This is a genomic window from Glycomyces luteolus, assembly GCF_027622875.1.
GTDB classification, from domain to species: Bacteria; Actinomycetota; Actinomycetes; order Mycobacteriales; family Micromonosporaceae; genus Glycomyces; species Glycomyces luteolus.
This window is the reverse complement of the sequence record NZ_JAPZVP010000002.1, coordinates 337,999-424,526: the sequence shown is the minus strand read 5'-3', so window position 1 is coordinate 424,526 and position 86,528 is coordinate 337,999. Positions and strand designations below refer to the sequence as shown.

Here is an 86,528-nt window from a genome sequence, read left to right as displayed (position 1 = left end):
TTGTGGTAGAAGAAGTACGAGTTCCCCTTGAAGTCGATCACCCCGGGGTGGTTGGTGAAGCTGCCGCCCTGCGCCGGCATGACCGTCCCCCGGTAGGTCCAGGGCCCGGTCGGGCTCGGGGCCGTCGGCTCAGCCGAATTTTGTTGGAACACCCGGCGTTAAGGGTCGGCTGCGATCACGAGTTCAGATCGACATATTGACAAAATTTGGTCGGCAAACTTAGTCTGGTGGCGCACCAGGAGTTCGACCCCCCTCCGGCGTCTAGCGCCGCGCCCTCACGGAACCCGCCTTCCCCCAAGGAGAACCGTGAAGACTCCAGGCATCATCCATAGAAGACGAATGCGCCTCGGCGCGATCGCCGCCGCCGCGGTCACGGCCCTGACCGCGGGACTGATCGGCGCCGTCGGCGCCCAAGCGGCCCAAGGCTGCGAGGTCGACTACAAGGTCACCGGCCAATGGTCCGGCGGCTTCAACGCCAACGTCCAGGTCACCAACCTCGGTGAGCCCGTCAATACCTGGGACCTCGAGTGGACCTGGGCCGACGGCCAGCGCGTCACCCGCATGTGGAACGCCGAGAACAAGAGTGAATCCGCATCCGCCAAGGCCTCCAGCCTGGGTTACAACGCCGCGCTCGCGACCGGCGGTTCGACCTCGTTCGGGTTCACCGGTTCATGGTCGGGTGCGAACACCGACCCGACCGAGTTCCGCCTCAACGGCCGCCTCTGCGACGGCTCCGTGGGCGAACCGACCACCCCGCCGACCGGTCCGGTCACTGCCATGGAGCAGGTCGCTGCCATGCAGCCGGGCTGGAACGTCGGCAACACCCTCGACGCGCTGGGCGGTGAGACCGGCTGGGGCAACCCGCTGATCACCGAGGAACTCCTCCAGACCGTCAAGGCCGAGGGCTACAACTCGCTCCGCCTGCCCGTCACCTGGGACGAGAACCTCGGCCCCGCACCGGGCTACACGATCGACCCGGCCTGGCTCGACCGCGTCGCCCAGGTCACCGACATGGCCCTCGCGAACGACCTGCAGGTGCTGCTCAACATCCACCACGACTCGTGGATGTGGATGAGCGCCATGCCCACCGACCACGACGGCGTGCTCAGCAAATACGAGGCGATCTGGACTCAGATCGCCGAGCGGTTCAAGGACTACCCGTCCGAGCTGTCCTTCGAGAGCATCAACGAGCCGCAGTTCACCGACACCGAACCCGCAGCGGGGGACGCGCTGGTCCACGAGCTCAACGTCGCCTTCCACGAGATCGTTCGCGGCTCCGGCGGGAACAACGAGGGCCGGCTCCTGGTGATGCCCACGCTGGTCACCAGCGCCGACCAGCCGCAGCTGGACGCGCTCAAGGCCACCATCGACTCTCTTGAGGACCCGATGATCGCCGCGACCGTCCACATGTACGGTCCCTGGCCCTTCAGCGTCAACATCGCCGGGGGCACCACCTACAGCGAGCAGGTCGAGCAGGACATCACGTCGACCTTCGAGCGTGTGCACGACACCTTCGTAGCCGACGACATCCCGGTCATCATCGGGGAGTGGGGCGTCCTCGGCTACGACTGGACACGTCCCATCGTGCCTTCTCAGCAGTACGGGGAACTGCTGAAGTTCTTCGAGGGCATGACGTTCCAGGCCCGGGACAAGCAGATGACCTTGATGCTGTGGGACGCCGGCTCCTACCTCAACCGCGACACCCTCGAATGGCGCGACCCGCTCGTGCAGTCGTACATGGATTCGGGCGTGACGACGCGTTCGGGCACGGCCTCGTTCGACTCGATCTACCTCGAGAAGGCCGGGACCATCGCGGACGAGTCCCTCACCCTCAACCGCAACGGCCTCGAATTCGAGGGACTGTGGCAGGGCGACACCGCACTGGCCGAGGGCGACGACTACACCGTCGAGGGCGACACGCTCACCCTCACCGCCGCCGCGCTCACCCGCCTCGCAGGCGACCGCGCTTACGGCACCAACGCCACGATCGAGGCCCGCTTCTCGGACGGGCTGTCCTGGCGGATCCACATCATCACCTACGACACGCCGCAGCTCTCCGACGTCTCCGGGGCCGTGAACGCGTTCGCGATCCCGACCGAGTTCAACGGCGACCAGATCGCCACGATGGAGGCCAAGTACGCCGACGGCACCTATGCCGGGCCGCACGACTGGACCTCCTTCAAGGAGTTCTGGGCGACCTACCGGCCCGACTACACTGCGGGCTCGATCGGCCTGACCGCTGACTTCTTCAACGCGGTCAGGGAGGGTGAGTCCGTCACCCTCACGTTCCACTTCTGGGGCGGCGGCACGGTCGACTACACGGTCACCAAGACCGGCACGACCGTGACCGGAACCTCTGCCTAGACGGCACCCGAGGCGGCGTGGGCACCCAGGCGCCCACGCCGCTTCAGTGGATGATCAAATCCCGGCCCCCGGTGGCGATGACGACGTCGACGCCACACGTTCCCTTGTCGTCGTTGCCTTTTAGCGTGCGGACGTACATCAAGCCGTCACCGTCTCCTCTTCGCGTCGAATCTCATCAGCGAAGAGCAATCCTGCGGGGTGCCGGATGCGCAGCTGAAAACCAAAGATCTCAGTGGATCTTCCACCACAACTGGGCCACTGGCGAGGCCGCTCAAGGTATTGGCGCTGGTAACCGGTAGGACAACGGCTCTACATAGAGCCGGGACTTGCGATGCCGAGGAGCCCAAGTCCGTGGGCAAGGGTGTCCTTAGCGAGCCGGACGAGGCAGAGACGGTTCTCTCGCGCTTGGTCGGTTTGGGCTTTGAGGACTGGGTTGGCTTCGTAGAAGCTCGTGAAGGTTCGTGCGAGTGCGTAGAGATAACCACAGAGGCGGTGCGGTTCGCGCTCACCTACGGCCTCCGTGAGGGTGGCGCTGTACGCGTCGAGGTGGAGCGCCAGCGCCCGTTCCTCTTTCGACATGGGGGCCGTCGGATCTACAGAGGCGGTCATCGCTCCTGCTTTACGGAGGATGGAGGAAAGGCGGGTGTGGGCGTATTGGAGATAGACGCCGGTGTCGCCGGTGAGGGAGACCATGCGGTCGGTGTCGAAGGCGTAGTCCTTGATGCGGTTGTTGGAGAGGTCGGCGTATTTGACCGCGCCGATGCCGGTGGCGGCGGCGAGCGCTGCGAGGTCGTCGGGGTCGGCGTCAGCGTTCTTCTTGGCGATGACATCGCTGGCTTTGGCGATGGCTTCATCGAGGAGGCTCATGAGGCGAACCGTGCCGCCGGAACGGGTCTTGAATGGCTTGCCGTCCGGGCCGAGGACCGTGCCGAATGGAACGTGGACGGCTTCGACCTCATCGGTTAGCCAGCCGGCGCGGCGGGCGGTGGCGAAGACCTGCTTGAAGTGGAGGGCTTGGCGGGCATCGACCACGTAGAGGATCTGGTCGGCTTTGAGGTCCCGGATGCGGTAGCGGATGGCGGCGAGGTCGGTGGCGGCGTAGCCGTAGCCGCCGTCGGCTTTGCGGAGCAGGAGCGGGACGGGGTTGTCGTCGGGGCCGGTGATGTCGTCGAAGAAGACGCATAGGGCGCCTTCGGATTCGACGGCGATTCCGGCATCGACGAGTTCGGCGACGACGTCGTCGAGAAGGTGGTTATAAGTGGATTCGCCTGCGAGGTCGGCCGCGGTGAGGCTGACGCCGAGGCGCTCGTAGATCGCATCGAACGCTTCAGCGGACACTTCGACGAGGTCGCGCCAGACCTTGCGGGTGTCTTCGTCGCCGCTCTGTAGTGCCACGACGCGGGCGCGGGCACGGTCCTTGAAGTCGGGGTCGGAGTCGAAGACGGTGCGGGCCTCACGGTAGAGCCGGTCGAGGGCGGCGACGTTCGCCGTCGGGTCGGCGTCATCGGCGTGGTGCCATTCAGCTTCGGGGTGCTCGTTCAGGTACTGGATGAGCATGCCGAACTGGGTGCCCCAGTCCCCCAGGTGGTTCTGGCGGATCACGGTCGCGCCCAGCGCTTCGGCCAGGCGGGCGAGTGCGTCGCCGATGATCGTGGTGCGCAGGTGGCCGACGTGCATTTCTTTGGCGACGTTGGGGCCGGAGTAGTCGACGATGATCCGCTTGCCCGCCAGTGGGAGTCCGATGCCGAGCCGGTCAACGTCGAGGCGGGCGGCGACCTGCCGCCAGATGGCTTCGCTGGTGAGGTCGATGTTGATGAAGCCAGGACCGGACACCTCGGCCGCCGCGATCAAGTCGGGGGCGTCGATCGCGGCGGCGACGACTTCGCCGAGTTCGCGCGGGTTGCGGCCGTGCTGCTTGGCGAGCGGGAGTGCGCCGTTGGCCTGGTAGTCGGCGCGGTCGCTTCGTCGCACCAGGGGCTCCGTCCTGCCGGTTTCGGGCAGGGCTCGTCGGAGGGCGTCGACCATGGCGGTCTCGACGGCCTCGGCGAGCGGAGTCACTGGTTTGACGTTCACGAATGCTTCCTTCGAAATGGGATTGTGGACCGCGATGCGCGGATCAGAATGTTTTCGCAGGTAAGGGTATCTGAGGTCAGACCGTGGCGGTGACGGTGGGCCGCAGGAGGCCGTTGTCGGTGGTCGGGTGGCGGTGTTCGTAGAATCCGCGACTGCGTGGGCCGATCACGCGGAGCGCCAGGAGTTTGGAGATCACCGTGCGGAGTCATTAATTTACAACGATCAGGTGCGCGACCAGCTTCCTGCATGTTTGACAGGAACGCACTCTCAAGGCGGAAACGGCGGTTCGAATCCGCTCGGGAGTACCAGCAGTCATGCGACTTCGGTCGGTCCTTGTTTTTGCGTCTTCCTGCTGCCGGGCCGAGGGCGGGAGTGCCCGGCAGCGGGTGGTTCCCGGTTTTTCGGGCACAACGGACTGTTAGCCCAGTATGGGGCCGTATTTGCCATACGCTGCCGGAATGCATGCCGCGCGATCGTCTACAAGGGCTTCGATATTCCTGCTGTGCGCGCTCCTCGCGCTGGTCTCGAGCGGCCTGGTCCTCGACCGGTCCGCGCGGGCGCAGGCGACCGGGTCGTGGGGTGAGTGGGGGCCCTTCGAGGGCGTTGCCGGCGACTACCGCACCACCATGACCTTTCCCTCAGGTCCGATGATCAGCGCCGACGTCACCAGCAACTCGCGCGGCGGCGAGGTCGGCGTCATCTCCGGCCAGTCCACCTGGTTGTCCGAGGGGACTCCGATCGGAGCCAAGTACGGGACCTCGCAGAACCAGCCCTACCTCAATCTGCGGCCCAAGGCCGACCGGGCCGATTCGCCCTCGTACACCCACTACGCCTTCGACCTCCCCGTGCCGCCGGGCGGGTGGGCCTTCGCCTTGGGCGACATCGACGCCGACCAGGTCAGGGTGATCGCCAAGGGACCGGATGGGACGACTTTGACGGCCGCCGAACTCGGGTTCCAGGGGGCCTTCAACTACTGCGGCGACCTGTCGCCCGGAGGCCCCTCCTGCCCGGGAGAGGACACCGACCAGCCGACCTGGGACGCCGGGGCGCAGACGCTGGTCGGCAATGACGCGGCCGCCGACACTGACGGTGCGAGCGGCTGGTTCGAGCCGACCGTGCCGGTCAAGTCGCTCACCTTCGTCTTCACCCGCCGCGCCGGGTTCCCCCTCTTCCAGACCTGGTTCGCGTCGCTCGGCTGCGACATCACCGGGACGGTCACCGACTCCGGCGCCCCGTCCGCCGGAACGACGGTCAACCTCATCGACTCGAGCGGGTCCGTGGCCGAATCGGCCACGACCGGCGCCGACGGCTCGTACTCGTTCCCGGACTACATGATCGGCGGCGGCTACACAGTCGAGGTCATCGCGCCGGACGGGAAGATCGCGGACGGCGACAAGCGGCAGCCGGTGGACCTGAGCACCTGCCCCGCGGCTTCCGTCGACTTCCAGCTAAGGGACATCGTGCCGACCTCGGTGAGCGGCAACGTCTCCACCGCCGAAGGCCAGAACCTCGGCGGCGTCCCGGTGACGGTCGCCCTCGACGGCGGGACCACCAGGACCACGGTCACCGACTCCGGCGGCGACTACCTGTTCGACGGGGTGCCCGCGGGCGACCACGTCATCACCATCGATGAACCGGCGGGATACGACTACGCCGGCGCCGACCAGCGGGACATCACGGTCGCGCCCGCGCAGACCACTCCCATCACCGGCCAGGACTTCGTCCTGACGGCTCAGGCGCGGCTCCTCGGCCTGGCGATCTCCTGCGACGAGCCCCTCCCCAGCGTGACGGTGACGCTCACCAGACCCGGCGGCGCCACCGAGTCCACCGTCACCGGCGCGGACGGCGGCTACGCCTTCGCGGGGCTCCCGGCGGGCCTCTACACCGTCGAAGTCGATGTGCCCGAGGGGCATAGCGCCAAGATCCCGACGACGAAGACGGTGAGGGTGGTCGACACCGACGTGTCCGGAATCCACTTCTACTACTCCGAGCCCGCCGCCGTCACCGGGACGGTGACCGGCCCTGACGGCGCGCCGATGGGCGGCGTCGCAATGACCGTGACCCCCGAGGGCGGCTCGCCGGAGCAGGCGACCACAGAGGTCGACGGGACGTACCGGGTCGGCAACCTGACGTCCGGATCGCACACGGTGGCCATCTCCGCGCCCGGCGGCTACGAGGTCGACGGCGAGGACGAGAAGACCGTCGCCAACTCGAACACGTGCGGCGACGCGGTCGCGGACTTCGCGCTCTTCGAATCCGCCGAGCCCGACGGCCCCGGCGATCCCGCGACCGACCCCGGCGACCCGAGCGGGGGCCCCAACGCCGTTGCGGGCGAAGAGGAGCCGTCCGCGGTCGCGGACGGGGACGACCTGCCGCGCACCGGATTGAGCGTCCGCCTCGCGCTCATGAGCGCCCTGTTCCTCCTCGCCGCTGGCGCGGTGGCGATCGCGGCGGCGCGGGCCGAGGCGTCGGATCTGATGCTCTAGCGGAGGCGCTTGAACAGAGAGGGAAGCCGGGCCAGCGGGCCGCATCAGGGAGGGCGCGAGCGTCATCGCCGAGCCGAGGCCGGCCGTTATCATCGACTTCCGCTACGTCGAGGAGACGAAAGGCCGGTGCGGTGATGATCGGAGTCGTGGGCGAGGCCCTCATCGATCTGGAGGTCGAGCAGAGCGACGCCCGGCATCCGGTCGCGCATCCGGGCGGCAGTCCGATGAACGTGGCAGTGGCATTGGGGCGCTTGGGCTCCGATGTCGCGTTCCTGGGACGGCTCTCAGGGGACGCATTCGGGAAGCTGCTGCGCACCCACTTGGCCGAATCGAACGTGAACCTGCGCTGGATCGTCGACGCCGAGGAGCCCACGAGTCTGGCGATCGTGTCCGTCGACCCGCAGGGCTCGGCGGACTACGCGTTCCATGTGGAGGGCACCGCCGACTGGCGGTGGCATGCCGCCGAACTGCCGCACAACCCAGGTCTGGACGCCGTCCACGCCGGATCCCTCGCGCTCGCGGTCGACCCCGGCGGCATCGTGATCGAGCGGTGGATCGCCGGACTCAGCACGGGCACGACCATCAGCCTCGACCCGAACGTGCGGCCCGCGCTGCTGGGCGACCGCGCCGCCTACCAGGAGCGCCTGGAGCGCTGGCTCAAGTTCGCCGCGATCGTCAAGGTCTCGGACGAGGACCTGGGGTGGGTCTGGCCGGGCGTCGACCCGGCGGAGCTGGCGGCGCATTGGATCGACAAGGGCCGCAGACTGGTCGTGGTGACGCGCGGCGGCCAGGGTTCGCTGGTGTGGGCCGGGGGCGAATCGTTCGCGGTGCCCGCGGCGGAAACCGACTTGGTCGACACCGTCGGCGCGGGCGACGCCTTCAGCGGGGCGCTGCTGGACTGGCTGGGCCGCAACGAGCGCCTGCGGCCGGGCGACCTCGACCGGCTCACCGCCGAGGAGGCCCGCGAGGCCGTCAGGTTCGCCTCGAAGGTCGCGGCGTTCACCTGCTCAAGGGCGGGCGCGAACCCGCCCTGGAAGAGCGAACTCGCTTGACCCGCAGAGCATTCGGGCCGGACACGCTCGCGTGTCCGGCCCTTCGCCCGCCGTCTTACGCCTGGAGGTACTGCTCGAGGTCGTCGAGGATCATGCCGGCGGCGGTGACGCCGATGCCGGTCATCCAGACCTCGTCGTTCACCTCGTGGGCCTTGCCGCCCTGGACCGCGGGGATCGACTGCCAGAGCTCGCCGCCCGTGTACTCGGCCAGCATGGCCTGGCCGTCGGAACCGTAGGCGCAGTAGAAGATCACGTCGCCGCCGACGGAGTCGAGCTCCTCGGCCGAGACCTCGCCGAAGCGGCGGTCTTCAGCGCCGTTCAACTGCTGGAGCTCGGGGCGGGCGAGGCCGACGTCGCCGAGGACGATGCCGGAGAAGGAGTCCGGGCCGTAGTAGCGGATCTGATCGGGCATGAAGCGCACCAGGCTGACCTCGGTGGCGACCGCGTCGCCAAGGGACGCACCGAATTCGGCGGCGCGGGTCTCGAGGTCGGCGAGGAGCTGCTTCGCCTCGTCGCCCTTGCCGAGGGCGTCGCCGTCGAGGAGGAAGTTCTCCTTCCAGGTGACGCCGACCTGCTCGGTGAACACGGTCGGGGCGATCGCGTTCAGCTCGTCGTAGAAGGCCTCCTGGCGGAACTTCGATCCGAGGATCAGGTCCGGTTCGAGAGCCTCGATCGCCTCCAGGTCGGGCTCGGCGGTGGTGCCGACGACGGTGACGCCGGAGAGGTCGCCGAGGTAGGTCGGCAGCTCGGTCTCGCTCGCGCGGGCCGCGCCGATCGGGGTGACGCCGAGGGAGAGCGCGGTGTCGATCTTGTCCGTGTCGAGCACGACCACGCGCTGGGGCTCGGCCGGGATCTCGGAGCTGCCCATCGCGTGCTCGATGGTGCGGGCCTCGCCTTCGGCGTCGTTGCGTTCGGCGGCCGGGTCAGAGGTCCCGCACGCGGCCAGCGCGAGCGCGCAGGCGGAGGCGGCTCCAAGGGCCAGCAGTCTTCTTCTCATTTCTGGTTCCTTTCGTCAGCAGCAGGTAGATGAGGTAGACGCCGCCGAGCGCGGCGGTGAGGACGCCCGCGGGCATCTGGTAGTCGCCGAATGCGGTGCGGCCCAGCCAGTCCGCGAGGACGAGCAGCACGGCGCCAGTGAGTGCCGAGGCGAGGAGGGGCGGGCGGGAGGTGCGGGCGAGGCGGCGGGCGATCTGGGGCGCGGCGAGGGCGACGAACTCGACGGCGCCGACTTGGGAGACGGCGGCGGAGGCGAGGACGACGCCGAGGACGGCAAGGCCGATGCGGCGGCCGGTGACGCGGACGCCGAGGCCGGTGGCGGTGGGGTCGTCGAGGTCGGTGGTGTCGAGGGCGTGCTGGGCCCAGACGAGGGCGGGGAGGGCGCAGATCAGCACTCCGCCAAGGAAGGCGGCTTCGGTCCAGCCGCGTCCGGCGAGGGTGCCGATGAGCCAGATCTGGGCGCGCTGGGCGTCGATGGCGTCGGCGGCGAGCAGGAGGATCTGGGTGCCGGATTTGAGGAGCACTGCGACGGCGACGCCGGCGAGGACGAAGCGGGGCGCGGAGAGTGAGCCGCGGGCCGCGACCAGGAGGACGGCGGTGGCGGCGGCGAGGCCGCCGGTGAGGGCGGCGGGGGCGAGGAGCGCGTAGGCGAATCCGGCGGTGAGGGCGAAGGTGGCGGCGAGTCCGGCTCCGGCGGTGACGCCGATGATGTCGGGGCTGGCGAGGGGGTTGCGGGCGACGGATTGGATGAGGGCGCCCGCGATGCCGAGTGCGGCTCCGGCGGCGACCGCGAGGACCGTGCGGGGCAGGCGGAGGACTTCGATGGTGCGGTCGTATCCGGTTTCGCCGGTGAGGGTGGCGATGGTGTCGGCGAAGGTGATGTAGGTGTCGCCCAAGCAGAGTGCGGCGGTGGCGGCGGCGAGGAGGGCGGTGAGGAGGAGGACGCAGACGGCGGCGCTGCGGCGGTGGACCGTGAGCGAGAGTCCGCCCGCGCGGAGGGTGGTGCGGCCGGGGAGCGGCAGCGCGCGGGCTTCGGGGAGTGCGGTGCGGGTCATGCGGTCACCGTTCTTGCTCTGCGTACCAGGGCGATGAGCATCGGCGCGCCGATCACGGCGCAGATGATGCCCGCCGGGGCCTCGCCGGGGACGATCACGCGTCCGATGACGTCGGCGGTGAGCAGCATGCAGGGGCCGAGCATCAGGCTCAGGGCGATCTGGCCGCGGTGGGTCGCGCCGACGGCCCAGCGGGCGAGGTGCGGGATGGCGAGGCCGATGAAGCCGATCGGTCCGGCGGCGGCGACCGCCGCGCCGGTCAGCAGCGCGACGGTGATCGCGGCGGCGGCCCGGGTGAGGCCGACCCGGTGGCCGAGCCCCGCCGCGGCTTCCGCGCCGAGCTGCAGGCCGTCGAGGCCGCGGGCGGTCAGGAGCGCGAGGGCGATGCCGCCCAGGAGGAACGGGGCCATGCCCCAGGCGACTTCGGCGTCGCGTCCGGCGAGGGAGCCGACGGCCCAGAACCGGTACTGGTCGAAGGAGTGCACGTCGGTGGCGAGCACGGCGTAGACCATGGCGGAGAGGCTCGCGTCGAGGGCCGCGCCGGTCAGCGCGTAGGTGACGGTGCCGCCGCCGGTGGTGCGGGCGGCCACGGTGGAGACGGCGTACCCGATGAGTCCGGCGGCGAGGGCGCCCGCGATGCCGAGCCACACGTACTGGCCGATGCCGGTGAGGCCCAGGACGCTGAGGCCGATGACGACGCCGAGGCTCGCCCCGGCGGCGACGCCGAAGATGCGCGGGTCGGCGAGCGGATTGCGGGTGAGGGTCTGCATGAGGACCCCGGCGACGGCGAGTCCGGCTCCGGCGAGGAGCCCGACGGCGGTGCGGGGGACGCGCTGCTCCCAGAGGACGGCGGCCGCGATGGGGTCGGTGCGGGTGAGTCCGTGCCAGAGTTCGGCGGGGGTGAGGTCGCGGGCGCCGATGGCGAGGGAGGCGATCACGATGAGGCCCAAGGCGATCGTCGCAGCGGTGATGGTGAGGGTGCGCCCGCGCGCGGTCTGGGCGGGTCCGGCCTTGAGCGAGCGTCTGGCTTTGTCGGAGCGCAGTCGGGCGGCGGGGAAGGGCACGCATTAGAGCATAGGGGAGCCTAACCTAATGGGGAAGGCTCGAGTGCGGAATGTGACCCGCACTCTCGGATCCGCAGGTCATTCGGGGAGGCGGATGCCCTCGGCGACAGCTTTGACCGCTTCGAAGCCCTTGCGCTCGAAGGGGTCGCGCACTTCGACGGCGAGGCCCGGTTCGATGAGGCGGGCGATCTCGCTGTCGCTCGCGAAGCCGTCGTCGCCGTAGGCGCTCGGGCTCCAGTCGTCGCCGCGCTCGTGGTACTCGAACAGGAACTCCTTGAGGGACTTGAGGTCCCTGAGCCGAGGCGCGCGCATGACCTGCACCTGGAGGTCGACACGCCAGGAGCCGGGCTCGATCTCGGTCTCCCACACGCGCTGCGTGCAGTCGACGCCCTCCCATTCGCTCACGAAATCAGAGGGCGTGCCCAACTCCTCGGGCAGGTACGTGAGGGCGAGGCCGTCGAGGCGCGATTCGGTGCCGCTGATCGTCATGCCGCGATCGTACCCAGTCGTCCGCCGGCGAAAACGGACTTGCGAGGACGGAAGCGCCGCTGCCGCAGATGTCCACATCCAGATGATTTCGTAAGTTTGCAATGTCCTGTGGGTAAAAGATTGCCTTCGCCCCTTGCGCGGCGCTGACATCCCATGATTCGATGATTCACGAGTGAACATCGCATTCACGTGCGCCGTTCCCGCCCGTCCCCCTGAATCCGCCGGTCACTCCCCCACAGGAGCCTCCATGCAAGCAGTCAAGCGCGCCGCGAAGCGTGCCCTCGCCATCGCGGCGGCGGCCTCGCTCGCCGTCCTCACCGTGCTCGTCCTCGACACCGCCCCCGCCGGAGCCGTGCGGCCCCCTGGCATCCCCTCGCTCTCGACCGCGCAGTCCGAGCTCAACCAGCTCACCGTCGCGAACGAGTCGAACGGCGACTCCTACGACCGCGACCTCTTCCCCCACTGGTCCTCGGTCGGCGGCGGCTGCACCGCCCGCCAGTACGTGCTCAAGCGCGACGGCTCGAACGTCCAGACCGGCTCCGACTGCCAGCCCGACTCAGGCTCCTGGCAGTCCGACTTCGACAACACCTGGACCTCGACGGTCTCCAACGCCACCGTCGACCACGTCGTGGCCCTCTCCGAGGCCTGGGCCTCCGGCGCGAGCCAGTGGACCACCGCCGAGCGCGAGGACTTCGCCAACGACATCAGCTCCCCGCAGCTGTGGATCGCCACCACCTCGGCGAACTCCTCCAAGGGCGACAAGGACCCGGCCGAGTGGATGCCCACCAACACCTCGGTGCGCTGCGACTATGTCAAGGCCTGGACGCACGTGAAGTACCTGTACGACCTCTCCGTGAACGCCGCGGAGAAGACCGCGATCCAGTCGCACTTCAACACCTACTGCTAGACGAAGGCAGCGGCGGGGGGGGGGGCCCGGCGGGGCGCGCCGGCGGGGGGGGGGTTGTTGGGGGGGGGCCGGCCCCCCTCCCCCCCCCCACCACACCCCCCCCCCCCCCCCCCCCGCGGGCGCCCCCCCCCCCCCCGCCCCCCCCGCCGCTGCGTTGTGGTCTAAGCGGTCGCCAGCGATATCAGGCCGGTGATGAGCGCGAGGCCGCAGGCCACGAGGCCCAGGACCAGACCCGTCGTCGCCACGCCCTTGCCCGAGACGCCGCCTTGCGCGGCCCGGATCTGGCGCCGCGCGTACACGGCCAAGGACACCGAGCCGATGCCGAAGAGCGCTGCCGACATGAAGAACGTAAGGCCCGCCCAAGGACTGAAGATCGCGCCGAACAGCCCCGGGATCGCGCCCCCGATGCCCGCGATCCCGGCCACCAGTGAACCGATGGCCGGACCCGAGGGAATCGGCTTGAGACGCGGGAACCAGAGGAGAAAGCCGTCGACCATGGCAGGTGCGGGGACTGCCATCGGCTGCCAGACCGGATGCACGGGTTGCATCGGCTGCATCGGATACGGGTGCTGGTACTGCGGCTGCGCGTAGCCGTGGACCGGCGGAGCGGCCTGGGGAGGCGGCGGCTGCATGTGAGGCTGATACGGATCCTGCGCGGTCACGCCCCCAGACTAGCTGCCTCGAAGGGATCTCGCGACTTCGGTGAAGTACTCGTCCACCTCCCGGGTGTCGTAGCCGCGCAAGGTCAATTGGAAACCCAGATCGGCGAGGGAGTCGGGATGCGGAGGCGCGCCGGCCTCAGTGGCTCTTCTGACGCGGGCCACGGCACGGTCGACTTGGGCTCGGTCGTATCCGCGGAAACGGACAGAGAAGAAGGGGTTCTCCATATGTCACAGTCTGCCAGGTCTACACCACGGAGTGGGATCGCCCCGCCCATGATCAATTTTCAACGGTCATAACAACTCGTAACGGCCACACGTTAAGTCAAGAAACGTCTCAACCATTTCACTTGATGCCTGATTGTCCGTGAGAATGGTCCGACCAATGCCGTCGCGGCACGCGCGTCCGCTTCCGAGACCGCCCCCGGCGCGAAAGCCGCGGCGTTCACCAGACGCGGCAAAGCCCCGATATCGGCCTTCAACGCCGACAGACGCCCCGCAGCCTCCTCCGCGTTCGCATGGCCGGGCACCTTCACACCCGCCCGCGAAGCCTCCGCCAGCACCTCGGCCCAAGCACCCGCGACCCGCTCCGCCGGCGACCCCCTCCGCAGGCGCCGCCTCCGCCGCAGCGCACGACGCAGCTTGAGCGCCAACGGCACACAGGCCAGCAGCAGCGCGCCCGCCGCGTACCAGACCCAGCGCGGCACCCCGCCGCCCGCCTGCCCGGCCTCCTCGTTGAAGTCGCCGTCCTGCTCCAGCGCCTCGTCGTTGAAGTCCTCGGCCTCACCGCCGCCGCCCTCGGCCTCCTCAGGGCTCGGCGTCTCCTCCTCCATCTTCTCCAGCGTCTCCTCCGGCGGGACCGGAGCGACCCCGGCGGCCGGCATCGGATCGAAGCGGACCCACCCGGGCCCGTCGAACGCGACCTCCGGCCAGGCCTGGCCCTGCGCGGCCGTGACCGTGCTCGACCCCGACGGCACGTCGAAACCGACCACGACCCGGCTCGGCAGGCCCACCATGCGGGCGATCACCGCGTACGCCGCCGCGAAATGCTCGCTGGTGCCGCGCTGCCCGCCGGCGGTGACGGGGCTGCCGAGGAAGAACCCGAGGGCGGGCAGGTCGTGACCGGAGGGCGCTTGGGCGTCGAAGGAGTAGTGCTGGGAGAGGAAGTCCGCGAGCCCTTGGGCCCGTTCGTAAGGCGTGTCGTAGGTGGCGTTGATGTACTCGGCGATGGTCGCCATGATCTCGGGGGTCCCGGGCGGGACGCCGACGGTCGTGACGTCGGAGAGGTCCGGGCGGGCCGACTCGGCGCCCGCCGGATCGTTGGCGACGAGCGCGGAGTCGACGTGGAAGCTCGTGCCCGTGGCGAGGCCGTCCGGAGTGAGCAGGCATTTCGTGTAGAGGTTCACGGCGATCGGCAGATCGGTGACGCTCGCGGGGTCGGCGGCGGCGGGCACGAGTTTGCCGCCGAGCTCGATGATCTCGACGTCCGCCGAGTAGGTCGCCTCGCCCGCGCCGGGGACCACGGTGCCCGCGGTGCGGAAGTCGCCGGTGGCCTGCCAGGTGGTGCCGTCGTATTCGGTGAGCACGGCGAGGCGCATCCACGCGTCGGCGCTCGTGTCCGCCTTGAACAGCTCCTGCTCGGGGTACTGCGCCCATTCGGCGATGCGCACGAGCGGGTTGAGGTCGATGTCCGTGAGCTGCGGCGGCTCCACGTACTCGCGCGGGTCGCCCGGGCTGGTCGTCACCAGCCGGGCCGCGGCCGGGCCAAGGACCGCGACAGCAGCGAGCAGCACCGTGGTGGTGATGACCGCGCCCATGAGCGCGGGCATGCGCGAGGGCGCTTGACCGTCCACAGTGGCGTCGCGGTCGGGCCGGCGCTCGGGCGGCGCGGCGGTCACCGCGAGCGCCGCGGCCGCGAGCACGCAGAACGCGATCGCGTACAGCGGCCCCGCGTCGGCGTTCGGGCCGACCAGGTACAGGCCCGCGCCGTACAGCAGCGTCGGCGGCAGGCAGCCGAGGAGCGTGCGGCCGTATCGGATCGCGAACTCGCATGAGAGCGAGGCGGCGAGCCACGTCAGGAAGACCGGCACCACCACGGTGTCGGGGACCGGCTCGACCGGGATGAGCGCGGTCAGCGTGCGCGGCACGGCGTTCACCAGCGCGTCGACGATCGTGACGCCGAGCGGTTCCGTGCCGTCGCTCGTGAGCGCGATCGCCCCGAGGAGGTACGCGGCCAGGCCCGTGGCCGAGATGCCGGGAGCGAGGAACGAGGGGCGGTTGCGCAGCGCGAAGCCGATCGCGAACGCGCCGAACGCGGCCCCGGCGACCAGCAGCAGGAGCATCTGGCCGTGGTAGACCCGGGCCGCGACGGTGCCCGCGACCACGCACATGAGGGTGAGGCAGGCGGCGACGGCGGCGACGCGCAGTCGGTAGCGGGTCCTTCTCGTGCTCACAGCCGCGTCCCGCCGTTGTTCCAGGCCGCCGCGAACTGCTCGCCGTCGGCCGCGCGGATCGTGGGCACGCCCCCGGCGAGCGAAGCCGAGGTCGGCAGGCCGAGCGCGAGGTGCACCGCGATGACGGTGGGGTAGGCGCGCTTGAGGGTGGCGAGCCGGTCCGTGGGCGGCTCGGTGCCGGTGATCCACACCAGCGTGTCGCCGTAGCGGGCGGCGGTGAGGCGGGAGACGTACGCGCTCAGCGAGTCCTTCGCGTCGGGGGCCAGCTCGGCGAGCAGGTCGCCGTAGGAGTCGCGCCCGGCCCCGGAGACGACCGCGCCGGAGGCCGGTACGAGCGCCGCGTGGTACTCGGCGCGGAAGCAGGCGGTGAGGATCGAATAGGCGGCCTCGCAGGCGGCCTCGAACGGTTGCGGTGCAAGCGATCCCGGCGAGGCGGGCCAGCTATCGGCGCGGTCGTCGATCGCGATCGCCACCGTGGGCAGCGAGGTGTCGAGGTGCTCCTTCACCATGAGCTTGCCGATGCGCGCCGACGTGCGCCAGTGGACGTGCCGCAGCTCGTCGCCGATCACGTACTCGCGCAAGGCGTGGAAGGTGAGCGAGCCCTGCTCGACCTTGTCGGCAGTGCCTTCGAGCGAGCGGGCGAGGCCGTCCGGGGTGCGGCCGAGCTGGTGCAGGCGCGGGTGGATCCACAGGCGCGCGGTCGTACCGAAGGTCCCGGCGGTCGCGGCCAGCCCGAGGAGGTCGCGCTTGCCGATCGTCAGCGGACCGGCGTCGACCACGCCGCGCCGCTCCGCCTTGATCGCGTAGCTCGCCCCGGCGCTCTTGCCCGGTCGCAGGCGCGCGAGCGGGATCGAGACGCGGCGGGTCTCGAGGCCGGAGCCGCCGTAGGCGTCGACCGCGCGGGCGTTCACCGAGCGCCAGCGCCCGGCGTTGCGCACGTTCAAGGTGACCGTGGCGTCGTGGCCCACCGAAATCCGGTCGGGGGCGACGGCGCGCTCGACTTCGAGGCGCGGCTTGGCGGCGATCACGGATCCGGCGGCAACGCACGCGAGCGCGGAGGCCGCGCCGAGCGTCGCCAGCTCCGGGTAGCCCCAGACCCAACCCGCGATGAGCAGTCCGACCGCCGCGAGGGCGAGCCCGACGCCGCGGCCGGTGACCGGCACCGCGAGTGCGAGGTTCGCGATCCGCTTAGCGGCCTGGCTCTCCTGATCTACGGCTCGCAAGCGTCGCCGTGGGGCCGAAATGGACTTCTCGGCCTCGCCCGGTGCGGGTCCGGAGGCCCGACCGGACTCGCTCATGCCGCCGAGGCCGGCAGCGGAACGGGGACCTGGTCGAAGGCGTCCGCGACGATCGCGGCGCCGGTGACGCCGCGCATGGCCGCGTCGGGGGCGGTCTGGATGCGGTGCGCGAACACCGGCACCGCCAGGGCCTTCACGTCCTCCGGGATGATGTACGTGCGGCCCTGCGAGAGCGCGAACACGCTTGCGGCCCTGGTCAACGCGATGAGACCGCGCGGGCTGACGCCGACGGCCACCTGCGGGTGGTTCCGGGTCGCGTTCGCGAGCTGCACAAGGTAGGTGTACAGCGGCTCGGCGATGTACACGTGCTTGGCCATCTCCGCCATCTGCGCCACCGTGTCGGTGTCGACCACCGGCGCGAGATGCTCGGGGCTGCGCTGGTGCGTGCCGCGCAGGACCTCGATCTCGGCGGCCTCGACCGGGTAGCCGACGCTGAGCTTCACGAGGAAGCGGTCGAGCTGGGCCTCGGGCAAGCGGTAGGTGCCGTCCATCTCGACGGGGTTCTGGGTGGCGACCACGAGAAACGGCTGCGGCACCTGGTGCGGGTTGCCGTCCACGGTGACGCGGCCTTCCTCCATGACCTCCAGGAGCGCGGACTGGGTCTTCGGGCTGGCCCGGTTGATCTCGTCGGCGATCACGATGTTCGCGAACACCGGGCCGGGGTGGAACTCGAAGGCGCCGCTGGCCTGGTTGAAGATCGTCACGCCCGAGACGTCGGAAGGCAGGAGGTCCGGCGTGAACTGGATGCGCCGCCACTGCCCGGAGACCGCGGCGGCGATCGTCCGGGCGAGCGTGGTCTTGCCGGTCCCGGGCACGTCTTCGAGGAGGATGTGCCCTTCGGAGAACATGGCCGTCAGCGCCAGGCGCACGACCTCCTGCTTGCCGAGCACGATCGTGTCGACGGCCGAGGCCAGCGCCTCGAACGTCGCGGCGAACTGCTCGGCCTGCGCGGAACCCAGCTGGACCGGCTGCTGCAGGCGCCTAGGCACTTGCAGCGGGTGGGTCTGCGAGGTGTCGTGCACGGGAAGTTCTCCTTGCTAGTTGCATGGGACGAGGCCCTCGATCGAGTTCTTTCCTTGACCGTCGAGGTTGTACCAGGCGAACGAGATGTACGCGTTCTCGTTGTCTCCGTAGTTGACCCGGATCCACTTGTCGGTGGCGTCCTTGCCCGGGTGGTAGTCGACGGCGCCGTCGCTCTCGTTCCCGCGCGGGGTGATCGTAGTACCGGTGGTCCAGCATTTCGCGGTCAGCGCCCTGCCGGTCTTGACGTAGCCGAGGTGGTCGCCGTTGCTCGGCTTGGTCTGGATCGACACGCCGTCCTGGCCGCCGTTCTGCGAGTTCGGGGTGCTGCAGTAGTTGTTGTCGATCTCCGAGCAGCCGAAGTACACCGTGCCGTTGATGTTCTTGGTGTTGGTCAGCTGCTTCTCGGTGTCCACCACGCCCACGGGGTTGGTGATCTCGACATGCCACGTGTACTCGGTCGAGGAGTAGTACTTGGTCGAGGTGATCGACCCGTCGCACGCTTCCTCGGTGTCGGCGACCTCTCCGGAGGAGGGGTGCCGGAAGAGCTGGCAGGTGGCGTCGCCGCCGCCGTCGTCGAAGGTGAAGTCGATCGTCATGTAGTGGGTGTCGCTCGACCAGCCCGTGATGGCGGCCTGCGGGGCGACCATCGTGTTCGAGGTGGTCGTGGCCGGTTCGGACTCACCGGCCTCGTTGACCGCGACGACCGAGACGGGGACCTCTTCACCGTTGCCGAAGCCCGAGACGCGTGCGGTGGTGGTGTTCCCGCCGACCTCGACGGTCTGGGATCCGGCCCTGACGATGTACTTCGTGATGTCACGGCCGTTGTTGGACGGCTGCTGCCAGGTCACGTCGATCGATCCGGCGGCGTCGCTCGCGGTCTCGGCGAGCAGCTCGGACGGCTTGTCGGGCACATTGAACGGGGTGACCGAGTTCGACGGCGGTGACGGCGTTGAAGCGGCGGCCCCGGCGAGGGTCGTCACCTGGAAGACGTAACCGGTGCCGTAGTCGAGGGTCCCTTCGGGGACGGTGAACGTGGTCGTGTCGGACCGGCCGACGACGACGTTCTTCCCGGAGGCGATGGCCTCGATCTGGTAGCCGGAGACGTCGTTGCCCTGGCCGTTGGCCTCGTCCCACGTCACGGTGACGGTGCCGTCGTTGTTGGCAGTGGCCTCGACGCTGGCGACCGGGTCGGGGACCTCGGCGGAGGGCGTGATCGACGGGGAGGTCGCGGCGTCGCCCTGGCCTTCGGCGTTGTGGGCGGTCACCGTGAAGGTGTACGGCGTGCCGTTCTCGAGGTCCTTGATCTCCAGGACCCGCTGGTCCGGGGCGATCTCCCAGGTCTGGCCCGCGCCTTCGATCGTGTACTTGGTGAGCGCGGAGCCGTTGTTGGGCGCGGCGTCCCAGGACAGGTTGATGAGGCCGTCGCCGACGGTGCCGCGGAGGTTGGTGACCGCCCCGGGCGGGCCGATCTCGGGGGCGGTCTCGTCGTCGCCTTCGTCATCGCCTTCGTCGCCGGCGTCTTCCTCTTCCTCCGGCGGGGCGTTGCCGCCGAGGATGTCGTCGCGGTCCTTCTCGGCCTGGCGGGCGTTGCCGTCGGAGGAGACGACCACGGCCGCGTTCGTGTTGACCGCGTTGGCGAACAGCGTGTCGCCGGTGTGGTAGAGCTCGACCGGGCCCCCGCCCGCGTCGATCTCGATCCGGTCCAGCTCGTTGCCGTCCAGGTCGTAGACCCAGACCAGGCCCGAGGCGCCGTCCGGGACGTAGATCCGCTGGTGGAATTCCACTGAGGCGCCGAGGAGGTTCGAGGGCGCCGCAGCGATCGAGAACCGCTTCGACTCCTCATCATTGACCGTGACGACCGAAGGCGGATCGGTCACCGTGACCGAGGCGATCGTGCCCGGGCTGGTGTCGGCCGTTTCGGCCGGGCCGACCAGCTCCACATCGGTCTGGGACCGGCGGCCGTCGGCGCGGATCGTCGTCATCTTCTTCGCGGTGGAGTTCAGCACGGCCACACCGTCACCCAGGACGGTGAGCGCCAGCTCCTGGCGGGGCTCGGCCACGACCTCGGTCGCGACGGTCCGGGCGCCCTTCTCCTTCGGCTCGATCTGCACGATCGTGCCCTCGCGCGGCACGCCGATCCAGAGCTTCCCGGCCGTGTCGAACGCGCCGCCGGTCAGCCCGGCGGGGAACTGCAGCGGGTCGCCGATCGCGGCGAGCGTGGACGGGTCGACCTGGTTGACCAGGCCCTGCGTCTGATCGATGATGAACGCGCCCTCGTCGGCGAGCGCCAGGCGCACGCCCTCACCGGGCGCGGTCTCGGCCTCGCCGGTCAACTCCAGAGTGGAGAGGTCGATCGCCGAGACCTTTCCCGAGGCGATCTCCCGCAGCAGCAGATGCGAATCGGTCTGCTCGATCTGGACCTCGTTCCCGGCCGCGTCGGTCAGCGGGAAGCGGACGTCGGTCGCGGCCGTCAGCCCGTTCACGCGGGCGATCTCACCGGCCGGAGTCGTCCACAGCCACAGGCTCGAATCCTCGAGCTCGCTGTCGCGACTGAACGCACCGGTACCGAGCAGGGTCGCCACCAGCGCGCCGACCAGCACCACCGGCAGCCCTATCGCGATGAGCAGGCCCTTGACGTTGAGGCGTCGGGCGTCGACGTTGCGAGTGGTCATAAGGGGGAATTCCTCTGCGGGGTCAGCTATGCCGGGTTGTCGGGGCGCGAGCGCCAGAAGGGCCCCTGGTGCCTCGGGGGCGGCACACGAACCCGAGCCTAATTCGTCAGCGCAATCAGGACTAGGCTGCCATTGTCACAAACCCGTATCGGTCTGGGGTCGCCCAAAGTGGCCCAAGCAGGTCAGGTTACCGACACGTGAGGCATGACAAAAGGCGTCCTATCAACACAAAATGGCGGTGCGCTGTGGCGCACCGCCGTCGTCGTCTGCCTGTGTGGTGTTGCTCGGCGACGCTTCGTGCGCCGCCGTTCCCCGTCTTCGCATGGGTCTTCGCTAGGCGGCCTCGCCGAGTTCGAGGACGCCTGCGCGGCGGGTGCGGGCGACGCCCGCGAGGGTCAGGATCTCCTGGGCCACATGCGCCTCGGCGAGTTCGCCGGGGGTGTAGACCGGGGCGTCCATGCCCGCCACGGCTTCTCGGATCGCGAGCTGGGACTGGGTGAGCTTGCCGGAGGCCGCGATCACCGGGAGGCCGAGGGCGCGCAGGTGCTGCGCGCCGTAGCGGGCCCCGGCGGCGTCGGCCGCGGCGAGGACCACGCCGTCGACGAGCTCGCGCACCAGGGGGTGCTCGAGCAGCGCCGAGGTCTCGGCTTGGAGGATGCCGTCGGCGATCTCCATGACCACGGCGTCGACGTCGTGCGCGGCGGCGTGGTGGTAGAGGGTCTGGGCGAGCTCGGCGAGTTCGGGCACCGGGATGCCCGCGGTGGTCGGGTAGCCGCCGTCGGTGAAGTCGGCGGCGACGACCGCACCCGAGTCGCGGAACATCCACGGGTCGCCGCCGGCGCCGGTGCCGGTGATCTTGATGCCCGCGACGCGGCGGCCGCCGCGCGAGAGGCCGCGGATCACGCTGGCCGCGGTGGTGGACTTCCCGGCGTTCATGGAGGTGCCGACGACGCAGACCACGGGCGGGTGGTCGCCGAGGCCGAACGGCGCGAGGACGCTGTAGCGCCGCAGGTCGATCGGTACGCCTTCGCGGTCGGCGAGGATCCCGAGCGGCTCGAGCCGGGTCGGGGGGCGCATGTCGCCGTGGCGCGAGAGGACCTCGCCCGCGACGCCGCCCGCGGCGACGAGGTCCACCGAGGTGCCGAGGACTTCGGGCACGCGGGACTCGTACTGGTCGGGCGCGTAGCGCTCGCCGAAGGCCAGGAGGATCTCGTCTCCTGGGTAGATGGCGGCCTTGCGGCCGTTGCCGAGCTCGAGCCAGTTGTGGTGGCCGATCGCGTCGACCCGTGCGGCCAGGATGTGGCCGGGTCGGGGCGCGCATCCGTCGACCAGGGTCAGCCCGGGTGATGTCAGGTCGACATTCCGGACCGCGTAGGCGACTTTGAGCCGCGAAGCGAGCTCAGCGGAGAACTCACGAATGCGCATGCACACTCCAAAAAGGACAATAAGGGTCAGCGGGACGTGCCCGCTTGAATGGAAGTACACCAGTGGTGCAGAACGTGACCATGGTGGTTTAGCGCAACGATCGCTGCGCTGTTGATGGACGAATATTACGGCCTGTGGTCGGGCTTGTAAAGAGTGGATCAGGTAAAACTGCGGCGGCGCCGGAGTGAACCTCCGACGCCGCCCGAATCTTGGTGTTTACCTGCGGGAACTCACAGTTCGCGGGCCCTCCCGGCGACGTCCCCGATGACGATGACGGACGGGTGGTGCGCTTCGGTGACACCGAGGTCGGCGAGTGCGCATTCCCGGACGGTCTGGTTCTTGGTGGTCGCGTTCTCGACGATGCGCACCGGGGTCCCGGGGGCGCGGCCGCCCTCGATGAGCGCTTCGGCGATCGCGGCGCGGTTCTTGACGGCCATGAGCAGCACGATGGTGCCGTGCCCGGCGCCGAGCGCGGCCCAGTTGACCTTGCTCAGCGGGCCGGGCGGGACGTGGCCGGTGGCGACGGTGAAGTCGTGCACGACGCCGCGCTCGGTCACGGGGACCCCGGCGGCGGCCGGTCCGGCGATCGAGGAGGAGAGGCCCGGGACGACCTCGACGGGCACCCCGGCTTCGAGGCACGCGTCGAGCTCTTCGGCGCCGCGGCCGAAGACGAAGCCGTCGCCGCCCTTGAGCCGCACCACGAACTTGCCTTCGAGGGCGCGTTCGACCATGACGGCGTTGATCTGCTCCTGGGTGGTGTGCCGCCCGTACGGGAGCTTCGCGGCGTCGACGATCTCGACGTCCTCGCCGAGCATGTCGAGCAGCTCCTGCGGGGCGAGCCGGTCGGAGACGACCACCTCGGCCTGGCGGAGCAGTTCGAGGCCGCGGAGGGTGATGAGGTCGGCGTCGCCGGGACCGGCGCCCACAAGGGCGACGCCCGCGGGGCGGGTGGTGCGGTTGCGAGGCGCATCGATGTCGCCGGTGCGCAGGCCCGCTGCGATCGAGTCGCGGATCGAGGCGGCGCGGCGCGGGTCGCCGGAGGCGGAGACCGCGACGGAGACGCCGTCGAACTCGGTGTGCGCGAGGGTCCAGGCGTCGGAGGCCGCAGCGTCGTCGGCGCGCACGCACCAGGTGCGGCGGGCCTCGGCCTCGGCGGCCACGGCCGCGTTCACATCCGGGGCGTCGGTCGCGGCGAGCACGAACCAGGCGTCGTCGCCGTCGCCGGAGCGCCATTCGCGGCGCTCCCACTGGATCTCTCCGGCGGCCGCGTAGTCGGAGAGCGTGGTGGTGGCCTCGGGGGCGACCAGCAGGACGCGGGCACCGGCGGACAGCAGGCGGGGGACCCGGCGCCCGGCGATGGAACCGCCGCCGACGACGAGCACCGACTTGCCCTGCAGCCGCAGCCCGATCTCGTAGACCGACACGTGTGCCTCCTCCAGCACTCCCTGTTAAGACTCGACAAGCGTATGCGGGTTTCGTCGCGAGCATCTATCCGGCGGATTGCGAGCCTGTTACGCGAAACCCGCGATGCGGGGCGGACCAGAGTTATGTGAGCTCCTATTACGTTCGGAGCCTTCAGGAAAGCAGTACCAGCAGTCGTGAGTTTTTTCACCTTGGGGCCATGCATGTGCCCTAGGCTGGATATATGCGCGATCGACCCCGCCAGCACCGTGTGCCCGGACTGTCCGCACATGGGAGCGACGAACCCGGACCATCTGCCGAAGGCGTGTACGCCCTGTTGCGCACGAGTCTGCTCGCCGGACTCGCGATCGCGGCCCTGGTGTTCCCGCTCGCCGCCATGGCGGGCTTGAGCGCGAAAGCGGGGTTCGACTCGATCGACACGCTCTCCGTGGAGGTCACCGAGACCGACCCGCCGCTGACCTCGTACGTGTACGCGGCCGACGGCGAGACACTCGTGAGCCTCTTCTACGACGAGTTCCGCCGCCACGTCTCGCTCGACGAGGTCGCGCCCGTCATGCAGCAGGCCATGGTCTCCGCCGAGGACTCCCGGTTCTACACGCACAACGGCGTCGACTACCGGGGCATCGTGCGCGCCATGGTCGCCAACAACTCCTCCGGAGGGGTCCAGCAGGGCGCCTCCACGATCACCATGCAGTACGTGCGCGGCGCGCTCCAGCTCAACGCCGAGACCATCGACGAGGTCATCGCCGCCACCGAGCAGACCGCCGTCCGCAAGCTCCGCGAGGCCCGCCTCGCGATGGCCGTCGAGGAGCAGCTCACCAAGGACCAGATCCTCGAGCGCTACCTCAACCAGGCCTACTTCGGGCACAACGCGTACGGGATCTTCGCCGCCGCCCAGGTCTACTTCTCCAAGCACCCGTCCGAGCTCAACCTGCAGGAGTCGGCCACGCTCGCCGGCCTCGTGCAGGCCCCGTCGGCGTACGACCCGATCACCTCCGACCAGACCCAGGCCCTCGCGCGCCGCAACTGGGTGCTCGACCGGATGGTCGACATCGACTACCTGTCGCGGGGCGACGCCTCCGAGGTGCGCGGCCTGCCGATCGAACTGGACGTCTCGGACCCGCCGAACTCGTGCATCGGCGTCGGGGGCACGCCCGCCGAGTTCGGGTTCTTCTGCGACTACTTCCGCCGCTGGTGGCGAGAGCAGGACGCGTTCGGCGCGACCCCGGCCGAGCGCGAGCGCGAACTGCGGCAAGGCGGGTACACGATCATCACCACGCTCGACCCCGACCTGCAGAAGATGGCGAACAAGCACGTCAACGACGGCAAGAGCAAGGAGTCGAAGCTCGCGCACGGCGCCGTGGTCATGGAGCCGGGCACGGGCCGGATCAAGGCGCTGGGCCTGAACCGGGTCTTCTCCTACGACCAGAAGCGCAACGGGCCGCACTCGAACCCGTCCTTCGACCGCAAGGGCAACTACCCGAACACGGTGAACCCGGTGCTCGGCGGCGGCGCGGAGGGGGGTTACCAGGCCGGGTCGACGTTCAAGATCTTCACGATGCTCGCGGCGCTCGACGCGGGCTATCCGCTCAACTACAACATCTACTCGCCGGGGCGGGTCGCCACGAGCTTCGTCTCGTCGACCACGGCCTGCGGCGGGAGATGGTGCCCGAAGAACGGCTCGGCCGCGATGGCAGGCAACCGCGACATGTGGTCCGGGTTCGGGATGTCGGTGAACACGTACTTCGCGCAGCTCATCGACCGCGTGGGCGCGGACAAGACCGTCGAGATGGCCGAGCGGATGGGCCTGCAGTGGCGCTCGGAGGGCGACGCGTACTACGCCTCGGAGGAGCGGCGCTCGGGATGGGGGCCGTTCACGCTGGGCGTCTCGGACGTGCAGCCGATCGAGATGACGAACGTGTTCAACACGCTCGCCGCCGAAGGCCTGTACTGCGAGCCGATACCGGCGCTGCGCATCATCAGCCCCGAAGGGCAGGAGCTCGACGCCGCCTCGCCGCGATGCCACCAGGAACTGGACGAGGACGTGGCGCGGGCGGCGACCGACGCCGGCCGGTGCGTCACCGAGACCGCCCGCAAGGGCGCGCAGTGCGGGCCCTGGGGCACTTCGAAAGTGGTGGGCGTCCTGGCCGGGCGGCCCATCGCGGGCAAGTCCGGTACGACGGACAACAACCGGGCCTCGTGGTTCCTGGGCTACACGCCGCAGTTGACGGTGGGGGCGTTCATGGCCGATCCGGACTACATCTTCAATCCGGTGGGCCAGTCGAACACGACCACGTCGAAGATAACGGTGGGGAAGATCTTCAAAGACGCCTTGAAGGGCGTGGAGGAGGTCAAGTTCAACCCGCCCTCACGCGAGATCATGTACGGGGATTGAGCGTCCCCGGCGCTTCAGCGGCCTCCGGCTCCTCGCCGGGGGCCGCTGCTTTCTGCGCTTCGTCCTTGGCCGCTTCGTCGCGGTCGCGGCGCTCGCGGCGCGCGAGGACGACCCAGCCGAGCGGGACCATGGCCGCGAACAGCGCCCACTGGACCGCGTACGAGTAGTTCTGCCAGTCCTTGAACGAGGGGGTCTCGAGGGCGGTGAAGCCCTCGGCCGGTTCGATGTCGGCTACCCAAGCCGCGCGCAGCTCGTAGTCGTAGCGGTCCTCGAACATCTCGAGGCTCAGCCGACGCGATTCCAGGCGCCCGTCGACCTCGGCGATCGAGCCGCCCTCGGGCTCGGACTCGTAGACGCGGCCGGTCACCGTGACCTCGCCCGCGGGCGCGGCCGGGTACTCGGGCACGTGTCCCGTGGACTCGGAGGGGACGAAGCCGCGGTCGACCAGGAGCGCCGAACCGTCCTCCAGGACCAGGGGCGTGACGATCTCGAAGCCGTTGAGGCCGTTGTTCGTCTGGGCGCGCAGCACGATCTCGTGCTCGGTGTCGTAGACGCCGGTGGCCTCGACGAGGGTCCAGCGGTCATCGTCGTCGAGGGACTCCCCGGCGGGCAGGACCTCGTCGACCGGAGCGGCGACCCGGCTCTCCTGGATGACCTCGTTCGCGGCGGCGCGCTGCACGGCGCGGCCCCACTGCCATTGGGACAGCAGCACGCACACGACCATCACCACCAGGCCCGCCGCGGTCAGCGCGAGCCAGCGAGGTGCGAGGACGAATCGGTATCGCTGCGTCACGCCGCCGAGTGTAGACCCGGCTTAGACTTGCGCCCCATGAGCGATGTAGTGAATGCGGTGCGCGCCGCCATGCCTGCCGTGCGCGCCGACCTGGAGGCCCTCGTCAAGATCCCGGCGATCGCCTTCGAAGGACTCGACCACGAGCCGGTCCGACAGGGCGCGAACGCCGTCCAGCGGCTCCTCGACGAGGCCGGTGCGGCCGAGACGAGGCAGCTCTCCCACGGCGGCGGGCAGCCGAGCGTGTACGCGCACTTCCCCGCCCCCGCGGGCCAGCCGACGGTGCTGCTGTACGCCCACCAGGACGTGCAGCCGGTCGGCGACCTCGCGAAGTGGGACCAGCCCGACCCGTTCACCGTGGTCGAGAGGGACGGGCGGCTCTACGGCCGCGGCGTCGCCGACGACAAGGCCGGGGTGATGGCGCACATCGCCGCGCTGCGCGCCTTCGGCGGGAAGCCTCCCGTGGGCGTGAAACTCCTCATCGAGGGCGAGGAGGAGTTCGGCTCCCCCACCCTCGAAGGGCTGCTTCGCGAGCACCAGGGCCTCCTGACCGCCGATGTGGTGGTGATCGCCGACTCGTGGAACTGGCGCACCGAGGTCCCCTCGCTCACGACGACGCTGCGCGGCGTGATCAACGTGTACGTGGAGGTCGCCGTCCTCAAGGGCGCGGTGCACTCCGGGCTGTTCGGCGGGCCGGTGCCCGACGCGCTGACCGCGCTCGCGCGGCTCATCGCCACCCTCCACGACGACAACGGCGACGTGGCCGTCGCGGGCCTCGTCACGGGCCGCAGCAGCGACCTCGACTACGACGAGGCGGCACTGCGCGCGGAGTCCGGGATGCTGCCGGGCGCCGAGTTCATCGGCACCGGTCGGCTCACCGAGCGGCTGTGGTCCAAGCCGACCGCTACGGTGCTGGGCATCGACGCGCCGGGCGCGGCGGAGTCGGCGAACGCCCTGCAGCCGCGCGCCCGCGCGAAGGTCTCGTTCAGGCTCGCCGCGGGCGACTCGGCCGCGAACGCCCTCAAGGCCGTCAAGGAGCACCTGCGGGCCAACGCCCCCTGGGGCGCCGAGGTCACCGTCACTCCCGAAGGGGGCCTGGGCGACCCGTGCTCGATCGACGCGACCGGCCCGTCCTACGACGCCGCTCGCGCCGCTTTCGCGGAGGCCTGGGACGGCACGGAGCCCGTGGAGATCGGCGTGGGCGGCTCGATCCCGATGATCGCCACCTTCCAGGAGCTGTTCCCCGAGGCCGCGATCCTGGTGACGGGCGTCGAGGACCAGTACTCGAACCCGCACGGCCCCAACGAATCGCTCCACATCGAGATGTTCGAGCGGGTCTGCGTGGCCGAAGCGCTCCTGCTGGAGAAGCTCAAGCGATAGCGCGAACGAAACGGGCCGGTCCTCAGTGGACCGGCCCGTTTCCTGTTGCGCCTAGAAGCCCTCGCGGACCTTCCGCAGCACCTTCGCGAGCGGGTCGCCCGAGGTCTGGAACACCGTGCGGTACGAGTTCGCGGCGGCCTTGGCCTCGGCCGCGATCGAGGCGTCCTTGTCGTCCTCGCGCTTCGGGTAGTCCCCGGCGAGGTACTCCCGGTACTCCCCGTCGTCGATCCAGGACTTGACCGCGGCGGCCCGCGCCACCGCGAAATCATGGCTGCGCTGCTCGAGCAGCATGAGCTTGAGGAAGCTGTCGCGCAGGTCCCCGCCGGTCTCGAACTCCCTGGCCTGCTCCAAGAAAGCGGCCGTGTCCACGTCGTGCAGGTCGCCGCCGCCCGCGAGCTTCGCCATGACGCGGATCGCCGCGGCCGGGTCCTGCACCGCGAGCGCCCCGGCCCGGTCGGCCGAGAGCTCGGACTTGCGGCTCCATTCGTAGAGGGCGGCGGTGATGACCCGCAGGCCCACCACGCCGACCGGAATCCACGCCACCGAGGTGGTCAGCCGCACCAGCACCATCAGCAGGGTCCGGTACAGCCCGTGCCCGGAGAGCGCGTGCCCCAGTTCGTGCGCGAGCAGGAACCTCAACTCGGCCTCGTCCAGGATGTCGAGCGAGCCGGAGTTGATCACGATCACCGGCTTGTCGATGCCGATGCACATCCCGCCCAGATCGGGGTCGCGGGTGATGTAGAGCTCCGGCAGCTCCTGGGCGTCGAGCACCGCGCCCACCTGCTGATACGCCTCATAGACCCGCGAATACTGGTGTCGGTCGACGCGGATCGAGGAGCCCATGAGGCTCAGCCGCAGGGCCCGCTCGGAGACCATCCCGGAGACCTTCCGGAGGACGACGTCGAAGCCGCGCAGCTCCCGCAGCGCCACCAGAGCGCCCCGGTCGGCCGGGTGCTCCCAGGCACGAGTCGATATGCCGCGCAAGATGACCGGCCCGCGAGCCGAATCCCTGATCTCGACCGGACCGCCTTCGGCCGGTGACTGGTCGTCGCTCATGCCCGCTCCTCACGGTTGGACTGGTGCAAGTGTGGCACGCCTGCGCCAACCGCGGAGGCCGTGCGCGAACGGCACGGCCCCAGGCCGATCCGGCCGCCCGCGGCGAGTCCCCGCCGCAGCCGTGTCGGATTTCACCCTCGAAGTCCGCAAGGGCCCCAACCAGTCAGGACACATAGCGGGCATTGCCGCCCACAAGGGGGCGAGATAACGAATCGGCGTCAACACGCCGTGCGGCGCTTGACACCCACGCGCCCAAGGACTACTCATTGATGTGGGTCAGCAATTCCGGGGCGTCGCGGAGAATCGTTTGGGGTGTTCTTGCGACGCCCCGTATCCATGCCCTCTTCTGGACTCCCCGATACCCCGAGGGGCCGGTGCCCGGGTATTCTTGCGCTGGCGCGGCGCCCTGTGCGACCCCGCCCGGCGCCCGTAGCTCAGCTGGATAGAGCACTGGACTTCTAATCCAATGGTCGCAGGTTCGAATCCTGCCGGGCGCGCCAAAAAATTCACGGCTCAGCCCCTCTGGACTGGTGAAACATGTTCGAATCCAGCGCTGCCCACCGCGGAGTCGGATAGTTCAGAAAACGGTCGTCCCTCGATTCCGACAACCCCGATCGGAACGATCCCCACGGAAGCGGCCAGGCCGCAGCCCCGGCTTCGCCTAATAGAAGGCGGTGCCCCGGCCCGGTAGGGGCGGCGGGGCACCGACAGTCCGCCCAGGGCGGAGAAGGCGATCGATCAAAGGATCCGGAAGGTCGCGTCCGCCCGAGCGGTCGCGGTGCCGATCGTGTCTAGCCGCAGCGCGTAGTCGTAATGCCGGAGGTAGCGGTCGGGGTGGTTGTAGGACTGGAACGACACGGCGGTCGCGTCGGCGAGCCCGGCCACTTGCCGGAAACTGGCGTCACCCGCGAACAGCGCGGTGCCGTCGTTCGGCGCGAGGGCGAAGTCGTAGTTCGAGTGCCGCAGGTAGTGGCCGGGGTAGTTCACCGACTCGAACGACACCGTTCCCGCCCCGGCCAGGCCGCGGACGATCCGGAACTGCGCATCCTGCGCGGGGCTCACCGACGGGTCGATGCGGACGTCGAAGTTCGCGTGCCTGATGTAGCGGTCGGGGAAGTTGTAGGACTCGAGCCGGTTGTACGCCCCGACGGTCTCACCCGAGGGCACCGGAAGCACCGTGCTCACCGAGACGGGCGTGCCGAAGTTCGGTGTGCCGTCGGCGTTCCAGGTGAATTCCTGGATGCGGGTGGTGCGGGTGCCGCCGCAGCCTTGGCTCGGAGAGGTGTTGGCGTGGTAGACGATCCAGTTCTCCGTGCCGTCCGGCGAGGTGAAGAACCCGTTGTGTCCGGGCCCGTAGACGCCTGCCGCGTCGTTTCGTTCGAAGACCGGTTCAGGATGCTTGGTCCAAGCGGAGGCGCTCAGCGGATTCGTGCCGGTCAGCTCCAGCAGACCGAGCTTGTAGTCGGGCCCCTGGCAGGCGCTGGCCGAGTAGGTGATGAACGTGTCGCCTCCGAAGCGGCGACGACCGGGAGCCCAAGTACGAGCACACCCTGGAGTGCCCGACGGCCGGGGAACTCAGCCAGCGGACCTCGCCGCGCAACCGGTTCGAGGTGGGCGAGTCGGTCGTGATCACCTACGACCCCGAGGGTCGGGCCGCGCACCGCACGGGCGAGCCGACCGGTTCGCCGCTCGCGCTGTTCGGTGCCATCGCGGCGGCGGCCTTCGTGGTCGGCACGGTCGCGCGGGTGATCTACCTGCGTTTCAGGTTCAATCGCGGGGCCAAGCGCCGGGCCGCGATCGGCGCGCCGGGCCTGTAGCCGTTCGAGCGCCGCGGCGCTGGGCGCGGCTCACATGGTGCCGCCGCCGTCGTCGGCTTCGTGGTAGGTCACGCCCTCGATGCCCTCGATGGTTCGGATTTTCACCGTGAGTTCGGCGACCTTGCCGCGCCCGGTGAGGACGAAGTCGGTGGTGCGCACGACGCCTTGGCCGTTCTCGCCCTCGACCTCGGCGACTTTGAATCCTTCCGCGGTGCATTTGGCGAGTGCGGCGGCCAGTGCGGCCGAGCTGGTGTAGCGGATCTGGAGGCGGCCGGCGTGCTTGGCGTGGCGGGCGATGACGTCCTCGACGGGGGCGAGTCCGGCGACGACGGCGAGCTGCGCGACGGCGACCGCGACGCCGGCCCAGTAGAGGCCCGCGCCGCAGGCGACCGCGACGGCGGTGGTGGACCAGATCGAGGCGGCCGTGGTCATGCCGTGGACGATGTTCCGGTTGAAGAAGATGACGCCCGCGCCCAGGAAGCCGATGCCGGTGACGACCTGCGCGGCGATGCGGGCGGGGTCGACGCCGGGCGTGCCGGGGACGGTTTCGGGGAAGCCGTAGCGGCCGGCGAGCACGAACAGGCAGGTGCCGACGGCGATGAGGCCGTGTGTGCGCATGCCGGCGGGCTTGCCCTGCCATTCGCGTTCGGCGCCGACGGCGAGCCCGAGCAGCAGCGCCAGCCCGAGCGGTCCGAGATAGGTCCAGATATCCATAGTGCCGTACGGGATACCCGAATCGGCCCTCGCGGAATCCCTGGTCAGGCGAGGAGGTCGGTTTCCCAGCCGTGTTCGCCGGTCCCGGGGCCGCGTTCGCCCTTGACGAGGCGGTAGTACTCGGCGCCGAGGGCGTCTTCGCCGAGTTTGTCGCCGAGGACGTCGAGCCAGTCGCCGGGGGCGATCTGGGTGGCGTAGGCGGCCATGGCTTCGCGCTTGCGCGAGGTGCCGCCGATGACGCAGGCGTCGATCTGGTCGTCGGGGACGCCGAAGGGCAGGTCGTCGACGGACTCGGCTCCGGCGAAGGGGTTGTCGGTGGCGCCGGTGAAGGCGTCGAACTGGGCTTCGATGATGCTGCGGGGCATGGTGGTCCAGTAGATCTTGCGGATGTCGTGGACCGGTCCGAGATCGGGCCGCCAGGCGGGGTCGGCGGCCTGGTCGGCGGCGCGCATGGCGACGCGGTGGGCCTGGATGTGGTCGGGGTGGCCGTAGAAGCCGTCGGGGTCGTAGGTGACGAGGACTTCGGGGGTGCGGTCGCGGATGACGGCCACGAGGTCGGCGGCGGCCTCGTCGAGGTCGGCGTTCCAGAACGCGCGTGGGTGGTCGTTGGTGCGCAGGCCCATCATGCCGGAGTCGCGGTAGCGCGCCACGCCGCCGAGGAAGTGGGTGTCGGTGACGCCGAGCGCGGCGGTGGCCTGCCGGTACTCCCAGTAGCGGTAGCCGCCGAGCTGGTCGGCCTGGTCGGCAGCGAGCATCGCGAGGTGGGGGACGCGGACCTCGCCCTCCTCGCCGAGGGTGCAGGTGACGATGGTGACGTGCGCGTCGGGCCGGGCGGCGTAGTGGGCGACGGTGGCGCCGGTGCCGACGGTCTCGTCGTCGGGGTGGGCGTGGACGAAAAGGATCGAGCGTCTACTCCGGTCAGGGTGGTGGGGGGTGACGGGTGGGATGCCGCGTGCGCTCATGGGGTCAAGATTAGCCAGCGCAACGGCACCATGAGTCCCTTGTGACCCATAGGCCACGATGGATCAATCGAAGCAAACTTTGCAATCTACAGTCCCATCAAGAAAAATGCTCGCAATTGTGATGCACCCCATGGCCATCGGCGGCCCGTTCAGCGCTATCCTGCGCTGATGACCACGACCGAAGACAGTGCCGTCTCGTCGCCGCCCCGGGCCGCCATCAAGGCACGGAACCTGCGGATCGACGACTGGCGGCGGGGCCCGATCCTGACAGTTCTCGGCATCACCGTCTGGGTCGCGTACGCGACATTCCGGGTCTTCTACCAGGGCGATTACTGGGTGGCGGACTACCACTACCTGACGCCGTTCTACTCCCCCTGCGTCTCGGAGGGCTGCGTGCCCGAGTCCGCCCACTTCGGACGCTTCCTGCCGGACCACCCGCTGATTCCCTACGCGGCCTTGAGCCTGCCGTTCCTGCTGGCGTTCCGGCTCACCTGCTACTACTACCGCAAGGCCTACTACCGGTCGTTCTGGCTCTCCCCGCCCGCGTGCGCCGTCCCCGACGGGCACGCGAAGTACACCGGCGAGACCCGATTCCCGCTGATCCTCCAGAACTTCCACCGGTACTTCTTCTACCTGGCGTTCGCGATCTCGCTGATCAACACCTGGGACGCGATCCTGGCCTTCCACTCCCCCGACGGGTTCGGCCTCGGCCTGGGGAACGTGGTGCTGTGGGCCAACGTGGTGCTGCTGTGGTGCTACACCCTCGGCTGCCACTCGTGCCGCCACGTGATGGGCGGCCGGATGAAGCACTTCTCGAAGCATCCGATCCGGTACCGCCTGTGGACGTTCTCCAGCGTGCTCAACGCCCGCCACATGATGTGGGCCTGGATCACCCTGGCGTCGCTGGCGCTCACCGACCTGTACGTCATGGCCGTCGCCGCCGGCTGGATCACCGACCTCCGGTTCATCGGTTAAAGGGGAATGGGCATGAGCGACAACGACATCAACGAGGTCGAGCACCTCGCCTGCGACGTCCTCGTGATCGGCGCGGGCGGGGCCGGGCTCCGGGCCGCCGTCGAGGCGCGGCTCGCGGGCAAGAGCGTCATCGTGATCTCGAAGTCCCTGTTCGGCAAGGCGCACACCGTCATGGCCGAGGGCGGCGCGGCCGCCGCGATGGGGAACGTCAACGCGAACGACAACTGGCAGGTCCACTTCCGCGACACGATGCGCGGCGGGAAGTTCCTCAACAACTACCGGATGGCCGAGCTGCACGCCCAGGAGGCGCCGGACCGGATCTGGGAGCTCGAGACCTACGGAGCCTTGTTCGACCGGACCGCCGACGGGAAGATCAGCCAGCGCAACTTCGGCGGCCACGAGTACCCGCGCCTCGCGCACGTGGGGGACCGCACCGGCCTCGAGCTGATCCGCACGCTCCAGCAGAAGCTCGTCTCGCTCCAGCAGGACGACGAGGCGGCGGGCGAAGCCGAGGACAAGCTCCAGGTGATCGACGAGACGACGATCACCGAGCTCTTCACCGGCGGCGGTGCCGTCAAGGGCGCCTTCGGGTACCGGCGCGGCACGGGCCGGTTCATCGCGATCGCGGCGCCCGCGGTCGTGCTCGCCACGGGCGGCATCGGCCGCTCGTTCAAGGTCACGTCGAACTCGTGGGAGTACACCGGCGACGGCCACGCGCTCGCGCTGCGGGCCGGGGCGAAGCTCATCAACATGGAGTTCATCCAGTTCCACCCGACCGGGATGGTCTGGCCCCCTTCGGTTCGCGGCATCCTCGTCACCGAGTCGGTGCGCGGCGACGGCGGGGTGCTCAAGAACTCCGAGGGCAGGCGGTTCATGTTCGACTACATCCCCGAGGTGTTCAAGGCGCAGTACGCCGACAACCCCGAGGAGGCCGACCGCTGGTACACCGACCCCGACCGCAACCGCAGGCCCCCGGAGCTGCTGCCGCGCGACGAGGTCGCGCGGGCCATCAACTCGGAGGTGAAGGCGGGCAGGGGGACCGAGCACGGCGGCGTGTACCTCGACATCGCCTCCCGGCGGGACCCCGAGACGATCCGAAAGAAGCTCCCGTCGATGTACCACCAGTTCAAGGAGCTGGCCGATGTGGACATCACGGCGGAGCCGATGGAGGTCGGCCCGACCTGCCACTACATCATGGGCGGCATCGAGGTCGACGCCGACACGACCGCTTCGGCCGTCACGGGCCTGTTCGCGGCCGGGGAGGTCTCGGGCGGGATGCACGGCTCCAACCGGCTCGGCGGGAACTCCCTCTCCGACCTGCTGGTGTTCGGCAAGCGCGCGGGCGAGTACGCCGCGGCGCACGCCTCCGCGTCGGAGTCGCCGAAGCTCACCGAGGCGGAGATCGCGGCGGCGGCCGAGGAGGCCTTGCGGCCCTTCGGGAACGACGGCGAGAACCCGTTCGCGCTGCAGAACGCGATGCAGGCGGTCAACGGCCGCCTCGTCGGGATCATCCGCCGCGCGGGCGAGCTCGAGGAGGCGCTGACCGAGCTGGCGATGCTCAAAGAGCGCATCGCGAACGTCAGCGCGAGCGGCGGGCGGGCCTACAACCCGGGCTGGCACCTGGCGCTGGACCTGCGGAACATGTACGTCTGCTCGGTCGCGACCGCGATGGCCGCGCTCGAGCGCGACGAGTCGCGCGGCGGGCACACCCGCGAGGACGCGCCGGGCATGGACCCGCAGTGGCGCAAGGTGAACCTGGTGGCCTCGCTCGACCGCGCCGCAGACGGCACCGAGGCGGTGCGGCTGGAGCGCCAGCCGGTGCCCGCCATGACGCCCGAGCTGCTCGGCCTGTTCGAGCAGACCGAGCTCTCCAAGTACATGACCCCTGAGGAGTACCGCTCCTCGACGACCGGCCCTTCGAGTGAGGAATCCTGATGAGCGAGAGGAACTTCCGGGTCTGGCGCGGCGACGCCGACGGCGGCGACTTCGCCGAGTTCGACGTCGAGGTCAACGAGGGCGAGGTGATCCTCGACGTGGTGCACCGCATCCAGGCCGAGCAGGCGCCGGACCTGGCCGTGCGGTGGAACTGCAAGGCGGGCAAGTGCGGTTCGTGCTCGGCCGAGGTGAACGGGATGCCGCGCCTGATGTGCATGACCCGCATGAACCTCTTTGCAGAGGACGAGACGGTCACGATCACGCCGCTGCGGACCTTCCCCGTGGTGCGCGACCTCGTCACCGACGTGTCGTTCAACTACGAGAAGGCGCGGCAGATGCCGGCGTTCGCGCCGCCGGAGGACCTGAAGCCGGGCGAGTACCGGATGCAGCAGGTCGACGTGGAGCGCAGCCAGGAGTTCCGCAAGTGCATCGAGTGCTTCCTGTGCCAGAACACCTGCCACGTGGTGCGCGACCACGAGGAGAACAAGCCGCCGTTCGCGGGGCCGCGCCTGTTCATCCGGGCCGCCGAGCTCGACATGCACCCGCTCGACGCGCGCTCGGACCGTCGCGAGCAGGCCCAGGACGACCAGGGCCTCGGCTACTGCAACATCACCAAGTGCTGCACCGAGGTGTGCCCCGAGCACATCAAGATCACCGACAACGCGATCATCCCGATGAAGGAACGCGTCGCCGGAGACCGCTACGACCCCCTGGTATGGCTGGGCCGCAAGATCTTCCGCCGGGCCGATTGATGGCTCGCAAGCTTCGCCGAGAGCGGCGAAGCCGCGAAGGCCGAATAGGCCTCGATCCTTGAGGGGGTGGGGGGGGGGGGGGCCGCGGGGGCCCCCACAACCCCAGTCTAGCCCCCCCCGCCCCCACCCCCCCCCCCCCCCGGGGGGGGGGGGGCCCCCCCCGCCCCCGCCGCCCACCCCCTCAAGCGTTCTCGCTACTCGCCCGCCGCGTGCACGAGGTCGATCTCGACCTCGATGTTGCCGCGCGTCGCGTTCGAGTACGGGCAGTACTCGTGGGCCTTGGTGACGAGGCCCTCGGCGATCGAGCGGGGTGCGCCCGGGATCGAGACCTCGAGGACCGCGTTCAGGCCGAAGCCGTCGCCCTCGTCCAGCTTGCCGATGCCCACGCTGGCCTCGACGCTCGAAGCGCCGAGGTCCACCTTCGCCTGGCGGGCGATGCTCTGGAGCGCGGAGTGGAAACAGGCCGCGTAACCGGCGGCGAAGAGCAGTTCGGGGTTGGGGGCGCCGCCGGGGCCGCCGAGCTCGGGGGGCATCCGGACGTCGAAGTCGATGAGGCCGTCGTCGCCGGTGACGTGGCCGTTGCGGCCGTCGCCGGTCGAGACGGCGTGAGCAGTGTAGAGCGCCTTCATGGAGTCTCCTTCTCGTCTGCGGTCGCCGCTATTCGGCGGCGCGGTGTTCATGGAGTGATGCGGTGAACTCATTGAGCTTGTCGCGCAAGGCGTACAGCTCGTCGTGGGGCATGTCGGTGGACGAGCCGACGGTCTTGGCGATCTCGCAGCCCTCGCGCTCGAGCTCGGCCCCGGTCTCGGTGAGGTGCACGGTGACCCGCCGCTCGTCGTCCGATTCCCGGCGGCGCTCGACGAACCCGGCGGCCTCGAGGCGCTTGAGCAGCGGCGAGACGGTGCCGGAGTCGAGCTGGAGCGCGTCGCCGAGGGCGGTGACGGTGAGGCCGTCGTTTTCCCACAGCGCCATGAGGACCAGGTACTGCGGGTACGTGATGCCGAGCCGGTCGAGCATCGGCCGGTACAGGCCGATGACCGCCCGCGAAGCGGTGTACAGCGCGAAGCAGGCCTGCTCGCGGAGCCGTGGTGTCGCGTCCATGCCAATGAACCTAGCGCACAACTCAGTTGTGCACAACCTATATGTGAGCCAGCGATCAACTCGGACCGCCGCCGCGGGTGTCAGCCGTCGCCGAAGCGCACGTGATTCGCGATCTCCCTTAGGGCGCCTTCGGGATCCGCGGCCACGGAAGGCGGGAAGTTCCCGGTCATGAGCAGCCCCGCGAAGCCGTGCACGAGCGACCAGGCGCCCAGCGCGTTCGCGTTGAACTCCGGCGCCTCGCCGTCCGGGCCGGGCTTCGGCTCCCCCGATCCGCGGATGAGCGCGGCGCGCGAGCGGGCCTCGGCGCGGGCGAGCTCGGGGTCGTCTTCATGCAGCAGCTCGGGTCGGAACATCGTCTCGAAGTACGCCTTGTTGTCGATGGCGAAGCGCACGTAGGCGATCCCGACTTCGATGAAGCTGCCGGTCGCCTCCCACGCCCTGTCCAGTGCGTCCGCGAAGCGGTCGTAGCCCTCGGCGGCGACGGCGGTCAGGAGCCCGGACTTGTCGCCGAAGTGGTGGGCCGGGGCGGCGTGCGAGACGCCCGCCCCCTTGGCGACGGCCCGCAGGCTCAGCGCACTCGGTCCGGATTCGGCGATGGCCTCGACGGCCGCGTCGATGAGCGCCCGGCGCAGGTCGCCGTGGTGGTAGCGATCGGTCACGAGAGCCACTGTAGCGCGGATCTTGACAGTGTCAAATACCACTCGGGCGATCGAGACGAACAACTTGACACTGTCAAGACTGGCGCGTACCTTGGGTTTTCAAGCCACTCACGATTGGATGCCCCTGATGTTCGAGTCCACCTTCGCGCTGAGCGACGCCTCCCGCGTCATCGCCGGAGTCGCCCTGCTCACCATCGTCACGATCGAGTTCGGCGGTACCTTCCTGCTGAAGATCGCCAGCGGCAACGTCCCGTTCACCGACTTCCAGAAGTCCTTCTCGAGGGCCGGGCACGCCCACGCCGGCGTCCTGGTCATCCTCAGCCTCGTCAGCCTGATCCTCGCCGACGCGACGGGCCTCGAAGGCCTCTGGGGCTGGGTCGCCCGCATCGCGATCCCGGCGGCCGCCGTCCTCATGTCCGGCGGATTCTTCGCCGCGATGGCGGGCCCGGGCCGCACGACTCCCAACAAGGCCATCGCGATCCTGTTCGCCGGCGCGGCGAGCCTCGCGCTCGGCGTCGTGACCCTCGGGATCGGCCTGCTGGCAGCCTGACCCACATCACCTGGTCGCGCCGTGTCGCCGCGGCGCGGCCCCGCCTAGACTTGAGCCTCGTGAAACTCAGCATCGGTATCGTCGGCCTGCCCAACGTCGGCAAGAGCACGCTGTTCAACGCGCTGACCTGCTCGGAGATCCTCGCGGCGAACTACCCGTTCGCGACCATCGAGCCGAACGTCGGCGTGGTCGCCGTCCCGGACTCCCGGCTCCCGAAGCTGGCCGAGATCTACGACTCGGAGAAGATCCTCCCGGCGACGGTGACCTTCGTCGACATCGCGGGCCTGGTCAAGGGCGCCTCCGAGGGCGCGGGCAAGGGCAACCAGTTCCTCTCCAACATCCGTGAGACCTCGGCGATCGCCCAGGTCGTGCGTGTCTTCGAGGACGGCAACGTCACCCACGTCGACGGCAAGGTCTCCCCCGTCGACGACATCGAGACGATCAACACCGAGCTGATCCTCGCCGACCTCCAGACCGTCGAGAACGCCCTCAAGCGCCTCGAGCGCGAAGCGCGCATGAACAAGGACGCCAAAGCCAAGCTCGAGGCCGTCCAGACCGCGCAGCAGGTCCTCGACTCCGGCAAGACGATCTTCGCCGCGGGCCTCGACACCGAGCTGCTGTACGACCTGCACCTGCTCACCGCCAAGCCGTTCATCTACGTCTTCAACGTCGACGAGGACCAGGTCGCGGACGAGGAGCTGGCCGCGAAGCTCCGCGCGCTGGTCGCCCCTGCGCAGGCGGTCCTGCTCGACGCCAAGTTCGAGTCGGAGCTCATCGACCTCGACGAGGCCGAGGCGCTCGAGCTCCTCGAGTCGACCGGCCAGACCGAACCGGGCCTCGACCGCCTCGCGAGCGTCGGCTTCGAGACCCTGGGCCTCCAGACCTACCTCACGGCGGGTCCGAAGGAGACCAGGGCCTGGACGATCAAGAAGGGCGCGACCGCCCCCGAGGCCGCCGGCGAGATCCACACCGACTTCCAGCGCGGCTTCATCAAGGCCGAGATCGTCTCCTTCGACGACCTCATGGCCGCCGGGACCATGCAGGCCGCCAAGGCCGCCGGCAAGGTCCGCATCGAGGGCAAGGACTACGTCATGGCCGACGGCGACGTGGTGGAGTTCCGCTTCAACGTCTGAGCTCAGCAACGCCTGAGCACGGCGGAAACTCGCTTCGCACCGTCGAGTATGGGTACGACGGTGCGGAGCGGTTGCTTGCCATCGGCGCCGACGGGTCGGGAATGCTCTACGACCAACGCGCGCCCTTTCCCTCATCTCTTCCTGGCTCATGCCTTCGCGTCAGGTGCTTTACTTGGTGATATGACCGAACGCGATGACTTCCTCACATGGGTGAACACTGCGGTCAGAGAAGCGGAGACTGCGCTCCATGAAGGCGACGCCACTGCACGGCGTGCGATCTGGTCCCGCAAGAACCCGGTGACCGTCTTCGGTGCCTGGAAGACCGCGGTCGGGATAGCCGAGACCGACGAGCTCTTCACCTACTTGGAACAGCATTTCTCCGGCTGCACGTCCCACATCTACGAGATCGTGGCCGCCGACGTCATCGGCGACATGGCGTACACGGTCGGCTTCGAGCACACGCAGACCACCCTGGACGGGACCGACCGCACCTACACCCTGCGCGTGACACAGGTCTACCGGCGCGAAGCGGGAGAGTGGAAGGTCGTCCATCGGCACGGCGACACGCCCCCTGACCACGCCTAGCGAATGCGAGCCGTCGGGAGCGCCGTCACGACGGCGGCCTGGTCGAGACTCGCCGCAATGCCCAAGTGCGGCAGCGACTCAGCGCGGCGACGCCGCACTCCCCCTTCCCGTACCGGCCCGCGTTTAAACACGCCTTTCCCTGAGCACTAACGAATCTGACGGCGCGGCCATCGGTCGCGCCGCATTCGATGCGGAGGTGGGTTCGATGCAGCGTGAGCCGGGACGGCGGGAAGTCACGGTCGTGACCGGCGGCGGGCAGGGCATCGGCAGGGCGATCGCCGAGCGGCTCCTCGACGAGGGCCGCGCCGTGGTCGTCGTCGAGTTGCGAGACGAGCGGCTCGAATGGCTCGACGAGGCGATCGGCGAGAGCCGGGCGTGGGTGGTCGTGGGCGACGCGGGCGAGGACGCCGTCGCCGCGAGGGCCGTCGCGGCAGCCGAATCGCTCGGCGCGCCTCACCGGCTGGGTCAACAACGCGGCGGTGTTCCGCGACGCCTGGCTCCACGAGGCGGGCGGCGCGGCCGTAGCGGAGCTGATCCGGCGCAACCTCCAGCCGTGCCTGGCGGGGTCGGCCGCCGCGGTGGCCGCGTTCCGGATCCAGGGCGTCCCGGGGAGCATCGTCAACATCTCGTCGCATCAAGCGCAGCGGGCCGTGCGCGGTGCCTTGCCGTACGCGACCGCCAAGGCCGCGATCGAGGGGCTCACCCGGGCGCTCGCGGTCGATTACGGCCCTTGGGGTGTGCGGGTGAACGCGCTCGCGCTCGGGTCGGTGGCGACAGAGCGGCTGCGGTCGCTGGAGGACTCCGGCGCGGCGGCGTACGCGCGCGTGGAGGCGTCGATGCGGGAGCTGCATCCGCTCGGCAGGGCGGGCGAGGCGGCCGAAGTCGCCGAAACGGTCGCTTTCCTGCTCTCCGCGAGGTCCTCGTTCATCAGCGGCGCGGTGCTGCCGGTCGACGGCGCCCGAGCGGCGCAGGGCCACGACCCGGAGGCAGCGGCGCCGGAATGACCGACCGCGGACACGACTGCGGCGGACCGGCGGGGAGGTGGGGTCCCCGGCGATCCGCCGTGCTGGGTTCGCGCTACTCGCCTCGCCTGAGCCAGCGGAAGCGGCCCTTGGTGAGGCCCGGGTCCTCTTGGGCGGCGAGGTCGCCGGCGATGGTGATGTAAGCGGTCTCGACGCGCCCCGCGAAGGTCACGTCGGTGAGACTGAATCCGCCTTCGCTGGCGAGCACGATGAGTGTGGCTTCGTCGGTGCGCGACACGTCCGGCCTGACGCCGAGCGTGTCAGCGAAGATCTTGATGTGTTCGGCGAGCTCCGCGTGCTGGGAATCGTCGAGCGGCAGCGACCGCGAGAGGCGGCCGTCGTCATCCGCTACCCAACCGTTGAGCTCCCTCAGTGCATCCAGCAGCACGTTCTCGTCTTGCTCCGTTCTCCTCATGGCACCATCGCCATTCGTCGTGGCCTTTTCCTGGCTGCCGCGACCGGCAAAGCGGTGCCCTGCCTGGGCAGGGCTGCGGACGATCAGTAAGGTGGTCTGATTCGGCTCGACGGACACGGGCGCTTCGTGTCTGAATTGTCGCCGGATCTTTATCGTTTCTGAACCGAGTCTTGCGCGTCTCCCAGTTTCTGTCCAGACCGGCAAATGGGATTAATCGGTAATATCGGGTTCCGCGGTACAGTTCTTGTCTGGTTTTGTGCTGGTGGACACGATTCCTGACCGTTGGATCTACGCCGCATCATCCGAACGTATGAACAACAGATTGCTCAGTAGTGATCACGGTTCGTTATCTGACACGCGAAAGATAACGAAAGGCCCTCAAAGCGGCAACGGTGGCGAAGCCTGAACGGCGTACCGCCGCCGATAAGCTCTTGCGGTGAACGAACCGCGTCCTGAGCCGCCGCAAGTCGTCGTCGGCGCCGCGATCCGCGCCGGACACCGCGTCCTCGCCGCCGCCCGCGCCTACCCGCCCGAGCTAGCGGGACTCTGGGAGTTCCCCGGCGGCAAGGTCGAACCCGACGAGACCGAGGCCGAAGCGCTGATCCGCGAATGCCGCGAAGAACTCGGCGTCACGATCGCGGTCGGCGAGCGCGTCGGCGGCGACCTCTCGACCGGCGGCGGCCGGTACCTCCTGCGGGTCTACTTCGCGGACCTCACCGAAGGCGAACCGCACGCCAAGGAGCACGCCGAGCTGCGCTGGCTCGCCCCCGCCGAACTCGACTCCGTGCCGTGGCTCCCGGGCAACCGCCCCGCGGTCGAGGCCCTCCGGGAACTCCTGCGCGCCTGAGCGGCCGGTGCCTCCCGATGGCCGAGATGCCGCTGGTGGTCACGCTCTGGCCTGCATAGACTGACGCTCCGTGCCGATCGAGGAGGGCGCCGAGTGGCCGCAATGGACATCGTGATCCGGGGAGCCGAGGTCGCCGACGGGACCGGCTCGCCGCTGTACCGGGCCGAGGTCGGCATCAAGGACGGCCGCATCGCCGCGATCGCCGAGCGCCTCGAAGGCGAGCGCGGGATCGACGCGGGCGGCCTCGTCCTCTCCCCCGGGTTCATCGACATGCACGCCCACTCCGAACTGGCGCTCCTCGCCGACCACGACCACCTCGCGAAGCTCGGCCAGGGCTGCACCCTCGAGGTGCTCGGCCAGGACGGCCTCTCGTACGCGCCCGTCGACGAGGCCACCGCGCCGCTGATGTGGGAGGCGATCGCCGCGTGGAACGGCCGCCTCGACGTCGACTACGACTGGCGCACGGTCGGCGAGTACCTCGACCGCCTCGATCAGGGCGTCGCCGCGAACGCCGCCTACCTCGTCCCGCACGGCACCGTGCGGATGCTCGCGATGGGCTGGGAGGACCGCGAGCCGACGCCCGCCGAACTCGAGGTCATGAAAGCCCATGTCGCCCAAGGCATGGAAGCGGGCGCGCTCGGGCTCTCGGCCGGTCTGAGCTACGCGCCAGGCATGTACGCGAAGACCGGCGAGCTGGTCGAATTGTGCAAGGTGGTCGCGGGCTACGGCGGCTACTTCAGCCCCCACCAGCGCAGCTACGGCGCGGGCGCGATGGAGGGCTACGCGGAGATGATCGAAATCGGCCGCGCCTCGGGCTGCGCCCTGCATCTCGCCCACGCCACCCTGAACTACCGCGTCAACGAGGGCCGGGCCGCCGAGCTCCTCAAGCTCGTCGACGAAGGGCTCGACGAGGGCCTGCCGATCAGCTTCGATTCGTATCCGTACCTGCCGGGCATGACGATGCTCGCGGCGCTGCTGCCGAGCTGGTCGCTCGCGGGCGGCTACGGGGCGCTGCAGGAGCGGCTGGCGGACGCCGGGAACCGCGCCCGGATCGTGCGCGAACTCGACGTCGAGGGCACCGACGGCGCGAACGGCGTCCCGGTCGACTGGTCCAAGATCGAGATCGCCGGGGTCGCCGATCCGCGGCTGCGCGGGCTCGTGGGCCGCCGCGTGAGCGAGGCCGCCGAGGGCCGCCGCCCGGCCGAGTTCTTCCTCGACCTCATCGTGCGCGACGAGTTCGGCACCGCCTGCCTCCTGCACGAGGGCAACGAGGAGAACGTGCGCGCGATCATGCGCCACGGCGTCCACACCGGATCGACCGACGGCGTCCTCTCCGGCGAGAAGATCCACCCGCGCGCCTGGGGATCCTTCGCGCGCTACCTGGGCCATTACACCCGCGAACTCGGGCTCATGACCGTCGAGGAATGCGTCGCGCACCTGAGCGGGCGCCCGGCGGCCGTCCTCGGCCTGAAGGACCGGGGTCTGGTGAAGGAGGGGTACGCGGCCGACCTGGTGCTGTTCGACCCGCAGACCGTGGACGCTCGCGCCACGTTCGCAGAGCCCCGCCGGCAGGCGGCCGGGATTCCGTACGTGTTCGTCAACGGCGCCTTGGCGATAGCGGAAGGGCGGCGGACCGGTGACCTCTCCGGTCGCTCGATCCGCCGCCCCGCCCGTTGAGGAAGCCGGGTCAGCCCTGTGCCGCGACGGAGAGGTCCTGCCAGTCGGCCCAGGTCTTGAGCCGGTCGGCATAAGCCTGCTGGACCATCGGGTAGAAGCCGGTGCCGAACAGGATCCGCACCGGCGGGTTGTCGTCGTCGGCGAGTTCGAGGAGCGCCCGCGCGGCGGCGGCCGGGTCGCCCGCGGGCTGCTTGCCCGCGAATCCCGCGAGGCGTGCGCGGAGCCCGTCGTAGGCGGGGTGCTTCTCGGCCATGTGGCCGTTGTTGAGCGGGTCGGGGTTCTGGCCCTGCCGGGTGGCGAACCCGCCGGGCTCGATGATGGTGACCTTGATGCCGAACTCGGCGACCTCCTGCGCGAGCGCTTCGTTGAAGCCTTCGAGGGCCCACTTCGAGGCGCTGTAGGCCGCGCCGAGCGGAACGGTGATCAGGCCCGCGGCCGAGGACAGCTGGAAGATCCGCCCGCCGCCCTGCTCGCGCAGGTGCGGCAGCACGGCCTGGACCACCCAGGCGGCGCCGAACACGTTGGTCTCCATCTGATCCCGCAGTTCGGCCTCGGTGAGTTCCTCGACGGCGCCGATCTGCGCGTATCCGGCGTTGTTGACGACCACGTCGATGCGGCCGAAGTGCGCGACGGCCCCCTCGACCGCGGTGAAGACCGCGGCCCTGTCGGTGACGTCCATCGCGAGGGGCAGGATCGCGTCGCCGTAGGTCTCGACGAGACCGGCGAAGCCCTCGGTGCTCCGGGCGGTGGCGGCGACCTTGTCGCCGCGCGACAAGGCGGCCTCGACGAACTGGCGACCCAGGCCGCGGGACGAACCGGTGACGAACCAGACCTTGCTCATGGCCGTATCTCCTTCTCCATCAGTGGATGACGTGCGTTCGGTACTTGAACCGAACGGACGCCGAATCCCTGACGGAAACCCGCTATGAACCACGTCACCGGCGCGGTCTCGCGGGGTTGCACGCGCTGAGGGGCGGCGGACCGGTGGTTTGACCCCGGCTTCCGGTCCGCCGCCCCGGTACTGCACCGGCGCCCCGCCGAGACACCGACGTTCCGTCGTAGAACGCACGGTCGGGACGCCGGACGCCTCCTACTTCAGGCCGGAGGTCGAGAACCCCTGCACGAAGAAGCGCTGGAAGAACAGGAACATCATCAGCACGGGCAGGATGAACAGAGTGCTGCCCGCGGCGAGCAGGTTCTGCACCGGGAAGCCCTTCTCGTTCACGTACCCGGCGGTCATCGCGACCGCGAGCGTGGTCCGGTCGGAGCTCAGCAGCAGGCTCGGCGCGATGAAGTCGCCCCAGGCGGCGGTGAACGTGAGCACCATGCAGGCGGCGAGCATCGGCCCGGACTGCGGGAGGAAGATCTGCCAGAAGATCCGCACATGGCCGCAGCCGTCGAGGATCGCGGCCTCCTCCAGTTCCTTCGGGATGCCGGTGAAGAACTGCCGGAACAGGAAGATCATGAACGCGGCGCCGGAGAGTCCCCACAGGATCCAGGGCACGTACGTGTCGACCAGGCCCGCTTTGGCGAACATCAGGTAGGTCGGGATGAGCGTGATGATGCCCGGCATCATCATCGTCGAGATGAGCAGGCCGAACCAGAACTTCTTGCCCGGAGCGGAGAGCCGCGCGAAGCCGTACGCCATCCACGCCGAGGAGATGGTGGTGAGCACCGCCGAGAGCGTCGACAGGATCAGCGAGTTCCGCGCGTAGCCGAGGAAGTCGATGAACGTGATCGCGTCGATGTAGTTGTGCCACTGCGGCACCGAGGGCAGCAGCTGGACCGGGAAGACCGACAGCTCGTTCGGGGCCTTGAGCGAGGTGAGGATGAGCCACCCCAGGGGCCCGGAGAAGATCACCGCGAGGATGACCAGGCAGAGGTAGAAGGCCGTGACGCGGGCCCGGCGCGCGATGAGCTCGGTCATTCCTTAGTCCTTGCGTTCCGAGGGGTCGACGCCGCCGTAGAAGACGGCCCGGTTGCCGATCTTGAACACGATGGCGGTGATGAGCAGCACGAAGATGAACAGCACCCACAGCAGCGCTGAGGCGTATCCGAAGTGGCTCTTGGCGAAGTACTCGGCGTAGACGTGCACCATGAACAGGTAGTTGCCCTCGGGCACGGCCGTGACGGCGGCCGCGCCGTTGACCGGCGCGAGCAGCAGGGACGGCACGAACACCTGGAGCGAGCCGATCACGCCGGTGACCACCTGGAAGAAGATGATCGGGCTGAGCAGCGGCAGGGTGATCCTGAAGAACGAGTGGACCGGACCCGCGCCGTCCACTTTGGCCGCCTCGAGCAGTTCCCGCGGCACGTCCTGCAGGGCCGCGAGGGAGACGATCATGGAACCGCCCACGCCCCACAGGATCATGAAGATCAGCACCATGCGCACGTACGGGTCGGCGAGCCACGAGACCGGCTCGCCGCCGGCGGCGCCGATCGCGGCGTTCGCGAAGCCCGCGTTCTTGTCGAAGATGATCTTGAACGTCAGGGCCGCGGCCACGCCGGGCACGACGGCGGGCAGGTAGAACAGGGCCCGGAACAGCGCCCTGCCCCGGAAGTCGCGGTTGAGCATCACCGCCATCGCCAGGCCCGCCGCCACGCCCGTGGGCACGGTGGCGAGCATGAAGATCATGGTGCGGCCCAGGGAGGCGATCGTCTGCTGGTCCTGGAAGACCCGCACGTAGTTGTCGATGCCCACATAGGACCAGTTCGGGGAGAGCCCGTCCGTGTTGGTGAGGCTCATCCAGAACGCGTAACCGAGCGGGAAGACCGTGAGCAGCAAGAACCCGGCGATCCAAGGCCCCACGAACAGGTAGAACGTCCGGGGGCGGGTCCCCGCCCGGCCGCGCTTCGCGCGCGGCCGGGCGGTCCCGGGGGAAGACTCCCGCGACGCTTCGGTGAGCGTTGCGGTCACTTGACCAGCTCCTTGCCTTCGGCGAGCAGGGCGTTCATGTCGGTCTGGAGGGTGTCGCCGAGCGACGCGGCGGTCGCGTCGCCGTTGATCGCGTCGGGCAGGTACTGGTTGAGCACCGCGTCGAGCGCCTCGACCTTGACGTACGGGGAGAACGACAGGACCTTGAAGTAGTCCGCCTCGGCCTCCTGGACGGCGAGCGCCTGCTCCTGGGCGGGCGTGCCCGTGGGCAGGTCGGCGCGCAGCGAGAGGAGGCTCGGCATGCCCCAGCCGCCGACGGCGCGGTCCTTGGCGGGCTGGCCGCCCATGAACCACTCGAAGAGCTTCCAGGCGTTGTCGTGGTTCTTGGAGGCCTTGGGGATCCAGTACCCGGTGGCGCCGAAGCAGGCGCTGATGCGCTCGGAGCCCATGGTCGGCGCGGGGGCCAGGCGCGAGGTCTCGGCGAGCGCGGCCTCGGCGGCGATCGCGCCGCCGAACCAGTAGCCGGACCAGGACATGGCGAGGCGGGAGGTCTGGTACGGGGGCCAGTCCCAGCCGTCGGCGTTGGGCTCGACGGGGCTGAAGCCGACGCGGGCGCGGGCGTACTCGAGGTACCAGGAGAGGGCCTTCTGGGCCTCGGGCGAGGAGAAGTCCACAGTGGCCAGATCCTCGGCGAACAGGCTGCCGCCCGCCGTGGCGGTCATGTTGGCCAGGCTGATGAACAGGCCCAGGCCGCCCGCGGAGAGCCCGTAGACGGTGGTGGTGTCGCCGTCCTTCTGGGTGAGTTCCTTGCCCATGTCGAGCCACTGGTCGAAGGTGACGGGCTCGGTGTCGGACGGGTAGGCGACGCCCGCGGCGTCCAAGAGCGCGGTGTTGTACCAGAACATGGCGTCCTGGGAGTAGTCCTTCGCGAGGCCGTAGCGCGGGCCCTGGCCCTGCACGCTGCCGTCGTAGCGCCACACGTCGTTGATCGGGTCGATGTCGTCCTCTTTGAGCAGTTCGCTCGAGGCGAAGTAGTCGTCGAGGGGGAGCGCCAGGTCGCGGGCGACGATGTAGGGCGTCTCGACGGCGCCGAGGCCGCGGACCAGGTCCGGGGCGGTGCCGCTGGCGAGCATCGCGGTGAGCTTGGTCGTGTCGACCTCGATGCGCTTGATCTTGAGGCCGAGCGCCTGCTCCGCGGCCTTGATGTCGATCTCGTTCTCCGGCGCCATGACCGTGAGGGTGTTGCTGCCGCCGCCGCCCCCTCCTGCCGAAGGGGCGCAAGCGGAAAGGGCTCCGGCACCGGCTGCCGCCGCCGCTCCGAGGGCCGAGCCGCGCATCAAGGTACGGCGGGACAACGGCGTCCCGAGGGATCCACGCATGGGGTTTCGCCTTTCAAGGAAGGGGTACGAAAAGTCTGTTGACGAAGGCTAGCTCCGCTCACATAAGTACGTCAATAGTCTTGACAAAGATTTATGAGCGGCCTGTATGATCGGCGCATGCCCCGGACGAAGAGCGGATCCCTCCAGTCACTGCGCCGGGCGAACCAGGAACGACTGCTGACTCTCTTGCTGCGCAAGGGACCCACGCACCGCGCCGAACTCGCCCGCCGCGCCGACCTGTCCCGCACCACCGTGTCGACCATCGTTACCGAATTGATGGCTCGCGGCCTGGTGGTCGAGCAGGACGGCGACCCCGACGGCGACGGCCGCGCCAAGGAGACCCTCGCGGTCAACCCCGGCGCCGCCGTCGCGCTCGGCCTCGACTTCACCTTCGACCACGTCTGGGTGCACCTCTCCGACTTGGCGCACAACGAGATCGCGGGCGCCGGGCGAGCGGTGGACCCCGATCTCGGCTGGGCCGAGCGCATCGACGTCGCCGCCGACCTCCTCGAGCGCCTCATCGCCGAGCACGGGCTCGACCGCGGCCGGATCGTGGGCGCGGGCGTCGGCCTGCCCGGCCCCATCGAGAAGGCCACCGGCATCGTCTCCACGTCGCTGCCCGACCAGCCCTGGTCCCATGTGCACGCAGCGGACGAATTCCAGCGCCGCCTCCGGCTGCCCGTCGCCATCGAGAACAACACCCGGCTCGAAGCCGTCGCCGAGGCCTACAGCGGCGCGGGCCGAGGCATCCGCGACCTCATGTACGTGGGCCTCTCGAACGGCATCGCCGCCGGGCTCATCCTCGACGGCCGGGTCTTCCGCGGCGCGGTCGGCGCCGCCGGGGAACTCGGCCATACCACGATCAATGTGGACGGACCGGCCTGCCCGTGCGGCAACCGCGGCTGCCTCGTCCTCCACGCCGGCATCCCCGCCGTCCTGGGAGCGCTGCGACCTCACCTGGGCGCCAAGGCGACCGTGGAAGACGTGCTCGCCGCCGCAGCAGCGGGCGACCGCGCCTGCGAAGGCGTGCTCGCCGACGTCGGCCAGATGACCGGCCGCGTCCTCGCCAGCCTCTGCAACCTCCTCAACCCCGAACGCATCGTCGTGGGCGGCGAACTCGCCCGCGCCGGCGAAGTGCTCCTCGACCCGCTGCGCACCGCGATCCGCCGGTACGCGCTCACCCTCGTGCGCGAGGTCGACGTCGTCCCCGCCGCCCTCGACCTCGGCGCCCGCGCCGGAGCCGTCGGCGGCGCCGCCCTCATCCTGCGCGAACGCCCCGGCCTCGCCTCCGCGCTCGTCGAGCTCACCGAGCCCGCCCGGAAGCCAGCCGAACCCGCCCCGATAGGGCGATAGGGTCGGCCGCATGAATCGATTCGAGGGCAAAGTCGCTGTCGTCACCGGCGGCGCCATGGGCATCGGGGCCGCCACCGTGCAGCGGCTCGCGAGCGAGGGCGCGGTCGTGTACCTCGCCGACATCGACGGCGAAGCCGGCGCGCACGTCGTCGCGGAGACCGAGGGCACCGTCCACTTCGTCCATTGCGATGTCGCGGAGTCCGCGCACTGGAACGCCCTCACCGCGCGGGTGATGGACGAGCACGGGCACGTCGACACCCTCGTGTCGAACGCCTACGCGCTCCGCCACGGCGCGGCCCACGAACTGCCCGAAGCCGACTGGGGCCTCGTGCTCGACGTGACCCTCAAGGCCACCTACCTCGGCGTCGCCGCGCTCGCCGAACCCCTCACGGCCGCATGCGGTTCCGTCGTCGCCGTCTCCTCGGTCCACGCCCACGCGTCCATGCCCGGCTTCACCGCCTACGCCGCCGCCAAAGGCGGCCTCAGCGCGCTGGTGCGCCAGCTCGCCGTCGAATACGCCCCGGCCGTGCGCGTCAACGCCGTCGCGCCCGGCCCCATCCGCACCCGGCAATGGGACCCCGTGCCCCCCGCGGGGCAGGCCGAAGAGGCCGGGCGCACCCTCGCCGGACGCCTCGGCAGGCCCGAGGAGGTCGCCGCCGCGATCGCCTTCCTCGCCTCCGACGAGGCGGCCTACATCACCGGGGCCGAACTCCCCGTCGACGGCGGCCGACTCGTCAGGCTCGCCTGACCGCACAAGCTCCACAAGAGATAGAGGTTCCCTTGAACATCGCCAGAATCGAGACCTTCTTCGTCCGGCCCCGATGGCTCTTCGTCCGCGTCGAAACCGACGACGGCCTCGTCGGCTGGGGCGAACCGATCGTCGAAGGCCGCGCCGAAGCGGTCGCCAGCGTCGTCGAAGCGCTCGCGGACCGGCTCATCGGCACCGACGCCTCGCGCATCGAGGACCACTGGCAGGTCATGACCAAGGGCGGCTTCTACCGCGGCGGGCCCGTGCTCTCCAGCGCCGTCGCCGGCATCGACCAGGCCCTGTGGGACCTCAAGGGCAAGGCCCTCGGCGTGCCCGTGTACGAGCTGCTCGGCGGCGCCGTGCGCGACAAGGCCCGGGTCTACACCTGGATCGGCGGCGACTCCGCGCAGGCCCTCGCCGAGGACGCCCTGCGCGCCAAGGCGAACGGCTTCGACGCCGTCAAATGCAACGGCTCGGCCCAGCTCGGGCCGATCGAGACCGCCGGGCAGGTGCACCGGATCGTCGACCAGTTCACGGAGCTGCGCTCGGCGGTCGGCGACGACTTCGACTTCGCGATCGACTTCCACGGCCGCTTCTCGACCGCCATGGCCCGGCGCGTGCTGCCGCTGCTGGAGCCGCTGTTCCCGCTGTTCGTCGAGGAGACGGTCCTGCCGGAGTTCTCCCGCGACCTGGCGCAGGTCACGGCCGGCACGTCGATCCCGATCGCCACCGGCGAGCGGCTCTACTCCCGCTGGGACTACCGCGACGTGCTCTCCACGGGCATCGCCGTCGCCCAGCCGGACCTCTCGCACGCGGGCGGCATCTCCGAGGTCCGCCGCATCGCGGCCATGGCCGAGGCCTACGACGTCGCGCTGGCCCCGCACTGCCCGCTGGGGCCGATCGCGCTCGCAGCGAGCCTGCAGGTGGACTTCGCGTCGCCGAACTTCCTCATCCAGGAGCAGAGCCTCGGCATCCACTACAACGAGGGCAACGACCTCCTCGACTACCTGGTCGACCCGGCGGTCTTCGCGTTCACGGACGGCTATGTGCAGCGCCCGACCGGACCCGGCCTGGGCATCGACATCGACGAGGCGGCGGTCCGCAAGGCCGCCAAGGACCCCCACCGCTGGCGCAACGAGATCTGGCGCCTCAAGGACGGCTCCTTCGCCGAGTGGTGAACCCGTAAGCGCACGGGCAAGGCCCCTGCCTCGCGGCAGGGGCCTTGCCCGGTCTGGTTACTCGAAGCCGCCGAAGTCGCCTCCGCCGAAGTCGCCGCCGCCGAAGTCCCCGCCTCCGTAATCGCCGCCGCCGGCGTCGCCGCCGTCAGCGCCCGCGTCACCGGCATCGCCGCCGGCCTCGCCACCGCTCTGGTCGCCGCCTTCGACGGCGCCCATCGCATAGGCAGGCGCGATCATCGCGTCGAAGACCATCATGCCGACGAACACGCCGGCCGCGCCCGCGAGCGCGGGCTGCCACCAGGGCGTGTTGTACCAGCCGGCGGGCACGGGACGGCCGTCGACGCGGCCGCCCGGGTAGTAGTGGCGGTTCTCGTCGCTCGGGTCCGGGGAGCCGGTGTAAGTGCGGCCCTCGACCTCGGCGCTGACCGGCTCGGTGAGCGCGCCGGTGCGGCGCTTGCCGACCAGTGACGGCACTTCGGGCCCGGGGTCGAGATCCATGGCGGTGCGCGCGGCCCGCACGTAGAGCAGGCCTTCGATGGAGGTCTCGGCGACGAGCCGGTACTGGTTGATCGTGCGCGCCGATTCGAGCTGGGAGCCCGCGGCGGTGTAGCGCTCGCCGGCGTCGGCGAGGGCCTGACCTGCGGGGAGATTGTCGCCCGGGGCGACGAGGTTCATGGTCTGGCCGCCGAGGCGCTCGTAGAGGCGCCTCGCCTCGGCTTCGGCGTCCGCGAGTTCGGCCTGCGCTCGCTTCTTGTTGGATTGCACCACGAAGAAGATGACGACGATCGCGACCACCAGCAGGGTCAACCACAGCTCCATGTACCGACTGTACCCGCGGCGGCCCGCCTAGACTGGCCCGTATGACCTGGGTCCTATTGGCGGTGGTGTGCCTGGCCGCGGGCGCTTTCGGCGGCTGGTTCGCGGGCCGGTCGCGGCAGGCGGCCGAGCTGGCGGCGGCCAAAGCGCGCCTCGAGGCCGCTGCGGACAACGAGCAGCGGCTCGAGTCGACGCTGAAGGCGGTCGCGTACGAGGCGACGGACCATTCGCGGCAGGCCGTGGGCCAGGTGCTCGCGCCGATCGCAGAGACGTTGGCACGTTATGAGACGCGGCTCGGCGACGTGGAGCGGGCCCGCGTGGACGCTTACGCGCAGTTGCGGATCCAGCTCTCGGGGGTCGCGGAGACCTCGGAGGACCTGCGGGAGCAGACCGGGCGGCTGCTGGGGGCGCTGCGGTCGCCGCAGGTGCGCGGCCAGTGGGGCGAGGTGCAGCTGCGGCGCATCGTGGAAGCGGCCGGGATGGTCGAGCACTGCGACTTCTCCGAGCAGCACGCGGGCATGGTCGACGGGCGGGGGGTGCGCCCCGACCTGGTGGTGCGGCTTTCAGGCGGCCGGACCCTGGTGGTCGACGCGAAAGCGCCGCTCCAGTCGTACCTGCAGGCATTGGAGTCCGAGGACGAAGCGGGGCGGGACCAGCTCCTGCGAGTGCACGCGAAGCACCTCCGGCGGCACGTGGAGTCCTTGGCGGGTAAGGAGTATTGGCGGGCGTTCGAGGACACGCCGGAGATGGTGGTGCTGTTCGTGCCCGCCGACGCGTTCCTCGACGCGGCTCTCCGGGGCGACCCCGCGCTCTTGGAGGACGCGTTCGCGCGCGGCGTCGTGATCGCCTCGCCCGCGACGCTGATGGCGCTGCTGCGGACCGTGGCGCACACGTGGCGGCAGGAGGCTTTGGCGTTGCACGCCAAGGAGGTGCACAAGCTGGGGCGGGAACTGCACGAGCGGCTCGGCGCGGTGGCGGGGCATTTCTCGCGGCTGGGCTCGTCGCTGGAGGCGGCGGTGGGCTCGTACAACGCGGCGGTCGCGAGCGTCGAATCGCGGCTGCTGGTGACCGCGAGGCGCTTCAGCGAGCTCGAGGTCGCGGGAGACCCGCCGGAGTCTCCGGCCCCGGTGATCACGCCGACGCGGAAGCCGATGTGGGACGCTGCCGAGGACGCGCGCCCCTAGGGCAGTCCCCCGCCCTCCCAGGGGGGCGTCCCCTGCACAAGCGTGACGCGCGGGTCCGACAGGAAACCGCTGTTCTTACCGTCGTAAAGAGAAATGTCACCCGAAAGAGGGCGCGAGCACTCAGGCGCGGCCGGCGGCCTTGAGGTCCTTGGCGAGTTCGCGCGGGAGGGAGAAGGCGATCTTCTCGGTCACCGGCTCGAACTCCTCCACGCTCGTGAAACCGCGCTCGGCCAAGTGGGCGAGCACGTCCTGCACCAGGTTGTCCGGCACCGAGGCACCCGAAGACAAGCCCACAGTGGACGCGCCCTCCAGCCAGGCCTCGTCGATCTCGTGCGCGAAGTCGATCAGGTGCCCGGTCTTCGCGCCGTGCTGCACGGCGACCTCGACCAGGCGCACCGAGTTCGAGGAGTTCTTGGACCCGACCACGAGCATGACGTCGCAGTCCGCCGCGATGTCCTTGACCACCTGCTGGCGGTTCTGGGTCGCGTAGCAGATGTCGTCGCTCGGCGGGTTCTGCAGCATCGGCAGGCGCTTCTTGAGCCGGTCGACGGTCTCCATGGTCTCGTCGACCGAAAGCGTGGTCTGCGAGAGCCACACCACTTTCTCCGGGTCGCGGATCGTGATCCCGTCGACCGAGTCCGGCCCGTCGACGAGCTGGATGTGCTCGGGGGCCTCGCCGGAGGTGCCGATGACCTCCTCGTGGCCGTCATGGCCGATGAGCAGGATGTCGAAGTCCTCCTCCGCGTACCGCCGCGCCTCCTTGTGCACCTTGGTCACCAGGGGGCAGGTCGCGTCGATCGCCTTCAGGCCGCGCTCGGCGGCCTGGTCGTGCACCTCGGGCGCCACGCCGTGCGCCGAGAAGACCACCACCGACCCCGGCGGCACCTCCGCGTTCTCCTCCACGAAGACCGCGCCCTTGCCGGCGAGCGTCTCCACGACATGCCGGTTGTGCACGATCTCCTTGCGCACGTACACCGGAGCGCCGTAGAGCTCCAGCGCCTTCTCGACGGTCACCACGGCCCGGTCCACGCCCGCGCAGTACCCGCGCGGCTTGGCCAACAACACTCGCTTCGGGTCTGCCACGCCTCGATGGTATCCGGCCGCCCGGTTTCGTCACACCCTGCAGTTAGTCTGGCCACGTGACCGACGCAGCGAGCAGCGCCACCGGCAGCACCGCCGGCCGCAGTGACCCTGGCCGCCCCGGACCCGCCACCGGCCCGGGCGCGCCGATGAGCGCCGAGAACCCGTGGCCGCTGAGGGTGGTCTCGAAGAAGATCGGCGACTGGCTCGCCCGCCTCGGCGAGGTGTGGACCGAGGGCCAGATCACCGAGATCAGCCACCGCGGCCGCACCGTCTACCTGACGCTGCGCGACCCGTCCGCCGAGGTCTCGATGCGGGTCGTCGACTTCACCGGCGCCGTCGCCGCCTGCGACCCGCCGCTGCGCGACGGCGCGCAGGTCGTCATCCGCGCCCAGGCCCAGTGGTGGGACAAGAACGGCTCGCTCTCGCTGCATGTGCGCGAGATCCGGCAGGTCGGGCTCGGCGAGCTCCTCGCCCGCCTCGAACGCCTCAAGAAGCTGCTCGCCGCCGAGGGCCTGTTCGCGGCCGAGCGCAAGAAGCCGCTCCCGTTCCTGCCCTACCGGATCGGGCTCATCACCGGCCGCGCCTCCGACGCGATGCGGGACGTGCTGAAAAACGCCCAGGCGCGCCTCCCGGCCGCCGACTTCGAGGTCCGCGAGGTCGCCGTCCAGGGCCCGCGCGCGGTCGCCGAAGTGTGCGCGGCGCTGGCCGAGCTCGACCGGGACCCCGACATCGAGGTCATCGTGATCGCCCGCGGCGGCGGTTCGATGGAGGACCTGCTGCCGTTCTCAGACGAGACGCTGTGCCGCGCGGTCGCCGAGGCCGTGACGCCCGTGATCTCCGCGATCGGGCACGAACCGGATACGCCGATCCTCGACTACGTGGCCGACTGGCGCGCCTCGACCCCCACCGAGGCCGGGAAGAAGGTCGTCCCCGACCTCGCCGAGGAGCAGCGCGGACTGAACATCTGCCGCACCCGGCTGCGGCAGGCGCTGAACGCGATGCTGACCCACCAGTCGGACGCCTTGGCGGCCATGCGAGCCCGCCCGGTCCTGGCCAGACCCGAGACGATGCTCGAGACGCGGAGCGAGGCGGTCGCGAACCTGACGCACCGGATGCGGTCGCGGGTGGATTCGCGGCTCGAGCGGTCGACCGACGATCTGGAGCACCTGCGGGCGCGGCTGCGCACGCTGTCGCCGCAGTCCACACTCGACCGGGGCTACGCGATCGTCACCGACACCGAGTCGGGGGCGGTGCTGCGGGAAGCGGCGGCCGCCGGAGAGGCCATCGAAGTGCGGCTGGCGGCGGGATCGCTGCGGGCCGCGGTCGTGCACACAAGGGAGGACGGGTAGTGAGCGAAGAACAGCTGACGTACGAGGAGGCGCGGGCCGAGCTCGTGGCCACGGTCGAGCGGCTCGAGACTGGCGGCGCCACGCTCGAGGAGTCGCTGCAGCTCTGGGAGCGGGGCGAGAAGCTCGCCGACCTGTGCCAGTCGCACCTCGAAGGCGCGAGGGCGAGGCTCAAGGCCCGGACCGAACCCGGAGTCGCGGACGAGGACTAAGCGCCCGCGGCTGCCGCCACGCCTTCGGCGAGCTCCGGGAGCTCGCCGGCGCCGTCGGCTTCCGCGCTGAGGACGACGGTCTCGCCGCCGATCTCGGCGACCCAGGTCTCGCTGTCATCCGATTCGTATGCGGCCCATTCGATCCCGGCCGCCTCGACCGGGGTGCCGGCGCCCGTGAGGTCCTCGTTCACGTCGGCGGCCGTGCCGTTGGTCTCCGAGAGCTGGAGGCCGTGGCCATCGGGCGAGTAGTAGCCGGTCCTGAGCACGACCTGCTCGCCGTCGACGGCGAGGTCGGTCGAGATCGCCTTCCACTCCTCGGAGAGCTCAGGCTCGATCGCGGCCAGGCCGAGGCTCGCCGCGGTCGAGTGGTTCTCGGTCGTGTCGACCACGCTGACCTGCCGGTCCGAGGCCACCCACTCCCAGCCGACGTAGAACAGGCCGATCGGCACCAGCAGCACCGCCATCGACATCGCCATGTCGCGCATCCGCCGCTGCTTCGGGCGCGCGGACCTGGCCGCGTCGGCGTTCGCGGCGGCGGCATCGGCAGGGCCGCGCTCGGCCGCAGCCGCGGCGGCGCCGTCTTCAACCTCGGCTTCGACCTTGACCTCTTCGGTGGACATGACCCCATCCTGAACGACCGCCCCACCGCCCGGCGCACCGCCCCGCCCCGGCGTGGCGCACGAGGCCCGCCGCGATCGGACCTCGACCTGCGCCGCACGCCAGCGACCCGGCGCCACCCGATCCCGACACGACCCGGACGCGCCCGCCCACCACGACGCGAATCCGACTTCCGCCCCGCCTGACCCCTGCAATACCCTCTCCGCAGCGGCAACCGCGCCCGACGGAAGGAGCCCCCGTTGATCCTCGTGGCAGGCGAGAACCTCATCGACCTCGTCCCAGCCCCCGGCGGCCAGCTCCGCCCGACCTGCGGCGGCGGCCCGGCGAACACCGCCGTCTCGCTCGCGCGGCGCGGCATCCCGACCGCGCTCGTCGGGGCCGTCGGCGGCGATCACTTCGGCCGCCAGATCTGGCGCCGCCACATCGCCGCAGGCGTCCGCCGCGACTGGCTGCTCCGCACCGACCTGCCCTCCACCCTCGGCCTCGCGATCGTCCACGAGGACGGCAGCGCCGAACACGACTACTGGACGACCGGGGCCGCCGACTTCGCCTGGGAGGGCCGGGCCCTGCCGAATCCCGACCCGGCCCAGATCGACCTCATTCACTTCGGGTCTCTCGCCGCCTACATCGAGCCCTCCGCCCGCGCCATCGAGCACTGGGTGAACCGCGCCCGCCGCGCCGTCCCGATCACGTTCGACCCGAACATCCGCCTCGGCGCCATGGGCGACCGCGCGAAAGTGGTCGAACGCACCGAGCGCCTGGTCGGCCTCGCCAACCTCGTGCGCGTCTCGGAGCGCGACCTGGGCCGGCTCTACCCGGGCACCGCCGTCGACGAGATCGCCCGCAAATGGCTCGAAGCGGGCCCCGACCTGGTGGTCGTGACCCTCGGCGACGCCGGGTCGGTGGCGTTCCACCGCAACCACGTCACCGAGATGACGGCCGTGCCCGTGGACGTCGCGGACACGATCGGCGCGGGCGACGCGTTCACCTCCGGGCTCCTCGGCTGGCTCACCTCCGCGGGCTGGATGCGCCTCGACCGCCTCCCCGCCTGGGGCAACCAGGCCGTGGTCGCCGCGGCCCTGCGCTACGCGAGCCAGGTCGCCGCTCAGGCCTGCACGGTCCCCGGCGCGCCGTGACGCCCGTCGTTCACTGAGGCGAAACACGCCCCGAGTCGACATAAGATCGTGGTGTGCCTGCTCCCGAACTGCGGATCTGCCTCGACGAGTCCGACCTCGACGCGTCGCTCCGCCTCGATGTCCGGCGCGGCCTGACCTCGCACCCCAAGTACCTGCCGATGCGCCTGCACTACGACGGCCGCGGCTCCACCCTCTTCGCCGAGCTCACCCGCCAGCCGGAGTACTACCAGACCCGCAGCGAGCGGGCGATCCTCCACGACCGGGCCGGGGAGATCGCGGTCGCGCTCGGCACCGACCCGGTCTCGGTGATCGAGCTCGGCGCGGGCCGGGCCGAGAAGATCCGGCCGCTGCTCGGCGCGCTCACCGCAGCGGGGCGCCTCGACGCGTTCTGGCCTTTCGACGTGGCCGAAGGCGAGGTCCGGGATGTGCTGCTGGAGCTCTCCGCGGCCTACCCGGACGCCTACCTCGGCGGGATCGTCGGCGACTTCACCCGCCACCTCTCGCAGCTGCCCGACCACCACGACACGCGGCTCGTCGCGTTCCTCGGCGGCACCTTCGGGAACTTCTCCGGCATGGAGCGCAGCCAGTTCCTGCGCGACCTGCGCGAGGCCCTCCGCCCCGGCGACTGGTTCCTGCTCGGCGCGGACCTCGTGAAGGACCCGGACGTGATCCTCGCGGCCTACAACGACGCGGCCGGGGTGACGGCCGAATTCAACCGGCACGTCCTGTACGTCCTCAACCACCGCCTCGACGCCGACTTCGAACCCGATAACTTCGAGCACATCGCCTTGTGGGACAACGACACCGCCACCATCGACATGCGCCTCCGCGCCATGAAGCCGATGAAGGTGGACCTCGCGGCGCTCGCGATCGACGTCTCGTTCAGGGTCGGCGAGGAGATCCACACCGGCATCTCCACCAAGTTCGTCCGCGGCGAACTCGAGAACCAGCTCCAGGCCACCGGTTTCGAGACCACCCGCTGCTGGACCGACGAGCACGACTACATGGGCGTGTTCCTCGCCCAGGCGATCTGACGCGCCAGGAGTGCCCCCGGCGCCGCCGGATTAAGGTGGTCGGCATGGGAGAGATCGTGCTCATCCGCCACGGCGAGACCACCTGGTCGGCGTCGGGCCAGCATACGTCCGTGACCGACCTCGAACTCACCGAGAACGGTGTGTCCCAAGCGAAGGCGCTCGCACCGCTGCTCGCCGGACGCGAGTTCACCGCGGTCTGGTCGAGCCCGCGCAAGCGGGCCCTCATCACCGCGGACCTGGCGGGCCTCGCGGTCACCGCAGTCCTCCCGGACCTGGCCGAATGGGGCTACGGCGACTACGAGGGCCGCACCAGCGAGGAGATCGAGGCCGACGACCCGGGCTGGTCGCTCTGGACCGACGGCGGCAAAGGCCCCGGCGGCGAATCGGCCGAGGAGGTCGCCGCCCGCCTCGACCGCGCGCTCACCGAGGCCGAACCGCTGCTCGAACGCGGCGACGTCGCGTTCATCGCACACGGCCACAGCCTCCGCGTCGCGGCGGCCCGCTGGCTCGGCCGCCCGCCACGCGACGGCCGCGACTTCAAGATCGACACCGCCTCGATCGCCGCCCTCGGCTACGAGCACGGGCGCCACGCGATCACGCTCTGGAACCTCACCGCAGCGGCCGCGAACGGCGAATAGCCGCCGCGCACGGCGCTTCAGGGCCGCCAGATGACGACTCCGGTGGACACCTCGCGCTCCGAGAAACGCCCGTCGGGGGCCGCGTCGGCCAGCAGGTCACGGAGTTCGATCTCGAAGGCGGGCAGGCGTTCCCCGAACAGGTGCGGCGCTGAACTGGACAGCGAGAACACCGCAGAGACGATCGAGTCGACGCTCCGGTCGAAGATCCGGCCGTCGTCGACCTGGATGCGGGTCACCTTGGTGTACCCGGCCTGCCGCATGACGTCCTCTTCGCCGCCCACCGTGCCGTCCGGCAGAAAGCCCTGCCCTGCACGGCGAACCGGCCCGAGGTAGGCCGCGACCAGTTCGCTGATGCGGCCCCAGGGCGGGGCGGGATGCGGGAGCGACGCGGTGTCGTCCGCGCCTCGATGGGTGGTGGCGCCGACGTGGATCCAGTAGCCGTCGGGGTCGAGCAACTTGCGGACGCTGTCGGCCACGAGCAGGCGGTCCATCCAGTGGAAGGACTGCGCGAAGGCGACGACCTGGAAGACGCCCAGGTCATCAGGCAGTGCTTCGGCACGCGACTGCCGCCATTCGATATCCGTGAGTCCGGCTTCCTCGGCCCGCCGAGCGGCCTCGGCGATCATGCCCGCGTCCGGATCGACCCCCACAGTGGAGGCGAAGAGCGGAGCGAGCATGAGCGTCAGCGAGCCGGGGCCGCAGCCGACGTCGAGCAGCCGACCGGTGCCGTCGAGGCCAAGCGCTTCGCGCACGGCGGCAACGAGCGCGGTCGGATAGGGCATCCGGCCGACACTGTAGTGGGCGGCGCTGCCGGCGAAGAGGGTCTCGTCCCATTCCCATCCGGCGGCGTCAGTGGTCATTGGAGCGACTTCCATATCTCATCGGCGCCAGCATCGCCGATCACGCCGCCGATCGCCAGCGGTTTTTCCGACGACCCACGACTGAGACGTGGCCCACTCGGCTTCTGATAGGCTCCGGCACCCATGAGCCCTCCCCTCCTCTTGATCCGCTCAGCCTTGGTCCGTGTGCCCGCGCGTTTCTGGCTGCGGGCCTTCACGGTCGCCATCGCCGCCGACCTCTCCGCGATCACCTTCGGCGCGGACGCCCTCCGCTGGGCGAGCAAGCCCGCGCTGGCGCTTCTGCTGCTGGGCCACCTCATCGTCTCGACCCCGCCCGGCATGCGCCCGGCCCGCCTGTTCGGCATCGGCCTGCTCTTGGCGTGCGCGGCCGATATCGCGCTGCTGGTGGACGGCACGTCCGCTTTCCTGTGGGGCATGGGCTTGTTCGGCCTCATGCAGATCACGTACTTCGCGGTCTTCGTCCGCCTGGGCGGGCTGCCGCTGCGTCGCCGCTTCGTCGCGCCGGGCTGTTATCTGGCGGTCTGGTTGGGCGCCAACATCATCCTGTGGCCGCGACTCGGAGACCTGGCGGTGCCGGTCGCGGTCTACAGCCTGCTGCTGGTCGCGATGGCTGCGGAAGCAGTCGGCGTCAACCGTCTCGCCGCCGCCGGAGGACTCCTCTTCGTCGCCTCCGACCTCGTCCTGGGTCTGGGCGTAGCGGGAATCGACTTCGCCTTCCAGGACCAAGCGGTGATGGCCGCTTACGCGGCAGCCCAATTGCTCCTGACCCTCGGCACCATCAAGGCCCTGCCCGCCAAGGCTCCTGAATGACCTCGCTGATCAACATCGCCGCGATCCTTGTGTTCGCATTCCTCGTCGTCGCCATTGTGATGGTGGCGCTCCGTTTTCTGATCCCCTCGGAGCCCTATCGATCCAAGGGTGCCGAGCGATCGGCCGTCATCACCGCCCGCAATGTAGCGCTCGATGTCGTCTGTCTGCTGGCCGTGTTGGCGCTGGTGGGACTCTCCATCGAGATCCGGCTCGCCTACGGCGCGCCTTTCGGTTCGCGGGACCCGCAGACGGTCGAAGTGATCGAAGTCGGCGACTGCGAACGCGCTCCGCTCGGGTTCGGCATCGCCCGTGCCTGCGAGCTGTCTGCCTACCGCTATGTAGACGCTGACGAGAACTCCGCACCGTGGCCTCAGTCGATCGAAGTCGTCTCGGGCGATCCAGTGCGTCCCGGCGACCTGGTGGCACGTTATTCGTCCGCTGGTTGGAAGGATTTTCTGCTCCTCGGCTCCGGTGGTTCCCGGTGGCAGCCTGTATCAGCCGTGAATCGCCCCAGCATGGTATGGCTCCCCTCGGCGACCCTCATCGCGGCAACGATGCTCACCGCTGCGCTGCGAAGGACACGAAGGAGAATCCCGGCTCAATCCTCGACTGGCCAAGGGTCAGCCGAGCCCGCCTGACACTGTAGATCCGCTGCTGCGTCAGCGAGGGAGTGGCGGGAGGCTGCTCTGGAGCGGTTGGGCCCGGCCGGTCGTTTCGCCCCTGGGTTCAAGCGGGCGGCGATGGCGGGGTGGGAGTTCGCCTGGGGCGGCTGGCCGGGGCCGGGTCACCTTCGGGCCGACTTCAAACGGGCGGCGATGGAGGGACGGGAGTTCGCCTGGGGCCGCCGGTCGGGGCCGGGTTGTCTTTGGCGTGCGGTTCAGGCGGGCAGCGATGGAGAGGTGAATGGCTGCTCGGGGGTGCGTCGCCGGGGCGGGGCCGGTCGTCGCCACCCGGCAGACGATGCGGGCCGGGCGGGCGGGGCCGGTTGCCACTACCGGCCGGGCCGGGCGGATTCGAGCCGGTGCCGAAGCGACCGGGCGAGTCCGGCTCGAAGCCCGATGAATCGGGCCAGACTGCGGAGCGACAAAGTGGGAGGCGATGCCGGAGCCGTCAGCGGCGGGCATTGCCTCGGTCGCGGCTGCGGTGCGGGCCGTGCGCACGGTCGTGGTCGTCATGTCCTCTCGCCTCCTTCCCGCTACTCCTCGCGCTTCCCGTGCCTCGGCCTCCCTGGCCCAGGCTTCCGATTCAGGCTTCGGCTTTCGCCTGAGCCTGCGATCAGCGGCCCTGACCTTCACAGGCACCGGCCGCTAGACCCCTGCCGCCGAGACGTTTCGGGGCACCGGCCTCCAAGCCTTTGCCCCTCTTGCACATCGGGGCACTGGCCTCCAGACCCTCACTCCCACTTGCATATCGGGGGCGCTGGCCTCTGCTTCCTTGGCCCCTGGCTCCTGATCGTCCGATCGGGCCTGGGCCTGCCGGCAGGCACCGTTCAAGCGCCTGCCGCTGTCCGTCCCGGGTCTCGCCCCGGTCCGGGGGGTGCATGCCGTGTCCCCGTCCCTGCCAGGACAGTTCAACGGCTCATCGCAAAGGGCCGTGGCCGAGTGACGCCGGAGCTCCTCATGGCTCCGACACCGATCTCAACGTCCGTGCAATGCAGGCATATGGCCAGAGGCTTATGTCGTAGTCTGCTTACCACCATATCGTTCACCTACACGGATTCCGTATCCCTGTACGTACTCTCAATTATCCACGCCCCCAACCACTCCCGCATCACCCACACGCAGGGAAAACCCTCACATTCGGCGCCCCGGTCCCCCACCGGCCCAAGGGAAAAGGCCCTCCCTCAACCCACCCCTTCGTCGCCGCTCGCTTTGAGCTAAAGGAGCCAGATCCTCAAGCTCCAACACCCGCCCTAGGCGATATCGATCCGCGTAAGGCGCTGCGTGGCGCGGGTCAGCACCACGTAGGCGACACCGGCACCGTGGGATTGGGCGACGGCTTCGAGGTCGACGGCGATGACGGCGTCCCATTCGAGGCCCTTCGACTCCAAGGGGCCCACAAGGGTGACGCGGCCGTCGTGGACGATGTCGCCGAGCTCCTCGTGGCGGTCGTACGGGGCGATGATGCCGACCGTGCCTTCGACGGCGGCAAGCGCCTGGACGACCGAGCCCGCGACCTCCGGCAGGAGCGCGTCGGCGGCCACGGTCTTCTCGGCGACCCGCACGCCGGTCTCGCGGACGGCTTCGGGGAGGTCGATGTTGCGCAGGCGCGGCTTGGCCCACTCGGCGGCGTACTCGAAGACCTCTTTGGAGTTCCGGTAGTTCTTGGTGAGGTGGAACTCGTGGAGGCGCCCGCTCGGGACGGCGCGGCGGCGGGCGTCGGCGCTCTCCCTCGGTCGCGGCCAGCTCGACTGGGCCTCGTCGCCGACGATGGTCCATCCGGCGCCGCGGCCGCGGCGGCCGAGCATGCGCCACTGCATGGGCGAGAGGTCCTGGGCCTCGTCGACGATGACGTGCGCGTAGTCCTCGTAGAACGCGTCGCGCGCCTGCCGTTCGGGCCGGTCGTAGTAGCGGTCCTGGACCGTGGAGACCTCCTGGATGCCCTCCCACGAGCGGATGCGGTCGCGGCCCCGCGGCTGGGGCTTCACGCCGAGGAGGATGCGCAGCTCGTCGAGGAGTGCCACGTCGGGGATCGAGAAGTCGGGCTCGCTCAGCGAGGCGGCGACGCCTTCGATGGCCTCCTTCTTCAGGTGCCCTTCGGCGGCGGAGGCGAGGCGGCGGAGGTCGCCGCCCCAGCCGAGCACGTCGGCGGGGTCGAGGTCGGGCCACCAGTGGTCGAGGAAGGTGAGGAACTCGCCGCGGGAGCCGACGTCGCGGGAGAACTTCGCCGGCTCGGCGTCTTCGATGACCGGTTTGATCTTGCGCCACAAGGCGACCAGGAGGGCGCGCCCGGCCTCGGTCTTGGCGAGGTTGGGGCGCGGCTCCTTCTCGAAGACGCGCGCGCGGGCGGCCGCGAGTTCGGCGGCGTCGAGTTTGAACACGTCGCCGCGGTAGACGATGCGCAGTTCGCTGGGCGCGCCGGGCGGGGTCTGACGGACGAGGCGGCGCAGGATCGGGAGCATCACGGTGCCGCCCTTGACCGCCGCGACCTCGGGCCGGTCCTGGCGGGTCGCTTCGACCCCGGCGTACAGCTCGCCGAGGGAGTACAGGGCGGCGGTCTCCTCGCCGAGGCTGGGGAGGACCCGCCCGATGTACTTCATGAACACGGCCGAAGGGCCGACGACGAGGATGCCGGCGGCTTCGTAGCGGCTGCGGTCCTGGTAGAGGAGGTACGCGGCGCGGTGGAGAGCGACGACGGTCTTGCCGGTGCCGGGCCCGCCGGTGATGATGGTGGCGCCGCGGCCGGGCGCGCGGATGGCGGCGTCCTGCTCGGCCTGGATCGTGGCGACGATGTCGCGCATCCGCCCGGTCCGCTTGCGGCCCAATGCGGCCATGAGCGCGCCGTCGCCGATCACGGGGAGGCGGCCGGCGGCGTCCTCATTGAGCAGGTCGTCGCTGATCTCCTCGACGGTGCGGCCGAAGGAGCGGATGACGCGGCGGCGCGCCACCTCCTGCCGGTCGACGGCGGTGGCGCGGTAGAACGGGGCGGCGGCGGGCGCGCGCCAGTCGACCAGGAGGGTGCGGTACTCCTCGTCGCGCACGCCGAGGCGGCCGACGTGGCGGACCTTGCCGTCGTCGAAGTCGAGGCGTCCGAATACGAGGCCTTCATGCTGGGAGTCGAGGTCGGCGATGCGGCGGGCGGCCTGGTAGACGAACACGTCGCGTTCGTACCGCGCACCGGGCACGGTGGCAGCGAGGTGGGCGTACCCGGAGTCGCGGTTGCCTTCGGCTTCACCGCGGAGCACGTCGACGCGCGCGTACACGCGGTCGACGAAGTGCTGTTCGATCGCGATTTCCTGCTCGGGGGTGCTGGCGGGATCGGGGACGGGGACGGCGTGCGTCGTGTCGACGTCCTGATCCTGCCGGACGTCTGCGGGGCCTGTTTCCTGGGACACTGCGCTCCTCGCTCGAATTCGGGAACGCACCAGCCTAGCGCGTCGCGGCGACACCCGTCCGCCGATCATGGACTAGGGAGTGCTCGCCCACCTCTACGGCTGCGCGGGCCACACCCGGTACATCCACGAGTAGTCGTCGTCGATCTCGTCGAACCCGAACTGCCGGTAGAGGCCTTGGGCGTCGCCGGTCGCGAGCAGCACCCGCTTGAGGCCCATCCGCTCGGCCTCCGCCGTGATGTGCGCGATGAGCCGCTTGCTCAATCCCCTGCCTCGGGCCTCGCGGTCCACGTAGACGTCGCTGAGCCATCCGAAGTACGCGTGGTCGGTGACGAGCCGCGCGAACGCGAGCTGGCGGCCGTCCGCGTCGTAGAGCCCGAACGGGAGCGAGTGGTCGATGGCCAGGTCGCTGCGCTCGCGGGTGCGGCCCATGGCCCAGTAGGTGTCGGTGGAGATGACCTTGTGGATCCACTCGCGGTCGAGGCGGTCGGGGTCGGAGGAGATCGTGTACTCGTCGCTCATCGCCCCAACCTATGCCCGCCGGTCAGGCCGCGCCAGCCGAAATCCGGCCGCTTCCCATGCGGCGCAGGTAGATCTCGATGAACAGCAGGTTGAGCACGATCGAGCCGACGATCGCGGCCGTGTACGCGACGCTGAAGAGCGCCTCGAAGTCGCTGCCGTAGAAGCCGTCGAGCAGCGGGAGTTGCACGGCGATGAACAGCCCCAGGTAGACCCGCAGCATCACGGCGGCGAAGGTCGCGGCCATGCTGCGCAGCATCCACCGCTCGTGCGCGGCGAAGTCGCGCGCCCGCACGGCCCGGTAGGCGCGCACGGCGGTGTAGAGCCAGAACACGTCGAGGAAGACGAAGCAGACGAGTGCGATCGGCCCTGCCGTGGTCAGCACCGCCACGACGATGCCGGTGAGCGCGCCCGGGAGGATGCCGCCGAGCAGGTAGAGGCGGCCGAGGGTCCGGTGGACCTTCGGGTGCTTCCGGCGGATCGAGCCGAAGAACTGGAAGGGCCCCACCAGGAGCGCGACGCCCCCGGCGGCGGCGTGGGCGACGAGGATCGGCAGGTGGACCGGCACGTTCTCGCGGATGCCGACGCGCGGTTCCATCCCCGCGAGGTAGGGCGGCACCGCACTGAGGACGATCGCGACGCTGGCGACGGCGACCACGACGACGGCGATGCGGCCGCGGCGCCGCCGTTTCAAGGCGGCCTGGTGCGGGGCGGTGAGGGTGGCGCTCATGAGGGGTGCTCCTTGTATCGTGAGCGAAACTATCGATAGTGAAACTATCATTAAATCGACCGGGTCACAACCGCGGCTCGGGTAAGAAGGACGCATGCGAATCGGTGAGCTCAGCGCCAGGACCGGGGTCCCCGTGCCCACGATCAAGTACTACGTGCGCGAAGGCCTCGTCTCCGGCGGCGAACGCACCAGCCACAACCAGGTCAGCTACGGCGAGGAGCACGTCCGGCGCCTGCGACTGGTGCGCTCCATGGTCGAGACCGGGTCCCTGCCGATCGCCAAGGTCCGCGAGGTCCTCGCCGAGGTCGAGGACCCGAGCCGCGACCTCGACAGCGCGCTCGGCGTCGCCAGCCGGGCCCTCTCGAGCCACCGGGTGCCCGACGACTCCCCGGACGAGGCCCACGTCGCGACGGCGCTGGCCATCGTGCGGCGGCGCGGCTGGGACCGGATACCCCCCGAGCACGGCTACATCCGCGCCCTCGCCGACGTCATCGCCCGGCTCGAGCAATTCGGCATCGGCGAGCTGGCCGAACTGGAGGACCGCTACGCGCGCGCGGCCGAACAGGTGGCCGAGGCGGACATCCGGCTCCTGATGCGGCGCGGGGAGCGCGACGAAATTCTTGAGACGATGATCGTCGGAACGGTGCTCGGCGACGCCCTCTTCGAGATCCTGCGGCGCATCGCCCAAGTCGAGATATCCGGCCGCGAATTCAAGCGCGATGCCGAAGGGACCGAGGCGAAGCAGCCCGAACGCGAGAAGGAATTATTCACTAGGGACGAATCTGCCAGGCGGTCCACGCCCGACCCCGCCGCCATTCATGCGTAAATAGCAATGTCTGCATTTGTCGTGTTTGCGACTGTGCAAGTCGATTGGGCGGTTCTACGCTCATTTCACGCACCCCGGTGGCGCGGCGGCAAGGAACAAGCCTGCTCGACCAGAGACTTTGCCGCCATCACCAGGAGGCCGTCCGACGAAGTGGGGTAGTCGAGACGGCCGGCGGCGGGGCTCCAACTACCTGGCCTGGAGCCCCGCCGCTCATCCGTGCTCGGACGCCGGCTCGGCCGGCTACGGGCGGTGGAGCCAGGTCAGGAGTTCTTTCGGGGCCATCGACTCGATGCGCCGCTCGTAGGCCGCGAATTCCTCCGGTGTCAGGAGTTCGGCGGCCGAGCCTGAAGTGCCCCTTCGGAAGAAGGCGTCGCGGCTGCGGAACAGGCCGGCCGGGTCCGGGGCCACCTGGTCGGCCTTCGCCTTCATTTCGCCGAAAGTCGCGGCCTTGACGAGTTCGGGCCAGCGCGTTTCGTCCACTTCGATGTCGAGCCAGGCCGCGATGCGGCGCATCTCGCCTTCGAGGTCGGCGGCGAGGTCGGCGTAGTGGACGAGGAGGAGGTTGGATTCGGCGCGGCGTCTCCAGGCGTCGCTGAGGTGGGCCATGACGCCGGGGAGCATGTCGGGGGCTTCACGCGGGTCGTTCTCGGAGAGGGTCCAGGCGACCAGCCATTCGTGGAGTTCGGGGCGCGGTCCCCGTTTGGCTTCGGGGACGGGCTCGCCGGTGAGTTCGGCGACGCGTTCGCGGATGATGTTGTCGCCCTGGTGGTAGAGCAAGACGGCGGCGTCGAGCGGGTGGCGGGCGACCACGATGTAGCGGGCGGCCGGGTGCACGGGGATGCCGTCGAGCGGGGTGTGCGTCTTGATGAACCGGCGGTGGCGCTGCGCTTCGAGCCGCGCGAACACGGTTGCTTTGGGCGCGATGGTCCAGTCGAGCCAGGGGGAGAGTTCGGTGAGCGGCGCGGGGAGGTCGGGGGTCTGGAAGACGAGGAGGGCGCAGATCATCTGCGTCCAGGTCGTGCCGTGTTTGGAGCGGGTGCTGAGGATGATGTCGCCGTCGCGGAGGGGGAAGTCGAGCCAGCGGTGGCTGTCTTCCATTTCTGATACGTATCGGTGGGGAAGCACCGGAAGAGTTTAGGGCGGCAGCGGATGGGGCGCAAAGATTTTTGCGTGCGTCGCGGTGGTGCGGGGCGGGGCGGGTTCCTACGATGGGGGGGAGACGTCGTCTATCGCTTGGAGTGCGATTCCTTTGGCCCTCAATTCGAACATGGTGCCGCTGGGCACGCCCGCCCCTGATTTCTCGCTGCCGGACCTCGAGGGCGAGCTGCGGTCGCTCGCCGGGTTCGACGCGCCGATGCTGCTGGTCGCGTTCGTGTGCAACCACTGCCCGTACGTGCGGCACATCGAGCAGGTCTTCGGGTCCTTCGCCGCCGGACAGGCGGACCTGGACGTGGTGGCGGTCTGCCCGAACGACGCCGAGCGCTACCCCGACGACGCGCCCGCGGGCCTCGCCGACCAGGTGGCACGCGCGAACTGGACGTTCCCGTACCTGGTCGACGAGTCGCAGGAGGTCGCGCGGGCTTACAACGCGGCGTGCACTCCGGATTTCTTCCTGTACGGGCCGGACCGGGCGCTCGCCTACCGGGGCGCGTTCGACGGTTCGACCCCCGGCAACGGCGTGCCCGTCACCGGGGAGTACCTGGAGGGCGCGATCGAGCTGGTCCGCCGAGGCGAGCCGGTGCCCGAGCCGCATTACCCGTCGACGGGCTGCGGCATCAAGTGGCGGCCCTAGGCCGGGCCTACCGCCAAAGGCTGTGCAGCGCGATCTCCAGCTCACCGAGCATGTTGCGCAGCAACGGCATCGAGAGGCCGATCACCGTTCCGGGGTCGCCGTCGATGCGGTCGATGAACGCCGAGCCGTAGCCGTCGAGCGTGAACGAGCCCGCCACGTGCAGGGGCTCGCCTGTCGCCACATACGCGGCGATCTCCTCGTCCGAGACCTCCGCGAAGTGGACTTCGGTCGCCGCTGAGCGCACGATCTGCCGGTCGGCGGCCACGTCGATGAGGCAGTGCCCGGTGTAGAGCGTGCCCGAGCGGCCGCGCATCCGCTTCCACCGCGAGGTCGCCTCGTCGGGGCCTTCCGGCTTGCCGAGGATCTCGTGCCCGAAGTGCAGTACCGAATCGCAGCCCAGCACCAGCGAATCCGGACCCACGAGATTGAGGACGGCGTTCGCCTTCATCTCCGCGAGGGTCGCCGCCAGCTCGGCCGGGTCGTGGCCCATCACGCGGCTCTCGTCCACACCCGAGACGATCACCTGCGGTTCGAGGCCGGCCGCCTTCAGCAGCTCGCGCCGCGCAGGTGACTGCGAGGCCAGTACAAACGGCCTGCTCAACGGTCCATGCCCTTGCGGGCCGGAACCGCCGTGTCGCGCCAGGAACGGCGCACCCGCAGCTGCAGGCCCGGGTTCGACCAGGCCGCCCGGCGGCCCGTGGAGCCGCCGGTCTCCTCCTCGACCGGGCGCGGCAGGGCCGTGATCAGCCCGACCAGCGCGGCGAGCTCTTCATCGGTGGGGTTGCCACGGACGACCTTGAGTTCCAGGCTCATCGAGAACTACTCCTCGTCGATATCGAATTCGCGGTGCACCCGCTCCCAGAAGCCGTCGCGGACCCAGATCCGCGCTTCCGGGTGGTCGCGTAGAGAGTAGCCGAGTTCCTTCTCGGCTTCCACCAGCAGCTCCTTGTCGATGACCGTCGGCAGCTGCGGGCCCGGCAGCAGATCAGCTATGTTGTCCGCGCCCCTGGTCAGCAGCCACTTGTGGCCCACGTACTCCCCGATCTGGCGCACCGTCTCGGGGTCGAGCTTCTCGCCGGTCTGCGTGGTGCGTACGAACTTCGGCCGAGCGGACTCGGCCTGGGCCAGCGCCTCGGCCGCGTTCATGGTCACGGCCACGGACTGGCGCTGGCCGAAGACCGCGGCCGGGCTGGGCACGCGCGGCTCGGGCTGCGTCATCGGCGCCCCGACCATGCTGTACGTGGCGGCCGCGGCGGTGCCGCTCTTGGTGAAGTAGGCCCGCAGGTCCTCGGCTTCGATGGTGGCCACCGTGTCGGATTCCCAGACGAGGCGCTCGGCCTGGTTGGTGCCGTACGGCGGTTCGACGCCCCAGAGGTGGACGCGCACGCCGTAGGCCTGGGCGACTTCGACGGCGGGGACCATGTCCTCGTCGCCGGCGAGGAGGATGGCCTCGTGGACGGCGTGGTGGCGGGCGAGCAGTTCCAGGTCGGAGCGGATCTGGGCGTCGACGCCCTTCTGCTGGCCGCGCGAGTTGAGGTTCCCGAGGCGGACCTTGACGAATTCCATGTTGGCGATGACGCGCTGGTCCACGGTGGGAACGCGGTCGCGGGCGGCGTCGAACCAGTAGAGGCGCAGCAGTTCGCCGTCGGAGAGGTGGTGGGCGGCGCGTTCGATGAGGGATTTGATCAGCTTCTCGGCGTCGACCCGGTAGTCGCGGCGTGAGGTGGCGTCGAGCAGGAGCTCCGCCGCCGCCGCGTAGAGGTAGCCGACGTCGATCAATATGGCGTACCGCCGGGACGGCAGCCCTGGCAGCATCCCTCCGATAGGTGTCATGGCCCACTCCCAACGTCGGGCGGGACGAATTGTCCCGCTTCCCCCAGCTCTATAAGACGGTACCCGGATCGGACCCTAGGGATGGGAGTGGTGCACGTCGCTTCGCGTGGCAACGCGGTTTGACCCGGTAGCGGGCGCGGGCGGCGCGGCGGACGCGTGCAGCTCTCACCGGATCGGGTGAGAGGGAACAGCAAAGGGCGGCGAGGCCGGTGGGCCTCGCCGCCCTCGCAGCACTTCCTGGATCGGTGCCGCTTGGAACGGTGCCGCCTAGAGCGGGATGTTGCCGTGCTTCTTGGCGGGCAGCTCGTCGCGCTTCGAGGCGTTCATGCGCAGGCCGCGCACGAGCATCGCGCGGGTCTCGCGCGGCTGGATGACCGCGTCGATGTAGCCGAGCTCGGCCGCGACGTACGGGTTGTTCAGCTTCTCCTCGTACTCGGCCATGAGCTCGGCGCGCTTGGCCTGCTCGTCGTCGGCCTTCGCGAGTTCGCGCCGGTAGAGGATGTTGACCGCGCCCTGCGAGCCCATGACCGCGATCTCCGCGGTCGGCCACGCCAGGTTGAGGTCGGCGCCGACGCCCTTGGAGCCCATGACGCAGTACGCGCCGCCGTAGTCCTTGCGGGTGACGACGGTGAGCTTGGGGACGGTGGCCTCGGCGTACGCGTAGATGAGCTTCGCGCCGCGGCGGATGATGCCGTCGTGCTCCTGCGAGGTGCCCGGGAGGAAGCCCGGGACGTCCACGAAGGAGATGATCGCGATGTTGAAGGCGTCGCAGAAGCGGATGAACCGCGCGGCCTTCTCGGAGGCGTCGATGTCGAGGCAGCCCGCGAAGTGCATGGGCTGGTTGGCGACGACGCCGACGGGCCGGCCGTCGAGGCGGCCGAAGCCGGTGATGATGTTCTTCGCGAACAGCGCCTGGGTCTCCAGGAACTCGCCGTCGTCGAGCACCGATTCGAGCACCTTGTGCATGTCGTACGGCTGGTTCGCCGAGTCGGGGATGACGGTGTCGAGTTCGAGGTCCGTGGCGGTCAGGTCGAGCTCGACGTCCTTGGACTCGTAGGCGGGCGGCTCGTCGAGGTTGTTCGACGGCAGGTACGACAAGAGGTGCTTGACGTATTCGAGCGCGTCGGTCTCGTCCGAGGCCAGGTAGTGGGCGTTGCCCGCGACCGCGTTGTGGGTGCGGGCGCCGCCGAGCTCCTCCATGCCGACGTCCTCGCCGGTCACGGCGCGGACCACGTCGGGGCCGGTGATGAACATGTGGCTGGTCTGGTCGACCATCACCGTGAAGTCGGTGATCGCCGGGGAGTAGACCGCGCCGCCCGCGCACGGGCCCATGATGAGCGAGATCTGCGGGATGACGCCCGAGGCGCGCACGTTGCGGAAGAAGATCTCGGAGTAGCCGCCGAGGGAGGCCACGCCCTCCTGGATGCGGGCGCCGCCGGAGTCGGAGATGCCGATGATCGGGCGGCCGGTGCGCAGCGCCAGGTCCTGGATCTTGGTGATCTTCTCGCCCGAGACCTGCCCGAGCGAGCCGCCGAGGACGGTGAAGTCCTGCGCGAACACGCAGACCTCGCGGCCCTCGATGGTGCCGTAGCCGGTGACGACGCCGTCGCCGTAGGGCCGGTTGGCCTCCATCCCGAAACTGGTCGAGTGGTGCTTTCGCAGGGAGTCCAGTTCGACGAACGACCCCTCGTCGAGCAGCTGCTCAAGGCGCTCGCGGGCGGTGCGCTTGCCCTTCTCGTGCTGCTTCTCGATCGCCCGGGGGTTCCCGGTGGCCGCTTCTGAGAGGCGCTCGGCCAGGTCGGTGAGCCGCCCGGCGGTCGTGTGGAAGTCGATGTCGGTCACGACTCGGATCGTATCGGCCCGTCCTGTGGCTACGCTATGTGCGTGAGCACACCGACGAGAAAGCCACTGGACCGCCACGAGCTCTGGACGCTGTTGTCGGAGAAGTCCGACTTCTGGACCGAGCTCGATGTGGTGCAAGTCACCGGTTCTACGAACGCGGACCTGGCGAACGCCGCCAAGCACGGCGCACCCGAAGGCAAGGTCCTCATCGCCGAGGAGCAGGAGCACGGCCGCGGCCGCCTCGACCGGCACTGGGTCAGCCCGGCCCGCGCCGGACTCACCATGTCGTTCCTCCTGCGCCCCACCCTCCCGCGCGAGCAGTGGGGCACCCTCAGCCTCCTCACCGCAGTCGCCCTGGAGGAAGCGCTCAAGGCAGTGTGCGGGGTCAACGCGAAGCTCAAGTGGCCCAACGACGTCCTCATCGCCGACAAGAAGGTCTGCGGCATCCTCGCCCAGGTCGAGGGCAACGCCGTCATCGTCGGCGTCGGACTCAACGTCTCCCTCACCGAAGCGGAGCTCCCGATCCCCGAGGCCACCTCGCTGGCGATCGCCGGGGCCTCGACGCTCGATCGCGCCGAGATCGCCTCGGGCTTCCTCGCGCACGTCGCGGCCGTCTACCAGACCTGGAACGAACGCGGCCCGGCCTCGGTGATCGAACGCTGGCAGCGGAATTCGGCGACCCTCGGACGCCACGTGTCGGTTTCGTTCCCCAACGGCCGCAACCTCACCGGCCGCGCTATCGGCATCGACAACGACGGCTGCCTGCAGGTCGCCGCCGCCGACGGCACCGTGGAGACCGTCGCCGCCGGCGACATCGTCCACCTGCGACCGCAGGACTGAGCGGGACCGAGGGGACCGGGCACCCGGAACCCGGGCGGCGCAGAGCAACGAAGGAGTGGCGGATTGGCCGACCAGGCGCACAGCGGCGACGATCCCGCGACCCGGTGGGCCCGCCAGCCTCCGGGACCGACCGGACTCGACCCCGAGGCCGAAGGACTCTACCGGCTCCTGCTGTCCAAAACGGACGCCTCGGTGTCGCAGCTCGCGGCCGATGCCGGACTCGGAGCCGACCGCGCCCGGGCCGTCCTCATGCGCCTCGTCGACGACGGCTTCGCCACCATGGTCGCCGACACCCGCTTCCGCGCCGTCGGACCCGACACCGTCCTCGGCGGACGCATCGCCTCACAGCTCGGCGAGGTCCTCGACGAATACGAGGCCTTGCGTGAACTCCTCGAGATCCACCGCGCCCGGCCCGGCTCGGGCGGCGCCGAGCAGGGCGGCTGGGAGGTCGTCGCCGGCCCCGTCGCCATCCGCTCCCGCCTGCGCCAGCTCAAGGCCGGAGCCGAACGCAGCCTCCGCACGTTCGTGCGCCCGCCCATGGTCCTGCCCGTGCCCGAAGCCGCGCTCCACCAGGAACTCCAGGACCGCGGGATCCGCCACCGCATCCTCTTCGACCGCTCAGTGCTCGACATCGACCCGTACGCCGACTACCTGCGCTACGCGCTGGCCTCGGGCGACGAGGTGCGGTTCGCGAAGCGGCTGCCGCTCAAGCTCCTGGTCGTTGACGACAGGACGGCGCTCATGGAGGAGCGCGGCGGCCGCCCGAAGGCGATCGTGACCGGTAATCGGTCCATCGTGGAGCTCGCAGGCGCCCTGTTCGACCAGTTGTGGTCCACCGGCATCCCGGCGACGACGGCTTCGAGCAGCGCGGAGCGGCTCGACGAGGACGACGCGGTCCTGCTGGGGCTCTTGATCGCCGGGCTCACCGACCAGTCGATCGCCTCGAAGCTCGGCATCGGGCTGCGCACCGTGCAGCGGCGGGTGCGGGACCTGATGGATCTGGCCGACGTGGACACTCGCATCCAGCTGGGCTGGCATGCGGCGAAGAACGGCTGGGTGCCTTAGCGGAAGCGACCCCTCCTCCGGTTCAGCGGTGTCGCCGGAATCGTGGGACGAACCGCGATGCCAAGGTGTTGTACTGTGCTTTTGACATCGGTACCCACGGCGAAACTCGCGAACCGTAGATTGGCAGCCTCGGCGCGCCCGTCAGCCGTGAATGATTCCTGCCCCCGCCCGTTCTCACTCCTGGAGGTCCGCAGTGGGATATCCCGACGATCAGCTCGCCCGCGGTGAAGTGGTCAAGCTGCACACCCGTCCGCACTGGAAGGAGGGTGTCGGCCCCGTCCTGTGGTTCGTGGTGTTCCTGGCGATCGGCGCCATCGCCATCACCTTCACCGCCAAGATCGAGGAGAGCTGGGCCCTGTGGCTGATCCTCGCTGAGGTCGTCCTCTTCATCGCCTTGCTCATCTGGCTGTCGGTGCTGCCGTGGATCCGGTGGCGTTCGACCCACTACGTGATCACCGACCAGCGCATCATGTGGCGCGAAGGCCTCGTGACCCGCGAGAGCCGCCACATCCCGCTGGCGCGCGTCAACACCGTGTCCTACACCCAGAACGTCTGGGAGCGGATCTTCGGCTTCGGCGACATGAACATCGATTCGGCCTCGGACGACGGCGAGATCAACCTGATCGACGTCCCGAAGGTCGACAAGACGAAGGCGCTGCTCTACCAGCTCGCCGAGGACGACCGTTCGCGTCGCGCCGGCGCCGGTGACGGCACCTGATCGACAGGCGTGAGCAAGGCCCGTGCCGGTTCGGCGCGGGCCTTGTTCGTCACTTGGCGGAGGCGAGTTCGGGCCGGTGCCGGAAGACCCAGGTGCGGTAGGCGAAGAACCGGAAGACCGAGGCGAGGCCGACGCCGACGAAGTTGGCGGCGATGTTCACCGCGAGGTCGGTGTCGAAGTACTGCGGCCAGACCCGGGCGAGGCCGGAGTTGGCCCACAGGCAGGCGAGCGAGATGAGCAGGCCGATGCCGTTGAAGAAGAAGTAGAGGGCGTACTGGCGGTGGGCGGCGGCGCTGCCGCGGCGCTCGCGCCAGGTCCAGTGGCGGTTCCCGAAGAACGCCACGGTCATCGCGATGACCGCCGAGATGATCTTGGCGTACCAGTAGGACCAGTCGAGTCCGATGAACATCAGGTTGAACAGCCCGATGTCGATGACGTAGGCGACGCCGCCGACGCCGGCGAAGCGGGTGAGCTCGGCGGCGTGGCGCTTCACCAGGCCGATGGCGCGCGCGAACAGCCCCGCGAGGCCGCGAGGGGCCGCAGGCTGCGGCGGGGTCTCAATGGAGGTCGACATCAAGGCTCAGCCTACCCGGAGCGGCGCGGGAGCGATACCGCGCGAGTATCCCTGCGCCGTTACACCGTGCTCTCGTCGCCGGCCGGGGCCGCCACCGCCACCACGCCCACGATGAACGGGTCGTCGCCGCGCTCGAAGCGGATCACCGCGTCCTCGCCCGTCGCCACCCGGTACACGTTCACGTCGACGCCGAACGAGTACCAGTCCGGGTTCTCCACCGCCCCGTGCGCGCGGCACGAGGCCGGCTCGCCGAGCCCCTGCCCTCCCGCGTTCAAGTCGTCGCCGCTGCGGTACCCCGATCCGCCCCACAGTGTGGCCGCGATCCGGACCTCGCCGCCGTCCTCGACCTCGATCTCGGTGTCCGACGAGCGCGGGCCGTCGTAGACCGCGACCTCCTCGGCCTCCGCGCCCGGCTCGGCGTACACCACGGTCAGCGACCAGCCCGCCCAGCGCTGCTCGACGCAGTCCGCGCCGCGACCGATCGGCCAGTGGTCGCACTCGGAGGTCGGCAGCTGGTGGTTGTCCGCGGCGACCCAGTACTCGCCGCCGCCCGACACCAGGTCCGTGACCTCGACGAACGCCTGCTGGCCAGGTTCCATGTCGCGCATGGCCGCAGCGCTGAGGTCGGTCCAGGAGCCTCCCGGCCCCGCGAGCGAGACCTCCGCGGGCAGGTCGTCGCCGACCCCGGCCCAGTACAGGCCCGCCCAATGGATCTCGGCGCCGCCCGGCACGTCGAGCACAGCCCCCGAGACGGCCTCGCCTTCGCGCCCTGCGGGCGCGCTCTCCGGCTTGTAGGCCTTCATCGGCCAGTGGTCGCCGCCCCCGATGCGCACGGCCTCGCGGCAGCCGGGCACCTTGCAGGTCAGCCAGATGTTCCCGGCGGCGGTGACACCCGTGGCGTCGAGGCTCGCGAACCCGACCTCGCTCCCGGCGGGCGCGATCGGCACCCGCAGCAGCGTGGCGCCGCCGATGCCCGGGCCCTCCACGGCGACCTCGAAGGTCTGGTAGCCGCTCACGTCCTCGCCGATCATGATGCGCACGTCGGCTTCCGCCGAGTCGGGCATCGTCGCGGTCTCGCAGTGGACGACCGCGCCGTCCGCAGCGCAGGCCCAGCCGGGCTCGGCGGTCTCGGAGGCCAGCGTGATGCCCTCGGGCATCACGATGTCGAGCGCGACGCGCTCGGAGGCGGCCTGCCCCCAGCCGCGCCGCTCGACGTCGCGTTCGCCTCCGCCTCGCTCCACGGGTGCCGCGGAGCCGACTCCGCGGCGGTCGGCGGACTCCTCGGCCGGGTCCGCTTGTCCCCCATGCGCATCGGCCCGCTCGGTCAGCGGCGCGTAGCCCGAGCCGCCCTCCGGGGTTTCGAGGCGGATCGGGAGGATCGCCTCGCCACCGGCTACCAGGCCGCTCGAACCGAGACCGTGCTCGATCGCGTAGGCGGCGGGCGCGGCCGCGGGTGCTTCGGGGTCGTCGTCGGGTTCCGGCTCCGGGTCCGGGGCCGGGTCGTCCGGGTCCGGTTCGGGCTCGGGTTCCGGGTCGGGCGGCTGCGGCCCGGTCGCATCGGGCCCCTCGGCCGGGTCGGCGGGCTGCTCCACCGCAGGCGCCGCCTCCGGCCGCGGCTCCTCCTCGTCGCCGGTGAGCGCGAAGACCGCGACCGCGGCGGCGACCGCCGCCGCGGTGCCGGTGGCGACGGTGCCCTTGGCGCCGAGCCGCTGCAGGATCCGGCGGATCCGGTTCGCGAACGCCTTCAACGGCGCGAACAGGTACGCGAGCACCCCGCCGAACGCGATCCCCGCGGCCGAGACCGCGCCCGCCGCGAGGTACGGCGAAGCCGCCCCGCCCAGGAAGATCACGGCGATCACGCCGCGCAGGCCCGAGTTCAGCTCGGTGAGCTCGGCGAACAGCAGGTTGCAGGTGACGCACGAGTCCAGGTGTTCGTCTACTTTCGACGCATTGCGCTCGCCGAGCTTGCCGCGCACGCGCGCGCCGATCCGGTCCACCGTCCAGCGGCACTCCTCGCGCGGCGCGTCGGCCGCGTGCTCGCTCAGGTAGTTCTGCCGCAGCTTCTCCCGCGCGCGGTAGGCGAGCGCGGAGACCCCGTTCGGGGTCATGCCGAGCATGGTGGCGATCCTGGCCGGGGAGTCCTCCTCGACCTCGGTGTGCCACAGCACCATCCGCCAGCGCTCGGGGAGCTTCCCGAAGGCGAGGGCGGCGTAGCGGCGCTCCTGGCCCTCGACGGCGGGGTCGGCGTAGGTCTCGCCGGCGTCGTGCTCGGTGAGGTCGTCGGTGAACTCGACCTTCTTGTCGCGGCGCACCCGGTCGTAGAAGTTGTTGCGCAGGGTCTGGAGCATGTAGGGGCGGAAGGCGAGGTCGGGGCCGCCGCCTTCGCGGAAGGTGTGGAGGAGCTTCGCGAAGGCCTCGGAGACGAGGTCGTCGGCGCCGGCGGGGTCGCGGGAGAGGACGCGGGCGAGGCGGCGCGCGGCGTGCACGTGGCGCTCGTAGAGCACGGCGTAGGCCGTGGTGTCGCCGCTGCGGGTGGCGGCGATGAGTTCGGGGTCGGAGCGGGTCTCGGGGCTGTCGCCGGGGTCCGGGTCGGGCTGGCGGGAATCGCCGGCGGGGACGGTCTCGGGCATCGTTCGCCGGTGCTCCTTCCAAGTTGCGCCGAGCTCGTACGATCGAGGGGGGCTCGGGTGTTCGCTCGCGGGCGGGAGGTCTCGTTCGCGGGTAGGAATACTCGTTGTCTCCCTAGACGAGCCTTCCTTGGCCTAACGATCGAATACGTCTCAAGTTGCGCCCGTTCAGCCGTTCGGGCAAGCTATAGGCGAACTGGACATTGGAGTGAGTTTAGGGCAAAAACCCGGCATGGCCGCGAATTGTGATGTGATTGTGACCAGGCGTAATCGTATTGGGACTTGCCGCCCTGGTTCCGGGTAACGGTCGGAAATACGGCAGGCCATTGCGTACAGTTTGCTAACGCGTTCCCGGCCGACATCGACGCAAGGGAGGTGAACGATGCCCGCATCGGTCCTACTGGCACTCCTCGCCGCCACAGCCCTGCTGGCCCTGACCCCGGCACTGGTGCGCCGCTACGACCCCGACGAGCGCATGATCGCCGACCGGGCCTCCTCCGACGCACGCGTCCTCGACCGCGAAGGCCACCGACCCACCCGCCCCGCCTCGCACGACACCGCCGACCTCGGTCTCGCAAACGAAGGCCGACCCGACCACTCCCTCGATGAACTCCTCGACGGCCAAGACCTTCCCGCGCAATCGAACTCACGCGGGTGGGAGCGGCGCGGCACGCGCCGAGGCGACTCGGTACGGTTGAAGACCGACGAGTCGTACACCGGCGAGGACCCCGAGATGCACGAGCAGGCCAGGCTCCGGCAGATGCGCGCCGAATGGTGGCGGCGGCGGCACCGCCGCATCCTCTACGTGCTCATCGCACTCACGGTGCTCGAACTCGCCGGCGTCGCCATCGCCGGCCCCGGCTTCTGGATCGGCGCGGGCCTCTCCACCCTCGCCCTCGGCGGCTACGTCTACTTCCTGCGCGAACGCGCGAAGCGGCTGCGCAACGCGGGCCGCAGGCCCAAGGCGATGATCACCGCCGAGCCCGAGCACGACGAGGTCGGCCCGCCCACCTACGTCCCCGAGCAGCCCGACGGCGACGACGACGACCCCGAGTCCCGAGAATCGTTCCTGTTCGAGAACGGCTCCCTCGGCGACGAAGCGACCCCGCCGCCGCGTCCCGACCCGCGCCGCCCCGACGGACCCGCGGGCGTGCGCGGCCGCTCCTACGAGGCGCCGGCGAAGCTGGAGCGCTGAAGCCGCGCCCCTCATGAAGCAGCGCACACTCGACCTGCGGCTAGACTTGCCCGGTTATGCCTGATGAGGAACCGCAGCACCGCCACATCCTGACGTTCAACTTCCGTCAAGGACGCAACAAGCCCCGCCACGACGAGGCCTTCGCGCGCCTGTGGCCCCGTTACGGACTGGACTGGGAGCCCGACGAGGGCCGGATCGACTTCGCCAAGCTCTTCGGCCGCACCGCCCCCGTGATCCTCGAGATCGGCTCCGGCAACGGCGAGGCCGCCGCCGCCATGGGCGACGCCGACCGCGACCGCGACCTCCTCGCCGTCGAGGTCTACCCGCAGGGCATCGCCGACCTCATGGACCGCGCCGAAGCCCTGAACCTCACCAACCTGCGCATCTACCAGGGCGATGCGCTGCCGCTGCTGTGGAACGGCATCGCGCCGGAGTCCCTCGACGAGATCCGGGTCTACTTCCCCGACCCGTGGCCGAAGAAGCGCCACCACAAGCGCCGCATCATCCAGGCCGAGCACGTGAAGACCATGGCCGGGCTCCTGCGCCCAGGCGGGGTCCTCCACTGCGCCACGGACATCGCCGACTACGCCGAGCAGATGCTCGAAGTCCTCACCGCGGACGAATCGTTCGAGAACACCGCCGACGGCTACGCCCCGCGCCCGGACCACCGCCCGGTCACCAAATTCGAACGCCGCGGTGTGAAGGCCGACCGCGAGATCTTCGACCTGCTCTTCCGCAAGCGCTGAGGTCAGGCCGTGAGGCGGCGGTGCCAGGCTTCCGCTGAGGCGTCGGTCAGGGAGGCGACCTGGTCGATCGCGATTCTGAGTCGCGCGGCGTCGTCAGCGGCGCGGCGCCAGAGTTCGGCGAACATGGGCTCCATGGCGTCGGCGCCGCGGTCGCAGAGGAGGGCGACCAGGTCTTGGAGGATCTCGCGCTGGCGGGTGTACCAGGCCTCGTCGCTTCGGGGCCGCATCACGTAGCACCAGGCGATGCCTTTGAGCAGGGCGCATTGGACGCGTTCGCGTTCGGGGACCACCAGGTCGGCGTCGTAGCGGTGGAACCTGCCGTGGCCGAACTGCGCCCTGGTCGCGTTCGCGGCAGCGTTCACGAAGCGGCCCACCATGGTTGACGTGAAGTTCTTGACCGCGACCATCGCTCCGAACGAGCCGTCGTAGTCGTGGATGGCGCCCAGGACGGGATCGGCCAGGAGCTCGCGGAGCGCTTCGCCGAGGGCGGCGGAGGATGCATCGGAGTAGCGGCCCGCCACGGCCTCGCAGACCCGGGCCTGCTCATCGCCGTCTCGCATGAGCTTCGCGAGGTTGATGTAGCCGCCGTGGAGGCCGTCCTCCACGTCGTGCACGGAGTACGCCACGTCGTCGGACCAGTCCATCACCTGGGCCTCAAGACATTGGACGCCTTCGGGCGCGCCGCCGCGAAGCCATTCGAAGACGTGCCGGTCGTCGTCGTACACCCCGAACTTGCGGACGCCTTCGCGTGCGGTCCAAGGGTATTTGCAGGTCGCGTCGAGGGAGGCGCGGGTGAGGTTGAGGCCGACGGAGCCGCCGTGGGCGTCGACCACTTTCGCCTCGAGGCGGGCGAGGACTCGGAGGGTCTGGGCGTTGCCCTCGAAGCCGCCGCAGGGCCCGGCGACCTCGTGGAGGGCGTCTTCGCCGTTGTGCCCGAAGGGCGGGTGGCCGAGGTCGTGAGCGAGGCCGGCGACGTCGACGACGTCGGGGTCGCAGCCGAGCGCGGAGCCCATCTCGCGGGAGATCTGCGCGACCTCGAGGGAGTGGGTGAGGCGGGTGCGCAGGAAGTCGTCGGTCCCGGCGGTGTGGACCTGGGTCTTGTCGGCGAGCCGCCGGAACCCGGCGGAGTGGAGGATTCGGGCGCGGTCGCGCTGGAACGGGGTGCGGACCGAGTCGGGCTCCGCGACGAGGCGCTCCTCGGCGGGCCAGCGGGCCTGGAGGGTACGGAGAACGGGATCGGTCACGCCATCGAGCGTAGCGCGGCCGATCCCGTCCTATCAGGTGTTAATCCTTCAGGTAGAGGCGCATGACCCCGGTCCCGTCGCCGTCCTGGGCGCCGTGGGCCCAGGCGAAGGCCGAGAGCGGTTCGAGGCCGTCGAATTCGTCGGGGTGCTCCTCGGCGGCGCGGGCCAGGTCGACCCAGGCGACGACGGCGCACTGGCCGGGGGCCTGGGCGGCGAAGTCGCTGAAGCGGTCGTCCTCGGCGAGGGTGCCGTCGGCGATGGCCGAGCCGGTGTAGCTGAGCTCGGATCCGTCCACTTCGACGCCTTCGGGGAGGGGCTCGCCTTCGCTCACGCTGGTGATGAGCTCCTCGAGTTCCTGCGCGCGCTCCTCGGCGAGGTGCGCTGCGAAGTAGAGCGAGTCAGGGTCGATCTCGTCGTCGCCGTCGAAGTTCGCGCCGCCGCTGAGGGTGGCTCCGGCGAGCAGGCTGGTGAAGTCGCCGAGGACGGATTCGATCTCGCCGAGGTCGGGCCCGTAGGTCTCCTCGACGTACGGGTCGTCCTCGGTGCCGGCGGCCCAGTAGCGGGCGTCGAGCTCCCAGTAGCGCGCTTCGTCTTCGGCGGCGAGGGTGCCTTCCCAGTACTGGGTGTCGAGCTCCATGTACTCGGTGTACTCGGCGTCGGTGAGCGGCGCTTCGGTCGCGGTCTCCTCGGTCGCGTCGACGCCGTAGAACTCCTCGAAGAAGCCGAGCCAGCCCTGGGTGATCTCGTCGATGTTCTCGGGGACATAGGCGGTGACGGCGAGGTCGGAGGCGGGCTGCTCGCCCATGGAGTCGAGGAGGCCGTCGGTGCCGGTCCAGAGGTGGTCGGCGTCGCCGAACATCCGGTAGGTGAGCTGGAAGCCCTGGTCGAACGCCGAGAGGCCGTAGATGACGTGCCCGGAGTAGAGGTCCTTGACAGCCTCGCTCTCGGTGCCGGTGGTCAACTCGGCGAGGTCGCCCATGGCCTCCATGTCGATCCAGTGGACGAGGAGCTGGTCCTCGTCGAGCCACGCGCGGGCCTCGCTGTAGGCGTCGGAGGTGGCGAGGGGCTGGTCGGCGGCCTCGGACTCGGCGGCGTCGAGGGCGTCGTCGGCGCCGGTCTCGCCGAGGACGACGAGGACGTGGTCGTCTTCGACGGTGTAGGAGAACTGGTCCGCTTCGACGCCTGCGGCGGTGCGGATCTGGGCCATGCCGTCTTCGGCGGCGCCCGCGTCGGTGCTGGCGAGGCTCAGGACCGCGTAGGTCTGGCCGTCGTGCTCCCAGGTGGCGAGGCCGTGGCGGCGGCCGAGCCAGGAGTTGATGTCCTCGTCGGCGTCGACGCCTTCGATGCCGGACTCTTCGACGAAGCCGTTGATGAGCTCGTTCGTGTCGTCGTAGTCCTCGAGGTCCTCGAACTTCTGGAGGTGCTCCAGGAGCTTCGGGGTCTGGTCGAACGAGGGGTCGAGGTTGAGCTCGACGTACATGCTCGCGGTGGCGGGGAAGCTCTCGGCGGGGTCCGGGCCCTGGTTCAGGACGAACTTGAAGAGGACGACCGCGCCGACGGCCGCGAGGAGCACGACGGAGAGGATCGCGGCGACGGCGATCTTGGGGCCGCGCCCGCGCCCGTTCTTGCTGGGCCCCAGCGGGACCGGCGTGTACGCGCCGGGCGGGAGGTAGGCCCCGGGCGGCGGCTGCGGGGCCTCCACATAGGGCTGGGGCTGGTGGGCGCCCGGCGGCTGGTAGGCGCCCGGCGGCGGCCCGTACGCGCCCGGAGGCGGCTGGTTGGGGTCGCCGGGGTACGGCTGGGGGCTGGCATCGCTCGACATCCTTCGACGCTACGGCCGCAGCGCAACAGTCGTATCCCGGGAACGTGCCAAAAGGGAGGCGGTCGGGTCAGAACTCGTAGACCTGGCCGGGGCGGACGACCTCGACGGGCCCGGTGTAGGCGGCGCGGGCCTCGGCGAGGGTCTGGTCCTTGGAGTTCCAGGGCTCGACGAGGTGGGTGAGGAGCAGGCGGGCGGCCCCGGACTTCGTGGCGTACTCCCCGGCCTCTTTACCGGTGAGGTGCACGTCCTTCGGGTTCTCGCGGCCCTCCAGGTAGGAGGCTTCGGCGAGGAGCACGTCGCAATGGGTGGCGAGCGCCTCGAGCGCCTGGCAGGGCCCGGAGTCGGAGGTGTACGCGAGCGAGGAGCCCGCGTGCTCGACGCGGAGCCCGAAGGTCTCGACGGGGTGCGCGACGCGGTCGACGGTGACGGTGAGCGGGCCGAGGTCGAACGTGCCGGAACGGAGCTCGCGGAAGTCGTAGACGTCGCGCATGGAAGGGCTGCAGAGCTCGCCCTGCCCGCCGTAGGCGGCGACGATGCGGTCGGCGACGCCGGTGGGGCCGTAGAGCGGCAGCGGGTGCTTCGGCGCGTCGGAGGCGTAGCGGCGCATCACGGCGTACGCGCAGGCGTCGAAGAAGTGGTCGGCGTGCAGGTGGGTGACGATGACCGCGTCGATGAGGTGCGGGTCGAGGTGCTTCTGCAGTTCACCGAGCGAACCGGTCCCGAAGTCGATGAGCAGCCGGTAGCCGCCCGCTTCGACCAGGTAGGCCGAGCAGGGGGTGTCGGGTGCCGGGAAGGATCCGGCGCAGCCGATAACCGTCAGTTTCATGGCAGATCACACCTTGTCCAGTACGGCCGCCGCCGCGTTCGGGAACAGGTTGCCCAGGAACCGCCGCGCGGTCCTGGTGAAGGCCTCCGGGTCGCCGGTCGCGAAGAACCGGTGCTCGCCGGGTTCGGTGCGGGCGGCCAAGAGGTCGTGGTCGGTGAGCACGCGGTAGAGTTCGCGCGCGCTCTCGCTCGCGGAGTTCACCAGTGTCACGTCCTCTCCCATCACCAGTCCTATGAGTCCCGACAGCAGCGGATAGTGGGTGCAGCCCAGTACGACTGTGTCGACGTCGGACTGCTGTAGCGGCTCAAGGTACCCCTGGGCGAGGCCCAGGAGCTGTCGGCCGGTTGTCACACCGCGTTCCACGAAATCCACGAACGCCGGGCAGGCGACCGCGGTCGCCTTGACGTCCGGGACGGCGTTGAAGGCGTCCAGGTACGCGCCCGAGGAGATCGTGGAGACCGTCCCGATGACCCCGACCCGGCCGGTGCGCGTCGTGGCGACGGCGCGGCGGACGGCGGGCCGGATGACCTCGACGACGGGAATGTCGTAGCGGTCGCGGATGTCGGCCAGGCTCGCCGCCGAAGCGGAGTTGCAGGCGATCACGAGCGCCTTGACCTCCTGTTCGACCAGGTGGTCGCAGACGTCGAGTGAAAGCTTGCGGACCTCGGCGATGGGCCTCGGGCCGTACGGGACGTGGGCGGTGTCGCCGACGTAGACGAGTCGCTCGGCGGGCAGCAGTTCGCTGATCGATCGGGCGACGGTCAGGCCTCCGACACCGGAGTCGAAGATCCCGATGGGCGCGTCGTTCATGGGCTCCGAGCGTACGTCCAATCGGGCCTGGCGCGCCCCTGCTCGCCACGGGAATGTCGCCAAAATGACAGGGTGGCGCTCGCCACACGAACGGTGGCGGAGCCGCGTTCCCGTCGGACCCGGGAGGGACGGTGGGCGGGGACAGCGACTACCCGCCCTGGCTGGGAGGTCCGCGCGCCGCCGCGCCTGAGCGCGCCCGCTCCCCTTGTAGCGCTAGGCGGCGACCCGGAGCATCACGAACGCGGCGAGCAGCGTGATCGTGGAGGCGGCCATGAACATCCAAGGCACGCCGCGGAACCGGAGCGAGGCGAAGGCCATCATCGCGAGCAGCATGCCGATCACACCGCAGGTGATGAACGCGGGCGTGAACCAGGCGGGGCTGTCGCCGAAGACGCGGAACAGGCCGACGATCGCGGTCGCGACGCCTGCGAGCACGAGCACGAGCGCCCAGGAGGCGACCCCGGCGAGCCGCCGCAGCCGGACCGCGGGCTTCTCGGGCCGGAGCGGGCCGGCGTCCTTGGCGGACGCGATGCCGCCCTGGATGCTGCCGAGCGCGGACGAATCCGCTTGCGGCGCTGGGCTGCTCGCCCAGACGTTGTCCGCGGCCGCGCCGTCCGGGACCGTGCTTTGCCGGGGCACACCGCTCGACTTCGACTTGCGGATCGAGACGGAACGCAGGTTGAGCTTGCCGGCGGGACTCATGCGGCCAGGCTAGCAAGCCACTGAGGACGCCTCAGGATCGCACCGCGACAGTGCGGTCCACACCGCTGCGCGCGGAACGACGACGCCGGCGCGGCCGACCCCGCGCGAAACGTCGGACCGGGCACGCTGAAACGTCGGACCCGCACGGCCTCCTTGCACCTGGGGGTCGTCACCGCCGACACACCCGGCCCCGGGGGCGGGACCAGCGCGAACAAAGCGGCCGGGGGGCGCGGGGCCGCGGGGCGCGCCGGGGGGGGGGGGGGGGGGGGGGGGCCCCGGGGGCCCCCGCCGGCGCG

At 70.1% G+C, this 86,528-nt stretch carries 79 protein-coding genes, 1 tRNA gene and 2 pseudogenes; 36 read left to right on the top strand and 46 right to left on the bottom strand.

The genetic code is table 11. The features are described from left to right. Positions 1 to 306: 306 nt before the first annotated feature. The gene (locus O1R50_RS03945) at positions 307 to 2,364 is read left to right on the top strand and encodes a cellulase family glycosylhydrolase (protein ID WP_270108565.1); all 2,058 of its coding nucleotides are present in this window, start codon (positions 307 to 309) and stop codon (positions 2,362 to 2,364) included. Positions 2,365 to 2,673: 309 nt separating this feature from the next. Here the strand turns inward: O1R50_RS03945 and argS are convergent, their stop codons facing one another. Continuing rightward, positions 2,674 to 4,389, bottom strand: a complete 1,716-nt coding sequence (gene argS / locus O1R50_RS03940) for an arginine--tRNA ligase (RefSeq protein ID WP_408612596.1) — start codon at positions 4,387 to 4,389, stop codon at positions 2,674 to 2,676. 506 nt (positions 4,390 to 4,895) lie between these two features. On the opposite strand from argS, the gene O1R50_RS03935 reads away from it, so the two are divergent. Then, on the top strand, positions 4,896 to 6,923 hold the full coding sequence (locus tag O1R50_RS03935; RefSeq protein WP_270108563.1) for an MSCRAMM family protein: 2,028 nt from the start codon (positions 4,896 to 4,898) through the stop codon (positions 6,921 to 6,923). A gap of 134 nt (positions 6,924 to 7,057) precedes the next feature. Then, a complete protein-coding gene (locus tag O1R50_RS03930; protein ID WP_270108562.1) occupies positions 7,058 to 7,975 on the top strand; it encodes a carbohydrate kinase family protein in 918 nt (305 codons plus the stop codon). A gap of 55 nt (positions 7,976 to 8,030) precedes the next feature. Here the strand turns inward: O1R50_RS03930 and O1R50_RS03925 are convergent, their stop codons facing one another. The 4 genes from O1R50_RS03925 to O1R50_RS03910 all read right to left on the bottom strand — a co-directional run bounded on the left by O1R50_RS03925 (position 8,031) and on the right by O1R50_RS03910 (position 11,576). Then, complete coding sequence (locus tag O1R50_RS03925; RefSeq protein WP_270108561.1) at positions 8,031 to 8,972, bottom strand: ABC transporter substrate-binding protein; 942 nt, start codon at positions 8,970 to 8,972, stop codon at positions 8,031 to 8,033. Further along, entirely contained in the window at positions 8,899 to 10,026 is a 1,128-nt protein-coding gene (locus tag O1R50_RS03920; protein ID WP_270108560.1) for a FecCD family ABC transporter permease, read from the bottom strand. Before O1R50_RS03920 ends, O1R50_RS03925 begins: the two co-directional genes overlap by 74 nt. Next, a complete protein-coding gene (locus O1R50_RS03915; RefSeq protein WP_270108559.1) occupies positions 10,023 to 11,087 on the bottom strand; it encodes a FecCD family ABC transporter permease in 1,065 nt (354 codons plus the stop codon). The genes O1R50_RS03920 and O1R50_RS03915 overlap by 4 nt, the downstream gene beginning before the upstream one ends. A gap of 78 nt (positions 11,088 to 11,165) precedes the next feature. Beyond that, positions 11,166 to 11,576: a hypothetical protein gene (locus tag O1R50_RS03910; RefSeq protein ID WP_270108558.1), complete on the bottom strand. Its 411-nt coding sequence runs from the start codon at positions 11,574 to 11,576 to the stop codon at positions 11,166 to 11,168. A gap of 247 nt (positions 11,577 to 11,823) precedes the next feature. Between O1R50_RS03910 and O1R50_RS03905 the strand changes: the two genes are divergently transcribed. Further along, a complete protein-coding gene (locus tag O1R50_RS03905) occupies positions 11,824 to 12,483 on the top strand; it encodes an HNH endonuclease family protein (protein WP_270108557.1) in 660 nt (219 codons plus the stop codon). A 161-nt stretch (positions 12,484 to 12,644) separates the two neighbouring features. Here the strand turns inward: O1R50_RS03905 and O1R50_RS03900 are convergent, their stop codons facing one another. The 8 genes from O1R50_RS03900 to cobA all read right to left on the bottom strand — a co-directional run bounded on the left by O1R50_RS03900 (position 12,645) and on the right by cobA (position 23,437). Next, positions 12,645 to 13,145 (bottom strand): DUF4190 domain-containing protein, encoded by a 501-nt coding sequence (locus tag O1R50_RS03900; protein ID WP_270108556.1) that lies wholly within the window; start codon positions 13,143 to 13,145, stop codon positions 12,645 to 12,647. Between the two features lie 9 nt (positions 13,146 to 13,154). Beyond that, positions 13,155 to 13,370 (bottom strand): DivIVA domain-containing protein, encoded by a 216-nt coding sequence (locus O1R50_RS26245; RefSeq protein ID WP_408612586.1) that lies wholly within the window; start codon positions 13,368 to 13,370, stop codon positions 13,155 to 13,157. Between the two features lie 92 nt (positions 13,371 to 13,462). Continuing rightward, a complete protein-coding gene (locus O1R50_RS03895; RefSeq protein ID WP_270108555.1) occupies positions 13,463 to 15,595 on the bottom strand; it encodes a transglutaminase-like domain-containing protein in 2,133 nt (710 codons plus the stop codon). Next, a complete protein-coding gene (locus O1R50_RS03890; protein ID WP_270108554.1) occupies positions 15,592 to 16,818 on the bottom strand; it encodes a DUF58 domain-containing protein in 1,227 nt (408 codons plus the stop codon). Before O1R50_RS03890 ends, O1R50_RS03895 begins: the two co-directional genes overlap by 4 nt. Before the next feature lie 71 nt (positions 16,819 to 16,889). Beyond that, positions 16,890 to 17,870 (bottom strand): AAA family ATPase, encoded by a 981-nt coding sequence (locus O1R50_RS03885; protein WP_408612595.1) that lies wholly within the window; start codon positions 17,868 to 17,870, stop codon positions 16,890 to 16,892. Between the two features lie 60 nt (positions 17,871 to 17,930). After that, positions 17,931 to 20,588 (bottom strand): fibronectin type III domain-containing protein, encoded by a 2,658-nt coding sequence (locus O1R50_RS03880; RefSeq protein WP_270108552.1) that lies wholly within the window; start codon positions 20,586 to 20,588, stop codon positions 17,931 to 17,933. Between the two features lie 333 nt (positions 20,589 to 20,921). After that, on the bottom strand, positions 20,922 to 22,013 hold the full coding sequence (locus tag O1R50_RS03875; RefSeq protein WP_270108551.1) for a hypothetical protein: 1,092 nt from the start codon (positions 22,011 to 22,013) through the stop codon (positions 20,922 to 20,924). 230 nt (positions 22,014 to 22,243) lie between these two features. After that, on the bottom strand, positions 22,244 to 23,437 hold the full coding sequence (cobA, locus tag O1R50_RS03870) for a uroporphyrinogen-III C-methyltransferase (RefSeq protein ID WP_270108549.1): 1,194 nt from the start codon (positions 23,435 to 23,437) through the stop codon (positions 22,244 to 22,246). Positions 23,438 to 23,658: 221 nt separating this feature from the next. On the opposite strand from cobA, the gene O1R50_RS03865 reads away from it, so the two are divergent. Further along, positions 23,659 to 25,830 carry a transglycosylase domain-containing protein gene (locus tag O1R50_RS03865; protein WP_270108548.1) on the top strand — a complete coding sequence of 724 codons (2,172 nt, stop codon included), beginning with the start codon at positions 23,659 to 23,661 and terminating at the stop codon, positions 25,828 to 25,830. On the opposite strand, the gene O1R50_RS03860 is transcribed toward O1R50_RS03865, so the two are convergent. Next, positions 25,814 to 26,623 (bottom strand): SURF1 family cytochrome oxidase biogenesis protein, encoded by an 810-nt coding sequence (locus O1R50_RS03860; RefSeq protein ID WP_270108547.1) that lies wholly within the window; start codon positions 26,621 to 26,623, stop codon positions 25,814 to 25,816. The genes O1R50_RS03865 and O1R50_RS03860 overlap by 17 nt on opposite strands. A gap of 36 nt (positions 26,624 to 26,659) precedes the next feature. Here O1R50_RS03860 and O1R50_RS03855 point away from each other — a divergent pair, with 36 nt between their 5' ends. Beyond that, entirely contained in the window at positions 26,660 to 28,000 is a 1,341-nt protein-coding gene (locus O1R50_RS03855) for a dipeptidase (RefSeq protein WP_270108546.1), read from the top strand. Between the two features lie 51 nt (positions 28,001 to 28,051). Here the strand turns inward: O1R50_RS03855 and O1R50_RS03850 are convergent, their stop codons facing one another. Continuing rightward, on the bottom strand, positions 28,052 to 29,056 hold the full coding sequence (locus O1R50_RS03850; RefSeq protein WP_270108545.1) for a M48 family metallopeptidase: 1,005 nt from the start codon (positions 29,054 to 29,056) through the stop codon (positions 28,052 to 28,054). 423 nt (positions 29,057 to 29,479) lie between these two features. On the opposite strand from O1R50_RS03850, the gene O1R50_RS03845 reads away from it, so the two are divergent. Beyond that, positions 29,480 to 29,556: transfer RNA gene (locus O1R50_RS03845), tRNA-Arg, on the top strand. Positions 29,557 to 29,794: 238 nt separating this feature from the next. On the opposite strand, the gene O1R50_RS03840 is transcribed toward O1R50_RS03845, so the two are convergent. Both O1R50_RS03840 and O1R50_RS26240 read right to left on the bottom strand, forming a co-directional pair. Further along, positions 29,795 to 30,241, bottom strand: a complete 447-nt coding sequence (locus O1R50_RS03840; RefSeq protein WP_270108544.1) for an AbfB domain-containing protein — start codon at positions 30,239 to 30,241, stop codon at positions 29,795 to 29,797. A gap of 33 nt (positions 30,242 to 30,274) precedes the next feature. Then, positions 30,275 to 30,562: pseudogene (locus tag O1R50_RS26240) on the bottom strand (family 43 glycosylhydrolase); the annotation flags it as partial. 119 nt (positions 30,563 to 30,681) lie between these two features. On the opposite strand from O1R50_RS26240, the gene O1R50_RS03835 reads away from it, so the two are divergent. Further along, a complete protein-coding gene (locus O1R50_RS03835; RefSeq protein ID WP_270108543.1) occupies positions 30,682 to 30,873 on the top strand; it encodes a hypothetical protein in 192 nt (63 codons plus the stop codon). Between the two features lie 30 nt (positions 30,874 to 30,903). Here O1R50_RS03835 and O1R50_RS03830 read toward each other — a convergent pair whose 3' ends face one another. Both O1R50_RS03830 and mshB read right to left on the bottom strand, forming a co-directional pair. Next, positions 30,904 to 31,587, bottom strand: coding sequence for an MgtC/SapB family protein (locus tag O1R50_RS03830; RefSeq protein WP_270108542.1), 684 nt, complete (start codon positions 31,585 to 31,587; stop codon positions 30,904 to 30,906). Between the two features lie 44 nt (positions 31,588 to 31,631). Then, positions 31,632 to 32,549: an N-acetyl-1-D-myo-inositol-2-amino-2-deoxy-alpha-D-glucopyranoside deacetylase gene (mshB, locus tag O1R50_RS03825; protein ID WP_270108541.1), complete on the bottom strand. Its 918-nt coding sequence runs from the start codon at positions 32,547 to 32,549 to the stop codon at positions 31,632 to 31,634. Positions 32,550 to 32,717: 168 nt separating this feature from the next. Between mshB and O1R50_RS03820 the strand changes: the two genes are divergently transcribed. The 3 genes from O1R50_RS03820 to O1R50_RS03810 are packed head-to-tail and all read left to right on the top strand — an operon-like array spanning position 32,718 to position 36,211. Continuing rightward, positions 32,718 to 33,524: a hypothetical protein gene (locus tag O1R50_RS03820; RefSeq protein ID WP_270108540.1), complete on the top strand. Its 807-nt coding sequence runs from the start codon at positions 32,718 to 32,720 to the stop codon at positions 33,522 to 33,524. 12 nt (positions 33,525 to 33,536) lie between these two features. Next, positions 33,537 to 35,459, top strand: coding sequence for a fumarate reductase/succinate dehydrogenase flavoprotein subunit (locus O1R50_RS03815; RefSeq protein ID WP_270108539.1), 1,923 nt, complete (start codon positions 33,537 to 33,539; stop codon positions 35,457 to 35,459). Continuing rightward, positions 35,459 to 36,211 carry a succinate dehydrogenase/fumarate reductase iron-sulfur subunit gene (locus tag O1R50_RS03810; protein ID WP_270108538.1) on the top strand — a complete coding sequence of 251 codons (753 nt, stop codon included), beginning with the start codon at positions 35,459 to 35,461 and terminating at the stop codon, positions 36,209 to 36,211. Before O1R50_RS03815 ends, O1R50_RS03810 begins: the two co-directional genes overlap by 1 nt. 194 nt (positions 36,212 to 36,405) lie before the next feature. Here the strand turns inward: O1R50_RS03810 and O1R50_RS03805 are convergent, their stop codons facing one another. From O1R50_RS03805 to O1R50_RS03795, 3 genes are all read right to left on the bottom strand, one after another. Next, positions 36,406 to 36,840: an organic hydroperoxide resistance protein gene (locus tag O1R50_RS03805; RefSeq protein WP_270108537.1), complete on the bottom strand. Its 435-nt coding sequence runs from the start codon at positions 36,838 to 36,840 to the stop codon at positions 36,406 to 36,408. A gap of 28 nt (positions 36,841 to 36,868) precedes the next feature. Then, positions 36,869 to 37,312: a MarR family winged helix-turn-helix transcriptional regulator gene (locus O1R50_RS03800; protein WP_270108536.1), complete on the bottom strand. Its 444-nt coding sequence runs from the start codon at positions 37,310 to 37,312 to the stop codon at positions 36,869 to 36,871. Between the two features lie 80 nt (positions 37,313 to 37,392). Then, the gene (locus O1R50_RS03795; protein ID WP_270108535.1) at positions 37,393 to 37,971 is read right to left on the bottom strand and encodes a TetR/AcrR family transcriptional regulator; all 579 of its coding nucleotides are present in this window, start codon (positions 37,969 to 37,971) and stop codon (positions 37,393 to 37,395) included. Positions 37,972 to 38,098: 127 nt separating this feature from the next. Between O1R50_RS03795 and O1R50_RS03790 the strand changes: the two genes are divergently transcribed. From O1R50_RS03790 to O1R50_RS03770, 5 genes and pseudogenes are all read left to right on the top strand, one after another. Then, entirely contained in the window at positions 38,099 to 38,521 is a 423-nt protein-coding gene (locus O1R50_RS03790; RefSeq protein ID WP_270108534.1) for a hypothetical protein, read from the top strand. A 59-nt stretch (positions 38,522 to 38,580) separates the two neighbouring features. Further along, positions 38,581 to 39,654, top strand: coding sequence for a redox-regulated ATPase YchF (gene ychF, locus O1R50_RS03785; RefSeq protein ID WP_270108533.1), 1,074 nt, complete (start codon positions 38,581 to 38,583; stop codon positions 39,652 to 39,654). A 180-nt stretch (positions 39,655 to 39,834) separates the two neighbouring features. Next, positions 39,835 to 40,239, top strand: a complete 405-nt coding sequence (locus O1R50_RS03780) for a nuclear transport factor 2 family protein (protein ID WP_270108532.1) — start codon at positions 39,835 to 39,837, stop codon at positions 40,237 to 40,239. Between the two features lie 205 nt (positions 40,240 to 40,444). Beyond that, positions 40,445 to 40,618: pseudogene (locus O1R50_RS26235) on the top strand (SDR family NAD(P)-dependent oxidoreductase); the annotation flags it as partial. A gap of 100 nt (positions 40,619 to 40,718) precedes the next feature. After that, the gene (locus O1R50_RS03770) at positions 40,719 to 41,243 is read left to right on the top strand and encodes an SDR family NAD(P)-dependent oxidoreductase (protein WP_270108528.1); all 525 of its coding nucleotides are present in this window, start codon (positions 40,719 to 40,721) and stop codon (positions 41,241 to 41,243) included. Positions 41,244 to 41,316: 73 nt separating this feature from the next. Here O1R50_RS03770 and O1R50_RS03765 read toward each other — a convergent pair whose 3' ends face one another. Continuing rightward, positions 41,317 to 41,793 carry a hypothetical protein gene (locus O1R50_RS03765; RefSeq protein WP_270108527.1) on the bottom strand — a complete coding sequence of 159 codons (477 nt, stop codon included), beginning with the start codon at positions 41,791 to 41,793 and terminating at the stop codon, positions 41,317 to 41,319. 319 nt (positions 41,794 to 42,112) lie between these two features. Here O1R50_RS03765 and O1R50_RS03760 point away from each other — a divergent pair, with 319 nt between their 5' ends. Together O1R50_RS03760 and O1R50_RS03755 are read left to right on the top strand one after the other, a co-directional pair. After that, positions 42,113 to 42,523, top strand: coding sequence for a (deoxy)nucleoside triphosphate pyrophosphohydrolase (locus tag O1R50_RS03760; protein WP_270108526.1), 411 nt, complete (start codon positions 42,113 to 42,115; stop codon positions 42,521 to 42,523). A 102-nt stretch (positions 42,524 to 42,625) separates the two neighbouring features. Further along, positions 42,626 to 44,200, top strand: coding sequence for an N-acyl-D-amino-acid deacylase family protein (locus tag O1R50_RS03755; protein WP_270108571.1), 1,575 nt, complete (start codon positions 42,626 to 42,628; stop codon positions 44,198 to 44,200). 10 nt (positions 44,201 to 44,210) lie between these two features. On the opposite strand, the gene O1R50_RS03750 is transcribed toward O1R50_RS03755, so the two are convergent. From O1R50_RS03750 to O1R50_RS03735, 4 genes are all read right to left on the bottom strand, one after another. Further along, positions 44,211 to 45,041 carry an SDR family NAD(P)-dependent oxidoreductase gene (locus O1R50_RS03750; protein WP_270108525.1) on the bottom strand — a complete coding sequence of 277 codons (831 nt, stop codon included), beginning with the start codon at positions 45,039 to 45,041 and terminating at the stop codon, positions 44,211 to 44,213. A 249-nt stretch (positions 45,042 to 45,290) separates the two neighbouring features. After that, on the bottom strand, positions 45,291 to 46,127 hold the full coding sequence (locus tag O1R50_RS03745) for a carbohydrate ABC transporter permease (protein WP_270108524.1): 837 nt from the start codon (positions 46,125 to 46,127) through the stop codon (positions 45,291 to 45,293). Positions 46,128 to 46,130: 3 nt separating this feature from the next. Then, a complete protein-coding gene (locus O1R50_RS03740; RefSeq protein WP_270108523.1) occupies positions 46,131 to 47,117 on the bottom strand; it encodes a carbohydrate ABC transporter permease in 987 nt (328 codons plus the stop codon). Continuing rightward, entirely contained in the window at positions 47,114 to 48,304 is a 1,191-nt protein-coding gene (locus O1R50_RS03735) for an extracellular solute-binding protein (protein ID WP_270108522.1), read from the bottom strand. The genes O1R50_RS03740 and O1R50_RS03735 overlap by 4 nt, the downstream gene beginning before the upstream one ends. A gap of 267 nt (positions 48,305 to 48,571) precedes the next feature. On the opposite strand from O1R50_RS03735, the gene O1R50_RS03730 reads away from it, so the two are divergent. Genes O1R50_RS03730 through dgoD form a run of 3 tightly spaced genes read left to right on the top strand, consistent with a single transcriptional unit; the run spans position 48,572 to position 51,733 of the window. Further along, positions 48,572 to 49,807: an ROK family transcriptional regulator gene (locus tag O1R50_RS03730; RefSeq protein ID WP_270108521.1), complete on the top strand. Its 1,236-nt coding sequence runs from the start codon at positions 48,572 to 48,574 to the stop codon at positions 49,805 to 49,807. 10 nt (positions 49,808 to 49,817) lie between these two features. Beyond that, entirely contained in the window at positions 49,818 to 50,555 is a 738-nt protein-coding gene (locus O1R50_RS03725; protein ID WP_270108520.1) for an SDR family NAD(P)-dependent oxidoreductase, read from the top strand. Between the two features lie 32 nt (positions 50,556 to 50,587). Beyond that, on the top strand, positions 50,588 to 51,733 hold the full coding sequence (dgoD, locus tag O1R50_RS03720) for a galactonate dehydratase (protein WP_270108519.1): 1,146 nt from the start codon (positions 50,588 to 50,590) through the stop codon (positions 51,731 to 51,733). 57 nt (positions 51,734 to 51,790) lie between these two features. On the opposite strand, the gene O1R50_RS03715 is transcribed toward dgoD, so the two are convergent. Then, entirely contained in the window at positions 51,791 to 52,552 is a 762-nt protein-coding gene (locus O1R50_RS03715) for a hypothetical protein (RefSeq protein WP_270108518.1), read from the bottom strand. A gap of 41 nt (positions 52,553 to 52,593) precedes the next feature. Between O1R50_RS03715 and O1R50_RS03710 the strand changes: the two genes are divergently transcribed. Continuing rightward, positions 52,594 to 53,733 (top strand): DNA recombination protein RmuC, encoded by a 1,140-nt coding sequence (locus tag O1R50_RS03710; RefSeq protein WP_270108517.1) that lies wholly within the window; start codon positions 52,594 to 52,596, stop codon positions 53,731 to 53,733. Between the two features lie 120 nt (positions 53,734 to 53,853). Here the strand turns inward: O1R50_RS03710 and O1R50_RS03705 are convergent, their stop codons facing one another. Then, positions 53,854 to 54,816 carry a 4-hydroxy-3-methylbut-2-enyl diphosphate reductase gene (locus O1R50_RS03705; RefSeq protein ID WP_270108516.1) on the bottom strand — a complete coding sequence of 321 codons (963 nt, stop codon included), beginning with the start codon at positions 54,814 to 54,816 and terminating at the stop codon, positions 53,854 to 53,856. A gap of 146 nt (positions 54,817 to 54,962) precedes the next feature. Between O1R50_RS03705 and xseA the strand changes: the two genes are divergently transcribed. Next, positions 54,963 to 56,165, top strand: coding sequence for an exodeoxyribonuclease VII large subunit (gene xseA / locus O1R50_RS03700; RefSeq protein ID WP_408612594.1), 1,203 nt, complete (start codon positions 54,963 to 54,965; stop codon positions 56,163 to 56,165). Further along, complete coding sequence (locus O1R50_RS03695) at positions 56,165 to 56,374, top strand: exodeoxyribonuclease VII small subunit (RefSeq protein ID WP_270108514.1); 210 nt, start codon at positions 56,165 to 56,167, stop codon at positions 56,372 to 56,374. The genes xseA and O1R50_RS03695 overlap by 1 nt, the downstream gene beginning before the upstream one ends. Here O1R50_RS03695 and O1R50_RS03690 read toward each other — a convergent pair. Continuing rightward, positions 56,371 to 56,994, bottom strand: coding sequence for a DUF4245 family protein (locus tag O1R50_RS03690; protein ID WP_270108513.1), 624 nt, complete (start codon positions 56,992 to 56,994; stop codon positions 56,371 to 56,373). The two genes, O1R50_RS03695 and O1R50_RS03690, sit on opposite strands and share 4 nt — an antisense overlap. 246 nt (positions 56,995 to 57,240) lie before the next feature. On the opposite strand from O1R50_RS03690, the gene O1R50_RS03685 reads away from it, so the two are divergent. Genes O1R50_RS03685 through O1R50_RS03675 form a run of 3 tightly spaced genes read left to right on the top strand, consistent with a single transcriptional unit; the run spans position 57,241 to position 59,800 of the window. Beyond that, positions 57,241 to 58,128, top strand: coding sequence for a carbohydrate kinase family protein (locus tag O1R50_RS03685; protein WP_270108570.1), 888 nt, complete (start codon positions 57,241 to 57,243; stop codon positions 58,126 to 58,128). Positions 58,129 to 58,181: 53 nt separating this feature from the next. Further along, positions 58,182 to 59,162 (top strand): L-histidine N(alpha)-methyltransferase, encoded by a 981-nt coding sequence (gene egtD, locus O1R50_RS03680; RefSeq protein ID WP_270108512.1) that lies wholly within the window; start codon positions 58,182 to 58,184, stop codon positions 59,160 to 59,162. Positions 59,163 to 59,206: 44 nt separating this feature from the next. Next, complete coding sequence (locus tag O1R50_RS03675; RefSeq protein ID WP_270108511.1) at positions 59,207 to 59,800, top strand: histidine phosphatase family protein; 594 nt, start codon at positions 59,207 to 59,209, stop codon at positions 59,798 to 59,800. A 17-nt stretch (positions 59,801 to 59,817) separates the two neighbouring features. Here the strand turns inward: O1R50_RS03675 and O1R50_RS03670 are convergent, their stop codons facing one another. Continuing rightward, a complete protein-coding gene (locus O1R50_RS03670) occupies positions 59,818 to 60,660 on the bottom strand; it encodes a class I SAM-dependent methyltransferase (protein WP_270108510.1) in 843 nt (280 codons plus the stop codon). A gap of 123 nt (positions 60,661 to 60,783) precedes the next feature. Between O1R50_RS03670 and O1R50_RS03665 the strand changes: the two genes are divergently transcribed. Together O1R50_RS03665 and O1R50_RS03660 are read left to right on the top strand one after the other, a co-directional pair. Continuing rightward, positions 60,784 to 61,470 (top strand): lysoplasmalogenase family protein, encoded by a 687-nt coding sequence (locus O1R50_RS03665; protein ID WP_270108509.1) that lies wholly within the window; start codon positions 60,784 to 60,786, stop codon positions 61,468 to 61,470. Continuing rightward, a complete protein-coding gene (locus O1R50_RS03660; protein ID WP_270108508.1) occupies positions 61,467 to 62,108 on the top strand; it encodes a hypothetical protein in 642 nt (213 codons plus the stop codon). The genes O1R50_RS03665 and O1R50_RS03660 overlap by 4 nt, the downstream gene beginning before the upstream one ends. 1,274 nt (positions 62,109 to 63,382) lie before the next feature. Here O1R50_RS03660 and O1R50_RS03655 read toward each other — a convergent pair. From O1R50_RS03655 to O1R50_RS03645, 3 genes are all read right to left on the bottom strand, one after another. Next, entirely contained in the window at positions 63,383 to 65,524 is a 2,142-nt protein-coding gene (locus O1R50_RS03655) for a HelD family protein (protein WP_270108507.1), read from the bottom strand. Positions 65,525 to 65,617: 93 nt separating this feature from the next. After that, the gene (locus O1R50_RS03650) at positions 65,618 to 66,043 is read right to left on the bottom strand and encodes a GNAT family N-acetyltransferase (protein WP_270108506.1); all 426 of its coding nucleotides are present in this window, start codon (positions 66,041 to 66,043) and stop codon (positions 65,618 to 65,620) included. A 22-nt stretch (positions 66,044 to 66,065) separates the two neighbouring features. After that, the gene (locus O1R50_RS03645; protein ID WP_270108505.1) at positions 66,066 to 66,770 is read right to left on the bottom strand and encodes a DUF2306 domain-containing protein; all 705 of its coding nucleotides are present in this window, start codon (positions 66,768 to 66,770) and stop codon (positions 66,066 to 66,068) included. A 94-nt stretch (positions 66,771 to 66,864) separates the two neighbouring features. Here O1R50_RS03645 and O1R50_RS03640 point away from each other — a divergent pair, with 94 nt between their 5' ends. Beyond that, positions 66,865 to 67,596, top strand: a complete 732-nt coding sequence (locus O1R50_RS03640; RefSeq protein WP_270108504.1) for a MerR family transcriptional regulator — start codon at positions 66,865 to 66,867, stop codon at positions 67,594 to 67,596. A gap of 240 nt (positions 67,597 to 67,836) precedes the next feature. On the opposite strand, the gene O1R50_RS03635 is transcribed toward O1R50_RS03640, so the two are convergent. After that, positions 67,837 to 68,694 (bottom strand): sulfotransferase domain-containing protein, encoded by an 858-nt coding sequence (locus O1R50_RS03635; protein WP_270108503.1) that lies wholly within the window; start codon positions 68,692 to 68,694, stop codon positions 67,837 to 67,839. Positions 68,695 to 68,845: 151 nt separating this feature from the next. Between O1R50_RS03635 and O1R50_RS03630 the strand changes: the two genes are divergently transcribed. Further along, positions 68,846 to 69,388, top strand: coding sequence for a thioredoxin family protein (locus O1R50_RS03630; RefSeq protein WP_270108502.1), 543 nt, complete (start codon positions 68,846 to 68,848; stop codon positions 69,386 to 69,388). Positions 69,389 to 69,395: 7 nt separating this feature from the next. Here the strand turns inward: O1R50_RS03630 and O1R50_RS03625 are convergent, their stop codons facing one another. From O1R50_RS03625 to O1R50_RS03610, 4 genes are all read right to left on the bottom strand, one after another. Then, the gene (locus O1R50_RS03625) at positions 69,396 to 69,989 is read right to left on the bottom strand and encodes a Maf family protein (RefSeq protein WP_270108501.1); all 594 of its coding nucleotides are present in this window, start codon (positions 69,987 to 69,989) and stop codon (positions 69,396 to 69,398) included. After that, positions 69,986 to 70,201, bottom strand: coding sequence for an acyl-CoA carboxylase subunit epsilon (locus tag O1R50_RS03620; protein ID WP_270108500.1), 216 nt, complete (start codon positions 70,199 to 70,201; stop codon positions 69,986 to 69,988). The genes O1R50_RS03625 and O1R50_RS03620 overlap by 4 nt, the downstream gene beginning before the upstream one ends. A gap of 6 nt (positions 70,202 to 70,207) precedes the next feature. After that, a complete protein-coding gene (locus O1R50_RS03615; protein ID WP_205327790.1) occupies positions 70,208 to 71,221 on the bottom strand; it encodes an NYN domain-containing protein in 1,014 nt (337 codons plus the stop codon). A gap of 267 nt (positions 71,222 to 71,488) precedes the next feature. Continuing rightward, positions 71,489 to 73,072: an acyl-CoA carboxylase subunit beta gene (locus tag O1R50_RS03610; RefSeq protein ID WP_408612593.1), complete on the bottom strand. Its 1,584-nt coding sequence runs from the start codon at positions 73,070 to 73,072 to the stop codon at positions 71,489 to 71,491. Between the two features lie 33 nt (positions 73,073 to 73,105). On the opposite strand from O1R50_RS03610, the gene O1R50_RS03605 reads away from it, so the two are divergent. The 3 genes from O1R50_RS03605 (at position 73,106) to O1R50_RS03595 (ending at position 75,686) form a co-directional block, all read left to right on the top strand. Further along, entirely contained in the window at positions 73,106 to 73,903 is a 798-nt protein-coding gene (locus O1R50_RS03605) for a biotin--[acetyl-CoA-carboxylase] ligase (RefSeq protein WP_270108498.1), read from the top strand. 63 nt (positions 73,904 to 73,966) lie between these two features. Next, positions 73,967 to 74,968, top strand: coding sequence for a hypothetical protein (locus tag O1R50_RS03600; protein WP_270108497.1), 1,002 nt, complete (start codon positions 73,967 to 73,969; stop codon positions 74,966 to 74,968). Positions 74,969 to 75,161: 193 nt separating this feature from the next. Continuing rightward, complete coding sequence (locus O1R50_RS03595; RefSeq protein WP_270108496.1) at positions 75,162 to 75,686, top strand: PH domain-containing protein; 525 nt, start codon at positions 75,162 to 75,164, stop codon at positions 75,684 to 75,686. 49 nt (positions 75,687 to 75,735) lie between these two features. Here the strand turns inward: O1R50_RS03595 and O1R50_RS03590 are convergent, their stop codons facing one another. Then, positions 75,736 to 76,260, bottom strand: coding sequence for a GtrA family protein (locus O1R50_RS03590; protein WP_270108495.1), 525 nt, complete (start codon positions 76,258 to 76,260; stop codon positions 75,736 to 75,738). Between the two features lie 59 nt (positions 76,261 to 76,319). Then, positions 76,320 to 78,890, bottom strand: a complete 2,571-nt coding sequence (locus O1R50_RS03585; RefSeq protein WP_270108494.1) for a sigma-70 family RNA polymerase sigma factor — start codon at positions 78,888 to 78,890, stop codon at positions 76,320 to 76,322. Positions 78,891 to 79,269: 379 nt separating this feature from the next. Between O1R50_RS03585 and O1R50_RS03580 the strand changes: the two genes are divergently transcribed. Both O1R50_RS03580 and trmB read left to right on the top strand, forming a co-directional pair. Continuing rightward, positions 79,270 to 80,082, top strand: a complete 813-nt coding sequence (locus O1R50_RS03580; RefSeq protein ID WP_270108493.1) for a hypothetical protein — start codon at positions 79,270 to 79,272, stop codon at positions 80,080 to 80,082. Between the two features lie 56 nt (positions 80,083 to 80,138). Further along, positions 80,139 to 80,828, top strand: a complete 690-nt coding sequence (trmB, locus tag O1R50_RS03575; RefSeq protein WP_270108492.1) for a tRNA (guanosine(46)-N7)-methyltransferase TrmB — start codon at positions 80,139 to 80,141, stop codon at positions 80,826 to 80,828. A gap of 2 nt (positions 80,829 to 80,830) precedes the next feature. Here the strand turns inward: trmB and O1R50_RS03570 are convergent, their stop codons facing one another. From O1R50_RS03570 to O1R50_RS03550, 5 genes are all read right to left on the bottom strand, one after another. Next, positions 80,831 to 82,072, bottom strand: coding sequence for a deoxyguanosinetriphosphate triphosphohydrolase (locus O1R50_RS03570; RefSeq protein ID WP_270108491.1), 1,242 nt, complete (start codon positions 82,070 to 82,072; stop codon positions 80,831 to 80,833). Positions 82,073 to 82,112: 40 nt separating this feature from the next. Then, positions 82,113 to 83,894, bottom strand: a complete 1,782-nt coding sequence (locus O1R50_RS03565; protein ID WP_270108490.1) for a hypothetical protein — start codon at positions 83,892 to 83,894, stop codon at positions 82,113 to 82,115. Positions 83,895 to 83,961: 67 nt separating this feature from the next. Continuing rightward, positions 83,962 to 84,720, bottom strand: coding sequence for an MBL fold metallo-hydrolase (locus O1R50_RS03560; protein WP_270108489.1), 759 nt, complete (start codon positions 84,718 to 84,720; stop codon positions 83,962 to 83,964). Positions 84,721 to 84,726: 6 nt separating this feature from the next. Next, positions 84,727 to 85,530 (bottom strand): glutamate racemase, encoded by an 804-nt coding sequence (gene murI, locus O1R50_RS03555; RefSeq protein ID WP_270108488.1) that lies wholly within the window; start codon positions 85,528 to 85,530, stop codon positions 84,727 to 84,729. 213 nt (positions 85,531 to 85,743) lie between these two features. After that, on the bottom strand, positions 85,744 to 86,232 hold the full coding sequence (locus tag O1R50_RS03550; protein WP_270108487.1) for a hypothetical protein: 489 nt from the start codon (positions 86,230 to 86,232) through the stop codon (positions 85,744 to 85,746). Positions 86,233 to 86,528: the final 296 nt, after the last annotated feature.

Excerpts from the sequence above, each read along its gene's own strand:
- O1R50_RS03755 (WP_270108571.1), top strand. The coding sequence starts at position 42,626 with ATGGACATCGTGATCCGGGGAGCCGAGGTCGCCGACGGGACCGGCTCG.
- O1R50_RS03675 (WP_270108511.1), top strand. The coding sequence starts at position 59,207 with ATGGGAGAGATCGTGCTCATCCGCCACGGCGAGACCACCTGGTCGGCG.
- O1R50_RS03650 (WP_270108506.1), bottom strand. The coding sequence starts at position 66,043 with ATGAGCGACGAGTACACGATCTCCTCCGACCCCGACCGCCTCGACCGC.
- O1R50_RS03620 (WP_270108500.1), bottom strand. The coding sequence starts at position 70,201 with ATGAGCCTGGAACTCAAGGTCGTCCGTGGCAACCCCACCGATGAAGAG.
- mshB (WP_270108541.1), bottom strand. The coding sequence starts at position 32,549 with ATGAGCGCACGCGGCATCCCACCCGTCACCCCCCACCACCCTGACCGG.
- O1R50_RS03800 (WP_270108536.1), bottom strand. The coding sequence starts at position 37,312 with ATGGACGCGACACCACGGCTCCGCGAGCAGGCCTGCTTCGCGCTGTAC.
- O1R50_RS03550 (WP_270108487.1), bottom strand. The coding sequence starts at position 86,232 with ATGAGTCCCGCCGGCAAGCTCAACCTGCGTTCCGTCTCGATCCGCAAG.
- O1R50_RS03580 (WP_270108493.1), top strand. The coding sequence starts at position 79,270 with ATGCCCGCATCGGTCCTACTGGCACTCCTCGCCGCCACAGCCCTGCTG.
- O1R50_RS03850 (WP_270108545.1), bottom strand. The coding sequence starts at position 29,056 with ATGAGCGACGACCAGTCACCGGCCGAAGGCGGTCCGGTCGAGATCAGG.
- O1R50_RS03565 (WP_270108490.1), bottom strand. The coding sequence starts at position 83,894 with ATGTCGAGCGATGCCAGCCCCCAGCCGTACCCCGGCGACCCCAACCAG.
- O1R50_RS03665 (WP_270108509.1), top strand. The coding sequence starts at position 60,784 with ATGAGCCCTCCCCTCCTCTTGATCCGCTCAGCCTTGGTCCGTGTGCCC.
- O1R50_RS03855 (WP_270108546.1), top strand. The coding sequence starts at position 26,660 with ATGAGCGATGTAGTGAATGCGGTGCGCGCCGCCATGCCTGCCGTGCGC.
- O1R50_RS03905 (WP_270108557.1), top strand. The coding sequence starts at position 11,824 with ATGCAAGCAGTCAAGCGCGCCGCGAAGCGTGCCCTCGCCATCGCGGCG.
- O1R50_RS03645 (WP_270108505.1), bottom strand. The coding sequence starts at position 66,770 with ATGAGCGCCACCCTCACCGCCCCGCACCAGGCCGCCTTGAAACGGCGG.
- O1R50_RS03815 (WP_270108539.1), top strand. The coding sequence starts at position 33,537 with ATGAGCGACAACGACATCAACGAGGTCGAGCACCTCGCCTGCGACGTC.
- O1R50_RS26245 (WP_408612586.1), bottom strand. The coding sequence starts at position 13,370 with ATGGAGAACCCCTTCTTCTCTGTCCGTTTCCGCGGATACGACCGAGCC.
- argS (WP_408612596.1), bottom strand. The coding sequence starts at position 4,389 with ATGGTCGACGCCCTCCGACGAGCCCTGCCCGAAACCGGCAGGACGGAG.
- O1R50_RS03790 (WP_270108534.1), top strand. The coding sequence starts at position 38,099 with ATGTTCGAGTCCACCTTCGCGCTGAGCGACGCCTCCCGCGTCATCGCC.
- O1R50_RS03920 (WP_270108560.1), bottom strand. The coding sequence starts at position 10,026 with ATGACCCGCACCGCACTCCCCGAAGCCCGCGCGCTGCCGCTCCCCGGC.
- O1R50_RS03735 (WP_270108522.1), bottom strand. The coding sequence starts at position 48,304 with ATGGCGCCGGAGAACGAGATCGACATCAAGGCCGCGGAGCAGGCGCTC.
- O1R50_RS03670 (WP_270108510.1), bottom strand. The coding sequence starts at position 60,660 with ATGACCACTGACGCCGCCGGATGGGAATGGGACGAGACCCTCTTCGCC.
- O1R50_RS03730 (WP_270108521.1), top strand. The coding sequence starts at position 48,572 with ATGCCCCGGACGAAGAGCGGATCCCTCCAGTCACTGCGCCGGGCGAAC.
- O1R50_RS03780 (WP_270108532.1), top strand. The coding sequence starts at position 39,835 with ATGACCGAACGCGATGACTTCCTCACATGGGTGAACACTGCGGTCAGA.
- xseA (WP_408612594.1), top strand. The coding sequence starts at position 54,963 with ATGAGCGCCGAGAACCCGTGGCCGCTGAGGGTGGTCTCGAAGAAGATC.
- O1R50_RS03910 (WP_270108558.1), bottom strand. The coding sequence starts at position 11,576 with ATGACGATCAGCGGCACCGAATCGCGCCTCGACGGCCTCGCCCTCACG.
- O1R50_RS03820 (WP_270108540.1), top strand. The coding sequence starts at position 32,718 with ATGACCACGACCGAAGACAGTGCCGTCTCGTCGCCGCCCCGGGCCGCC.
- O1R50_RS03750 (WP_270108525.1), bottom strand. The coding sequence starts at position 45,041 with ATGAGCAAGGTCTGGTTCGTCACCGGTTCGTCCCGCGGCCTGGGTCGC.
- O1R50_RS03875 (WP_270108551.1), bottom strand. The coding sequence starts at position 22,013 with ATGCGCATTCGTGAGTTCTCCGCTGAGCTCGCTTCGCGGCTCAAAGTC.
- O1R50_RS03805 (WP_270108537.1), bottom strand. The coding sequence starts at position 36,840 with ATGAAGGCGCTCTACACTGCTCACGCCGTCTCGACCGGCGACGGCCGC.
- O1R50_RS03615 (WP_205327790.1), bottom strand. The coding sequence starts at position 71,221 with ATGACACCTATCGGAGGGATGCTGCCAGGGCTGCCGTCCCGGCGGTAC.
- O1R50_RS03935 (WP_270108563.1), top strand. The coding sequence starts at position 4,896 with ATGCATGCCGCGCGATCGTCTACAAGGGCTTCGATATTCCTGCTGTGC.
- O1R50_RS03865 (WP_270108548.1), top strand. The coding sequence starts at position 23,659 with ATGCGCGATCGACCCCGCCAGCACCGTGTGCCCGGACTGTCCGCACAT.
- O1R50_RS03585 (WP_270108494.1), bottom strand. The coding sequence starts at position 78,890 with ATGCCCGAGACCGTCCCCGCCGGCGATTCCCGCCAGCCCGACCCGGAC.
- O1R50_RS03745 (WP_270108524.1), bottom strand. The coding sequence starts at position 46,127 with ATGACCGAGCTCATCGCGCGCCGGGCCCGCGTCACGGCCTTCTACCTC.
- O1R50_RS03710 (WP_270108517.1), top strand. The coding sequence starts at position 52,594 with ATGACCTGGGTCCTATTGGCGGTGGTGTGCCTGGCCGCGGGCGCTTTC.
- O1R50_RS03660 (WP_270108508.1), top strand. The coding sequence starts at position 61,467 with ATGACCTCGCTGATCAACATCGCCGCGATCCTTGTGTTCGCATTCCTC.
- O1R50_RS03635 (WP_270108503.1), bottom strand. The coding sequence starts at position 68,694 with ATGGAAGACAGCCACCGCTGGCTCGACTTCCCCCTCCGCGACGGCGAC.
- O1R50_RS03560 (WP_270108489.1), bottom strand. The coding sequence starts at position 84,720 with ATGAAACTGACGGTTATCGGCTGCGCCGGATCCTTCCCGGCACCCGAC.
- O1R50_RS03725 (WP_270108520.1), top strand. The coding sequence starts at position 49,818 with ATGAATCGATTCGAGGGCAAAGTCGCTGTCGTCACCGGCGGCGCCATG.
- O1R50_RS03590 (WP_270108495.1), bottom strand. The coding sequence starts at position 76,260 with ATGTCGACCTCCATTGAGACCCCGCCGCAGCCTGCGGCCCCTCGCGGC.
- murI (WP_270108488.1), bottom strand. The coding sequence starts at position 85,530 with ATGAACGACGCGCCCATCGGGATCTTCGACTCCGGTGTCGGAGGCCTG.
- O1R50_RS03925 (WP_270108561.1), bottom strand. The coding sequence starts at position 8,972 with ATGAGAAGAAGACTGCTGGCCCTTGGAGCCGCCTCCGCCTGCGCGCTC.
- O1R50_RS03690 (WP_270108513.1), bottom strand. The coding sequence starts at position 56,994 with ATGTCCACCGAAGAGGTCAAGGTCGAAGCCGAGGTTGAAGACGGCGCC.
- trmB (WP_270108492.1), top strand. The coding sequence starts at position 80,139 with ATGCCTGATGAGGAACCGCAGCACCGCCACATCCTGACGTTCAACTTC.
- O1R50_RS03930 (WP_270108562.1), top strand. The coding sequence starts at position 7,058 with ATGATCGGAGTCGTGGGCGAGGCCCTCATCGATCTGGAGGTCGAGCAG.
- O1R50_RS03715 (WP_270108518.1), bottom strand. The coding sequence starts at position 52,552 with ATGGAGCTGTGGTTGACCCTGCTGGTGGTCGCGATCGTCGTCATCTTC.
- O1R50_RS03640 (WP_270108504.1), top strand. The coding sequence starts at position 66,865 with ATGCGAATCGGTGAGCTCAGCGCCAGGACCGGGGTCCCCGTGCCCACG.
- O1R50_RS03810 (WP_270108538.1), top strand. The coding sequence starts at position 35,459 with ATGAGCGAGAGGAACTTCCGGGTCTGGCGCGGCGACGCCGACGGCGGC.
- O1R50_RS03880 (WP_270108552.1), bottom strand. The coding sequence starts at position 20,588 with ATGACCACTCGCAACGTCGACGCCCGACGCCTCAACGTCAAGGGCCTG.
- O1R50_RS03830 (WP_270108542.1), bottom strand. The coding sequence starts at position 31,587 with ATGGATATCTGGACCTATCTCGGACCGCTCGGGCTGGCGCTGCTGCTC.